The organism is Aquimarina sp. BL5, from assembly GCF_003443675.1.
Classification (GTDB): Bacteria; Bacteroidota; Bacteroidia; order Flavobacteriales; family Flavobacteriaceae; genus Aquimarina.
The window spans coordinates 1,654,215-1,769,557 of record NZ_CP031963.1 but is presented as its reverse complement, the minus strand read 5'-3'; the positions used below and the strand labels follow the sequence as shown (position 1 = coordinate 1,769,557).

At 32.0% G+C, this 115,343-nt stretch carries 113 protein-coding genes and 2 pseudogenes (1 of these 115 only partly in view); 33 read left to right on the top strand and 82 right to left on the bottom strand.

What is annotated here, in order from left to right; genetic code table 11:
* The 12 genes from D1818_RS07620 to D1818_RS07565 all read right to left on the bottom strand — a co-directional run.
* A protein-coding gene (locus D1818_RS07620; RefSeq protein WP_118457616.1) for a shikimate dehydrogenase crosses the window boundary here: on the bottom strand, window positions 1-670 show its 5' portion. It extends 59 nt beyond the left edge of the window; only the first 670 of its 729 coding nucleotides appear in the window; it begins with the start codon at window positions 668-670; the stop codon falls past the left edge of the window.
* Entirely contained in the window at window positions 667-1,695 is a 1,029-nt protein-coding gene (locus D1818_RS07615) for a DUF368 domain-containing protein (protein WP_118457614.1), read from the bottom strand. The genes D1818_RS07620 and D1818_RS07615 overlap by 4 nt, the downstream gene beginning before the upstream one ends.
* A gap of 3 nt (window positions 1,696-1,698) precedes the next feature.
* Window positions 1,699-2,664: a DUF368 domain-containing protein gene (locus D1818_RS07610; RefSeq protein WP_118457612.1), complete on the bottom strand. Its 966-nt coding sequence runs from the start codon at window positions 2,662-2,664 to the stop codon at window positions 1,699-1,701.
* Window positions 2,665-2,799: 135 nt separating this feature from the next.
* Window positions 2,800-4,200: a tetratricopeptide repeat protein gene (locus tag D1818_RS07605; RefSeq protein WP_118457610.1), complete on the bottom strand. Its 1,401-nt coding sequence runs from the start codon at window positions 4,198-4,200 to the stop codon at window positions 2,800-2,802.
* Between the two features lie 415 nt (window positions 4,201-4,615).
* Window positions 4,616-5,809 (bottom strand): aspartate aminotransferase family protein, encoded by a 1,194-nt coding sequence (locus tag D1818_RS07600; protein ID WP_118457608.1) that lies wholly within the window; start codon window positions 5,807-5,809, stop codon window positions 4,616-4,618.
* 103 nt (window positions 5,810-5,912) lie between these two features.
* Complete coding sequence (locus D1818_RS07595; RefSeq protein WP_233558564.1) at window positions 5,913-7,802, bottom strand: OstA-like protein; 1,890 nt, start codon at window positions 7,800-7,802, stop codon at window positions 5,913-5,915.
* A 238-nt stretch (window positions 7,803-8,040) separates the two neighbouring features.
* Window positions 8,041-11,850 carry a M48 family metallopeptidase gene (locus D1818_RS07590; protein WP_118457605.1) on the bottom strand — a complete coding sequence of 1,270 codons (3,810 nt, stop codon included), beginning with the start codon at window positions 11,848-11,850 and terminating at the stop codon, window positions 8,041-8,043.
* Window positions 11,851-12,362: 512 nt separating this feature from the next.
* Window positions 12,363-12,890: a hypothetical protein gene (locus tag D1818_RS07585; protein ID WP_120752448.1), complete on the bottom strand. Its 528-nt coding sequence runs from the start codon at window positions 12,888-12,890 to the stop codon at window positions 12,363-12,365.
* A gap of 236 nt (window positions 12,891-13,126) precedes the next feature.
* Window positions 13,127-14,485: a S41 family peptidase gene (locus tag D1818_RS07580; protein ID WP_118457601.1), complete on the bottom strand. Its 1,359-nt coding sequence runs from the start codon at window positions 14,483-14,485 to the stop codon at window positions 13,127-13,129.
* 72 nt (window positions 14,486-14,557) lie between these two features.
* A complete protein-coding gene (locus tag D1818_RS07575) occupies window positions 14,558-15,352 on the bottom strand; it encodes an AraC family transcriptional regulator (protein WP_118457599.1) in 795 nt (264 codons plus the stop codon).
* Window positions 15,353-15,363: 11 nt separating this feature from the next.
* Entirely contained in the window at window positions 15,364-15,708 is a 345-nt protein-coding gene (locus tag D1818_RS07570) for a 5-carboxymethyl-2-hydroxymuconate Delta-isomerase (protein WP_118457597.1), read from the bottom strand.
* 131 nt (window positions 15,709-15,839) lie between these two features.
* Window positions 15,840-16,811, bottom strand: coding sequence for a nitronate monooxygenase family protein (locus D1818_RS07565; protein WP_118457595.1), 972 nt, complete (start codon window positions 16,809-16,811; stop codon window positions 15,840-15,842).
* A 547-nt stretch (window positions 16,812-17,358) separates the two neighbouring features.
* Here D1818_RS07565 and D1818_RS07560 point away from each other — a divergent pair.
* The 8 genes from D1818_RS07560 (at window position 17,359) to D1818_RS07530 (ending at window position 23,295) form a co-directional block, all read left to right on the top strand.
* Window positions 17,359-18,195: a phytoene/squalene synthase family protein gene (locus D1818_RS07560; protein WP_118457593.1), complete on the top strand. Its 837-nt coding sequence runs from the start codon at window positions 17,359-17,361 to the stop codon at window positions 18,193-18,195.
* Window positions 18,196-18,216: 21 nt separating this feature from the next.
* Entirely contained in the window at window positions 18,217-18,915 is a 699-nt protein-coding gene (locus D1818_RS07555; protein ID WP_118457591.1) for a lycopene cyclase domain-containing protein, read from the top strand.
* The gene (locus D1818_RS25265) at window positions 18,912-19,061 is read left to right on the top strand and encodes a hypothetical protein (RefSeq protein WP_158597040.1); all 150 of its coding nucleotides are present in this window, start codon (window positions 18,912-18,914) and stop codon (window positions 19,059-19,061) included. The genes D1818_RS07555 and D1818_RS25265 overlap by 4 nt, the downstream gene beginning before the upstream one ends.
* A gap of 90 nt (window positions 19,062-19,151) precedes the next feature.
* Window positions 19,152-19,724 (top strand): carotenoid biosynthesis protein, encoded by a 573-nt coding sequence (locus D1818_RS07550; protein ID WP_158597041.1) that lies wholly within the window; start codon window positions 19,152-19,154, stop codon window positions 19,722-19,724.
* Window positions 19,721-20,341 carry a 1-acyl-sn-glycerol-3-phosphate acyltransferase gene (locus D1818_RS07545; protein ID WP_118457586.1) on the top strand — a complete coding sequence of 207 codons (621 nt, stop codon included), beginning with the start codon at window positions 19,721-19,723 and terminating at the stop codon, window positions 20,339-20,341. The genes D1818_RS07550 and D1818_RS07545 overlap by 4 nt, the downstream gene beginning before the upstream one ends.
* Window positions 20,338-21,441, top strand: coding sequence for a glycosyltransferase family 2 protein (locus D1818_RS07540; protein WP_118457584.1), 1,104 nt, complete (start codon window positions 20,338-20,340; stop codon window positions 21,439-21,441). Before D1818_RS07545 ends, D1818_RS07540 begins: the two co-directional genes overlap by 4 nt.
* Window positions 21,408-22,166 (top strand): M48 family metallopeptidase, encoded by a 759-nt coding sequence (locus D1818_RS07535; RefSeq protein ID WP_118457582.1) that lies wholly within the window; start codon window positions 21,408-21,410, stop codon window positions 22,164-22,166. The genes D1818_RS07540 and D1818_RS07535 overlap by 34 nt, the downstream gene beginning before the upstream one ends.
* Window positions 22,167-22,194: 28 nt before the next feature.
* Window positions 22,195-23,295: a DUF4056 domain-containing protein gene (locus D1818_RS07530; RefSeq protein WP_118457579.1), complete on the top strand. Its 1,101-nt coding sequence runs from the start codon at window positions 22,195-22,197 to the stop codon at window positions 23,293-23,295.
* A gap of 44 nt (window positions 23,296-23,339) precedes the next feature.
* Here D1818_RS07530 and D1818_RS07525 read toward each other — a convergent pair whose 3' ends face one another.
* The 15 genes from D1818_RS07525 to D1818_RS07455 form a co-directional block, all read right to left on the bottom strand.
* Window positions 23,340-24,017 carry a DUF4386 domain-containing protein gene (locus D1818_RS07525; RefSeq protein WP_118457577.1) on the bottom strand — a complete coding sequence of 226 codons (678 nt, stop codon included), beginning with the start codon at window positions 24,015-24,017 and terminating at the stop codon, window positions 23,340-23,342.
* 119 nt (window positions 24,018-24,136) lie between these two features.
* Window positions 24,137-24,538 (bottom strand): ACT domain-containing protein, encoded by a 402-nt coding sequence (locus D1818_RS07520; RefSeq protein ID WP_118457575.1) that lies wholly within the window; start codon window positions 24,536-24,538, stop codon window positions 24,137-24,139.
* Between the two features lie 166 nt (window positions 24,539-24,704).
* Window positions 24,705-25,583 carry a GNAT family N-acetyltransferase gene (locus D1818_RS07515; RefSeq protein WP_118457573.1) on the bottom strand — a complete coding sequence of 293 codons (879 nt, stop codon included), beginning with the start codon at window positions 25,581-25,583 and terminating at the stop codon, window positions 24,705-24,707.
* Between the two features lie 228 nt (window positions 25,584-25,811).
* The gene (locus tag D1818_RS07510) at window positions 25,812-26,459 is read right to left on the bottom strand and encodes a hypothetical protein (RefSeq protein WP_118457571.1); all 648 of its coding nucleotides are present in this window, start codon (window positions 26,457-26,459) and stop codon (window positions 25,812-25,814) included.
* A 25-nt stretch (window positions 26,460-26,484) separates the two neighbouring features.
* Window positions 26,485-27,864, bottom strand: coding sequence for an IS110 family transposase (locus D1818_RS07505; RefSeq protein WP_118456823.1), 1,380 nt, complete (start codon window positions 27,862-27,864; stop codon window positions 26,485-26,487).
* 350 nt (window positions 27,865-28,214) lie between these two features.
* Entirely contained in the window at window positions 28,215-28,682 is a 468-nt protein-coding gene (locus tag D1818_RS07500) for a hypothetical protein (protein ID WP_118457569.1), read from the bottom strand.
* 149 nt (window positions 28,683-28,831) lie between these two features.
* Window positions 28,832-30,025 carry an enoyl-ACP reductase FabV gene (gene fabV, locus D1818_RS07495; RefSeq protein WP_118457566.1) on the bottom strand — a complete coding sequence of 398 codons (1,194 nt, stop codon included), beginning with the start codon at window positions 30,023-30,025 and terminating at the stop codon, window positions 28,832-28,834.
* 144 nt (window positions 30,026-30,169) lie between these two features.
* Window positions 30,170-30,808: a hypothetical protein gene (locus D1818_RS07490; RefSeq protein ID WP_118457564.1), complete on the bottom strand. Its 639-nt coding sequence runs from the start codon at window positions 30,806-30,808 to the stop codon at window positions 30,170-30,172.
* Between the two features lie 74 nt (window positions 30,809-30,882).
* Window positions 30,883-31,452, bottom strand: a complete 570-nt coding sequence (locus D1818_RS07485) for a Crp/Fnr family transcriptional regulator (RefSeq protein ID WP_118457562.1) — start codon at window positions 31,450-31,452, stop codon at window positions 30,883-30,885.
* Between the two features lie 53 nt (window positions 31,453-31,505).
* Complete coding sequence (locus tag D1818_RS07480; RefSeq protein WP_118457560.1) at window positions 31,506-31,916, bottom strand: hypothetical protein; 411 nt, start codon at window positions 31,914-31,916, stop codon at window positions 31,506-31,508.
* Window positions 31,917-31,976: 60 nt separating this feature from the next.
* A complete protein-coding gene (locus D1818_RS07475; RefSeq protein WP_118457558.1) occupies window positions 31,977-32,597 on the bottom strand; it encodes a trimeric intracellular cation channel family protein in 621 nt (206 codons plus the stop codon).
* Window positions 32,598-32,628: 31 nt separating this feature from the next.
* On the bottom strand, window positions 32,629-32,967 hold the full coding sequence (locus D1818_RS07470) for a YdhR family protein (protein ID WP_158597010.1): 339 nt from the start codon (window positions 32,965-32,967) through the stop codon (window positions 32,629-32,631).
* Window positions 32,968-33,011: 44 nt separating this feature from the next.
* Entirely contained in the window at window positions 33,012-33,431 is a 420-nt protein-coding gene (locus tag D1818_RS07465; protein ID WP_118457554.1) for a hypothetical protein, read from the bottom strand.
* Between the two features lie 71 nt (window positions 33,432-33,502).
* Window positions 33,503-34,279 (bottom strand): sterol desaturase family protein, encoded by a 777-nt coding sequence (locus tag D1818_RS07460; RefSeq protein WP_233558621.1) that lies wholly within the window; start codon window positions 34,277-34,279, stop codon window positions 33,503-33,505.
* Between the two features lie 367 nt (window positions 34,280-34,646).
* Window positions 34,647-36,332 carry a tetratricopeptide repeat protein gene (locus D1818_RS07455; protein ID WP_118457552.1) on the bottom strand — a complete coding sequence of 562 codons (1,686 nt, stop codon included), beginning with the start codon at window positions 36,330-36,332 and terminating at the stop codon, window positions 34,647-34,649.
* 163 nt (window positions 36,333-36,495) lie between these two features.
* Here D1818_RS07455 and trxB point away from each other — a divergent pair, with 163 nt between their 5' ends.
* On the top strand, window positions 36,496-37,464 hold the full coding sequence (gene trxB, locus D1818_RS07450) for a thioredoxin-disulfide reductase (RefSeq protein WP_118457550.1): 969 nt from the start codon (window positions 36,496-36,498) through the stop codon (window positions 37,462-37,464).
* A gap of 80 nt (window positions 37,465-37,544) precedes the next feature.
* Here the strand turns inward: trxB and D1818_RS07445 are convergent, their stop codons facing one another.
* The 7 genes from D1818_RS07445 to D1818_RS07415 form a co-directional block, all read right to left on the bottom strand.
* On the bottom strand, window positions 37,545-38,405 hold the full coding sequence (locus D1818_RS07445) for a GIN domain-containing protein (protein ID WP_118457548.1): 861 nt from the start codon (window positions 38,403-38,405) through the stop codon (window positions 37,545-37,547).
* 219 nt (window positions 38,406-38,624) lie between these two features.
* A complete protein-coding gene (locus D1818_RS07440) occupies window positions 38,625-39,407 on the bottom strand; it encodes a DUF4440 domain-containing protein (protein WP_118457545.1) in 783 nt (260 codons plus the stop codon).
* Window positions 39,408-39,644: 237 nt separating this feature from the next.
* Entirely contained in the window at window positions 39,645-40,364 is a 720-nt protein-coding gene (locus tag D1818_RS07435; protein ID WP_118457543.1) for a head GIN domain-containing protein, read from the bottom strand.
* A 62-nt stretch (window positions 40,365-40,426) separates the two neighbouring features.
* The gene (locus tag D1818_RS07430; protein ID WP_118457541.1) at window positions 40,427-42,211 is read right to left on the bottom strand and encodes a PspC domain-containing protein; all 1,785 of its coding nucleotides are present in this window, start codon (window positions 42,209-42,211) and stop codon (window positions 40,427-40,429) included.
* Window positions 42,208-42,549 carry a PadR family transcriptional regulator gene (locus tag D1818_RS07425; RefSeq protein WP_118457539.1) on the bottom strand — a complete coding sequence of 114 codons (342 nt, stop codon included), beginning with the start codon at window positions 42,547-42,549 and terminating at the stop codon, window positions 42,208-42,210. The genes D1818_RS07430 and D1818_RS07425 overlap by 4 nt, the downstream gene beginning before the upstream one ends.
* Window positions 42,550-42,609: 60 nt before the next feature.
* Entirely contained in the window at window positions 42,610-43,143 is a 534-nt protein-coding gene (locus D1818_RS07420; protein WP_118457537.1) for a hypothetical protein, read from the bottom strand.
* A 6-nt stretch (window positions 43,144-43,149) separates the two neighbouring features.
* Window positions 43,150-43,602, bottom strand: coding sequence for a DUF4870 domain-containing protein (locus tag D1818_RS07415; protein ID WP_118457535.1), 453 nt, complete (start codon window positions 43,600-43,602; stop codon window positions 43,150-43,152).
* A gap of 154 nt (window positions 43,603-43,756) precedes the next feature.
* Between D1818_RS07415 and D1818_RS07410 the strand changes: the two genes are divergently transcribed.
* The 3 genes from D1818_RS07410 to D1818_RS07400 all read left to right on the top strand — a co-directional run bounded on the left by D1818_RS07410 (window position 43,757) and on the right by D1818_RS07400 (window position 45,470).
* Window positions 43,757-44,212, top strand: a complete 456-nt coding sequence (locus D1818_RS07410) for a DUF4442 domain-containing protein (protein ID WP_118457533.1) — start codon at window positions 43,757-43,759, stop codon at window positions 44,210-44,212.
* 125 nt (window positions 44,213-44,337) lie between these two features.
* Window positions 44,338-45,138, top strand: coding sequence for a TIGR00266 family protein (locus tag D1818_RS07405; protein ID WP_118457531.1), 801 nt, complete (start codon window positions 44,338-44,340; stop codon window positions 45,136-45,138).
* Between the two features lie 134 nt (window positions 45,139-45,272).
* A complete protein-coding gene (locus D1818_RS07400; RefSeq protein ID WP_027392192.1) occupies window positions 45,273-45,470 on the top strand; it encodes a hypothetical protein in 198 nt (65 codons plus the stop codon).
* Between the two features lie 16 nt (window positions 45,471-45,486).
* Here D1818_RS07400 and D1818_RS07395 read toward each other — a convergent pair whose 3' ends face one another.
* The gene (locus D1818_RS07395) at window positions 45,487-46,437 is read right to left on the bottom strand and encodes a LysR family transcriptional regulator (RefSeq protein WP_118457529.1); all 951 of its coding nucleotides are present in this window, start codon (window positions 46,435-46,437) and stop codon (window positions 45,487-45,489) included.
* A 162-nt stretch (window positions 46,438-46,599) separates the two neighbouring features.
* Here D1818_RS07395 and D1818_RS07390 point away from each other — a divergent pair, with 162 nt between their 5' ends.
* Window positions 46,600-46,905 (top strand): hypothetical protein, encoded by a 306-nt coding sequence (locus tag D1818_RS07390; protein ID WP_118457527.1) that lies wholly within the window; start codon window positions 46,600-46,602, stop codon window positions 46,903-46,905.
* 79 nt (window positions 46,906-46,984) lie between these two features.
* Here D1818_RS07390 and D1818_RS07385 read toward each other — a convergent pair whose 3' ends face one another.
* The 7 genes from D1818_RS07385 to D1818_RS07355 form a co-directional block, all read right to left on the bottom strand.
* The gene (locus tag D1818_RS07385; RefSeq protein WP_118457524.1) at window positions 46,985-47,404 is read right to left on the bottom strand and encodes a DUF2141 domain-containing protein; all 420 of its coding nucleotides are present in this window, start codon (window positions 47,402-47,404) and stop codon (window positions 46,985-46,987) included.
* Between the two features lie 210 nt (window positions 47,405-47,614).
* Entirely contained in the window at window positions 47,615-48,946 is a 1,332-nt protein-coding gene (locus D1818_RS07380; protein WP_118463577.1) for a DUF58 domain-containing protein, read from the bottom strand.
* A gap of 5 nt (window positions 48,947-48,951) precedes the next feature.
* Complete coding sequence (locus tag D1818_RS07375; RefSeq protein ID WP_118457522.1) at window positions 48,952-50,043, bottom strand: MoxR family ATPase; 1,092 nt, start codon at window positions 50,041-50,043, stop codon at window positions 48,952-48,954.
* A 46-nt stretch (window positions 50,044-50,089) separates the two neighbouring features.
* Window positions 50,090-51,304, bottom strand: coding sequence for a DUF4350 domain-containing protein (locus D1818_RS07370; RefSeq protein ID WP_118457520.1), 1,215 nt, complete (start codon window positions 51,302-51,304; stop codon window positions 50,090-50,092).
* 1 nt (window position 51,305) lies between these two features.
* The gene (locus D1818_RS07365) at window positions 51,306-52,058 is read right to left on the bottom strand and encodes a DUF4129 domain-containing protein (protein WP_118457517.1); all 753 of its coding nucleotides are present in this window, start codon (window positions 52,056-52,058) and stop codon (window positions 51,306-51,308) included.
* 1 nt (window position 52,059) lies between these two features.
* Entirely contained in the window at window positions 52,060-52,932 is an 873-nt protein-coding gene (locus tag D1818_RS07360; protein WP_118457515.1) for a hypothetical protein, read from the bottom strand.
* On the bottom strand, window positions 52,922-53,893 hold the full coding sequence (locus D1818_RS07355; RefSeq protein WP_118457513.1) for a stage II sporulation protein M: 972 nt from the start codon (window positions 53,891-53,893) through the stop codon (window positions 52,922-52,924). The genes D1818_RS07360 and D1818_RS07355 overlap by 11 nt, the downstream gene beginning before the upstream one ends.
* A 36-nt stretch (window positions 53,894-53,929) precedes the next feature.
* Here D1818_RS07355 and D1818_RS07350 point away from each other — a divergent pair, with 36 nt between their 5' ends.
* Together D1818_RS07350 and D1818_RS25260 are read left to right on the top strand one after the other, a co-directional pair.
* On the top strand, window positions 53,930-54,643 hold the full coding sequence (locus tag D1818_RS07350) for an RDD family protein (protein WP_118457511.1): 714 nt from the start codon (window positions 53,930-53,932) through the stop codon (window positions 54,641-54,643).
* A gap of 78 nt (window positions 54,644-54,721) precedes the next feature.
* The gene (locus tag D1818_RS25260) at window positions 54,722-54,883 is read left to right on the top strand and encodes a hypothetical protein (RefSeq protein WP_158596925.1); all 162 of its coding nucleotides are present in this window, start codon (window positions 54,722-54,724) and stop codon (window positions 54,881-54,883) included.
* A gap of 53 nt (window positions 54,884-54,936) precedes the next feature.
* On the opposite strand, the gene D1818_RS07345 is transcribed toward D1818_RS25260, so the two are convergent.
* Window positions 54,937-55,695: a peptidylprolyl isomerase gene (locus D1818_RS07345; RefSeq protein WP_118457509.1), complete on the bottom strand. Its 759-nt coding sequence runs from the start codon at window positions 55,693-55,695 to the stop codon at window positions 54,937-54,939.
* A 38-nt stretch (window positions 55,696-55,733) separates the two neighbouring features.
* Between D1818_RS07345 and D1818_RS07340 the strand changes: the two genes are divergently transcribed.
* Window positions 55,734-56,333, top strand: a complete 600-nt coding sequence (locus D1818_RS07340) for a CoA pyrophosphatase (RefSeq protein WP_240338283.1) — start codon at window positions 55,734-55,736, stop codon at window positions 56,331-56,333.
* A gap of 167 nt (window positions 56,334-56,500) precedes the next feature.
* Window positions 56,501-57,304: a 1-acyl-sn-glycerol-3-phosphate acyltransferase gene (locus D1818_RS07335; protein WP_118463574.1), complete on the top strand. Its 804-nt coding sequence runs from the start codon at window positions 56,501-56,503 to the stop codon at window positions 57,302-57,304.
* 126 nt (window positions 57,305-57,430) lie between these two features.
* On the opposite strand, the gene D1818_RS07330 is transcribed toward D1818_RS07335, so the two are convergent.
* From D1818_RS07330 to D1818_RS07275, 16 genes are all read right to left on the bottom strand, one after another.
* Window positions 57,431-57,613: a hypothetical protein gene (locus tag D1818_RS07330; RefSeq protein WP_118457505.1), complete on the bottom strand. Its 183-nt coding sequence runs from the start codon at window positions 57,611-57,613 to the stop codon at window positions 57,431-57,433.
* 127 nt (window positions 57,614-57,740) lie between these two features.
* Entirely contained in the window at window positions 57,741-57,917 is a 177-nt protein-coding gene (locus tag D1818_RS07325; protein WP_158596926.1) for a hypothetical protein, read from the bottom strand.
* Window positions 57,918-58,113: 196 nt separating this feature from the next.
* Window positions 58,114-58,314: a hypothetical protein gene (locus tag D1818_RS25255; RefSeq protein ID WP_120752422.1), complete on the bottom strand. Its 201-nt coding sequence runs from the start codon at window positions 58,312-58,314 to the stop codon at window positions 58,114-58,116.
* Between the two features lie 177 nt (window positions 58,315-58,491).
* Window positions 58,492-58,644: a hypothetical protein gene (locus D1818_RS25250; RefSeq protein WP_158596927.1), complete on the bottom strand. Its 153-nt coding sequence runs from the start codon at window positions 58,642-58,644 to the stop codon at window positions 58,492-58,494.
* A gap of 202 nt (window positions 58,645-58,846) precedes the next feature.
* Complete coding sequence (locus D1818_RS25245) at window positions 58,847-59,008, bottom strand: hypothetical protein (RefSeq protein WP_158596928.1); 162 nt, start codon at window positions 59,006-59,008, stop codon at window positions 58,847-58,849.
* A 142-nt stretch (window positions 59,009-59,150) separates the two neighbouring features.
* Window positions 59,151-59,300, bottom strand: a complete 150-nt coding sequence (locus D1818_RS25240) for a hypothetical protein (protein WP_162897268.1) — start codon at window positions 59,298-59,300, stop codon at window positions 59,151-59,153.
* A 143-nt stretch (window positions 59,301-59,443) separates the two neighbouring features.
* Complete coding sequence (locus D1818_RS07320) at window positions 59,444-61,066, bottom strand: AraC family transcriptional regulator (RefSeq protein WP_118457500.1); 1,623 nt, start codon at window positions 61,064-61,066, stop codon at window positions 59,444-59,446.
* Window positions 61,067-61,247: 181 nt separating this feature from the next.
* Window positions 61,248-62,003 carry a LytTR family DNA-binding domain-containing protein gene (locus D1818_RS07315; protein ID WP_118457498.1) on the bottom strand — a complete coding sequence of 252 codons (756 nt, stop codon included), beginning with the start codon at window positions 62,001-62,003 and terminating at the stop codon, window positions 61,248-61,250.
* A 114-nt stretch (window positions 62,004-62,117) separates the two neighbouring features.
* On the bottom strand, window positions 62,118-62,423 hold the full coding sequence (locus D1818_RS07310; protein WP_118457495.1) for a 2TM domain-containing protein: 306 nt from the start codon (window positions 62,421-62,423) through the stop codon (window positions 62,118-62,120).
* 29 nt (window positions 62,424-62,452) lie between these two features.
* Entirely contained in the window at window positions 62,453-62,767 is a 315-nt protein-coding gene (locus D1818_RS07305) for a 2TM domain-containing protein (RefSeq protein ID WP_118457493.1), read from the bottom strand.
* 11 nt (window positions 62,768-62,778) lie between these two features.
* On the bottom strand, window positions 62,779-63,090 hold the full coding sequence (locus D1818_RS07300; protein WP_118457491.1) for a 2TM domain-containing protein: 312 nt from the start codon (window positions 63,088-63,090) through the stop codon (window positions 62,779-62,781).
* Between the two features lie 12 nt (window positions 63,091-63,102).
* A complete protein-coding gene (locus tag D1818_RS07295) occupies window positions 63,103-63,447 on the bottom strand; it encodes a 2TM domain-containing protein (RefSeq protein WP_158596930.1) in 345 nt (114 codons plus the stop codon).
* Window positions 63,440-64,798 carry a 2TM domain-containing protein gene (locus D1818_RS07290; protein ID WP_118457488.1) on the bottom strand — a complete coding sequence of 453 codons (1,359 nt, stop codon included), beginning with the start codon at window positions 64,796-64,798 and terminating at the stop codon, window positions 63,440-63,442. Before D1818_RS07290 ends, D1818_RS07295 begins: the two co-directional genes overlap by 8 nt.
* A 6-nt stretch (window positions 64,799-64,804) precedes the next feature.
* On the bottom strand, window positions 64,805-65,425 hold the full coding sequence (locus D1818_RS07285; RefSeq protein ID WP_118457486.1) for a hypothetical protein: 621 nt from the start codon (window positions 65,423-65,425) through the stop codon (window positions 64,805-64,807).
* Window positions 65,426-65,621: 196 nt separating this feature from the next.
* Complete coding sequence (locus D1818_RS07280) at window positions 65,622-66,044, bottom strand: DUF2141 domain-containing protein (RefSeq protein ID WP_118457484.1); 423 nt, start codon at window positions 66,042-66,044, stop codon at window positions 65,622-65,624.
* A 76-nt stretch (window positions 66,045-66,120) separates the two neighbouring features.
* Window positions 66,121-68,274, bottom strand: a complete 2,154-nt coding sequence (locus D1818_RS07275) for a TonB-dependent receptor (RefSeq protein WP_118457482.1) — start codon at window positions 68,272-68,274, stop codon at window positions 66,121-66,123.
* A gap of 199 nt (window positions 68,275-68,473) precedes the next feature.
* On the opposite strand from D1818_RS07275, the gene D1818_RS07270 reads away from it, so the two are divergent.
* Window positions 68,474-69,337, top strand: a complete 864-nt coding sequence (locus tag D1818_RS07270) for a GLPGLI family protein (RefSeq protein ID WP_118457479.1) — start codon at window positions 68,474-68,476, stop codon at window positions 69,335-69,337.
* A gap of 7 nt (window positions 69,338-69,344) precedes the next feature.
* Here the strand turns inward: D1818_RS07270 and D1818_RS07265 are convergent, their stop codons facing one another.
* The gene (locus D1818_RS07265) at window positions 69,345-70,643 is read right to left on the bottom strand and encodes an NAD(P)/FAD-dependent oxidoreductase (protein ID WP_118457477.1); all 1,299 of its coding nucleotides are present in this window, start codon (window positions 70,641-70,643) and stop codon (window positions 69,345-69,347) included.
* A gap of 207 nt (window positions 70,644-70,850) precedes the next feature.
* Between D1818_RS07265 and D1818_RS07260 the strand changes: the two genes are divergently transcribed.
* Both D1818_RS07260 and D1818_RS07255 read left to right on the top strand, forming a co-directional pair.
* The gene (locus tag D1818_RS07260; protein ID WP_118457475.1) at window positions 70,851-71,345 is read left to right on the top strand and encodes an RNA polymerase sigma factor; all 495 of its coding nucleotides are present in this window, start codon (window positions 70,851-70,853) and stop codon (window positions 71,343-71,345) included.
* Between the two features lie 2 nt (window positions 71,346-71,347).
* Window positions 71,348-71,971: a hypothetical protein gene (locus D1818_RS07255; protein ID WP_118457473.1), complete on the top strand. Its 624-nt coding sequence runs from the start codon at window positions 71,348-71,350 to the stop codon at window positions 71,969-71,971.
* Between the two features lie 37 nt (window positions 71,972-72,008).
* Here D1818_RS07255 and D1818_RS07250 read toward each other — a convergent pair whose 3' ends face one another.
* Window positions 72,009-73,190: an LETM1-related biofilm-associated protein gene (locus tag D1818_RS07250; protein WP_118457470.1), complete on the bottom strand. Its 1,182-nt coding sequence runs from the start codon at window positions 73,188-73,190 to the stop codon at window positions 72,009-72,011.
* Between the two features lie 173 nt (window positions 73,191-73,363).
* On the opposite strand from D1818_RS07250, the pseudogene D1818_RS25895 reads away from it, so the two are divergent.
* The 4 genes and pseudogenes from D1818_RS25895 (at window position 73,364) to D1818_RS07225 (ending at window position 79,763) form a co-directional block, all read left to right on the top strand.
* Window positions 73,364-74,677 (top strand): annotated as a pseudogene (locus D1818_RS25895) (DUF4331 family protein).
* Window positions 74,678-74,834: 157 nt separating this feature from the next.
* A complete protein-coding gene (locus D1818_RS07235) occupies window positions 74,835-76,127 on the top strand; it encodes a hypothetical protein (RefSeq protein WP_118457466.1) in 1,293 nt (430 codons plus the stop codon).
* A gap of 27 nt (window positions 76,128-76,154) precedes the next feature.
* Window positions 76,155-78,386: a TonB-dependent receptor plug domain-containing protein gene (locus tag D1818_RS07230; RefSeq protein ID WP_118457464.1), complete on the top strand. Its 2,232-nt coding sequence runs from the start codon at window positions 76,155-76,157 to the stop codon at window positions 78,384-78,386.
* A 375-nt stretch (window positions 78,387-78,761) separates the two neighbouring features.
* Window positions 78,762-79,763: a hypothetical protein gene (locus tag D1818_RS07225; protein ID WP_118457461.1), complete on the top strand. Its 1,002-nt coding sequence runs from the start codon at window positions 78,762-78,764 to the stop codon at window positions 79,761-79,763.
* A gap of 64 nt (window positions 79,764-79,827) precedes the next feature.
* Here the strand turns inward: D1818_RS07225 and D1818_RS07220 are convergent, their stop codons facing one another.
* The 8 genes from D1818_RS07220 to D1818_RS07180 form a co-directional block, all read right to left on the bottom strand.
* The gene (locus tag D1818_RS07220) at window positions 79,828-81,414 is read right to left on the bottom strand and encodes a hypothetical protein (RefSeq protein ID WP_118457459.1); all 1,587 of its coding nucleotides are present in this window, start codon (window positions 81,412-81,414) and stop codon (window positions 79,828-79,830) included.
* Between the two features lie 385 nt (window positions 81,415-81,799).
* Window positions 81,800-81,940, bottom strand: a complete 141-nt coding sequence (locus D1818_RS07210) for a class I lanthipeptide (protein ID WP_118457457.1) — start codon at window positions 81,938-81,940, stop codon at window positions 81,800-81,802.
* Between the two features lie 380 nt (window positions 81,941-82,320).
* Complete coding sequence (locus tag D1818_RS07205) at window positions 82,321-83,121, bottom strand: anti-sigma factor domain-containing protein (protein WP_118457455.1); 801 nt, start codon at window positions 83,119-83,121, stop codon at window positions 82,321-82,323.
* 2 nt (window positions 83,122-83,123) lie between these two features.
* Complete coding sequence (locus D1818_RS07200) at window positions 83,124-83,654, bottom strand: RNA polymerase sigma factor (RefSeq protein WP_118457452.1); 531 nt, start codon at window positions 83,652-83,654, stop codon at window positions 83,124-83,126.
* 95 nt (window positions 83,655-83,749) lie between these two features.
* The gene (locus tag D1818_RS07195) at window positions 83,750-84,340 is read right to left on the bottom strand and encodes a superoxide dismutase family protein (protein WP_118457450.1); all 591 of its coding nucleotides are present in this window, start codon (window positions 84,338-84,340) and stop codon (window positions 83,750-83,752) included.
* Window positions 84,341-84,426: 86 nt separating this feature from the next.
* Entirely contained in the window at window positions 84,427-85,170 is a 744-nt protein-coding gene (locus tag D1818_RS07190) for an LVIVD repeat-containing protein (RefSeq protein WP_233558604.1), read from the bottom strand.
* Window positions 85,171-85,181: 11 nt separating this feature from the next.
* On the bottom strand, window positions 85,182-85,694 hold the full coding sequence (locus D1818_RS07185; protein ID WP_118457448.1) for a hypothetical protein: 513 nt from the start codon (window positions 85,692-85,694) through the stop codon (window positions 85,182-85,184).
* A 471-nt stretch (window positions 85,695-86,165) separates the two neighbouring features.
* The gene (locus tag D1818_RS07180) at window positions 86,166-86,648 is read right to left on the bottom strand and encodes a YdeI/OmpD-associated family protein (protein ID WP_118457446.1); all 483 of its coding nucleotides are present in this window, start codon (window positions 86,646-86,648) and stop codon (window positions 86,166-86,168) included.
* A 496-nt stretch (window positions 86,649-87,144) separates the two neighbouring features.
* Between D1818_RS07180 and D1818_RS07175 the strand changes: the two genes are divergently transcribed.
* Window positions 87,145-90,348: a M36 family metallopeptidase gene (locus D1818_RS07175; protein WP_158596994.1), complete on the top strand. Its 3,204-nt coding sequence runs from the start codon at window positions 87,145-87,147 to the stop codon at window positions 90,346-90,348.
* 299 nt (window positions 90,349-90,647) lie between these two features.
* Here D1818_RS07175 and D1818_RS07170 read toward each other — a convergent pair whose 3' ends face one another.
* Entirely contained in the window at window positions 90,648-91,103 is a 456-nt protein-coding gene (locus tag D1818_RS07170; protein ID WP_118457442.1) for a GNAT family N-acetyltransferase, read from the bottom strand.
* Between the two features lie 380 nt (window positions 91,104-91,483).
* Here D1818_RS07170 and D1818_RS07165 point away from each other — a divergent pair, with 380 nt between their 5' ends.
* Together D1818_RS07165 and D1818_RS07160 are read left to right on the top strand one after the other, a co-directional pair.
* Entirely contained in the window at window positions 91,484-93,763 is a 2,280-nt protein-coding gene (locus D1818_RS07165) for a fibronectin type III domain-containing protein (RefSeq protein ID WP_118457439.1), read from the top strand.
* A 197-nt stretch (window positions 93,764-93,960) separates the two neighbouring features.
* A complete protein-coding gene (locus D1818_RS07160; protein WP_118457437.1) occupies window positions 93,961-94,359 on the top strand; it encodes a hypothetical protein in 399 nt (132 codons plus the stop codon).
* Window positions 94,360-94,479: 120 nt separating this feature from the next.
* On the opposite strand, the pseudogene D1818_RS07155 reads toward D1818_RS07160, so the two are convergent.
* From D1818_RS07155 to D1818_RS07100, 12 genes and pseudogenes are all read right to left on the bottom strand, one after another.
* Window positions 94,480-94,940, bottom strand: a pseudogene (locus tag D1818_RS07155) (MepB family protein).
* Between the two features lie 82 nt (window positions 94,941-95,022).
* Entirely contained in the window at window positions 95,023-96,234 is a 1,212-nt protein-coding gene (locus D1818_RS07150) for a bifunctional alpha/beta hydrolase/OsmC family protein (protein WP_118457435.1), read from the bottom strand.
* A 206-nt stretch (window positions 96,235-96,440) separates the two neighbouring features.
* The gene (locus D1818_RS07145; protein WP_118457433.1) at window positions 96,441-98,111 is read right to left on the bottom strand and encodes a SulP family inorganic anion transporter; all 1,671 of its coding nucleotides are present in this window, start codon (window positions 98,109-98,111) and stop codon (window positions 96,441-96,443) included.
* Window positions 98,112-98,244: 133 nt separating this feature from the next.
* On the bottom strand, window positions 98,245-98,739 hold the full coding sequence (locus D1818_RS07140; protein ID WP_118457430.1) for a hypothetical protein: 495 nt from the start codon (window positions 98,737-98,739) through the stop codon (window positions 98,245-98,247).
* 256 nt (window positions 98,740-98,995) lie between these two features.
* The gene (locus tag D1818_RS07135) at window positions 98,996-99,712 is read right to left on the bottom strand and encodes a DUF547 domain-containing protein (RefSeq protein ID WP_118457428.1); all 717 of its coding nucleotides are present in this window, start codon (window positions 99,710-99,712) and stop codon (window positions 98,996-98,998) included.
* A gap of 21 nt (window positions 99,713-99,733) precedes the next feature.
* On the bottom strand, window positions 99,734-100,633 hold the full coding sequence (locus tag D1818_RS07130; RefSeq protein WP_147406180.1) for a transporter: 900 nt from the start codon (window positions 100,631-100,633) through the stop codon (window positions 99,734-99,736).
* 347 nt (window positions 100,634-100,980) lie between these two features.
* The gene (locus D1818_RS07125; RefSeq protein WP_118457424.1) at window positions 100,981-101,463 is read right to left on the bottom strand and encodes a DUF308 domain-containing protein; all 483 of its coding nucleotides are present in this window, start codon (window positions 101,461-101,463) and stop codon (window positions 100,981-100,983) included.
* 115 nt (window positions 101,464-101,578) lie between these two features.
* Window positions 101,579-102,991, bottom strand: coding sequence for a DUF4932 domain-containing protein (locus D1818_RS07120; RefSeq protein WP_118457422.1), 1,413 nt, complete (start codon window positions 102,989-102,991; stop codon window positions 101,579-101,581).
* A 578-nt stretch (window positions 102,992-103,569) separates the two neighbouring features.
* Window positions 103,570-104,316, bottom strand: coding sequence for a DUF2071 domain-containing protein (locus tag D1818_RS07115; protein WP_118457420.1), 747 nt, complete (start codon window positions 104,314-104,316; stop codon window positions 103,570-103,572).
* A gap of 427 nt (window positions 104,317-104,743) precedes the next feature.
* Complete coding sequence (locus tag D1818_RS07110; protein ID WP_118457418.1) at window positions 104,744-105,331, bottom strand: hypothetical protein; 588 nt, start codon at window positions 105,329-105,331, stop codon at window positions 104,744-104,746.
* 104 nt (window positions 105,332-105,435) lie between these two features.
* Window positions 105,436-106,572: an AraC family transcriptional regulator gene (locus tag D1818_RS07105; protein WP_118457416.1), complete on the bottom strand. Its 1,137-nt coding sequence runs from the start codon at window positions 106,570-106,572 to the stop codon at window positions 105,436-105,438.
* Window positions 106,573-106,820: 248 nt separating this feature from the next.
* The gene (locus D1818_RS07100) at window positions 106,821-107,933 is read right to left on the bottom strand and encodes a DUF2855 family protein (RefSeq protein WP_118457414.1); all 1,113 of its coding nucleotides are present in this window, start codon (window positions 107,931-107,933) and stop codon (window positions 106,821-106,823) included.
* Window positions 107,934-108,261: 328 nt separating this feature from the next.
* Here D1818_RS07100 and tssD point away from each other — a divergent pair, with 328 nt between their 5' ends.
* The 6 genes from tssD to D1818_RS07070 all read left to right on the top strand — a co-directional run bounded on the left by tssD (window position 108,262) and on the right by D1818_RS07070 (window position 114,882).
* The gene (tssD, locus tag D1818_RS07095) at window positions 108,262-108,957 is read left to right on the top strand and encodes a type VI secretion system tube protein TssD (protein ID WP_118457411.1); all 696 of its coding nucleotides are present in this window, start codon (window positions 108,262-108,264) and stop codon (window positions 108,955-108,957) included.
* Window positions 108,958-108,966: 9 nt separating this feature from the next.
* Window positions 108,967-111,279, top strand: a complete 2,313-nt coding sequence (locus D1818_RS07090; RefSeq protein ID WP_118457409.1) for a hypothetical protein — start codon at window positions 108,967-108,969, stop codon at window positions 111,277-111,279.
* Window positions 111,276-111,974 carry a hypothetical protein gene (locus tag D1818_RS07085; protein WP_118457407.1) on the top strand — a complete coding sequence of 233 codons (699 nt, stop codon included), beginning with the start codon at window positions 111,276-111,278 and terminating at the stop codon, window positions 111,972-111,974. Before D1818_RS07090 ends, D1818_RS07085 begins: the two co-directional genes overlap by 4 nt.
* Window positions 111,967-113,028 carry a hypothetical protein gene (locus tag D1818_RS07080; protein WP_118457405.1) on the top strand — a complete coding sequence of 354 codons (1,062 nt, stop codon included), beginning with the start codon at window positions 111,967-111,969 and terminating at the stop codon, window positions 113,026-113,028. The genes D1818_RS07085 and D1818_RS07080 overlap by 8 nt, the downstream gene beginning before the upstream one ends.
* A 9-nt stretch (window positions 113,029-113,037) precedes the next feature.
* A complete protein-coding gene (locus tag D1818_RS07075; protein WP_118457403.1) occupies window positions 113,038-113,862 on the top strand; it encodes a hypothetical protein in 825 nt (274 codons plus the stop codon).
* Between the two features lie 177 nt (window positions 113,863-114,039).
* Window positions 114,040-114,882, top strand: coding sequence for a hypothetical protein (locus D1818_RS07070; protein WP_147406212.1), 843 nt, complete (start codon window positions 114,040-114,042; stop codon window positions 114,880-114,882).
* Window positions 114,883-115,343 lie beyond the last annotated feature (461 nt).

Here is a 115,343-nt window from a genome sequence, read left to right as displayed (position 1 = left end):
TAGAAGTTTTTGCTCCTTTTTGTTTACCTTTTTGCATAAAGATTGTTTCTTCTGGATTGTAGATGAGATCATACAATACATGATTTTTGCCTAGGTATTCATAAGGAATATCCGGATGATTTTCTGTGTTAGGGTGAGTGCCTAAAGGCGTACAATTAATAATTAATTTAAAATCTTTTATAATATCCTCATCGAGATCATTGTAGCTAAGTTCTCTAAAATCTGGATTTCTAGAAACAAAAATATATTCAATATTTAGTTTGTCTAACGCATATGCTATGGCTTTTGATGCTCCACCGGTTCCTAGTATTAATGCCTTTTTAATTGTTGTATTAAGTAAAGGTTTTAGAGACTCTGTAAAACCATAATAATCACTGTTGTATCCTGTTAATTTTCCGTTACTTTCGAATTTAATTACATTTACAGCTCCAATTTCTTTGGCAATAGGATCTAATGTATCTAGGTAAGGAATTACTTCTTCTTTATATGGGATAGTTACATTCATCCCTTTAACATCCGTCCGCTGTATGATATTTTTTAGCTCTTCAATAGTTTGAAGATCAAAATTCTGATACTGACATTTTAGGCTTTCCGTGTTGAATTTATTAGAGAAATAATTTCTAGAAAAAGAATAACCTATATCTCTACCTAGTAATCCGTATATATTCATTTTGGTTTCGTTTTTAAGGTTCTTTCGCCGTACCATTCTAACCAAAGAACAATAGCAATGCCTACTAAAATAAAAAAGAAGGCAATATATGTTGGTGCAGTTGTTAGATCGGGAAGATACCGATCGTAATTATCAAGAATAGGGTTGCCTTGTGCATCAATTAGAATCTCTCCTAAATCATTTTGTTTATACATCTTGTATTTCCAAGGCCAAACAACACCTAGAGATCCAGTTATAAAACCAATAATTGCGGCAAAAGTAGCATTTTTATAATGCTTTAATACGTATCCTAAAAAATGTGATAACGTAACTAAACCAGTGATTGATCCTAAACTGAATACTACAAGAACTTTAAGTAATCGTATTCTCCTTACGTTTTCCATAAAGGACAAATCCCATCGCACTAAATCCGCCATGGTGTCGTATAAAGCATTTACAGAGTCTACCAATAACAATACATAATTTCCAAAAAGGATAAGGATAAATGAGCCAGATAATCCAGGTAATGTCATACCAGAAACACCTACAATACCACAGAAAAACACAAAAAATAAATTGTCATTTTCCTTAGCAGGTTCTAATAAACTGATACTAATACCTACTATTATTCCAATAATAATAAAGCATATATTGCGTCTACTCCAATCATCAAAATCTTTTACAATGTAATATATGGAGCCTATAATCATCCCGAAAAAAGCTGACCAAACATATAATTCATAGTGGATAATAAGATAATCGAGAATTTTAGAAACACTGAAATAACTAATTAGCATTCCTAAAATAAGCAATGCCAAAAAACGACCATTTATATATCTCCAGAAGCTTTTAAACCTAAAATTAATAAATAGTTTAAGCGCTTTAAGATTTACTTTTTGCAAAGAATAAATAAATTCTTCATAAAAACCTGCAACAAAGGCCACAACTCCACCAGATACACCAGGTACTTTATTAGCTGCTCCCATAGCCAAACCTTTAATGACTAAAAAAAACTTATCGCTAAACGTTCTGGTGTTTTCTGCCATCTATTAATTGTCTTTTTTTATTGCTAAACGCTCTAATATAAGAATTAATAGAAAGCCAATACAGACAAAAAGTAGTGCCCAGATAATTCTGGGATCTCCGTCAAAATTTGCTGGTAAGATGCTTTTTTCTATAAAAGGAACCTCAAGACCTTCTGAGTTTGTTCTCCAGGAGACTACTTTTTTCCAAGGCCAAATTTTATTTAAAGATCCAATCATAAATCCAGTAAGTAAGGCTAAGGTCATGTTTTTATGATTATTGAACATCCAGTTTAATACTTTAGAAAACAATTTTAAACCTATAACGGCACCAATACCTATGATCACTATTTTATAAAAAGCTTGCCATAACATGTCAAAATCCATGGTTGTTAATCCTTCTCTAAATTGATTAAGAATCCCTATGAATGTTTGATATGCTCCTAGTATTAACAGAATGAAAGCTCCAGAAACACCGGGTAAAATCATTGCTATTATCGCGATAAACCCACAAAAAAGTAAATACCAGAGACTTTCTGGCGATGCTATAGGTTCTGCTATAGTAACAAAATAAGAAATGACAGCTGCAAGTATGATACTAAGAAAAACTTTAGAGTTCCAAGAGGTTATTTGTTTACCAATGTACAGGATACTTGCTAATACTAATCCAAAGAAAAATGACCATAGCAATAAGGGTTCATTATGTAAAAGCCATTTAATTGCTTTGGCTAATGAAAGGATACTTATGGCTATTCCCATAAACAATGCTAACAAAAAAGAAAGGTTGTATTTCTTCCAGGCATTGCCAAAACCTTCACTTTTCCAAACTTTGAAAAAATTAAGATCTAGTGTATTGATTGTGGAAATTAGTTCTTCGTATATTCCTGAGATGAAAGCTATCGTTCCTCCGGAAACTCCTGGAACTACATCTGCAGCTCCCATAGCAATCCCTTTCAGGGAGATTACCAAATAGTCCTTAAGACTTCGTTGCATTCTTTTTAGTTTAGCAATTGTTATACAAACAAATGTATGTATTTTTTGATTTAAAGTATGCCGTAATTTTAAGGAAATTACAAGGTGAAATTAGTTTTTCACCTTGTTTTGCTATACTCATAATATATTTAATTTCTACGATGCTTTGTATTCCGAAATGATATTTTGTACTAAAGTAAGATTAAATACACGTTCGAATAATTCTTCTAAAACAATAATATATTCTATGTCCAAGTCTAGTGCTTTTCTAAGATGGAACTCTCCTTTGTCATATTCTTGCTTTTCATAATGTAGTCCAGCTAACCTATATTGAACTTCGGCATTTTCTGGATAAAACTCTATTGCCTGATGCATGTTTTGAATAGCTGCATCAGATTCGCCAATAAGTTTTAAAATATCAGATCGATTAAGCCAAGTTTCCAGTTCGTAATTGCCTAATTCTAATGCTTTTCTGTATCCGCGTTCTGCTTCTTCAAAGAAAGCTAATCTGTTATTGATTTTAGCATAACGTTTCCAATACAATACATTTTCTGCATCAATACTTATTGCTTTATTCGTATAGTATAATGCTTTCTGATAGTTTCGTTTTCGCATGTAAAAGTCCGTAATCGCAATCCAACCTTTATCTAATAATGGGTCTTCGTGTACGGTTTTAGAATAATGCTGAATGGCTAAATCATCACTACCTAATTTTTCAAAACATTTTCCTATTCTTAACAAAGCAAAAGAAGTAGGATCATCTAATTCTAAAGTAATACGATAATTTTCTATAGCTTCGTTATATCGTTTTAATTTCTCTAATACTTTCCCTTTTTCCAGATAAGCACCAATAAAATATTCATCGCTAATGATTGCGAAATCAAATGCAGCGAGGGCTTTCTCGTAATCCTTAAGGTCAAAATATTGTTTACCCACCTGATGCCAAGCTACTTCACAATATGGGTTTTTGTCTAAAAACATATTGAGATAGGTAATGGCTTCTTCGTGCTGTTCTAAGAAGTCAAAACAATATATTATGTTGTATAACGCAGAGTAATCTTGATTATCAGACTCTAGACATCTCATAAAATTTACTTTCGCGTTTTCGAAATCATCCATGAAAAGATATTCCATTCCGATCAAGGAATATATATCAGCCTCATCTGCTGTGTACTCTAGCGCTGTGCTTAATAATTCAATTGCTTTTATGTGATCATTTTGCTTAGAGAGAATATTAGCCTTTTGGATATATATTTCTTCATTTTCAGGTTCTAACGCATGAAGTTGACCTAAAAGATTATCAGCTTTATCTAATCGATCCTCGAAAACAAGGACTTCAACTTGCAATAGTTTTAAGTTTACCGAAGACGGATGTTGCGAAAGTCCTAAAGAAATTGCTTTTTTAGCTTTTGCGATTTTTCCGTTTTCGAGATAGTGATGAATAATAGATTCAAACTCATCAGAATCAAAAAACTTAACATCATTAGATCTCAGCATAGACTCATAACGAGTAATTGAGAAATTATTTTCTTCGAATTCTTCGTGGTTAAATTTCATCCGTTCGTCCTTATTTTTAATAAATGTCAGATGGAATTCGCATAGCATTTATTTCAATATTTTTGAAATTCATACATATGCTCATTTCATACACGTTGATTAAAGGTGCTCTATAAATCAAAAATATGTTACAAACCTTTTTTGTCTTCCCCAACAAGCAAGAGTTGTAAAAACATCATTACTTAATTTATTTTTGCACTTTTGATTTCCTCTGAATTAAAATTACAAATGAAATTGTATGATACTACTTAAGAAATCAATTGTTTTTAACAAACTAATTAACAAAATGTGTACCATTAATAATTAACGGTTTAGCATTTTTTATATTATAAGCCACTTGATGCGATTGAATGTGTGATGCGGTAAGATATTGTATTAAAGATAAGGGTTTTAAATCAATTTAGCAGTATTGTTTTTAAAACTTTTTGTGGTTTCCAATCTCATTTAATACGTCAAGAATAATTTGACATCCTTCCTTTATTTCTTTTTCAGATATCGTTAAAGGAGGCGTAATGCGTACTGCGAGGGGTTCAAAAAGCAACCAAAAAAGAATGAGTCCTTTGTCTTGACACTTCAAAATAATTTCATTTGTGATTTCGGCAGAAGGAGTCATAAAGACTAACATTAATCCCACACCTCTAATTTCCTTAATTAAAGGATGTACCAATAATGATCTGAATATTTTTTCTTTTCTTAATGCTTCTGCCATTAAGTCACCTTCTGTGATTTCTTGTAAAGTTGCCAAAGCGGCAGCTGCAATTACAGGATTACCTCCAAATGTTGTGATATGTCCAAGTTTTGGGTTGTCTTGTAGTTGATCCATCATCTTAGAAGAAGCTGTAAAGGCACCTATTGGTAATCCTCCTCCCATACCTTTGCCCATAACAACGATATCCGGAGTCATTTCGTAATGCTCGAATCCAAATAATTTTCCGGTACGTCCAAATCCAGGTTGTATTTCATCTAAAATGAGGATAGCACCAACTTCATTACAACGTTCGCGAACTTTTTTTAGATAACCGTTTATTGGTTCAATGAATCCAGCTCCTCCTTGTATAGTTTCTAGAATTACTCCAGCTGTTTTTTCTGTAATGTTTTGTAGACCTTCTTCCTTATTAAATGTTATAAATGATACGTCTGGAATTAATGGTCTAAAAGCTTGTTTTCGTTCTTCGAATCCCATCACACTCATAGATCCCATAGTATTGCCGTGATATGCGTGTTTAGCAGCTATGATTTGACTTCTTCCGGTTACTCTTCTTGCTAACTTAAGAGAACCTTCTATAGCTTCTGTTCCGGAGTTGGTTAAATATGTTTTTTCTAAAGGATCGGGAAGAAGGGAGGCTAGAAGTTTTGTGAGTTCCACTGCCGGTTTCTGGATATATTCTCCATACACCATTACATGTAGATATTTATCTAGTTGTTCTTTTACAGCATTTACAACCCTAGGATGTCTATGTCCAAGACTACAAGCAGATACTCCTGCCACAAAATCTAGATACTTCTTGTTGTCCGTAGAAAAAATATAACTTCCTTCGGCATGAGAAATTTCCATAGCCAAAGGATGTGGTGTGGTTTGAGCCTGATATCTGTAGAAGTCTTTTTTCACCTTCACAAAGTTAAGTCAATCTATCGAACTATTAGTAACTGGATGTTAGAAACTCTCTAAAGTATAATTTATAAAATAACAATTTTGTAATCTACTTAGATTGTTATTTTTTCTTTTTGATACTATCTGTTGATTTTTGATTTTTTATGGTAGTTACAGTAATACTATCTCGTTGTTTAGCGGTTCGATTAAGGTCGAGATCTATGAGGGAAGTTTTATTAGACGACTTCTTTTTTGAAGTTGTATCTTTTTCCTTTTTTGATTTTACTCCTTCTTTTGTTTTCTCCTTTATTATTGGTGTTAAATCCAGTTCTTTGTTTGTTTCTTTTAGCTGAGCGTCTTCTAGTTTTTGTTCTAATAAACGAGAGTCTTTGGATTTATTCTCCTCTAAACGTTTTATGGTCTCTTCATCAAAGAAGTCATCATCTTCTACTGGTAGTGGTATTCCGGTTATTTTAGTAAGTTTCGGTGGTGCTTCCCCTCTAAAAAGATCTTTTTTGCTTAATATTTGTTCCTCTCCACGCCACTTAAAACCTGAGAGCTCTCTGGCATTTTCTGGCAGATCGATTTCTCGATATAAGGTTCCATCTACATTTTGATAATAAAATACATCTACAATTTCTCTTTGTTCTAATAGTAACTTGATGGAACTGGATAGTACTTTATTTATACCAATCAATTTTAGTTCTCCTTCACTTTCTCTTTGGTAAAATATAGTTTCTGTGTTTTTATCTATATCTACTTGATAAATTTCATTGTCCTCAAATAATCCGTATAAAGTTTGTCCCTTCACCTGATTATATCCAGCTTTCAGTGTGTCTTCTTGTACTAAAAAGGCATTTTGGTATACGATCAGTGAATCTAGTTTTTCGGTTTCTGGATTAGAGATAATCTTGATGGTATCTCCTGTCATCTGATTACGCTGTGACCAGATAATGGGTTTACCTATCATTTTAGTATATCCAGTTGTTTGATCTACATTGATAGAGTCACTTTTACCACTCATATTACTTTTAAAAATCCGGACATCATAAAAACCGTTCATAATCCTACGTTCAGGTTTTCCTGTTACCATTAACGTGTCGCTATGAATGTATATAGAATCTTTCTCCTGTAAAGTAGCTGCTAAAGCTCTTTTGGTAATAAATACAGAGTCTTTGTCTTTAAAAACTTCCGCATAATGGCCAGTAATGACGGAGTTGTTTGCTGTATCCAGTACTTTTATATTGTTGGTTGCGGATGCAAATTGAATTGCGCTATTATAAAATATGCTATCTCCATAAACCGTACGATTATCGTAATCGATACGTGCATTTTTTATTGCATAGCCAGTTTTTACTTTGGTGTCGTAGAAACCACGTTCGCAGTACAGTGTGCTTTCTTCTCCTTTTACAGTTGATGGACCATATAAATATGCATGACCATTATCTGTGTAGTAATCTAAACGATCAGAATCAACGGTGTTTTCTGGATTGACGATTTTTACTTTGGTATTAAATGAATATTGTTTTCTATCCATAAAATATCTACCTATTCTACTAGTAAGTGTATTAGAAGAGTCTCTTACAGTTCCTCCACTTCGATAGTATGCTTGCTGGCGTAGGCGGTCAAAAAATAACGTATCAGTGGTTAATGTATTCGATGGAGTTTCTAAAAACACTTTTTCTCTTGCATAGGCAAACTTACTATTACCATTATATTCTGCATAAGAACTCGTCATTGTTAGGGTATCCCCTTGTTTCATTTTTACATTACCAAGAGCCTTAATGAATTTATCTTCGCTATAATGTATTGCTTGGTCGCACCAAATCTCAATACCATCGTGCTCAATATAAACTTGTTTGTTTACTTTGGCTAGAATTGTCGCTCCAGGAAAACGTTCCTCATTTTTAATAGTACGATCCGATTGAACCTTAATTTTTTTACCTTCTTGAGCAAATGTGATGGTAGAAAAAAACAGTATAAAAACTATATAGAAAAATGTATTTTTCAAGTATCTAATATTTGTTTGCAAAATAACGAAAATTGTATGTAATGATTGTGAGGGTTTACTTAAAATAAAATTTCCCAGTTATAAGTTCATAGATAAATACTTAAGCAATTTGGTTTTGTTGCATTTTTGACCTAAAATCAATTGATCATTATAGTTTTAGATAACTTGTTATTAAGTTTTGCATTACTAATTTACAATGCTTCTTTAGATGATTTCCTATCAGATATAAAGAATTGAATTATGATTTCCCCAAAAATGGCTTCTCATGGGCAAATAATAGATCATTAGCATTGCTTTTCCAAGCAACCGGAGCTTTTGATTTGCCTATTATATATCCTATGGCGTACATGTATCCTTTGAAATATAATTGTTGTTGTTTAATTATATTTTCTGCTTTGGTGTAGTCGTCAGAAATGATTGATTGGATAAATTGATCTAGATCTGTTTTAGGAATTCCCATATTTTCTATATCCATCAAATTTTTAGTATAGTCTTTATTCTCTATGATATTAAATGCTAATGAATACCAAACAGTATTACTGCTAATTCCTTCATCATCATTTAGTGATTTTGCTTCGTTTTTGATCTCTTCAGATACACCATCTGACACTGATAGAAAACGAATGATATATGGTTTATCTCTTTCATAAGATTTTATAAAATCATATGCTTGGTTTAATTTTCCTTGAGATATTAGCACATAGGCATAGTTAGGGTCATTACTAAATTTAGTTAATGAATGATTGTCTATGTTTAAATAATATTCCAGATCATCAGATGTGAAATTTAACTTTTCTTTTTTCCCATTATTACTAGCTTTTCTTCTTACTCTCTCTGCGTTAAGTGCTATAACTCCTTTTAAGCCGTTAATGTTACTTGCCGAATTAAAAGCAGATAAACTCTTTTCCCAATTTTCGTTTTTTGCGTAGATATGTGCAGCGGCATATGCTAACCAAGGATGATCGTTCCATTGTTCATATCCTTGTGTAAATTTGTTGTCTTGATTATCGGAATCATCTAAGCATCTGGTACTTAGGTAGTGCAAGTCAGGGTCATTAGTGTTTTTTCTAAATGCTTCATTTATCTGGTTACATATTATGTTCTTTTCATTTGTATCAGCTAAATCCATTTTTGCTCTTCTAGAGATCATATCATCTCCTAAATTTTGTATCCTTTGATCAATTATGTCTTGTGGCTTATCCGAAATTTGTAATAGACTTAACCAATTTAATATATTGATACTTTCTGCAGTATCCCATTTTACATGAGTATATATTAATTTTTTTAGCTCTAAAGAATCGCTAACTATTGCGACCAAATCATAGGGATTAATATCACTATACGCTACAAGGACATCTTTTTTAGTACCGATGTCATCTCTTTCTGGAGGTGTTTTCAAAACATAATCTGCGGTACTATTAAACCATCTTTTTGCACCGATATTTCTTTGTTTCGGAATAAAACTGTTTCCGGATCCGTAGTATGCAGTATATTCAAAGAAGACACCTGCATTTGCTATGTTGTAAACGTATTCTTGACCTGGAGAACCACTGGTTCCGACAAAACTTTCTATTTCTACTCCGTTAGGTCCATTTGTGATTATATCGTAATCAGTATTGTAATCAATTGGAATAGATTTATTATTTTTTGTAGGTATTTTTATTTCTTCCTGTCCATTGACAATTACGGTTACGTCCATTTCTAATCCATTATAAATTGTTAGATCAGTGGATTGAGAAAAACTTCCTAAAAAAAGGGCACCTCCAATTAGTACGGAAGATATAGCAAACTTTGCCGTTGCTCCAAAAAACCCTTCTCCCATCATAAATCGGTCCCATAATTTTAGTTTTCGTTGTATAGGTCTTTCTGTTCCGGGAGTAAGTAATTTATAGGAATCAACTATAGTAATTGCATCAGGAGTTTTTCTTGCGATCGGTGTATTATTAAGGAAAGCACTTTTTATATCTTCTTCTATGTCCAATAAATGTTCAAGGGATGAGTTTCTTAGAAAACTTAATCCACTTAGAGCTTCATTAGCCCAACCATCAATTACCTGAGACCATTTGTTAATGTTATCTCCTGTTGGAGATGAAAGTTTAAACTCTTCAAAGAAGTCAGCATAATTTTCTTTATTAGAATTTGCTAAAAGTTCTTTATTCAATTGTATTTTTTTACTTTTTTGATACGAAGAACGAATAGATTTGTAGTAATCGTTACCGGCATTTAATATGGCTGTAAGTTCTTCTGAACTCACATTGCCATCAGCTAGTGCTATAGAAACTACGTTATGGTATTTTCTTGCTGCATCTTCTATATCTGCTATTGCATGTTCAGAATAATGTACTAAACTACCGATAGATTTTAGATAATTAGCCCAATTACTATCTAAAAGTGAAGCTGTTTTATAATGGATAGATCTACATAGTAGATCATGAGTGCTTAATTCATTCAATATTGATGCCTCTTCTTGTGCTAATTTATTAAGTACCGTTTTTACATCTTTTCTTTTAATTCTTTCTCCTCGATGCCAAATTTCCCTTTTTTCTATAGTAATTGGACCACTTACAATAAGATTAATAGCAGCTATTTCTTCTTTAACTTCCTTTAAATTATCAAGTTTTTTAGAAAGCTTTGTTTGGTATAAAGATTCAAAATTAGAAGCTATTTCGCTATCGTTTATATCTAACGAATACATTTGATCTACACTTTCAAAATTGAGTGTAAAAAACCGATTTAAAAAATTTGATTGATATTTTGGATCTAAAAAAGTCCAGTTAAAATATTTTTTGTTTTGAAATTCTATAGATTCTTCATCAGATATGATTTCTGTTTCAATTTTACCTGTTGCGATTAGTTTTGCTGTCATTTCGACTTCGTATTTGGTAGCATCAGAAAGCAAAATTTCAGCAGGCCTTTCATCTATTTCAGCAGCGATGTATATTTTTTTAGCATTTTCTTCTCGATCTTGATCAGCTGGATGTGTAGACCACATTTTTGGAGGATTAAATATTCTATTTCCAAAGATTCTGTTTGACTCAGGATTGATGTCTGCAATTTGTGGAGATTTGCCATAAGAATGATCGTTTAATACCCAAGACATTTTTTCTATATAATTGGTCTGTAATTTGAATAGGTTATGTACAGCCTTTTTATCTTCTAATTTAGTATTAACTGCATTTAATGCGCGATCATATGCCTCATCAGCTACTTGCAATTTAGATAAAGCATGTATAAGTGCATCACTACCCGTTAACGAAACGGCTACTAAGTCTGCCTGAAACTCCATTTCTCTGGATAATGCTCGTTGTGCTATGATAACAATACTAAAACAAGTTTCGATTAATGATCTAACTGCCCAAACAAGTATTGATAATATCCAACCTATCCAAGATATACGAATATCAATGCTGGATATCCCAGCTAAAAAATTATCAAAAATATCTCTTTTATTGATGATTTGAACTGCAATTTGTTGAGCAACATATACATATCTACCTAATAACATAGAACGTTGGGCAAAATGACCAAATTCATGTGCCAGTACGGCTTTAAATTCTCCCAGACTCAACACATTGATCAAGCCCAATCCAATTTCTAAGTTTTTTTTAGAAGGAAAAATTAAATTTACAATCGAAAGATCATATGACACACTAGCATTTACTCTGGAGGAAAGAAAAACTTTTTTAGGTCTTGGAGCACCGGCCTCATCTGCCAATTTATAGAGATAGTCAAAAAGAGCGGGTTCTTTTTCTTCTGTGATATATGTATCTAATGGATTTTCTTCTCTTTTATTAAAAATAAAAAGTGATTTGATCATAAATAAGCAAAGAAAAGCATAGCCTCCAGCTAGTACATAATTCCAAAAAGAACCATCATCTAAAAATGAGTAGTATGCTAGTCGACCAAACCAGATGATCAATGTAAAATAGATAATAATAAAGAATAACAATCCTAAAACTGAAAGCCACACAAATTTTTTAAATGAAGAAGAGGGTTTAGTAAGACCTTCTGGTATGTCGTGAGAACTTTTTGAGTAGAAGTTTTTCATAGAAAATATGTTAGTAGTTAGTCAATTTTAAAAAAATAACGTGTAACATCTATTAGGTATACAAGGAAGTAAAAGACTCTAAAAGTACGAGATATGATTTAACTTTTCTAAATACCGTTGTATACTAACTAAAGTTGATGTTCTTAGGTAAGTGTCAAATTGATACAAAATGTTACCCCAGAATTTATTTTTTTTCTAAGAATCAAGACTATTATTTCGTCGATATTATAGTAAAAAATAATTCAATTCTTATAAAAACTGCATACTTTTGAAAAACAATGGACATAATAGTCGTATTGAAATTGAATCTGAATCGCGACTATAATTTTCAATGAATTAGATTCAGCATCGAGTGTTTTTCACTCGATTTTGAATGTTTTTCACTCGATTTTGAGTGTTTTTTATTCAATTTTGAATGTTTTTTACTCAACATCGAGTCTTTTTTATTCAAGAGCAAGTGAATTATACTTTCAAAAGAGTAAAAAAGAGGCTGTAAAGAATCTTTTTTGTTGCTATCGCTGGATTTTTTCTATTTCATTTAATCTTTTAGAATACATTTCTATAATCGCATTTTCGTCCCATTCTTCATTTTCTGTTTTTCCGTGCCCAAGAGACATGGTGGTAATTACCTTATCATTTTTAATATAAAACTCACAGTTCCATCTCATTTGTTCGAAACTATTGATAGGATTGTAATTTTGAGTTTCTCTTGCATAAAGCAGTTTTCCTTTCTTTTCGAAATAAATTTCCTGAAAATAAGTGGCTTCTTCATGGGATTCTATCTCAATGATTCTATTCCCATTTTTTAATTTGCAAATCTTCCAAAATTCAATTTTTCCATTAAAATTAGTAACTCCATTTTTGCTGTAGAAAGAACAATCATCATAGTTTTTGATAAACTCGGTATGAATAGAATCTCTCAATTTTTGTTCAACTTCTTGTTGATTTTGAGCAAAACCTTGAATGATTGAGCATAATATCATGTATATCGTTAATCGCAGGGTGATCATAGTAGATTTTTGCCATATCGGTTTATTCATAAGCTCTAAAAATTAGTGGTTTTTTTACATATCTTTAGATTAACTTTTTTTTGGGGTAAATATTCTTTTGGAATCGGATTTTCTCAGTTTCCTGGGTTCAGTATATTTTCATTGTCGATCCGCTTTTCCCGTCATTAATTAATTAGATGAGAAGCTAAATTTCATTGCGTGCTTTTTTAAGTTTATTGGCACCGCCAAAGGGTTTAATACTCGGAGGCTTGCCCCGAGATAGTTGACTAATCATATAAAACTTTCGTGAGTTCCATAGGTGAATCAATACCTATAAGTTTTATTACATCTCCTTTACTGTTTAGTATAAATTGAATACGCTCTTTAATGTCACCGACTTTAAAAGTGTGATTTTCTAATAGGGTTAATTCCATTTTACCTCCTTTTGCTCTCATCTGGCCATATAGAATATTATTTTCTAAGGAGATTGTGATGTGTATACTTCCGCCCTTATAGATTCCTAGGTATTTGGAGTACATTTCTTGATCTATTGAAGTGTTATTTTTAGGAATAGAGATAAAATCAATCAAATGGTCATAATTAGAAGGATGTATGTTTCTTGTGTTATTCTCTTTAGCATACTCTAAAGCAAGTTTGTAACCTAAAGGAAATGCTTGTATGCTACTGGTTTTTATATTAGGGATGACTCCTGTTTTTTCAAAACTTGTTTTGGTTATAGCATTAATGGTTTCTTCACTGGATACTTGTATCGTAAATCGATCATTAATCTTATGATTTGAAGCACCATTTCCTGCACCGGCAGTTGTTTCACCAATAATTGTGGCTCTACCCATATGTTTAAGCATGTATGCGAATGATTCTGCGGCAGATCCGGTATTGGCATTGACCAGTACATATAGTTTGGTGTTGGGTAATTTGGTTCCCAATACATCCGGATCTGTAGAAACTCCATAGGTGTGATTGTGCAATGTACATCTATAGTCAGAAAGATGGATTGGATCTTTACTATCAACAAAATAACTGATGTAATATGCGACCATATCTTCGAAACCTCCACCGTTATTTCTTACATCTACAATAATAGCATCAGTGTTTTTTAAGGATTCGATAGCACTTGTTATGATAGGTTTAATGTTTTCTAAGAATTGGTGTCGCGTAAAGTGCTTAATTTTTAGATATCCGATATTTCCGTCTAATACTTTGATTTCATTTAATCCATAATTCGTCCAAAGTCCAGATTTATTTACTTGTATAGATGGAGTATTAGCCGTAGAAATTTCTCTTGGGGATTTATAAATCATACTCATATGTAGATCTCCATTAATAGCTCTAAGATCTTCTTTAAGTGAGTCCGATAGTACTTGCGGATTTTTGATATCAGCGTAGTGACCTTTTTTATGTTTAGCTAGAATGTGGTTTGCAATCTGTCTTCCTGTTTCTGGTTCTATATAATATCGCTGCACGATAGCCGAAATAGAATCTATAAGAGTGGTTAGTTCCTTAGTATCCACAAATTTTATATCGTTTTGTTGCGAGAATGCTTCGATTGACATTAAATGAATTGTTATAATTAATAGTAATGTGAGTAAGTGTTTGATTGTTTTGTTCTTAGATTTGATGTTCATAATATTTGTTTTTTGATGCTATAAAAGTAGTGGTGTCAGTGCATCAAAAATAGAATGGAATTAGCCTATTTCTTAAAACTTTCGGTAATCCTTTGGTAAGAAACCTGTAAGCTCTTTGAAGTTTCTAATAAAATGACTTTGATCTGTAAAACCGCAATGAAATGCAATTTCAGAAAGAGATAGTTGTGTGTTTTTAATTAAATCAATGCTTTTTTCGATTTTTAGTTTTCGTCGATATTCTCCTAAATTACAATGAAAGTATTTTCTGAAGTTTTTTGAGATAGTTACTGGGTGAGCGCCTACTTGTATTGCGATTTCTTGTAACGATATACTCTCATTCCAGCTATCATTTAATAATTGGTTAAGTAGTATTACCCATCTGGGTTGCTCGGTATACGTTTTTTGTTTTTGATGTGATACTAACTCAAGCAATAATGTCTGAAGATTTATATGATTATGGTTACCCTTAACGAGCAGTTCATTTTGAATTTTTAATATTAAAGCTTTCGCATTTATATTAGATAGAATAGCATTTTTAATAGCAGCTTCAGTTAAATTATATTTTTGAAGAAAGCCCTGTTCGATTTCTATATTAGCACTTTTAGAAACTGGTAGGGGAGAGATCCATCTATGTTTCTCTTCTGAATGATAAAAAAAAATACTTCCTTCTTTTTTACTGTAGGAGGTTTGATGCCTGGTTTCTGCTTTTCCTCCTTCGAACACAAAACAAATATGAAGATTCTCGTGATAATGCCACTCAGGATTATTTTTGTTTACAGCATAAAGGGTATTAGTAATCGTACTTCCTTCTATATAAGTGCTATGTATAATATCTCCTGTGTATTCTCCCTTATGTAATGCTATCATATTTTGTGTTTTTATACCATTGATTTATTACAATATGTTGCTTTTTCAAAATCCCTAATGTTGATCGAAATGATTGGAACGTTAGGGAACATTAATTTTAGTTCATTAATAATTTTTTCAGAAAGGTTCTTTTTTTGAGCTGAAGTTCTTCCTTCCATAATATTGGCAAAAATGTGAATAAAATCATCTTTAGTATTTCCGATAGTATAAAATTCAAAAGGATTAATTCTTACTTTGATATCTCCTTTATCAAAAAGGTCAGTTGACTCTGCTGTATCATACACTTTCTGGATAATATTTTCTGGTGATTCTATTGTTATGATATTCTCTGAGCAATCAATTACGAAATGTGGCATATTATTGTGCTATTATTTTACTTTTATAAATTCAATATAATAATTCAAAAGCTGATCAGATTTACAATATATTGGTGAATCCAATTTTTATAATCCAAATCCATCCTTGTTATATGGTATATTTATTTGGCCTACAGCAAACCATTCAATCGTTTAGTAATTAAGTTGTGTGCATCCTGCATAATACGATCAATTAGTTCTTTACAGGTCGGGATATCATGAATCAGTCCTACTACCATACCACATGACCAGGCTCCAACCTCCATATCTCCTTCCATCATAATTTTAGGATATACACCTGCTACTTCTTCAATGATATCTTTAAACTGAATATCTTTTCCTAGTTTTTCTTCCTTTTCTAGTAATCGCTGTACTGCAGCATTGTTCATTACGCGTTCCGTATTTCTTAGCGGCCGCATTACCAAACGCGTATCTAATTCGGTAGCGTCCAGAATGGCTTGTTTTACGTTTTGATGGATAGGCGCTTCTTGGGTAGCCATAAAACGAGTTCCCATATTTATACCTTCGGCACCCATAGCCAAAGAAGATACTAAAGAGCGAGCATCTGCCATTCCGCCAGAAGCTAAAAATGGAATTTCTAATTCTTCTTGAGCGCGTGGCAGCAAAATCATGTTCGGAATATCATCCTCTCCCGGATGACCACCACACTCGAAACCATCAACGGAGACTGCATCGCAACCAATAGACTGAGCCTTTAGAGCATGTCTTACAGAAGTACATTTGTGAATGATCTTAATTCCTGCATCTTTTAGATATGGTAGTACCTCTTGTGGATTTCGTCCTGCTGTTTCTACAACGGTTACTCCGCCTTCAATAATGGCTTTAACGTAGCCTGGATAATCTGGAGCGTTAACGGTAGGTAAAAATGTTAGATTTACTGCAAAAGGTTTATCGGTCAAGTCCTTACATTTTGCAATTTCGTTTGCTAAATCAGCGGGAGTTTTTTGGGTTAATCCTGTAATTGTACCAATACCACCTGCATTAGAAACGGCAGCAGCCAATTCAGCAAAGCCAACGTAGTGCATTCCTCCTTGCATAATAGGATGTTCAATACCAAACAGTTCAGTTATCTTAGTTCTCATTAAATTACTTTTTAATAGTCAAGTTCAATTGTTTTTTTCTTAATACGAAATCAAATGATTTGTAAACTTTGTAAATAAATATAAGCTTTTGGATTAAACTTGGCCATTTTATTTGCTATATATCGCTATCAGTTTTTTTGATATTCAGGATATTCCTTAACAAGCTTTTCGTGATATTAATCTCTGAGATCGTCTATAGTAATTTGATTATATCCATTATCTTGGTAAGTAATATTTTTTAGAATAAGTACTTCTAATATTTAATTGTTAAACTCTAAAGATAACCAAACCAAACTCATAGAGGTATAGAGGATAGTGTAATTGCTTATTTAAAAAGTAGGCGAGTTTGAAAAAGATGATTACTTTTGCAGACGATATTAACTTGTCAAAATATAAAGTAAGAAGAATTAAATAGTTTTAATGCGTAACTAGCTCTTCAGATATATCTCTCTTATAGAGGAAATTAGACTGAAGTAATACTTTTAAGTATTGATAATTATGATGATGTATCATCATAATTGCATTAAAAAAATTTAAAAAGCAGTAAATGAAGGAATTATTTGATGATGTATCATTTAGGTGTAGTAAAATTGTTACACAGAATTACAGTACTTCATTTTCAATGGGTATTAAACTGTTTGATAAATCAATAAGAGATAGCATCTATAGTATTTATGGTTTTGTTCGTTTTGCAGATGAAATTGTTGACACATTTCACGATTACGATAAAGCCACTTTGTTTTCGAATTTTGAAGAAGATTACTACCGAGCCTATGATCAAGGTATAAGTCTTAATCCTATCCTCAATTCGTTTCAAATAACGGTTCGTAAATACAATATTGATGATGAACTAATACAGGCTTTCTTAAAAAGCATGCATAGCGATTTATCAAAGAAAGAGTTTGATGATGATGAGATTAAAGCGTACATATATGGATCGGCAGATGTAGTTGGATTAATGTGTCTTAAAGTTTTTGTTAATGGTGATGAAGAACGTTATCAGGCATTAAAACCTGCCGCTATGCGTTTAGGTTCCGCTTTTCAGAAAGTGAATTTCTTACGAGATATCAATGATGATATCAATGAGTTACATCGTATCTACTTTCCAATCTTAAGGGATAACAAACTAACTGAAGATATCAAGAAAAAAATCATTATTGATATTAATGAAGATTTCAGAGTTGCTTTAGAGGGAATCAAAGAACTACCCGATAATTCAAAAAAAGGAGTGTATGCAGCTTATCTTTATTATACTAAACTTACAACTAAGATAGAGAGTACTCCTGTAGAGAAATTACTTAATGAGCGAATTCGAATTCCTAATAGAGTTAAGATATGGTCATTAGGCTCTATTTATATCAGTAAGAAGCTTAAACTGGCGTAGAGCATCATAAAATTACGAACTATGTCACTTTATTTAATAATACTTGTTATATCACTTGCTGGGCCGCTTGCTTTGAGTTTCGAGAAAAACCTTAAGCTCTATAAGCGTTGGAAATACCTACTTCCTGCAATTTTAATAACGATGATTATTTTTGTGACATGGGATATCATCTTTACTCATATTGGATGTTGGTTTTTCAACCCAATTTATAATTCTGGCATTTATATAAATAAGCTTCCTTTAGAAGAATATTTGTTTTTCATTGCCATTCCATATGCTTGTGCGTTCTCGTTTTATGCAGTTCAATTTCATTTTCCAAAATTTAAGCTAAATGAAAAATGGACAAAAGTTTTAACTTTTTTAATCGTAATAGGCTCCGTTATAACTTCATTATTACATCAAGATCTTACCTATACCTTTGTTAATTTCTTGGTTTTGCCTGCGATACTTTTACTAAGTTATTATTTTAGCAGAGAAGTAGTACAGCACTATTTAGCAATATATCCGATTTTACTCATCCCATTTTTTATCATAAACGGAATCCTAACGGGTACTGGGATTGAGCAAGCTGTTTTTGATTATAACCCTCAAGTAATATTGGGAATTCATATTTTTTCAATTCCGCTTGAAGATATGTTTTATAATTTTTCACTGCTTTTATCACCTTTGGCATTAACTCATATTTTTGAAATGAGATTTAAAAAAACTAAAAGGGTATGAAGATTGTAATGATTGATTCCGGAATTGGTGGCTTTGCTAATGCTTACATCGTAGCCAAAGGTGGTGAAGTGATTGTACTTGAAAAAAATACAATGTCATCTTATATAGCCAATGCTATAACCATTGCTAATGAAATACCTGAATAGTAGATGAACCGGATAGTTAAATATATTGTTAATGAAGGCCTGCCAATAACTTTTATAGTTTTTTACTGTGTGGGTTTAGCTTTATATTTCATGCCTTTTACTCACAATTTATTTATAGTAATTACACCTTACACCCTGGTTTTAGTTTCTATAGCTGTTTTTTCGCATCATAAAGAGTGGAATACAAAAACGATTACTATTTTAGGAAGTATTTTTATATTGGGTATTATGATCGAAATTATTGGTGTAGCGACCGGTAAATTATTCGGAGTGTATGAATATGGCAAAGGACTTGGTGTCAAAATAGCTGAGGTACCTATTACCATTGGCCTTAATTGGGTTTTCTTAACATATGCTTCCAATGGTATTATCTCTAAGTATACATCCAAAAATATTCCTATTATTGTAGGAGCAGCATTATTAATGGTATTGTATGATATCTTACTGGAAAAAGCTGCTCCCTTAATGGACATGTGGATGTTTTCAAAGAATGATCCACCTATAAATAATTATGTAGTTTGGTTCCTAATGGCTTTAATCTTTAATTGGGTTATCCAGAGATTTAAGGTGAATACGCAAAATAGACCTGCACGTTGGTTATTTTTTGTTCAGTTCAGTTTTTTTATAGTTTTAGTTGTTCTTAATATTTATACTAACAAATGATACGAGCTAATCATAGTAAATCGTGGGTAAGGTTTTCTAAGTATTATACAAAAATACTAATAGGCTTTTTTTTCAGTAGTATAAAGTATAAAGGTGATTACGAAGAAAAAGGGTTGCCGATTCTTATGATCAGTAATCATTTCTCATTTTATGATGGCTTTATTCAAATCCTATTAAACTTCAAAGTTTTTAAACGAAGGTTTAATTTTATGATGCTAGAAAAAGAGCTGAGTAAAAATATGCTATTAACCAAAATTGGTGCTAGTTCGATTAACAAAGGTAAGCGATCAAGTATAGCAAGCCTTGATTATGCGGTCGAAATGCTACAGAATAAAGAGAATTTATTTTTATTTTTTCCTCAAGGAAAAATCCAGAGTATATATACACGAGAGTTTACTTTCGAAAAAGGGTTACTTTCGCATATTCTAGAGAATATGAAAAATGATTTCCAATTAGTTTATAATATTAACCTTATTAACTATGGAACTAAACTTAGACCTGATATGTTTGTATATTACGAGACACATACTATAAGTACGAATACGAATGCTGAAGATGTAGAACGAGAATTTAATCGTTTTGCGAAATCGTGTTTTACAAAACAAGGCGTAAGATGATTTATTTCTGTTATTTTCTAATAATCCTGCTTATTATCAGATTGCTTGTAGCATTTGTTAATTATCTGTCGTTTGCTTATTTACCAAAGGTAACTTCGTTAACATCGGTGCCTCGTGTTTCAATTTTAATACCGGCTCGTAATGAGGAAGATAATATCGGAACTTTATTGGAGCAATTATCGGCGTTTGAATACAGTATGCTAGAAATCATTGTTTATAATGATCACTCAACCGATCAAACGGAAAGTATTATCCAGAATTGGGCATCACTTAAACCTAATATTAAACTATTAAATGGAGATGAACTTCCTCAAGGTTGGTTAGGTAAGAATCACGCCTGTCATCAATTAGCGCAAGCAGCTACGGGTGATTTATTACTCTTTTTAGATGCAGATGTAAGTGTTAAAAAGGATGTGATTAAACGTAGTGTTAGTTATCTTCAGAAACACGAACTTCATTTGTTGTCGATATTTCCAAAACAAATAGTAAAGTCTTTCGGAGAAAAAGTTTCTGTACCCTTAATGAACTGGGTTTTGTTGAGTATACTTCCAATTTATCTAATTCGAAAGTCAAAAAACAAAGTTTTTTCAGCTGCCAACGGGCAATTTATGATGTTTAAAGCAGCTACTTATAAAGCAATATGGCCACACGAAAAATATAAGTCTCATAAAGTAGAAGATATCGCTATTATTAGATTATTTAAACAAAGAGGACTTGCCAGTGATGCGCGCTTAGGAGACAATGATATTTCTTGCAGAATGTATGTTGGACTGGATGATGCTATTGAAGGATTTATCAAAAACATATTTCAATTTTTTGGAAATAGTATTTTCGTAACTATTTCTTTTGCAATTTTAACAACCATCGCTCCATTCGTAGTGTACGCACAGATGGGATTTTGGTGGTTAACTGCATATCTTACTGGCATTGCCTGCATTCGATTTTTTGTAATGTTGGCGAGTCAACAATCAATTTTTCAAAACTTACTTTTAGTCCTACCACAGCACATTGTATTTCTTTTAATAATAATTAAAGGACTGATAAATAATAAACAGAAGAAACTAATATGGAAAGACCGAAATATATTACAAGATTTGTAATTACAATCAGCGTTTTGTTGCTTTCAATACAATTGAGCTTTTCTCAAAGTCCATACCGTGACCCAATTTACAAAGCGTATTCGAGAGGTAAAATGGATGTGTGGTACGAATTAATGCATACCTGCGAAAAAAATGTAAGCTCGAATAGTAGTTTTGATGAACAATTAGAACTTATTAGTTATTACTATGGTTATACGGCTTGGTTAATTGGTGCAGAAAAAGACGATACCGCTGAAGAATATATAGATAAATCGGAAAAAATTATAGATAAGTTATTAGAAGAATCTCCCGAAAATCCAACTTTACTGGCATATAAGGGAGCATACATTGCGTTTACGATTGGTATCTCAAATTTTAAAGCGATTTACTTAGGTAGGAAAAGCATGAAATACATTGACAAATCTATTGAACTAGATCCAGAGAATATTCAGGGCAATATAGAAAAAGGAAACTCCATGTATTATAGACCATCTGCTTTTGGAGGAGATAAAGCAGCGGCAATCGAATATTATGTAAAGGCAGTTAAAAGTTTTGAAAAACAGGGATTGGTTGTTAATAATTGGATGTATATAAATACAATGACTGCTTTGGGACAAGCATATGAAGCTACCGATCAAATACAACGAGCTAAATTATGTTATGAAAAAATTATGCGCATATTTCCCAACTTTATGTGGGTTGAGGATGAATTATATCCGGATATGATAAAGCGTAATAACCTGTAATATTTTATTATTTAGCATATCTAGTATTATGAAATTTATCATTTATAAAATAACATTAGATAGTATAAAATTCTTTATTCTACTATGTTTTATTGTTACTCCAATAACGATGCATGCTCAAAATGAGAAGGAAGACATTGTTAATACAGGAAAAACTCCTCCACGTATTATTCGAGCCTGTTGCGCTTTTGGTTATGATTTGAAAATATGGGGGGTGCCATTTGTTTCTATTGATCAGGTGATCAACATTGATGATCTGAATGAACATCATTATATGGGTAATAAAAAGGAAGGCACTGGAACTATTTATACTAACAAAGGTGGCTTTATCGACATTGGTCATATGCGAGATCAAATTGATTGGACTCGCTATTTATACACTACTATTCTAAATAGTAGGGGAAAAGGTGAAGTAATTTTGCCTTTACGAAAAGAAGCAGGCCGTAAGACTTTATATCTAAACGTACCAGAACAGCTTAGTAATAGTGATTGTATTCTATTAGCAGGAAAAATAACATATGATCTTTCTCTATGGCATGAGATTTCTACTTGGTTTGGGGCATCAACCATTCCTTTTATACCAGAAAAATTTTCTAGCTTTTCGGTGGAGGATGTATATTCAAATTTACTTGGAATACATATAGGGATGAAGACGTTGCATTCAGAACTTCCTTTTAATAAGGCAGCAACAATGATTATCGAATCTACATTAGATAGTTTAGATGTTGTAAAGACGGCAAAAGAAACGTACGATGCTTATGACGCGATTAATAATAAGTGGTACACGAATAAAAAGCGAATACCTAGTAAAAATATTACACTAAAGAGAGATCCTGATGTTCTTAATTCAAGTCGTCCTTGGATAGTTCCTAATCTGGTAAATAGCAATAATGATTCAGTTATTTTAGAAGTTCCTCTTTTAAATAGCAAAGATGAGTTACTTACCAACTTTTATCAATTTACTATTGATCTTAATTATAGGTTTCCTGTAGAAGAAATTTTTCCGGGTAGAGAAAGTGACCTTATCAACCAAGATGACTTTGAGATATTGTTGGATACAATTACCGATGAGTTACAAGTTATGGAACAAAATATATTTGCAGAAAAGAAACTGAGTGCTCAGAAGTAAGTGTCTTTTGCAAATTAATCCTGATTGAATATAGAACTGGATTTTTATGTTTTACGAATCAATAGATTCCATTTCTTAACGTTAATTCCCATAATTAATAACCACAACATCAATAATAATTCAGAAATGTGAGTAATGATTAGTACAGGATTTGTCCATAGCGTTGCTTCTGTCCCGGGAAATAGAAAACCTTGAATGAAATTTATTAAATACCCGAAACATCCAATCATTAGAAAAATTCCCAGTATTTTGGGAAGGTAACTAGATTTAAATACAAGATAACCTAAGGGAAGTAACCATAGGCCGAAAAAAATCGAAACAATAAATCCGCCATTCTTATTTAGATTGATATAAAACATCATTTGTTCTTGCATCTGTTCTTTGGCAGAAAGTAATACGGCGAATAGATTTAGTTGATTCATTAAAAATATTGGAACTGGTAATAAAGCTAAAATCAACATCAAAGTAGCATTATTTTTGTTGACTGGTCTCAATAATTTATACAAAAAGAAAGCATAAAAAACAAAAACAGTTTCCATAATCAAACCACTAACGAAACTTAAGCGAAATAACGATTCTGAAGAAAGAATGTTATTAGTGGTTTCTATAGCATTGTCAAAGTTTAAAAGCTTTGTGTTAATTGAATGAGCTAAAGAACCAGACACTAATACGATAATTCCGATGAAGCCTGTAAGTCGAGCAGTTTTTTTTGGGAATTCCATTTTCGTTGGTTGATTAGTACTTGAAAGACGATTCAGTCATTGATTTGTTACTTTGAAATTAGTGCTAACCTTTCTTAGTACAAACAGAAGTGATTGATCATACCAATTAATAACTGATTTTATTCAGCATTATTAGCTAATTTTTCTAAAACTTCAATCGCTCTTTTTGAATCTTTTGTATCAACAAAAATATGATCATGATAATACCCAGCAATAACATTACAGCTTATATTATGCTTAGCTAATTCTGTAGAAAATATTGCTGTTAAACCAACAGCATCAAGTGATGAGTGTATCATTAATGTTATCCAGGAAGCAATATATTCGTAATTTAAATTTATTTCGTCTGCTTTTGTCCTCTCAATAACAATGGTCGTTCCTTCTTTTTCTTTGAACTCACAAATAGTATCATTTCGATTGATCTTACTTATATCCTTTACAGTAGAAAATACATATTCTCCTATATTCAGTTTAGGAGTCATTCCTTTTAATAATTCAGAGATATTTGTTTCTCCAGCCATTTAGTTTAGGTTTAGTCCAATGTAACTTCAGCTGCAGTTACATTGGACTAAAGTTAGCAAAAAGGAACAAATCGACTGTAAATTCAGGGATAGATGTTTTAGCTATTAATTATATACGTTTTTGTTTTAGGTAATTAGAAAGCAAAAGCTTCAATTCTTTTAAGCATCAGGCACATTTTTTAGATACCTCATTAGCATTAGTTTTATCTAATTGTAATTTCATTTCTAGCTGTTCCAGATTTATTTTAAATCCTATTTTTTGTAAAAAAGCATCAACGCTTTTTGAGCTTTTATCTACATTTATAATTGAGCATGTTTGCCCATAATCCTCTATTAATTTAGACATTAACGTTGAGGCTATTTTTCGTTGTCTAAAGTTTTTATCTATCGCGATTTGTTGTAACCTTTTATTATTTGGATTGTAAATAATATATCCAACTAGTTGATTTTTAATATAAGCACCTAGTGAAATATTAGTATTTTTTAATTGATCGACAACATTATTTGAGTTTTGCCAAGTAGGAGTGATATCCCAAAATGATTGCATTAAGATCCAGTCATAATCTTGTAGTTTATAAATTTCTAAATTGTTGTTTAAGTTAGAAATAACTATTTCTCCTTTGTAGCAGTTTAACTCTCTTTCAATTTTATAACCAGATTTTTTATAAGACTTAATGGCTGGTGTATTTTTAGAAATGACCTCAAGGAATGATTTATTAATTCCTTTTTCTTTTAAGACGGGTAAAATAAAATTATACATCTGTTTGGTTAATCCTAAACCTCTTTTCTTTGGGATAACCCCTGTACCTCCGTTATATACTATTTTTTCATTATTGATTTTATCAAAACCGTGTAATATAAAAGCAATTAGTTTTTTATCTTCAAAAACTCCAACAGATAAGTTAAGATGAACCTTATCGGCTAACATTTTTGAATTCAGTTGTTCTTCTGTTAACTGAAAAGGAATAAAATAATCTGAAAATGATTCGTTGAATACATTTAGAATATCTTTTGTGTCTATTCCTATTAAAGTATTAATTTCCATTTCGATTTTTAAATTACTACGAACGTTCCGTATAGAATCCGTATTCAGATCAGGTCATATGCAATATACAAATCTTACGTTTGAAATAGAATATGTTTAATTTTCTAAAAGAAAGAATGAAGATTATGATATGATTAGAAGTTATAGACTTTATTCATATTCATAGATCTTTCGGTTTAATCATAAATCATTTATAATCAAAATTTATAGCTTTGTGAATTGTGTTTTTTATAAAGCTTCGCAGCTGTAGATAAAGATTATTTTTTTTGCCGACAGTTCTTTTTTTAAGTTAGAATAGTATGAGTTTATTTCATTATTAAGAACATCATTTTTTACGTCATAAAATGCATTAACCTCTTTAGTAATCTTACTTTTTATTTTGGATATGTCGTTTTTAAGTGACCAATTTATTAAAGATATACCACAATTTTCCATCCATTCACTATAAACAGAATCTATATTTAGTGGTGCTTTTTGTAAATATTGATAGTCAACTTTCGAGTCTAGGATATGAACTCTATCTCCAGCAGGAAATTCAAGTTTATTAATTAATAAAACATCTAGTATTTCTTCAATATCGAATGTGATTTTATTTGAACTTAAGGCAAAGTCCATTTCAGATGATTCACTTAATTTTAAGGATTTGACTTCTGTATAAATAATGAGCGTACTGTTGAAATTACTGTGAATATAATCACAAAAAGAAGATTTTTTAGAATCATAAGGTTCTCCATACGTGTAATGATAAACATAACCTGTTAGAATTTTAGAGTCACTCAATTCAGCTTTTAATTTATACCTGTACGCATTTCCTGCATCAGCATAACAATTATAATATTGTAAAATTCCAAAAAGCACTATTAATAATTTTCTCATTTATCTTTTCAAATTCTGACTAACGTCAATTTTGTTTATTGATTATTATGCTGTTGTTAAACCCTAAATCTTCGGGTTTTAAGTCAAATTTATCGATTTGTTTTTTAATTCTTTTGACAAGCCCTAGTTTTCTTTTTTGATCGAGGAATAAATATAGTTTAGGCGGTTGGTATTGTATTTTCTTAGTTATCATATTCCATATTATTACTGCCAACTTTCTAGCTGTTGCGCTTACCGCTGAGTGCCTTCCCTTCCTGTAGGCTACTCTTCTGAAAAAATCAGAAAGATGAGTATCTTTTAAGTTTCCAATAGCATTTGCTGCTTGCCTGAGTGCTATTTTGAGTCTGTTACTTCCTTTGGGCACTCTATTACTTAGTATTTTTCCTCCAGATATTTTGTTGTTGGGAGCCAACCTTAGCCAAGAGGTAAAATGTTTAGCAGTAGGGAATTTTTTAAAACCTTCAGGTCCAATTTCGCTCATAATGCTAAGAATGGATGAATGACTCAATCCTTCAATTGCAAAAAGGTCAACACCATCAAAATATCTAAAAGCAATTTGATTCATATTTTTAATTTTAGGAGCATTTTTATTGATTCTTTTATAAGTTTTTTCTGTTGTTTTGAGTTTTTTTCTTTCGGGATATTGTTTGAGTTCTTGTTTTATAAACTGCTCAATCTTTTTGTCACAAGCTTTTATGTTTCTTTGGAAGAATTGATAACTTTTGAGCTCTTGTTGCAATCCAAAAAGGAAGTCTTCTCTATTATTACCGTGTAGCGCTTTTGCAATTTCTTCTTTAGGTTTTCTACAGTTAAAATGCCGATGTTCTGCTAGGTTATATGGATCAAGATTACCTTTACAGATATCTTCAATGATTTTCATTCCAGTAAGTCCGCAAACATCTTTGACTACTACATCCAATCTGAAGTTCAGTAGTTTTAGATATTTCTGCATTTTATGTGTTGCAGATGAAGCAAGTTCAATCCAATTTGTTCTTTGTCGGCAATATGTTCGTAAATGTTCAGTAACAAGATCTGGTAGAAAACTTCCCGTAAGTAGCCCAAGAGTATGTAGTTTTTGTATCCATCTACAATCTTTCACATCGGTCTTTTTTCCTTTGGCATTTTTAGTGAATTTCCCATTGACTAGTACTACCTCAAAACCAAAACTAATAAGTTCCGTATATAGATTCTGCCAATAATCTCCTGTAGATTCCATAGCTACAGTAGTTACATCGTTGCTCACAAACCACTCACATAATGAAGTCAAATCCTCAGCATATACGCCAAACTCTTTTACATCTTCTAACTCTTGACCAATAGCAGCATAATGAGAACGACTTCCAATATCAATTCCTGCTGCATTGAAATTCACCACATCCATTCCTAGTTTCATTTTTCTTTCCATTTTAAAAAAATTAAAGATTCATAAAAAATGACCCTAAGGAAATGTAACTTTGTACTTGAAAATTATTCTGAACGGGGTAACTGAGCAATCAGTTCCACCACTGAAATTATCAACAAGCCTCTGAACCACGAATTCAGAGGCTTTTACATTTCAACCAGAATTACGCCCGAGCTATTATGCATCAGTTTAAAAATCGGCCTTTCATAGGATCACAATAAAGTTCGGGACTTCGTAACGTTAGCAAAAGAAATTAATAGAGTTTCTTTATGTGGAGAATTTCTGCTAACGTTAAGTATAACAAACATTGCTGACTTGGTGACTATGTATTGTTAGATAGTTTTGTATGCGGTTTATGTTTTATCAATAATAACTTCTTCAACATCATCTACTATTTCTATAGGAGTTTTTTCATCCCAATATTTATTATCCTCAAACAAGTCAACAATGCGAATTGCTTTTGGTATTTTATTATAATCTCTAATAACAAAATCAAAATATATAAAACAATTACAAAGCGTCATTGGATACTCTCCATTATCAGAATGAGGCCTGTCCAACTCAATAATCAATGTATCATTCCGTTCAATAATATGTTTTAAATACCCTTCTTTCCAAGAACAGTTTACGATATAACCTAATTTTACTTTTAAGCTGTTATTTCTAGTCATATTGGTCCGAACTCCAATGGATTCAATCCCACAATCTGTTCTGCATTCAGAAACTTTAAATTTTTCGACCCTTTGATTTATAGGTAATTCTTTTTCTTTAGCACATCCAAATATTAGAAATATTAGTGATATTATTAATAGGTTTCTCATTCAGATATTTGTCATTTTCTCCAATTACGCAAAACATATTTATATATGTAGCATTACGTATATAATCTTTTTGTTTATAAATATAAAAGAAAAATCCCCTAAATCAATGATAAAGGGGATGCCGTTTTATACAAATATAGAGGGAGAAACTAAGACTGTAATCCAGGAATTTCTACTACTTCGTTTACATCTTGATCATAATCTACTCCAGCTACCTTAAATCCAAATAGATTAAAGAAATCATTACTATATCCTTCTAGATCACCTATAGTTGCTAAGGTTTCAGTTGTAGCATTATCCCATAATTCTTTTATTTTAGCCTGAATATCTTCTCGCATTTCCCAATCATCAACACGTATTCTACCTTGATCATCGGTGGCAATGTCGTCACCACTATATAATCTATCCGCAAACAATCGTTGCATTTGCTCTATACAACCTTCGTGGATGTTATTTTCCTTCATTATTTTGTATAACAGAGAAATATATAGAGGAATTACCGGAATAGCTGAACTAGCTTGAGTAACTAGTGCTTTATTTACAGAAACATATGCTTTTCCATTAATACCATTAAGCGATTTGGTAATGTCAAATGCAGTAGCTTCTAAATGATCTTTAGCGCTGCCGATAGTTCCTTTTCTGTAAACAGGTTCGGTAAGTTTTGGGCCGATATATGAGTAGGCGACAGTTTTAGCTTCTGGAGCTAATAAATTTTCTTTTTGTAACGCATCAATCCAGAACTGCCAATCTTCTCCACCCATTACTGTCACAGTGTTTTCTATATCTTCTTCTGTAGCAGGTTCAATGGATACCTGAGATATGTCTCCAGTATGAAAATCTACTGTTTTATTAATATAAGTATCACCAATCGGTTTTAAAACAGATTTGTGTTTTACTCCAGTTTCTGGATGTACCCTTACTGGTGAGGCTAAACTATAAATAACTAAATCTATTTGTCCAAGATCTTGTTTGATGAGTTCTATAGTTTGTTGTTTAATTTCATTAGAAAAAGCATCTCCGTTAATACTCTTAGCATATAATCCAGCTTTATGAGCCTGTGTTTCAAAAGCAGCACTATTATACCATCCTGGAGAAGCTGGTCTGTTTGGTTTAGGAGGTTTTTCTAAAAACACACCAATCGTAGCGGCATTAGCACCAAATGCACTGGTTATTCTGGAAGCTAAACCAAAACCTGTAGAAGCACCAATAACAAGTACTTTTTTTGGTCCGTCTATGGTCCCTTTGGATTTAATATAATTTATTTGGTTTATTACATTTTGTTCGCACCCTTTTGGATGTGCAGTTAGGCAAATGAATCCGCGAGTTCTAGGTTCTATGATCATTGTGTAAAATTCTTTTCTGAAACTACGAACATAGCCTAAAAAGTATGGATTTCCAAAGAAATTATCTGGTTATTTTTACCAATAGATAAACTATTAAATAACCAGATAATTAAAATAGTAATTGACTTCTAAACAAGCGTTAACTTAGGTGTTTTTTGTTTTTGTAATAGCATACCCTGTTACAATAATCCAACTTACCAATCCTGCAATAAATATTCTAAAACTATAAAGATTTGTAAAAGCTACATTAGACAACATTAACATGATTGCAGCAATACCCAATAATAATCCCAGATAAGCTATCCATTTGGGTAGGGTTGACTTTTTGATAATGATAATTGACCATAATACGATTGCGAAGCAACAAGACGCAATAAAAATATAATCCATAGCCTTATTTAGTGCAAACCCATAATGTATGATGTGATTAATTTGTGTTATGATCTCTACAGATTGATCTTGGTATTGTTTAATAAAAAATGGTAAAGCTAATCCATTAATAGCAGCCGCCAACATTCCTGCTAGTAATCCAAATAACATTATTATAAACCCTAGTAAAGAGAGACTATCGTTTTTACCTAATCGAACCGTTAATCCCCAAAACCCGAATGCGAGTATAGGAATTGAAATAATGGCCAGCCCATGAGAGATAATAGCCATTTTTGATATTTTTAATAAGTGTTCGAAATTACCACCAACAGGGTGAAATACCATGGTGATGATAACTAAAATTGAACCGATAATGAGTGCCAAACCTGCACTTTTTTCTAATTGATTTTGCATAACTTTTATGTTTTAGTACGAAAATCAAATTTGGCTTTTTACTAAGGAAGGAGCACTTGATCCAAATCAAGAAATTAGGAAGGCTTGCTTAATTTATTTCGAACCCTGCTTAAGGTTTCGGGGGTGATTTTTAAATAAGATGCTATATATTTTAAAGGAAATTTCTGAATTAGTAGAGGATTATGTTTTAGTATCGCTCTATACTTTTCTTCTGGTGTTGGTAGATTTTGGTATAATTCAATTCCTCGTAATGGTTGTTCTAATATTTTACCTAATTGAAAAAAAGAAGGTGATCGTCCTATCAATTCATGGATGGCTTGCATTTCTAGCTCATAGACTGTACAATCTTCAAAAGCCTGAATAGTTGTTGTAGATGGTTTTTGGGAGGTGAAGCTTTGATGCTCCAGTACCCAATTATTTTCTAGATACAAGTTTAGTGTAATTTCATCAAGATCTTCGGTAGTTCTATACTGGCGTATAGCACCTTCTACAATAAAATAAAACGCACTGCAGGTTTCACCAGTCTTCAATAGAGTTTCTTTTTTACGAAAATTTCTCAGCTTTGTTTTACTGATGATAAGTGATGCTTCTTGTTCAGAAAAGCTTGCAAATCCTTGAAAAGATTTTAATAATTTTTCTTCCATAATGATCTGATTACTTTTAAACAAATATAGAGGCTACTTGTAGTATAATTTCATTAAAAGGGTAATAAATCTGGCTCTACATAATGTGTCTTGGCCTTTTCAGAATTAAATATATCAAAACCGTAATGAGAGTCCAGCAAATCTTTAAAATTATACTTCAATCTGGGGAACTCAGTAATGAAATCCTGGAAACTATTTGATTTAGATTTTAGTAAGAAGTGATTCACAGTTCTAACTGCAGCAATGGTAAGAGTCTTATTAAATTTATCCGTTTCGCCTAATTGAGTCACATAGGCTAAAATTTGGTTAGAAATTTCTTTGCAAGCAGTATCAACTCCGTATTTAGAAACATGTATCCACGCTAATCTCAAGTGAGCTTCATGATTAAACAATGAGGGGGCAAGAATACCATCTCTAAATTGTTTTTCGAATTCTGAATCGTTGAGGTCTAAATTATGGTTCATTGTCTTGAATATTAAATAGTAGAAATATAATAATCATTTTATTATTATGGGTGGATATGATTAACTTTTCTGATTTCTAACCGTAAAATTGGGCAGCGAAACTTTATATTTCACTACTATTAAGCGTATGATAATAATCAATAACGTGGTAGTTATATATATGATATTGACAGGTACGTTTAGAGAATATAAGATCATAAAACAAATTCCACCGGCTATAGAAACTGTAGCATATACCTCTTTTCTGAAAATCACCGGAATTTCATTACATAAAATATCTCTGATAACTCCTCCAAAACATCCGGTCATGGTTCCTAAAGCAACAGATATAATAGGATCAAGGTTTGTTTGTATTCCTGTTTCTACTCCTATAATTGTAAAAATCCCTAGTCCTATTGTATCAAATAAGAAGAGGGATTTTTTAAGATAATCTAATTTATTCCTAAGGATGATAGATACACCAGTAACGCCTCCAATAAGATACAAGTTTACAGTGTTTTGCATCCATGATACCGGTGTTGCCCCTATAAGTACATCTCTCAGTGTTCCTCCACCAATAGCAGTTACAAAAGCGATAATAAAGATTCCGAAAAGATCTAATCTTCTATTCATAGCGCTCAATGCTCCCGAAATAGCAAAGGCAATTGTTCCCAAAATATCTAAAGTATCGAAAAGTGTCATTTTTCTCTATTTTGGAATAAATGTAGGATATCTAATCCGAATTTTTATTTTCCGATCGATATTTAGTGTTTTTCCCTTCTATTTCCATTTGTATAATTCCTGTTTGCATTTTTAGTGTATCTGGGATGATTCCGTATTTCAATCCGATTCCTTTTACTAGAAAATAACGAATATAATCTCTTGCTAATTTTATATCATCAAAAAGATAGGTTCCTCCGATAGTTTTGGTTTCTGTATTTATATAATAGTATTTTTTGATAAGCCCTTCTACATTCGCCATCGTATCCATATAGTTGCTAGAAATTTTCTGCAACCTTTGCTGTGATAAATATGATTTAAATTGAACATTGACTATTGCTTTTTCCTCCACAAGGTTTTTAATTATGGGATTAAGTATTCCGTTTTAGGTTTTATTTAATTGAGGACCGACCTAGTTCTCCCAGATATGAATAATGAAATAAGAACAACAAACGTTGCATTAACTTTTACAATCACCTGGCTTATCTCGAAAGCATTTATACTATCCTTTGATAGGTATAAAGAGATGATAAGTATGGCTGCTAATACGATAATCATAAGTATTTCGATTAACTCATTTGAGAAAAGTAAATCAGACTTAGTTTGTAAAACATCTTTGGAAAAAAGTATCATGTTCAGGATAATATAAAATAGGGTAGCATTGTATATTTCTAAGTATAACAATTCGATTGTATTTAATGTTCCCGAAGAAATGATTAATAACAATAGTAAACTATAGATAATAGCGCTAAACAATGACCTTTTGTTAAGGAATTGAGTCCAATACTTTTTATATTTTTTTAATGGTGTATTCATAACTTATTTTTTAATAGAAATTGTTCTGGGTTTTTGGACAAAACAAAAACCCAGAACAATTTTATCACGACTTAACTATTTTTTTTATTGATATCTCTGAAAAGTATCATATCCACAATTTTGTCAGATCCTCCGGAATAAAACCCAGATTCTTTGGGATGTACTTTTGGATTGTTAAAAGTGCCAAATAACATATCGATAAAGGATAAGTCAGAATAGTTATAGGCGTGCACTCCTTTTTTATGATGGTAGGTGTGTCCTTCTGGTCGCTGAACTAGGTATCCAATCCAATACGGAGTGCTGATATTACAATGCTGTACAATGGCAAAGAAATTAGTAATCAGAATTATAATTACTACGGCTTTAGGGTCAAATCCAGCGATAATAGTAAAGCAAAAACTCCCTAGAAATGTAAATCCGATCATATCCATCGGACTGAAGTAGAATGCACTATAAGAATCCATGCGTTCTATACTATGATGCATCTGGTGAAAGACTTTCCATAAGAAGTCACTTGCATGCATTGCTCTGTGCCATACGTATAATGCGAATTCATATATAACAAATCCAAAAACTGCTCCCCCAAAGACACCTAATCCTGTAAGATCAAAAATTTGGTATTCTATTAAATAATTATCCCAAATCAGAGGAAGATAAGAAGAGAGTAAGAAGAATGTAGCAAAAGAGACCAATCCTTTTAGTTTCCAGTATTTTACTTTTGGTAATTCACGAGCTGGAGCTACTGCTTCCCAAATCATTAATGCTACATAGATTCCTATAATAACCAGCGAGATAGGATCTAGTATGATTGCTGATATAGATGGTAAATTCATAAACAACTCTTCCATTATTCTATGTTTTTGTGATATAACTTATTCTTCAATTCAATTTGTTTTCTCACCCAACACCTTTTTGATGTATATGGTTCTTTGTTTCTTTTATTCCTCAACATTTTCAAGTTTTTAAGAATTAATAATTCGTTTTGTTTTCCGGGATCAAAAGTATGTAAGAGGATAAGTCACTGCTAATAAATGGAGTATACGGTAAGTAGGCAGTCTTTTTATTAAAAGTAGACAGATGCACTAATTATGTTAATAAGAAGTGTACAGTAGGTAGACATCGAAATATAAAATGCTTATTTTTAGTAATTTATATGTGTGTATTTTATAGGTGTGTTTTCCTGAAATACTTGAAAATTGCGTAGCACATACTGGATTATTCGTTTTCTAATGCCAATAAATATGTAAAGATTTCTTGATTTTGATGTAATTCAAGCTTTTTACGTAGTCTATAACGTGCAGTCTTAGCACTCTCAGGAGAAATACCGAGGATACTTGCGGTTTCTTTAATATTAAGATTTAATCTCGTTAACGAACAAATTTTTAGATCGTTTGCACTTAATTCTGGATGTTTAGCTTTTAGTTTCTTATAAAAATCAACGTGTACTTCTTCAAAAAAACGTTTAAAATCCTCCCAATCTCTATCAATACTTAAGTTTTGTTGAATGGTTTTGTTTAGTTGATCTATTAATTTATCCTTTTCTTTTGGGGTTGACTTTTTTGCCAGTTGCGCTGTACTTCGCAGATTTTGCAATAGTTCATTTTTTTGAACAAAATTGATTGCATAGGAGGCAAGTTCTTTGTTTTTAAACTCAAGTTGCTGTTTTAACTCCTGTTGTTTTAGTTTTGAATTTTCCAGTGCTTGTTGATTTAGCGCTTCTTTGGATTGTAAAAGTTCGTTACTTTTTTCTAATAACTCTCTATTTTTTCTAGAACGTTGTTTTATGTTGGTTAGAATTAGAAGACTACTTGTTAATAATATGAGAATACCAAAGGCAAGACTCCATTTAATTAAAACATCTGTTTTTTCTTTTTCTTGAAGGAATTCGAGCTCTTTCTCTTGTTGTTCCAGTTGATTTTTAAACTCGAGATAGGCAATCTGCTTAGATTTTTCAGTATTAAAGATCGAATCTTTTAGGTTTGAGTATAAATCATAAAAAACCAATGCTTCTTTAGGTTTTTCTTGTTGTGTTCTAAGTTCTTTTAGCTCTTTATAGGCAAGCAATTCATGTTTCTTTAGATTATTGTTTTTAGCTCTTTTAAGACCTAAATTAAGGTGAATCTCCGCAGCTTCAAAGTTGTTTTCGAGTCTTAGTAGTTTACCGTATTGGATTAAGTTACTTATCATACCATCTTCATCACCTATCTTTTTACCCACAGAAATAGATCTTTCTATGTGATATTTTGCTTGAGCAAGCTCCTTTTCTTCTAAGTAAAGAATTCCTAAACGGTTATGAGCTTCTGCAATTCCATATTGAAAATTATTCTTAGTGTGAAGTTTTAAAGCATCTGATATATATATTCGAGCATCATTAAGGTTCCCTTTTTCGATATGGATAGTTCCTATTTTTGTAAATGTAGTAGCAATGCGGCTTGAGAGATTTAACGCGGTAAAATTATCAATAGCAATGTTATAGTTTTTCAAGGCCTTATCATATTCTTTAAGATCTGCATACACCATTCCGATATTAAGCATAGTGTTCGCAATACCTTCTTGATCATCGTTGCTTTTAAATTTTTTCTGAGATTGAGTAAGATATAATAATGCTTCGTTCTGATTGCCTTGTGCCCAATATGCTACTCCAATAATCCGATTTGCCACGGCAACACCAGCATCATATTTTAATTTTTTAGAGAGCATTAATGCTTTTTCTCCGTATTTTAAAGATTCGTTAGGGTCGATTATCCAATATTCGAAACCAGTCTCATTTAATAAATCAACCTTTTTAGTATCCTGAGCAGTGTGCGAATTTAATTTTAATCTAAGGCTATCTACTTTTTTGTTTTGAGAATATATACCCGAATTAATAATTAAAATAATAAGAAAGAGAAGGTTTCGCACGGTATTAGTTGATTTGTTTACAAATATATATGTGTAGAGAGTTATTGTTTTTCATTTTAGTATTTATTTAAGATGTCTACAAGCTTATAATAATTCTTAATAACTTTACTGTAAGGTTTCTCTTCAAATTGCTACTTTTACATCAGATAAACCGAAAAAGATTATGTCAGATACAATAGAAAGAATAAAATGCCTAATTATAGGTTCAGGACCAGCAGGATATACTGCAGCAATTTACGCAGCACGTGCAGATCTTAAGCCCATTATGTATACTGGTATGGAGCCAGGAGGACAGTTAACTACCACTACAGAGGTGGATAATTTCCCAGGATATCCTGAAGGTATTGATGGGCCAACAATGATGGTGCAATTACAACAGCAAGCGGAACGATTTGGTACGGAAGTACGTATCGGAATGGTTACTTCTGTGAAATTTAGTGAGGAAGTAGGAGGAATCCATAAAGTTACTGTTGATAATACGAAAGAGATTGAAGCTGAAGCTGTTATTATCTCTACGGGTGCAACTGCTAAATATTTAGGATTGCCTAGTGAACAGAAATTACGTGGAGGTGGAGTTTCTGCTTGTGCAGTTTGTGATGGATTCTTTTATAAAGGTCAGGACGTTGCTATCGTTGGTGCTGGAGATACTGCAGCAGAAGAAGCTACATATCTTTCTAATATTTGTTCTAGCGTTACTATGTTGGTGCGTAAAGATTATATGAGAGCGTCTAAAGCGATGCAGCATCGTGTGAATAACACACCTAATCTTAAAGTATTATATAATACAGAAGTTGATGAGGTTGTTGGAGATCAAGTAGTGGAAGGTTTACGAATGGTGAATAACCAAACGGGAGAGAAATCTGAGATAGCTATTACTGGATTGTTTATTGCGATTGGTCATAAACCTAATACAGATATTTTTAAAGGTCAGATCGATATGGATGATACCGGATATATTATTACAGAAGGTAAATCTACTAAAACCAATATTCCAGGTGTATTCGCCTCAGGTGATGTTCAGGATAAAGAATATAGACAAGCGGTTACCGCAGCTGGTACAGGTTGTATGGCGGCATTAGATGCAGAAAGATATCTAGCCACTGTAGAAACTGGTGAGGAGGTTTCTGCTTAGTAAGATAAGATTAAAATCGAAATTACTTGTAGACCTGACAAATTTTAAAAATTTGTCAGGTCTACTATTTTTTAGAATTTCTATTTTAATTTGAGCCTACTCGGACTGTAGTCAATTTTTTTCTTGTACAAAGTAGCTTCGTTAGCAAACATTGTCATATTAATTGTAGGTTCTCCTAGTAAATAGATTTCTGTTTCATCTTTAGCTTCAATAGTAATTTCTTCATTTGCTAATACATAGCAATCACTGGAACCTTCAGCAATAATAGATGTTTTACCTGATGTTAATTTTTCACCATAAAAATCGGTATTTCCATCAGCTCTCACTAACATTGATTTAACATCTCCTTCTAATTTTGCATACCCTTTTTGATATAAATCTATCTTTAGACTATCCGCAGTGATAATTCCTTTTAATTCGGAATTTTCGTTTACCTGATAAAATGCTTCTTTGGAGTCAGCGTGTAAGTCAAGAGTTGCTTTTCCGTTAGAAATACTTGTTACGCTACCTGTATCTATTGATAAAAACACATCTGAATTATCATTAGCTTCGATACTTAATTCTGATGATTTTATTGGAGCCAATGATTTAAGGTTAATCTTGTCATATGTGACTATTTTTTTTAATTCTGAAGCATAGGAGATTCGTATGTTTAACGCTTTAGCGCGGCGAAAGAATTTAGTTGCTCTTATTTTTAATATACTATCCTGTATGGCTACTTCAATAAACTCCTGAAGATTGCTATCTGCTTCAATCTTTATGATATGATCACTATCTTCATCTATAGAGACCTCGAAGTTATCATATAATTCAATTGTATGAAAAGCGTCTACAATTTTTTCTTCAGTCATAACAATTTTATTGCCTTTTATCTTTTCTTTTTGCGCGTGTAGGTTTCCTAAACCAATTAAGCATAACAAAGAAAGTGCCCATGTTCTCATAGTGTGAAAGTTTTTATTTTAAACTGTGTTTTTTTTATTTCAGTATAATAAGAGACAAAAATTGTAATTTTTATTTCAAATATTATAGATTAAATATAATGCTGTTTTACACGATATCTCAAAACACATACCAAAAAAATAGCCTCTTTTGGATTAGAGGCTATTTTTTTCTACAAAACGCAAAACTAGGTTTAATGCGAAATAGTATTCTTTATGTTACTATATTTTTTTCGCTTCTTCTACAATTTGTCCATTTTCTCGAACGATCATTTTATGTACAACCTCATTGGTATCTTTTATAAATTCAAAAGTTAATGGATTTTGCTTATTAAAAAACAGGTTTTCTTTTTGGGGATATACAATGGCCTCCATTTTACCAGCTTTTATTTCTAAGATATTGTCTTTTTTAGTTACTATTACAGTCCCTGTTTGTGGAGCTTGGTAGGTTCCAACGTATTGATTTAAGATTTCATCTGATAAAGAGATTTCTTTTTTGTCTGTATTCTGAGGAGCAGGTTGGTGATCATAACTTAATACTCTGGTCATTTTCCATTGCTCATTTTTATGCTGCCAAACGTGTGTGAATTTTGCTATCTCAGCAAGTCGTTCTGCTTTACCATTTTCTGAAACATAAAAGACGTGTTCGCCAGTAATGATGGCTCCGTAATTATTAAGAGGAAATACATCAACACTTCCTTCTACAACTTCTCTTCGTACTCTGGGGTTTTCTGGTTTGCATAATCCATTTTCGACGCTGGACATCATTTTAGTAAGTCCAGATGTTAATCCTCCTTTATCGTGATAGAATTCAAAATCCTCTATAAAAAATGTTCTAAATTTTTTAATATCACAGCTGTTATAGGATTCCCAGAATTCAGTATCTAACCTGAGAATAGTGGTCTTAAGATTTTTTAGGGATTCTGATTGCTGAGCTTGAGTACTATATCCCAAAGATAATGTTAGGCATATAGACACGGTTAAAGCATGAAGTTTTGATGTCATTTTTTCGTTTTTTGATTTGCCTGAATCTGGCAGGTTGATGAATGTTGATATGATTGATGATCCGTCTATAGAATAGGGTGGAGGTAAGAAATTAATAATTATTAAAACATAAGAACCACCCGAAAAGCATAATATCTAAATAACTTGTCTGTCAACAAACAATGGGTGCTTTTCAGGTGGCTCTATTTTTTTGGTTGGTAGTGGTTGGTTGAATTTATTGGTTAGGAGTATTGTTGATTAGTTCCTTTTAACATTCCCTCCAGAATTTTCTACTTCATCAACTTTTTCTGGTTCACCATAATAGTTAATATTTGCACCGCTAGTAGCTTTTCCAGTAAATTGATCTTTGGCATGAATTCTGATCATGGCGCCACTAGTAGCCTTGGCATTAGATACCAGACTTAATAAGTCATCAGCTCTTATATCTGCTCCGCTTGTTGCACTTGCATTATGGTTATTTACTTTTCCTGATAAATTCATCATTGCACCACTTGTTACTGATGTGGTAAGTGTTTCTGCTTTTACTTTAAGCTCTATATCCGCACCACTTGTAGCACTGATGGCAAGATCTTTCTGAACAACTGCTCCCTGAGATGTAACTCTAGCTCCACTGGTTGCAGATATTTTCCCTAATTTATCATAGGATACATAAACTGTCTTTTCATCAGCTCGATAGATATTCTTGTCAGAAGTAATATACAGCGTTTCTCCTTCTACATATACTTCTATATGTTGATGTAGGTTTTCATTAGCTTCAATAATTACTTTTTTATCTTTTTTATTAGTTAATACTACATCTAAACCTCGACTGGATTTTATAGTGTCAAAGTTTTCGTTGATAGTCTTTTCTTTTCGAATAACTTCTCCTTCGCCTCTGATTCCATCAAAAGCTATGTTGCAAGAACAACATAAAGCGGTAAGGATTAATGTTGCTATAATTTTGGTTAGTGTTGTCATAATAGTGTGATTTAATTTGTTAAACTGTTCGTTTTTTGATCCGCTTAAGACGGATAGATTGATTAATTATCGGTTTTGATTTTTATTCCGTTCTCGTCTATTTTTATATCTACTTCCTCACTTTTGATTTGTACTCCATCTTCATCGATTTTAAGATTAGCGTCCTCATCATCTGAGTTGATTTTGATTTGGACTCCATCTTCATCAATTTTAAGATTGGTTTTATCATCAGTGTTGTTATTATCTTCCCATTCATTGTATTGCCATTCATCTTTAGGGCAATCCTGACAAGAAAATTTACCATCAATTAATTTTAGATATTTTTCTTCTTTCCCATCTATAGTTAGGAAATCATTATACTTCCAAGAGTTATTGTATCCAGATGTATTATCATCTGCTAATATGGTCATTCCTTCTGGTATGGAAATTATGATTTCAATTTCCTGATCATTGTATTTGTTTGCGTAATCAGTGATTGCATATCCATTTAATAATAAGGAATTACCTTTTACATCGTACTCATACTTAATAGCAGCTGCTCTTTCTTTAGCTTCGTCATAGCTGCTTCCTTCAGCATTTTTTCTAACCATAATTTTAGGAATAGAATCTTCTCTGTTTTCTTTAATGAATACTTCAATATCTTGAATTACGATTACTTTGTTATCGTTCTGATCTCTTTTTATTTTAAAATCATTTCTATGGTATAGATTTCTTACATATCTACTATTTCCAACCATTTTTATGTTTAATGTGTCACTAGATTGAAGATATAGGTTTCTAGAATCTTCTATTACTTCTGCATCATATGCTTCTTGAGTAGCTTGACGGATTCCTACAATTGCTAGTCCTATTACTGATATAATCCATACGGCTAACAATCCTAGTTTAGCTGTAGTACCTATTGATTTTAGGTTATTGATAACAATTTTTAAACCTAAAATGAATAAAAAGAAAAATGGAATACCTACAGCAAATAATGTAAGTAAGGATACTAGCCATAATGGTACATTAGGATGATTAACAACGTCTATATATTCAGTAAATGGTGTTTCTATGAATCCAAAAGTTCCAACAGTAAATAAGCTAATAAATAAACTTATTAAAGTGATTCCTGATACAATAATAAGTAAGACACCTATAAATTTCACAAATATCTTCAATACCACTAATAACACATCTCCAAGTGCATCGAAAAAACTAGTAGAACCACTTTTTACTTTATCACTGTATTTCTGATAATCTACATCTTTTACTTTATCTGCGACATCATTAAATCCTTCCTTGATTTTTTTTTCGATGTTACTAATATTTACAGCTTCTCCTTTCATTGCTAAATAGTCTGCTGTACTTTTTGCTTCTGGTACAAAAATCCAGAATGCGATATAGATAAGGATAAAGGCACCACTAGAAAATACGGTAAAAAGAATCCACGCTATTCTTAACCAAATAGGATCTATACCTAGATAATGACTTAATCCAGAACTTACACCTCCTACATATGAGTTAGAAGTATCTCTAAATAATTGTTTAGATTTTGGAGTTCTTTGGTAAGAAGATTTTGGTTCGTCTTCAAAAATCTCTTCGTCTAATCTATAATCTTCGGGTTGCCCCATAACTTCGATTACTTCATCTACTTCCTTAGTACCGATTACTTGTCTTTCGTCTTTTATTTTTTCACTAAAAAGCTCTGCTATTCGCGCTTCGATATCAGCGATAATTTCATCTCTACCCTGAGAGTCGGTAAATGAACGTTTTATCGCCTGAATATAGCGCTGCAGCTTTAAATAAGCGTCTTCATCTATGTGAAAAAATATGCCTGCTAAATTTATATTGACTGTTTTGTTCATTTTTGTTTCTTTTTTTGTTTAGTAACTATAGTTACTGCATTTTGTAATTCGTCCCAAGTGGTATTTAATTCTTTTAGAAAAAGTTTTCCTGTTTCCGTAAGTCCGTAATATTTTCGTGGTGGTCCTGATGTAGATTCTTCCCAGCGATAACTAAGTAATCCGGCATTTTTAAGTCTTGTTAATAAAGGATATATTGTGCCTTCTACAACTAACATCTTTGCGTCTTTAAGGGTCCCTAAAATTTCTGCTACATAAGCGTCGTCATCCCTAAGAATTGAAAGTATGCAATATTCCAGAACACCTTTGCGCATTTGCGCTTTTGTGTTTTCGATCTTCATAAAACTGGTTTTTAAAAAGTTAAACTGTTCATTTTTTGATTGATTAATTGATTGATGATGTTATTTAAATATATATTGATTAGAGAATACAACTCCAGCAATAAAAACTGAGGATAAAAGATAATTGATTAGATTAAATTTTAAATTGTATCTCTGCTCTTTTGATGTTTTAATTAATAATACTAATAATGTAAAGCCTACTAATAATGGTAACATCCAATATCCAAGTCCAAGCCAAGCGCTAATCCGAGCTTCATCATTAGGATTAAAAATTGATATAATCATAGCTAATACTCTAGAGTAAAATGCAAAGAATAAAAAGGGATACCAATACTTGTTATTCGTTTTTTTAATAAAATAAAATATTACAAAAGCCTGAAGCATTGTAAATAAAGGTCCAGCTGCACTAACTAATTGTTGGTGCCAAGCTGATTGGTATTCTCCTTCTAATAAGAATGCAGAATTAAGTGTCATTCCCATTTCGTATCCTAAGAGTTTCCCAGTGATGAAGTGAGCTAACTCGTGAAAAAAGAAGGAGGATACCACAGCTATGGCAGTAATTAGAACGTATTTTATGTTGATTGATGAGTTCATTCTAAATTACTTTATAAATCTTATTGTTAATGGATATCTATATAGTTCTCCTTTATTTCCCTTTAATGCTGCAGTGATGATAAAAATGATTTCTAAAAAGAACCCTATTAATGCTAACACACCTACAAAAGAGGCACCTATTAATGTTCTGAACCCTCCATCGGTAGAAAAGTTAATGTCTAACCCATTGTGATTAAAAACATCTAATAAAGAAGCATCTCCAAAGATGTTGAACATAAAAAACGGTACAGATATCATTCCTAAAATTATCGTATAAAATAGCACGCTCAACTGAAAGTTGATAGCTTCTTTGCCATGGTTATCTATAAAACCCGATTTATCCTTATTGGTAGTCCATAATAATATAGGAACTATAAAATTTCCAAATGGAATGAAGTATTTGGTGAACACTCCTAAGTGCATAAATGTTGCGATATTTTTGTGGTTGTTATTGGACATTTTTAAAAGTATATAATAGTTTCTTATACAAATATATGGCTAAAAGAAGGTATTATGCAAAGCATAGTACCATAATTTAACATAATTTTATGATTTGATGTTATTTTGTATGTCCATACTTTTTCAATACTTTAGGGCAATTAAATACTGTATTATGAAGATTACTCCTGCTAAGATCAACACCTTTACAATGTTCAAGTTACCTTCTGCGTGGCTCTGTGGGGTTCGTGTAAAACAAGTCAATGAATCTAGCTGTACAGTGAGTGTTAGGCATAGATGGATGAATCAGAATCCTTTTAATTCTATGTTTTGGGCTGTACAAGGCATGGCAGCGGAGATGAGCACGGGAGCAATGGTATCCGGTCAGATCCATGAAAGTGGAAAGAAAATATCTATGTTGGTAGCAAATAACAATGCCACATTTACGAAGAAAGCAACGGGTAGAATTACATTTATATGCAATGATGGACATTTGATTAAAGAAGCCATTCAAAAAACTATTGAAACGGGAGAAGGACAAACGGTCTGGATGAAATCTGTAGGAACTAATAAGGAAGGTGTAGAGGTTTCTACTTTTAATTTTGAGTGGACAATTAAGTTAAAAAGTTAACATGTTGTGGGTTTTGGAATACTAATGAATTTAGTTTATGTAAAAATGAATATGTAACATTTTGTAAAAACATATTACTTATATATTGAAACATTCATTAATCAATAAAAATAAATAATAAAATTATGACAGCACACGAAATAGACTATACCATTTATGGAGAAGAAATGCAATATGTAGAAATAGAGCTAGACCCTCAAGAAGGAGTAATAGCAGAAGCTGGTAGTTTTATGATGATGGAAGATGGTATTAAGATGGATACTATTTTTGGAGATGGTTCGCAGAAAGACCAAGGATTTATGGGTAAGATTTTCGGAGCAGGAAAAAGATTGCTTACAGGAGAAAGTTTATTTATGACTGCTTTTTATAATGAAGTAATAGGTAAAAAGAAAGTAAGCTTTGCGTCGCCATATCCAGGAAAAATCATTCCTATAGATTTAACCGAATATGGTGGTAAATTTGTTTGCCAAAAAGATGCTTTTCTATGTGCCGCAAAGGGCGTTTCTGTTGGGATAGAGTTTTCCAGAAAATTAGGAAGAGGTTTGTTTGGTGGAGAAGGGTTTATTATGCAAAAATTAGAAGGAGATGGTATGGCATTTGTACACGCAGGAGGAACCACAGCAAGAAAAGAATTGCAAATAGGAGAAAAATTAAAAATAGATACAGGATGTATTATAGGTTTTTCTAAAGGTGTTAATTATGATATAGAAATGGTAAAGGGTATTAAGAATACTATTTTTGGAGGAGAAGGCTTGTTTTTTGCAAACTTAACAGGACCAGGAGTAGTGTATATACAATCTTTACCTTTTAGTAGATTGGCTAATCGAGTATTAGCATTGGCCCCAAGAGGAGGAGGTAAAAGCAGAGGAGAAGGTAGTATTTTAGGAGGTTTAGGTGATCTTTTGGATGGTGATAATAGTTTTTAATAAAGTTAAATAAGGGTTAAAAGGCGATTTTTTAGTCTAATTTGACTATATTAGATTCAACAACTTTAAAAACTGTAAGTATAATCGTACAACTACTTGTTTTTTAAACCTAACATTTAAACCCCTATTAATTTATGGCGAGAGCAATGTTTGACTACACTAAGACTGTACTAAAAAAAGTTAGTTTTGATGTAAATCTATTTACAAAGGAAGTAATTAAGGCACTAAACAGATTACTACCTCACGAGATTGAAGAATTAAAACTTTGGATTCAATCTTTAGCACTAAACAAACCAGAGTTAGAACCTTGTTTAATTTATTTAAAATCATAAATATAAAAGCGACTTTTTAGTCGCTTTTTATTTTAGATATAGGGCTTATAATTTGTACATTCTGAAAAGTAATTGCACCTTTTACTACTCCTGCAATTGTAGTATGTAACGCTTCAATTATTTGCATTTTTAATTCACTCTTATGATAAATAAGACTTACTTCTCTAGCCGGCGATGGTTCATTGAAGTGATGTAAGTTCCTTTTCTCTTTATCATTAATATCTAGTGTGTGTAGATATGGTAACAGTGTCATACCAAGTCCTTCGTTAGATAGCTTAACCAATGTTTCGAAACTTCCACTTTCCAACTGAAAGTGATCATCATCATAGCTTTTTTGGGTTTTACAAAGGTTAACAATCCCATCTCTAAAGCAGTGCCCATCTTCTAGTAATAGCATGTCATCTATATCCAGATCAGAAACATCAATTTTATTCTTTTGATTTAATCTGTGGCTAGGAGGAATATATCCCACAAAAGGTTCATAATATAATACCCGTTCTTTTATGTTTTCATTTAGCAATGGGGTAGCGGCAATAGCAGCATCTAGATGTCCATCTTGTAAACGTTCCATAATAGCTTCTGTGGTCAACTCTTCAATTTTAAGTTTTACTTTTGGGTATTTCTTTATGAAGTTATGTAAGAACATGGGTAATAATGTTGGCATCACCGTAGGTATCACTCCTAATTTAAATTCACCTCCTATAAACCCTTTTTGCTGATCTACAATATCCTGAATACGTTCACTCTCGTTCACAATATTTCTGGCCTGTTGTACTAATTTCCTTCCTACTTCAGTCAGTTCAATTGGTTTTTTACTTCGATCAAAAATAAGGATGTCTAACTCTTCCTCCAGTTTTTGAATTTGCATACTTAGTGTAGGTTGAGTAACAAAAGTTTTTTCGGCTGCTTTTGTAAAATTTTGATGTTCAGCTACTGCGAGAACATATCTTAATTGTGTTATAGTCATTGTGGCTTTTTTGCATCACAAAAATAAAAAAGCTATTGATAATATTGATTAAATAAATGGTAAAAATTTGTTTTATCTATAGAAGTTTTTTTAGAAAATGTTTACCTCTTATTCTTTAACAACACTAAACAACAAAACTTATAATAATTAAAAATTAAAAAAATGAGAATAGTAAGGAAATCTTTAGTAGTAATGGGATTAAGTATGAGTGCATTATTAACATCTTGCTCTGAAGAAGATATTGTAGAAGAACTTACGGGAGGGTGTGTGCCTTTATCAGCAATAGAAAATTACAGCAATACATTAGAACGTTTTTCTAATGATCCAACGGTAGAAAACTGTGAAGCTTTTAGAGCAGCTTCGATTACATATTTAAACGAATTAGATAGCTGTCCTTTTATCGAGGATGCTGATTTGGAGGAAGCATTACGCGATGCTAGTGAAAGTAGTTGTGAAGATAATGGTTAATATTGTGGGATGAAGAAAGGGTTTTGCCTTATTTTACAGGCAAAACCCTCTTTTTGATTGATGACTATGTATTGGTTGATTAAAATCTAATTTCCAGTTCCAAATTTTCAGTATTTACTTCAAATTTTGCATCTGACCACATCGGGGGCCCGTAGCTCATGTTATTATTGGATACTCCATAACTTTCCTTCGGCATTCCATTTTCTTCAAAATCCATTCTTTGGTTATTATTGGCATCATGCACACAAGAAATTCCATATTCTCCAGCAGGGATATCTGTAAATGTAATTTTGGCAATACCATCTATAATTTCACCTTTTGCTGATTTAACAGGAGCAGCTTTCATAAAAGTAGCTTCGTCATATAATCCAAAAAGTACAGCACCGTCAGAGTTTGATACATTAGGTACTGTTACGGTGATAGTAATTCCTGTAGAATCTTGTGCCTTGGTTACAAAATTTACAGCTGTCATTGCTAAAAGTAAGATTAGAGTTTTCATAAGAGTTTAGTTTTTTGATTTTTATTATTTCGTTTTGATGATTCAAAAGTCTATAAATCTTATGTCTATTTATAAAGTATCTAACTGAATTGTAGAATTTATAGGATGAAATGTATTCTAGTATGTGAGCAGATGAGTAAGGGAGTATTTTAACGTGAGTGATCTCTATATTAAAATTGTCAATCTAAAATCTAAAACTCGAAATTATAATTACAAAAGCCCTCTTGCTTTTATCTCCAGATATTTATTGATGGTGTTTACCGTTAGATCTTCAGGAGATGTTAAAACAGTTTGAATTCCATGCCTTTGTAATTCTTTTACCATTATTTTTTTGTCGTATGCGAATTGCTGTGCAATCGTTTGATCATAGATTCCTTCTAAATCCTCCGCACTATAATTTATAAGTTGATGTAGCTCGGTATTTTCAAAGAAAATTACAACCAAAAGATGTTTTTTTGCTAGCGCTTGTAAATAGGGAAGTTGTCTTTTTAAAGCAGAAATATGTTCAAAGTTCGTATATAACAATAAAAGACTGCGATGATTTATCTGTCTTCTTGCGTGTGCATATAATAATCCAAAATCAGCATCCAGAAACTGTGTTTTGACATTGTATAAAGTTTCTGATACATTATTGATATATGTTTTCTTTCTACTTGCAGGTAAAAAATTACTAACTGTTTTAGAAAAAGTAAGCATTCCTACTTTGTCATTTTTTTTAAGCGCTATATTAGAAAATGCTAAGGTGCTATTTATCGCATAATCTAATAAACTCAATTCTTTGAAAGGCATTTTCATTACTCGACTTTCATCAATAATGGAGTAAATCGGTTGTGATTTTTCATCCTGAAATTGATTAATCATTAAGTTCCCATGCTTAGCAGTAGCTTTCCAGTTAATGGTTCGCACATCATCGCCAATGACGTATTCTTTGATTTGCTCAAACTCCATAGTATGACCAATACGTCTGATTTTTTTAAGTCCGAACTGAGTTAGTTTATTATCGATAGCCAGAAAATCGTATTTCTTCATTTGAATAAAAGAAGGATATACTTTTACCATAGCCGATTTATCAAAACTATAACGTCTTTTGACTAAGTTGATTTTAGTCATAGCATACACGTGCAAATGACCAAAAACATACTCACCTCTTTTAACAGGTCTCAACGAATATTCGAAATCTAAGGTTGATTTTGGGGTAATTATACCTGTTTTTAAGAAATCACGTTTTTGAAACTGAACAGGAATTTCATCAATTATTTCTGTGTAGGTAGTAAATGAATAGTTGTTTTTTACCCTAACCGGAATCGCATTAAAGTCACTGTTCGAAAACTTCTCTGGTAGTAACCTGTTCGCTTCAATTCCATTTCTGGTGTTGAATAAAATAACAGCATCAAACAAAAAAGTAATCATCAATCCCCATACTAATAACCAAGCTAATGGGTATACTGCATGAAACCAATACGAAACTAAAAATAGTACCGATAGGATAGCGAGTATATAAAATACTCTAGAGCTTAGGTATAAGGATTTATAGAATTTAATCACAATTAACGTGGGATTTCTACTGATTGTAAAATCATCTCAATGACATTTTCTGTAGTCATTCCTTCCATTTCGCGTTCCGGAGATAATATAATACGATGACGTAATACAGGATATAGCGACTTTTTAATATCTTCTGGAGTAACAAAATCTCTACCGTTAATTGCGGCAAATGCTTTTGAAGCATTCATAACCGCAATAGAAGCGCGTGGAGAACCTCCAAGATAAAGATGTGGATGTGTTCTCGTTTTGGTAACGATTTCTGCGATATATCCTAGAATCTTTTCTTCTATAATAACTTCCTGAGTTTTTTTCTTGTACTCCATTAGTTTTTCTGGTGTCATCACAGGATTCACCATTTCTAATGGTTTTTGGGTTTTTCTTTCATGATGCGTTTTCAGAATGTCTACTTCTTCCTCTAATGATGGGTAGTCCACTTTGATTTTAAATAAGAAACGGTCTAGTTGTGCTTCTGGTAAAGCATAGGTTCCTTCTTGTTCAATTGGATTTTGTGTAGCTAAGACCATAAAAGGAGGTTCCATAACATATCGTATTCCATCAATAGTTACCTGACGTTCTTCCATAACCTCAAATAGAGCTGCCTGTGTCTTTGCAGGAGCACGGTTGATTTCATCAATTAGTACCATATTAGAAAATATTGGCCCTTTCTTAAATTCGAAATCACTAGTTTTCATATTCAGTATAGAAGTTCCTAGAACATCACTAGGCATTAGATCAGGAGTAAATTGAATCCTATTAAATCCTGTTTCAAGTGTTTTGGCAAATAGTTTTGCAGTAATTGTTTTGGCAATTCCAGGAACCCCCTCAATAAGCACGTGACCATTAGATAAGAGTGAAACGATTAGTAGTTCAATAAAATCCTGTTGACCAACAATTACTTTTGCTAATTCAGTTTTTAATTTTTCTACCGCTTGTTGTAACTCACTAAGATCAATACGATTTTCAAAATTTATATTTTCTGAAGTAGCTTCAGTAGTCGTCGTAACCTCCTGCGGAGTGTCAATAGGAGCGGTATTTCCCTCGGTTTCCTGAGGAGTATTTTCTAAACCATCATTTTGTAACTCTTCGTTTTCCATATGATTATATTTATTCTCAGTAAGAGATCGTTCTATATCTTTATTGTTATGATTTATTTTTAAATTCGGTTATCATATCATATAACCGAATTAATTCTTCTTTCGAGATAACTCTTTTTCGATTGAGTTCTTCAAAATACTTAAACAAACTTTTAGTGTCTTCTATGTCATTATTACTTCTGGCAGAAATATCTAACAATGTTTTTTCATCCAGTGTGTTTGTCTGTATTCTAAGATCGTGATGAACATAGTCTAAAAAGAGAAGGTTTTGTTTTTCTGCAATTTCTTTATGTTTTTCCGTTTCATAGTACATTGCACTAATCGTTCTGGTAAAGGCTAGTGTCTGGTTTTTAAGAGGTTCTATAATTGGGATGCTTCTTTGTTTTCGCTTTCCTTCAAAAATAACGAAAAGTAATACTCCAATTATTAAGATATAATATGCCCATTTCAGATACCTGTTTTGAAATAAGAAAAATAATGGAGATGTATAGAATGTTTTTCCTGATTTATAATGATTATCCCAGAGAATTTTTTTAGTTGAATCTAGATATGATAACATATTCTGAGTGTATTCATAATTTTTGTCTGTTAACATAAAGTAATTACCAAAAGCTTCAGGAAAAGAATGAAGTAGTATTTCTCCATCACCAAAAGATTGTTTGATATAATTTAGTTTTGGGTCTTTAATCAGTAAAGTGTCATTGTATAGTTGCGTAACTCCAAGAACTGTAGTATTAACAGTATCTATTTCACTAAAATAAGGATTATATACATCACGGTCATAATGATACGGTTTTTCTTCTTTTAAATTTTTATTAACCAATTCTACCATTGGTTGTGTAGAAATGTCATCGATTGATACCAGATTATCTGTATCGATTAACAGCGTGTCTAGTAGGTTTCTACTAATTGTTTTGGAAGATACAAATAAGGTATTTCCTTTTTCTACCCAGCTCAATATTCTATCCAATTCGCTATCATCAAAACCTATGGATCCATTTACGAAAAAGTAGGTTCCAGATACTGTATCATTATCCAATAAAAACTCATAAGGAGGTTGGTTGATATCTTTTAGTCCGCGATCTTCAAAAGTCTCTTTCATTATAGAATAAGAGACGAATGTTCCTAAAGGAATTTTGTCAGTCTTAGCATAGCTAGGAAACCAATTGATAGGTTCTGGTTCACTTGCTTCCAAAAAAGTAAGTAAGCCTACAACAGCTATGATTATAATGATAAATATTTTAGACTTTTTACTTAACAAATTATGAGGGTATACTATTGGTTATTGATTTAAATTTTTGTTGCGCCTGATGAAACGATTTCTCGTCAACTTCAAAACTTCCATACCAAATAAAGTCATATAATCGAGTAATATTCTGAAACTTACTTTTTAAGGAGTCATCAGTCAGTTCTTTTAAATAATCGGTATTCGTTTTTTGAGATTCCCAGTTGATTAATTCGGTATCTGATAGTTTTTTTAACACAGAAAGGTAATAATACCTTATTGCTAGTCTGTAATTATTTTCTTTTAGCGCTAATTCTATCAATTGTTGAATATCTTGATTCTGAATAATATCTTCATCATCGGTAAGTATAATTTGTGGAGCTTCCCGTTTTTCGAAGAGCATATCTCTTGGATTTACCCTAATAAATAACCATCCTAATAAAAATAATACACCTACAATGATTAGATAAGGTAATAGTCTAAGCAAAATAGCCCAAAATCCTGTAACTTCTCCAGCACCAAACAACCACTGTGTAAATCTATCCCATATTTGACCTAACCATTTTTTAAATCGTGTCCAGATGTTATCAGGTTCATCATATTCGGTATAGTTAAAGTCATTCTCATTTAATAATTCCTGAATTTTATCAGAACTAAACTTTTTGATTTCTTTGGTAGCATCAAGATCATATATTACCTCTTGAGATTCTGATACCGTTGTACTATCTTGGATCTTTGCAGATACAGAAAAAGAAGCCGTTAGTAATAAAAAGTAAAGTAGTATTTTCAAGTTATTCGGATTTACCTAAAGAATCAATCTGTTCTAATGTTCCTGTATGATGTTTTCTTTCATTTAGATTGAAATATATAAATGCACTAGAAATAGCTATGATTATAATAAGGAAATATTGTAATCCGGAAAGAATAGTATTCAACAAAATAAACCACCAATCTTTGAAAACTGATAAATCGGGCATACCTCCTTCAGTAGCAGCTGTAAATGTTTTAAACATTGTATATATAATAATAGGAATAGAAATGACAAGACTTACAATGTATAATAATATCATTATAATAAGATAGGTAGCAAAAGTAATCCAAAATTCATTTTTAATGATATCAAAACTCTCTGATAATGAATCTCCAATACCTTTATTTCTGAATATCATTATTGAAAAAATAAGATTCATAGGAACAAAAAAGTATAAAACTGGAACAATACATAGACAGAATGATAAAGTAACAATTATAAAACCAATTATACCGAGACCAATAATTTTACTGAATTGATCTTTGAATTCGGTAACAACATTTTGTTCAGAAATGATTCCGTTATTATTAGCGTATTCCTTTATTAGAATCATTATGGCTCCAAAAAACGAAGAATAGAAAACGGCTGAGGTAATAAAAACTAATAAGTATGAAAAGAGAATGTTACCTGAACTGAATATGTTAGAATTATAGAAATCGAAGCTGTCAAAAATACTCGAAGCGGCATAAGCTTGATAACCAAAAGAAATTAATAGTAATATAAAGGGTATCAAGCAAGTTTTTGCAAGTACGGAAAATATCGATTTAAAATTGATTCTTAAAAAAGCAAAAGTGTCTGCAAGAATTTCTCCTAATTCTCTCTTCTTTTTAAATTCTATGTAATTATTGTCCATCTGTCAAAATTGATTTTTTATATAATTGTCTGGGATATATAACGTAATAGAATAGAATTAAGCTTAAAGATCCCAGTATAATAAAAATAGCCAGCCAATCCGGCATTTCTGTATGTCTAGTTACAAAACCTTCTAAGAAACCTGCAATAATAAAGAAAGGAACTGTACTTATCACAATTTTTAATCCTGCTTTAACACCTCTAACAAAAGAGGTAAGACGCGTATACGTTTTTGGGAATAAAATAGAGTTGCCAACTACTAATCCTGCACATCCTGCAATAATAATAACCGAAATTTCTATCGTTCCGTGTATCCATATGGTACGGGCACTTTCCCAGAGTAATCCTTTTTCATAGAAGAAATACTGAAAAGAGCCTAACATAATAAAGTTTTGCATCAGCATAAAAATAGTACCTATCCCTAACATCACTCCAAAGGAAAAACAATATAATGCAACCTTAATATTATTGATAGTGATTCCTAGAAACATATTCGTTTCCTCCATCTTTTTATACACAGCCATAGGATCATCATTCTCAATATTCTCTAATGTCATATTAACATAACCATCTCCTAGGATAGATCTAACAAATGCTCCATCCGTAGCCGAAGAATAAACTCCTATAGCAGTAAAAAGTGCCGAAATTAAAAAAGCAATAAGAAGCTGTCGCTGATATTTATAAAACTCTAAAGGAAATTCTTTTACCCAAAAGGAATAAAATCGATTTTTCTTTTCTTTTTTTGTTTTATATATTTTTTGATGTGCGTTAGAAGCAAGTCCGTTTAAGTAGTTGAATGTTTGGCTATTAGGGTAGAAAGTTCTCGCGTAACTCAAATGATCAGTGATCTCAATATATAAACTGGAAAGCTCATCTGGAGTTATTTGTGCATTATTAAGCAGAACACTTTCAAATTTTAACCATTTATCTTTATTTTGCTTCACAAAAGCCGCCTCACGCATGGATCAAAAATTAGGAGCTTCAAAGAAACATAATTAATGGATAATTTTCAAATAGAAACTGCTCAAAATGTAAGTATACAGCAAAATGCAGCTGGAATAGGAGAAAGGATCTTGGCATACTTGATCGATCTCTTGATTATTATTGCCTATTTTATCGTTGCAATTTTTTTTATAGGAGCTTTAGATTTAGATGTTGGAGACGAATGGTCATTTTGGCTAATAATAGGACTTCCTCCTTTTCTTTACTTTTTATTGTGGGAAACTTTTTGGGATGGTAGAACTCCTGGAAAAGCGACTATGAAGATAAAAGTGGTGCGGTTGGATGGATCAAGACCAGCCTTTTCTGGTTATCTTATTCGATGGTTACTTAGATTACTGGACATTACATTAGCATCTGGAGGAATTGCCGTAGTAGCAATTCTTTTTAAAGGAACCGGGCAACGACTAGGAGATATGGCTGCCGGAACTACGGTAATAAGTGAGCAGCAAAAAGTTAGATTTCATCAAACAATTTTAGTAGATATACCAGACGACTATAAACCGGTATACCCACAAGTTACTGTTTTTAGTGATATGGAAATGCGCAAAATAAAAGCGATTTACCAGGATGCCAGAAGGAACGGAAACCATAATATTATTTTAGAACTCTCTAATAAGGTAAGTGGTCTTATGCAGATTACACCTCAGGAAAAACCAGTGCAATTTCTTTCGAAGGTATTAGAAGACTTTAATTATTATACGCAGAAATAGAGGATGTCATTTTTTCTTTTTGGGTAACAAATTTTTAGGTTTGTTGATATACTGATATAAATCATAAAATCTTATATCATGAAAACGAAGAACTTTAAGCACTTAGAATTACGTAAAGAAACTATTTCAAAGTTAAAAGGAGGGTTAGCACATCCTATGGGACCTTATAAGGAGCGCGTAAAGAATGCTGTGGGTACTAAAAATACTTGTCAGTGCGAAACAATAGCTGATCCTTGCTAAATTATTGATGATAGCTGTTTAAAAAATATAACTATCATTTTTTAAGCAGCTATCTATCGAATTACCTCTGCTTTTATAAAGATATTTTCTTTAGGCCATTCACTGCCATCTACAGGTACATTTGATATTTTATCAGCTACATTCATTCCTTTTACCACCTTACCAAATATGGTGTGTTCTCCATCTAGATGATGCGCTCCTTGTTTTGCAATGACAATAAAGAATTCATAAGGGGTAGATCGATTGGATGGATTGTTCACCCATTGTTTTGACAATGCTACAGCTCCACGATTGTGTTTAAGACCTGTAATAGGTTCATGGGGCACAGTATAATCTCCAATATCGTGACGTTTATGAGCCATTTGGTTACGATCACTATTTCCACCCTGAATCACGAATCCTTTAGCTACTCGATAAAAAAAGGTTTCATCAAAATATTTTTGTTTTACTAAGTAAATAAAATTAGCTCTATGTAATGGAGATTCTTTATAAAGTTGAATGTGGATGTCTCCAAATTTAGTATTTATTCGTACTAATGTTTCAGGATTTTCCTTTCCATATTGTAATAAGAAGCTCTTCATATTTTTGTTTGTGAGCTTAAAAGGTTCATCCTCTAAAACAGAAGTATCTTTAGTTTTATCTTTAATTTTAGTTTTTAGTGTATCATTCTGGTAACCAGATTTTTCTAAAGAAATAGACTGTTCGTTTTCAATAACACCCTGCTTAGTTTTTTTAGATTGTGTATCTTCACAACTATATAAGTTAAAAAAAACAATACAACTATACACTAAAATTACTCTGTTAAATGACATTCGAAACGTTTAAAAGTTTGATTCCAAAAATACAGAAAATGTCAGTACCTGGAGAATCTTCTCATTTTATTATGGCTCCCGAAATGAGAATGCAAGAGCTTTATAAACTTAAAATAGAAGAAAAGAATCCCAGAAATGCTGCTGTACTTATGCTTTTCTATCCTAAAGAAGATCAAGCGCATCTGGCGTTAATATTGCGCCCTACCTATGAGGGTGTTCATTCTGGTCAAGTAGCATTACCAGGCGGTAAAGTAGAAGAGTTTGATAAAAGTTATAAATCGGCAGCACTAAGAGAAACTTGGGAGGAAATAGGTGTGAAGTCCGATTTTGTTGATGTATTGAAACATCTTACCAAAGTGTATATTCCTCCGTCTAATTTTTGGGTGCATCCTTTTCTTGGGGTAACCGATAAAACACCTAATTTTATTCGTCAGGAAGAAGAAGTAGCAGAAGTTATTGAGGTTCCAATAGAGCAATTGTTAGATGAAAATCGGGTAATTTCTAAAAAATTATCAACTTCTTATGCCGAAAATATCGAAGTACCATCCTTTGAATTAAACGGTTACGTAGTTTGGGGAGCAACTGCAATGATGCTTAGTGAACTTAAAGTACACTTAAAATCTGCGTTGGAGGCATGATTTTGTATATTTGGCTCCCATTTTCTTCTTAATATTTAGAAGAATTTAACTGAAATGTTATCTGTTATTTAATTAATTGTGATTAGTTTTAAGTAGAACTAGTTGATAGTCAGATGTTGTTGTCTGTTTTGTTAAATAAAAGAGACACTGATAAATTAAAATTATTTATGGGATTATTTAAAAGAAATCCTTTTGGTCATATATTATTTTTGAAAAAATGGCTCATAAGAATTATGGGTTCTATGACGCATAGACGTTATAGAGGTTTTAATGAATTACAAATAGAAGGGAGTGAGATTTTTAAGAATCTCCCTGATACTAATGTCCTATTCGTTTCTAATCATCAAACTTATTTTGCGGATGTGGTGGCTATGTTTCACGTTTTTAATGCAAGTTTAAGTGGACGTACGGATTCTATAAAAAACATAGGATATCTATGGAATCCTAAGCTAAATTTATACTATGTAGCAGCAAAGGAAACAATGAAAGCTGGTTTATTAGCCAGAATACTAGCATATGCCGGTGCGATTACTGTAGAAAGAACCTGGCGCGATAAAGGTCAGGATGTTAACCGTCAAGTTAAGATGAGTGACATTACTAATATCAAAAGAGCCTTAGAAGATGGATGGGTAATTACATTTCCACAAGGAACTACTAAACCATTTAAACCTATCCGTAAAGGAACAGCACATATTATTAGACAATATAAACCTATTGTGATTCCTATCGTAATAGATGGATTCAGAAGATCTTTTGATAAAAAAGGGATTCGAATCAAAAAGCGTGGTATTTTACAGTCGATGGTTATTAAAGAACCATTACAGATTGATTATGAAAATGATTCCATAGACGATATCGTTGGTAAATTAGAGTTTGCTATTGAACAACATCCTTCTTTCCTTAAAGTAATTCCACAAGAAGAATTAGATGCAGAAGAAGAATTGAATCAAAAAAGACGTTGGGAATATTAGATATTCCTGTGCTCAAATTATAAATTGATATTTTACTTTTTATTAAAGTATTAAGAATAAGAAAAGCCAGAAGATCATTAGATTTTCTGGCTTTTTATGTTAACTCAATATGTATGAAAAAGACAATTACATGATTTGGCAATATCCCCAATGACAAAAGAATTCTTCATACTCATAACCTGGAATTCCATTTAGAGAAAGACAATCCGCATGATTCCTACACTGCATACCTGTGTTACCGCCATTGATAGTTTTTTGCTCATTTTTGTTTAAAACTAGAGCCCCTTTTAATTGTATTAATTTTTTCATTTTTTTAGAAATTACTTAATTTTATTCTTGTAGCAAGCATTTAAAGACAGTTGCTGTTTTCTGTCTATTCCTAATTAGAAACTTTAGGTTTTCTTATATTACTTCAATAGTAGGTATGATAAAAAAACTATGCTACATGGCAGTAGTTTCCATAACAATAGAATTCTTCGTGTTCAAAGCCTGGTATCGAATTTAAAATACTACATTCATCTCCACTATAACAATACATACCTACGATACCAAAACCTCCATTAATAGATTTTTGCGCTTCTTTATTTAAAATCTCAGCCCCTTTTAATTGCATTAATTTTTTCATTTTTTAGAGAAATTAATTGATTTTATTCTTGTAGCAAACATTTAAAGACAGTTGCTATTTTCTGTCTGTTTCATTTTTTTTATTAAAATTCAGTCAGTTATAGTATCTGCTTAAGACACACGGATGTGCTATTCTTCTTCGTTTCACTATAAAAATCACTCGAGTTGATGTTTTTTCGAACTGTTTAATTAAATGAACAAATAGAAAGTGTAACAACGTTTCCGTTGATTATTCTTTCTACTCCGCAACTTCCGGAACAACAATCACTATCATCAAAGCATTTTCTTGCCACGTTCTGGCATCCATAAGTTCCCCCATGGATTGATTTTTGACGCTTCTTTTTAAGAACTGTTACTCCGTTTACTTTTAGAATTTTTTGAATCATTGTGTGTTTTTTTTAGGTTAGAAATGTTTTAAAAGAATAGGTCTAAAAAATAAAATGTCAACGTTAAACTGAGTCTGTCAAAGTTTTTATATCTTCATTTTTAAATTATCTTCGACAAACTCAGACTTATCACTTCTTACTTTTAGAGCTTTTTATACAACTTGGGAGAAATCATTCTTAGTCTATCTGTTCGAAACAACGACCAAAAGAACAACTTCCTGCACATAATCTAAGACACTGATCTCCGTAATATGTTCCGGCCTTAATGGTTTGCTGTTCTTTTTTGTTTAATTGAGTTACTCCTTTTAATTCTAAAATATTATTAAGCATAATGATGTGTTTTAATTACCTACTCTATACATAAGGTTTTCGGTTGCCCCTTAATCAAAAATTATCGAAAAACGATGTTTTGATGCTGATACTAAGGTAGAAGGTAATTAGAGGGGATAAAAAGGAAGGTTGGCTATTTTGAACAAAATAGTCATAAAAAAAACCTGCATATTGGCAGGTTATTAATGTTGCAAAAAAAACTTTATTTTATGTGATTACAATAATTAATTATTACTCCATTTACTTCTGCATAATCACTTGTAAAAACACTAGTACCACCTTCTATTTTTTTCATAGAATCGAGGTTGATCCTTGCTATGGTTAATTTTTTGAGTTTGATTTTTTGCTTTCCGTCTTTTTTCATTCTTAAATTCTTTGATTAATTATTAAATCTGATCCTGATTTAAAGTTTTTTAAACATCCTACTTGATCATTTTAAACAGAATAGCCATAAAAAAGCTTTTAGAATTTACAGGACTAAAAGATGTTATTAAGAGAGTTAATAGTTATTGTTCATAAAAACAAACACTATTATCATTATCTACTGCACTTGGCATAATAGTGCTACCTCCTTCTATTTTTCTCATAGTATCCAGGTTAATCTTTGCTATTGTTAACTTTTTAAGATTGATTTTTGGTTTTCCGTCTTTTTTCATTTTTAAGATAATTTAGTTATTAGTAATTTTTCCTGATTTTTAAATTTTTTAGGATCAAGAAAAATGTATTTCATTAGAAATATATTTTATCTTAAGAATTTATAATAATTGTATATGGCTAAATTGTTTAAAATAGCCATGGATTATGTAGTGATTTTGGAGCTTAGTTGTTGCTTATCTAAACTCTTAATATAATAGGACGGATTGATCCCTGTTTTTGCTTTAAAGTGTTTTACCAATGAATAACTACTCTTATATCCAATCTCAGTAGCAATTGATTGAATAGCGTAGGACCTGAATTTTTTATCCTCTTTTAATCTTTTTAGGACATAGTCGATTCTAAGATCATTGATATACTCGGTATAGTTTTTTTCTTTATGGATGTTTATGGTTTTGGATAGATATGTAGCATTGGTTTTTAACTTTTTTGCCATGGATCTTAGATTGCAATCAGATTTTAAAAAGTATTCCTGAGATTCTAGTTTTTCCAGTCCTTTAATAATTTCAACTACTTTATGATCATCAATGATAATTTCTTTTGGGATATTCTTCTTAGTAATCGAACTTTGTTTAATGGTTTCTAAAGCATTAATTTCTTTCATTAAATTAGCGAACAAGACCTTATTAGATCGTTGTTTTTTGAGGTATAAGAAAACTATAATAACTAGTGAAAATACAGTAAATAAAAGAATCCAAAATATCTGTTTTTTCGACTTCTCGCTTTCCCTTTGCTTAGTTTCTAGGGTTACTATTTCTTTTTGAAGTTTGTCAGTTTCTTTTTCATGAATGATATCTACTGTTTGATCTTTATCTTTTTGATAGGATTCGTTAAGTGTCACGTATTTGCTACGCCATAGATTTGCTTTCTGATACGCTGCTTTTTCGTTATAACAATTCGCTAATAATAGATGAGATCGTATTGCAGGAGGTTTTAAGAGATCAGTTTCTTCAAAGTTATCAATACTGGTTACTAATATATTAATTGCCTTATCAAAGTCACCTTGTTGATAATAGCAATTTGCGATAAAATAATTAGTCTTAATTATGGGATATGACTTGTTATTTATTTCTTGTTCGGATAGTATATTTTTCGCTTTAAACAAAAAATTTAATGAAGCATCATATTTTTTTTGATAAAAGTACACCATTCCTTTTTTGATATATAGGTCTAAAATAGCTTCCTTATACTTCAGTTCTTTACTAATATCTAATGCTTTTTCTACATAGTATAATGTGGAATCATATTCTTCTTTATCTAAATAAACCTCACTTGTAAGAACCAAAATGCTTACATGGGCTCCTTTTCTATAAAAATTAGTGCTAGGTATTGATTTTAGTGAATGGAGAGCGGTTTTTAAAGCTTTATCTAACCGATTCATTCTTCTTAGAATAACTATAAGTCCCGCTTTGGCTTTAATTTCTAATTCTTTGTGCTTTGTGAGTTCTGCGACATCTAGTGCTTTTGAATACGCATTAAGAGCATCTTTGTTTTTTCCATCTCTAAGATGAATATGTCCTGTTCGGGTATATATAATAGATACTAAAGAATCATTTTTCAATTCTTTAGCTATTATTTCTGCTTTGAAATAATATGACAAACTCTCTTCGTAATTCTCAGAATCATAAAGGCTATTTGCTTGTTTGATATATGTTACCGCATCTTGTATCGTATTTTTCTGGGCAAAAATATAGAAGGTGTTCAATACAAGTAAGAATAAAGGTAAAAGAAGATATTTACCTGATAGAGCTTTATTGTGAGTTGTCATTATGATGGATATGTGTATTGTCCAAAAGTAGGTAATACTTTTATTTTTTTAGAATATCCAATCAATATCCATACACGGGAAAAGAAAAATAGTGTATTCATGCGATTCCTTTACAACTAAAAATCAATACAATTTGTAATAAAAATATATTGAATCTATAATAAAATCAACACTTATTCTTTTATTCCAACCAATCCTTAAAATCCTTAACACGTTCTCTGGCAACAATAATTTCCTGTTCGTTAAAATGATGTAATTTTATCTGTAATCTAGAATTGGTGTAAGAAATGATATCCTTAATTGCATTGATATTAATATAGAATTTGCGGTTTACTCTATAGAATTGTTGCGGGTTTAATTCATCTTCAAGAGATTCCAGTGTTGTATCAATAAGATAATTTCTGTTTTCATTGGTATGAAGATAGGTGCCTTTGTTTTCAGAATAAAAACATTCAATATCTTCTACAGAGAATATTTTAAGATGTTGACCCACTCGAGCCGTAAAACGTTTTTTATATACTCGATCCATAGGATTGATTAGCAGCTTCTTGATGTCTTCAAAATCAACCTTTAATGTTTGGGTAGAAGGTAGTTGATTTTTGTATTTTTTTACAGCAGCTTCTAATTCTTCATCGTCAATAGGTTTCAGTAGGTAATCAATGCTATTTAGCTTAAAAGCCTTTAACGCATATTCATCATACGCAGTTGTGAAAATAATAGAACTTTTGATCGTTACGGCATCAAATATTTCGAATGATAAACCATCACTTAATTGAATATCGAGAAATATAAGATCTGGATGTTCATTATTACTAAACCATTCAATAGATTCACTAACAGAATGTAGCATAGTATGAACTTTAATATCCAGATCGTCTAGCATACGACTTAATCTTCTGGCAGCAGGTTTTTCGTCTTCAATTATTATGATGTTCATATTTTTAAGTTGCAAAGTTTTAAAGTGAGATAATTAGAGAGTTGTAAAGTTACAGAGAACCGAAGTTCTAAAAAAATCAACAATTCGACAACCTAATTGATTTGATAATCCATATTACTCCCAAAGTTGTTTTTCATTGTCTTCTTCATCCATGTATTTTCTGATCCTGCGTTCTTCCCAATCTTTATCAAACATAGGATTAATTCTATAAGCTTTTATTGCGTGGAAAGCTAATCCTATTCCCCAACCAAAAGCTGCCCATAAAAACCAGGCATAGCGCCATTCATTGGTGTAATAATTTATTCCAGCAAGAAATGAAATAATAACGATGTATGAGAAAAGGTTATTGTAAAATTTCTTTAGTTCGTCTACACGTTCTTTTGCTCGTTCGTATCTTTTTTGTTCTTCGAAATCTTTCATGATGGTTAGTTTTTAATGTTTTGATTGATCTATAAAATATCTAGGGTGTCATCTTTATCCATTAGTTCTTTGATTTTTCGTTTTTCCCATTGTTTACTGAAAATTATATTAGGGTTAAAAACTTTTATCCAATGAAAGAATAAACCAATTCCCCAGAAAAAGGGTGTGATATATAAATTCCAGTTTAACCAGTTGTTAAATCCTTCATCTATAAAATCAGAGTTAATAAACAACAAGAAAACGTTTACAATAACATATACTGTGAGATGGCTATAAAATCCTTTTTCATCCTGAACGCGTTTTTTCGCTATTCTATATTTTTTTTGTTTTTCAAAATCTTCCATTTCTTTATATTTTAGAGGTTATTCTCTTTATTCATATATTCTTTAATCTTTCGATCTTCCCATTTTTTGAAAAGCGTAAGTTTCTTTCCTTTTCTAAAGGCCCATACTCCGTGAATTAGTAACGGAATTCCCCACAGCACCGGAGTACTAAGTAAATTTATCCATAAGTAACCGTCGTATATATAATCTTTTAGCTCCAGAATTACTGCAAATATGATGATGTTGATCACTATGTATATTGCCAGATGTGTATAAAAATTTCTTTCTTCTGCTACCCTTTTTTGAGCTCTTATGTATGTTTTTAATTGTTCAGAATTTTCCATTTTTCTGTTCTTTTAGATATCATTCTTCTCTTCCATAAACTCTTTAATCTTTTTATCTTCCCATTTTCTACTAAAAATAGTTTGATTAAGTAGTTTTTCCAGTCCGTTTTTTTCTCTAAACGTCCATAATCCGTGTCCTAGTAAGCCTAATCCCCACAATAGCGGAGTACTGATTAAATTCCAAGTTAAAAAATTGTTGTAATCTTCACTATTTACATAGTCTCCAACCTTTATTTTAAAAATAAAGATGATGATATTCATAACAAAGAATACAGTAGCGTGTCCGTAAAAGGATCTTTCTTCTTTTACTCTTTTTTTTGCTTTTCTATAGGCTTTTCTTTTATCAAAATCATTCATAATTTCTTCTATTAGATTCGTCCATATACTTTCTGATTTTTTTCTTCTCCCAATCTTTTCCAAAGATCGGATGGTGGTCGAATGCTTCTGCATAATGAAAAAGTAATCCTAATCCCCATCCAGCCATCGGAAAAATAAACCAAGGAAGACTAAAACCAGTAGTTCTATAATTGATGAATATTAAAAATGGAATTACAATACAGTATGCAGTTAAACTGCCATAAAATTCTTTCATTTTCTTTACTCTATCTTTTGCTCTTTTATATTTTAGATCTTTTACGATTTCTATGTTTTGTAAAGTTGTCATATCGATTGATGTTATTCTTTTAGTTAATATCGGAAGCTTTGCAATAAAAGCTGTCTCTGTTTTGAATACAGAGAACTCTCTTTTGGTAAGCAATCCGTATCGTTGTTTTACATTTCCTAAGCCTACACCGCTACTTTGTTTAACTACTTGTTTGGGTTGTAGGTTGTTTTCTACAATAAGAAAACCCTCGTCTTCATAAATTTTAATATGCAATGGTCTATTAGGCATGACCACATTATGTTTAATTGTGTTCTCTAATAGAATCTGCAAAGACAGTGGTACTACTTTCGCTTCTGGATTAGAGGCCGATTCTGGCATTTCAAAAATAATACTGTCTTCAAACCTTAATTTTAATAAGGTCATATATGTCTTTGCGAATTTTAACTCTTCATCTATGGTTACTAATTCCTTATCCTTTTGTTCTAAAACGTATCGGTAAACCTTAGACAAAGAAGTTGTGAACTTCTGTGCCATTTTAGGATTTTCATCAATCAAGGATGTCAATACGTTAAGACTATTAAACAAAAAGTGCGGATCTAATTGATTTTTTAAAGCTGCAAATTTTGCTGAAGCCGTTCCTGCTATTATTTTTTGTTCCGTAACCTTTGATTCTTGTCTGTGTTTCCAATAGAAAACTCCATAAAATATAAAAGTTACTACGGTAGCGATTGATAGAGAAATCAAGTAATATTGGGGTCTCTCATTACTAATAAACTCTAAAACCTCTTTTTCATAAACAAGCACATTATAAAATAATCTTGCTATAAATATTGCAACTACTGATACCATAGTTGCCAGGATAATGGTTACGGTTAAATTTTTTACTGTATATAACTTTTCTTGACATTTTTTTCTTCGAAATCTGAAAAGGTATACATTAGCTATATATATAATTATCGAAAACACAACATTCTCTAAATATTCGTGTAGCAATTGTTGGTTAAAATTTATTTCGATTCCCTTAAAATAATATATGATAAGGAATGTGATAAATATTGCGGTTCCGATTAAAATACCTTTTCCTATTTCTTTGAAAATATTCATTTAGTTTTATTTACAATTTTCTTGAATCCTTGCTATCTGGTTTTTTCCCCAATCTGGATAAAATGGTACGTTAGAAGGTTCTTTTTCAAAGTACAAGATAGCTTTTTCTATCTCAGGACAAAAGGCTTTTGGGTCTTTACCCCAGAATTTTGCAGCTCCCATTTGCCATTCTGCGTGATATAATATTGCTCTTGGGTTTTCAGGTTCAATAATCTTTGCTTTTTGATACAATTCTTCCACCTTACCAGAATGAGTCATTCCATATTTTGCCCCGTCATATACTACATAAGCTGTATTTAGCATAGCTTCCATAATCACGATTTCTGCGTTGTCTTTAGAAAAAGTTTTGGCTTCATTTAGGTAATTCTGTGCTTTCGTTAAACGAGATTCTATTTCTTCCGCATCTTTAATTCCAAAAGTGGTAACAATATGTATTTGTGCAGCATAGTAATACGGTAACCAGTTATCTTTTTCTGCTTTACCAATACGTTCGAATAAATTGGCGGCTTCATCGTTTTTTTGATTTCCCCATAACTCAAAGGCTTTACCCATTCCTTTTTCGTAAGCTGCTTGAGAATTTACAGAGGTTATTGCAAAAAAGCTAAGTAAGATGATTATTGTTCTCATTTGTTAGTGTTTTTAGTTTATAATAATTGCTTTTATCAGTTTAAGCTTGCCGAAGACTATTTTATATCTTAAAGTAACAGCGCTTCGACAAGTTCATTATAACAGCTGTTTTTGTTTTACAGTGTAAAGATCCTTTAATACTGTATGTTTTGGAATTAAATGTTACCGAATTGTAGTTTATTAAGGATGAATTGTTCTAAAGCTTAATAGTCTGACTTACCTTTTGTTCTGAAACTGAAAATTTAGCATCTTCCCAGCTAGGTGGCCCAAAACTTCCTTTGGCATTATTGCTAGTTCCATAGGGTTCTTTCGGTATTTTGAAAAAATTGGTGTCTAATTTTTTGTTATCATTTTTATCATGAAACAATGAGATTGCATAGGTTCCATTTGGTATATCATCTAATGTAACTGTTAGTGAATCTTTTTTAGCCTTTACAGCGATCGATTTGTAAGTTTTTCTATAAAAGTTTTCTTCCCCTTTATACAAACCGATCCTAATAGTTCCATCATCTATTTTTATATTAGTTACATTAATTTCAATACTGTTAGTATTGTCTTGAGCAAATATTGCTAGAGGTAATAGAAGCGTAAAAATTACTGTAATAGATATAGTTTTCATGGTTTTTATTTTAAAGTTAAACTGAATTTGTTATTAAGAAATAATAGGACCTATACTAATGTCTTTATCTTAGAAATTATAAGTTATCTAATTGATTATCTGTTTTATTATCACTGATCGTCCAGAAAAATCCTATGATAAAAAAACGATCGGCGGTTGGTCTAATAGCACGTCTGGCAAAATTTCCATTTACATTAGGAGTATTAGCATATTGATAATTAAATACATTGTCAAATCCGAGCACATTAGATACGGATACGAATAAAATCTTTTGTTGACTGATTAAATATGCCCAGCTCATATTTAAAGAATTAAAAGTTCTTGTTTTTTCGCCTAAAAAGTTAGCTGTATTCGGATCTGTATACGGACGCCCTGAAGCAAAATTGTAGGTAGCGCTTATTAATGATTTCCAATCTTTAGCCCAATATTTCCCTACAACAGATAGATTATGGCTTGTGGCAAAATTAGGAGTAGCTCGTTCCGGGTAATTTCTGTAATCTCTCTCTGTGTCCAGATATGAATAACTAGTCCAATACTCAAAGTTTTTGATTGACTTGTTGTCTCTCCAATATACATCCAACCCTGCAGCGTATCCGTCTCCAGAGCTATTATAATTACTACCAAACTCGGGCATTGCAGTATCAAATTTTGCTAAACGATCATAACTTTTATAATATGCTTCAGCTCTTAATGTCCTACCATTGTTTTGATATAGATAATTAAGAATATAGTGGGATGACTTTTCTGGATCTAATGAACTATTATATTTAAGAATATCTTGCTGTGGTGCCTGATAAAAATCTCCGTAGGCTAAAGAAACCTGAGATTTCTCGGCAATTTTATAGGCTAATGAGGCTCTTGGAGATACTTTGGTAAAGTCGAGTAATGTATTATGAGTTGCTCGTATTCCTAATTGCATAGCCAACTTTTTATTGAAAAAGATATTAGCTTCAGAAAAAGCTGCTGTGCTATTATTCTTAAAACTACTCTGGAAATTTCCGAAGGAAATAATACTAGCTTCTTCCTTAAAATTTCCAAGAAATTGTTCTGCACCAAAGCTTAATTTGAAACGATTACTGAATCTTTTCCTTAATTTTATTTTTAAGTGAGCCGCATTGTCATCATTATCAACATTTGTTTCTTCAATTTTTATATCATTATGGTCATTGGCAAAACTAGCTCCAGTAGCCAATCTCCAATCATTTCCTAATTCACCTTTGTATGAGGCATTGATATATAAGTTTCTGTTTTTAAGTCCAAAATTGATGCCTTCTGGTACATTGATGTCCTCCTGGATTAATTCGAAATCTGTATAATTTAATCCTCCATATAGTTTGAATAATCCATTATCGAATTGATGTCTATATACAGCTTCACCCGATAAAGACTCAAAAGGTTTTATCCAATCCACACGTTGAGAAATGATTTCTTGATATGGTTTTAGATTTAGGTAAAATGCATTTATACTTAGGGAATTGTTCTTCCATTTTTGGGTATTTCCAATTCCGAGACCAACACTAATAAAAGATAGATCAGTTTTTTCTTGTTCTGGCTCGTCGATCGTATTCAGTAATAAAACACTGGATAAGGCATCACCGTATTCTGCAGAATATCCTCCAGTAGAAAAATTAGTTCCTTTAAATAAGAAAGGGGAGAAGCGACCACGTGTAGGGATATTGTTAGCTGTTGCTGCAAAAGGCTGAAAAACCCGAAGTCCATCAATATATACATTAGCTTCATTAGCATCACCACCTCGTACAAAGAGTCTTCCGTCTTCGGCAACAGTCGACGTACCAGGAAGTGTTTGGAAAGCTCCAATATAATCACCGGCTGCTCCTGCTGTGGTAACAATATCTAAAGGGGTCAATACAGATGCTTTACTATTATCACCCGCAGAGAATGTTCCTGCGTTAAGAATAACACTCCCCAATGAATTTACGTCTTCTTTCAGTTTTATTTTTAAGCCTTTCATTTCAGTAACATCCATACTCAGTGTGAAGGTTTCAAAAGAAAGAAAAGAAACGACTAAAGTTTGTCCACCAGTTTCAGTAGTAGTAAAAGAAAAAGTTCCATCGTCTGCAGATGAAGCACCATCATAGGTTCCTTCTAAGTAAATATTCGCTCCAGGAATTGGAACTCCAGATGGTTCTGTAACAACACCAGAAATAGTGTTTTGAGCGTTCAAAAATGCTGCCGAGAGTAAGAAAATTGTAATTAGTAATGATTTCATCTGTTCGTTTTATAGTGTTAGATTGATGGTCCAAAATTGCGTTAAAGAATTAGGTCTAAAAATTGAATACTACCGAACTGTAGAATTATTAGGATGGATTGTTATTTTGACTAAAATAGGAAGTCTTTAAAATAAACTAAGAAATTAGTTGAATGATTCAACTAATTTCTTAGTTTTACATTTTATAATCAATCAAAAAATGAAAAAACTGTTATTACCTACTGTTGTTTTATTCTCTGTTATACTTAATGCACAGCAGATTACCGTATTCTATAAGGAGAAAAGAATACCAGATCAAGTAACTACCAAGAATGGACATTTTGATTCTTTAGAATTTGAGGTTTATATGTTAGAAATGGCGAAAATTAAAGCAGCAATATATGCCGATAAGGATAAGGATTCTCTAGATTATTACAGAAATAAAATTCAGGAAGAGGTAAATAAAATGATGATACATTCTAAAAAGATAGAGCGTAAGTCTTTAAATATTCCAGAATATGATTATATCACTGTATTAAAAATTAGAGCGCTAAAGTCCTTGTATTACCCGCAGGAAGAAGTTGGTAATGATACAGTATCGGAGATAAGAACCAATAGAAAAGGGCGAGAGTTTAAAAGAGAACGCATCAATTACAATAACTCCGAAGTAGTTTATATAGATCAATCTCAGAGAAAGAAAATAAGTTCGCTAGAAGTTTATGAGTTTGATCTTAAAGGTAGAAAGTTTTTAATTGAAGAAGCACTAGAACAACCACAATGGACATTAACAAAAGAAACAAAAAAGATCGATCAATATGTTTGTTATAAAGCGATACTAAAAAACTCAGACAAAAAAGTAGAAGCCTGGTACACCAGAGAGATTAAATCAGCTCACGGTCCTAAAGGATATTGCGGGCTTCCCGGACTCATACTGGAACTAAAAGAAGACAAAAGAACAGTTAATTTTCATAAAATTCGTATACTCTCTGAAAATGGTTTTGAAATAAACCCTCCAACTGAAGGTGAAAAAATTACCCGACAGGAACTTATAGATTTACCAGCAAAATTATTTAATCAGTATTAATGATTATTTACACTCGTTCTATAGCGTTTTCTTCTTTATTCTTAAATGGTCTTACAATCAATCTGGCAGCCTTGTCATAATTGATATAGTTATACGTCCAATTAAAGAAAGTAACAAAGCGATTTCTAAAGCCTACTAAAAACCATAAGTGAATAAACATCCATATAAACCAAGCAAAGAATCCCCCAAAACGAAATTTACCTAAATCCACGACTGCTTTATTGCGACCTATGGTTGCCATAGATCCTTTGTCGAAATACTTAAAAGGAGTCATTGGTTTTCCTTTTAGGTGTAATTTTAGGTTTTTCACTAAATGATTCCCTTGTTGGATAGCTGGTTGTGCTACCATAGGATGCCCTCTCGGATAATCCTCTGTCTGCATCAAAGCAATATCTCCCAACGCATAAATATCATCATATCCCTCGATTTGGTTAAACTGATTTACCTTATAGCGATTTGCTCTTGGTATAAGAGCATCCGCTTGTAACCCTTCTACAGGAGCTCCAGTAACACCTGCTGACCAAATAAAAGTTGCTGTTTTTAGAGATAAATCTGTATTGGTAGACACAAGGTTAGATTCGTAATTTGTTACCTGTGTATTGGTATGAATGTGTACTCCCATTCTTTCTAGAAATTTGGTAGCTTTTTCGGAGGCATGCTCACTCATAGGTGGTAAAACACGATCAGCGCCTTCTATTAAATGAATTTCCATAGCACTAAAATCCATATCCGGATAGTCACGTGGTAGCACATTAAGCTTTAGTTCTGCTATTCCTCCAGCTAATTCTACGCCAGTAGGACCCGCACCTGCTAATACAAAACGTAATAATTCCTTCCTCTTTTCGGGGTCAGTCGTAATGACTGCTTGCTCCAGGTTTTCTAACATCAAACTTCTAAGATTCAATGCTTGCGGTAAGTTTTTCATCCGCATTGCATTCTTTTCTATAGTTTCATTTCCAAAAAAATTGGTTCTTGCTCCAGTAGCAATTACCAAATAATCATAGGTAATGCTGCCAATAGCTGTATGAACCTCTTTTTTCTTTGGGTCGACAGCGGTTACTTCTGTCATTCTGAAATACGTATTCTTACCACGTTTTACGATTTTTCGTAACGGATACGCGATAGAATCAGGTTCTAAAGAAGCTGTGGAAACTTGATATAATAATGGTTGAAATGTATGGTAATTATGTCTGTCTAATAAAATGAGTTGTACATTTTCTTTTACCATTTTTCTTGCAAGTGCAACTCCGGCAAAACCACCTCCGATAATCACTAATCTTGGTAAATTAGTATAAGGAATGTTCATAAATAAAGTGTTGTTTTACAAAGATAAAATGATAATATCATAAACCCTACGGAATATTTATTTTTGTTAAGAATGAATGATAAACTTATTGATTATCAAATGATAAAGAGGTTTTTTTAGGAATAAAATAATTGAAAATTGAAAAATTAGTTTTTAAACTGTAACAGATTTGTTTTATTGTCTACATATAAGGTGTAACTAACTAAGGTGAATAAAGAATTAGAACATAGTTTTGTAACCAATCTTGAGCAAAATCAAAATATTGTGCACAAGGTCTGTAGGATATATACTAATGATGCAGACTCACATAACGATTTGTTTCAGGAGATAACTATCCAGTTATGGAAGGCATATCCTAAGTTTAGAGGAGATTCTAAATTCAGTACCTGGATGTATAGGGTTTCATTAAATACAGCTATTACTTTATACCGTAAGTCTAAAAGAAGTATTAAAACAGCAGATTTTGATACGATGGATTTCAAAATTAAAGCTGAAGAATACGATGATGAGGTAGAACAGCAGCTTAAGTTAATGTATGCAGCAGTAAAACAATTAAATGATATTGAGAAAGCGTTAGTTTTTTTATATCTAGAAGACAAATCATATAAAGAAATTGCAGAGACTATGGGGATCTCTGAGGTAAATGCAAGGGTGAAGATGAATCGAGTGAAAACAAAATTGAAAAAAATATTAAACCCATAATTATGGATGAATTAGAATTATTAAAAAAAGACTGGAAGAATCAAGAAGAAGGTCTTCCTAAGTTATCATATAATGAAATCTATAAGATGATTTTGAAGAAATCATCTTCAATGGTAAAATGGATTTTTATCATTAGTGTTTTAGAATTTATTTTGTGGTCTTCAATTGATGTTATTGTTCGATTAAGTGGTCATTATGATGAACTTGAGGTTCATGGATTAGAAGGTTTCTCTATTTTTACTACAATATTATCTTATAGTATCTTGATGTATTTTATGGTTCGATTTTACCTGAATTATAGAAATATCCAAACCACAGATTCAGCTGCCGTATTGATGAAAAATATACTAAATACCAGAAAAACGGTTAAACAGTATGTTTGGATCAATATTGGTTTTTTAGCGTTGACCACTTTAATTATTATAATGTATATGGCATTCTACACAGATGCATATAATAGCAAGTCGACAGATCAAGAAGTGCCAGCTTATTTGATTATAATTACTTCCCTGATCGTAGTAGCAATTTTTCTTGGACTATTAGTACTGTTGTATAGATTGATATATGGTATATTGACAAGAAAACTTAAGAAGAATTATGAAGAGCTTCAAAAACTAGAAGTATAAAAAACAATAAAAAATCCCTGATCAAATTAGGGATTTTTTATTTATTCTCGTTAAAGGCTGAGGGTAATAGCTGAGGAATAAACTTAATTAGCAAGGGCATTAATAAACTTCCGCCTGGTAAAATAAAGATAGCTAGAGAAGGTATGGTTTTACATACATCTAGTAATTGTTGTTTTACTTTTTGCTTTTCTTCTTTAGATAGATCTCTAACCGCAGATTGCCCCAATAAAATCATCAAATCTTTACTTTCGGAAATCTCTTTAATTAATCTTTTCTTATTTCTAAGAATTAGTACACTAACTGTTCTAGAGGTTTGCTTATAAAAGTGATGTGCAGGATTAGAATAATTAAAAAAGGAAATATCTTCTTTATGTTCTTTTACAAATGACTGTACAGAAGACAGAGATTCTTTTACCGATTGATTAGGTAAACCTAGTTCTGCACCCAGTGCGCGAATAAAATCCTGTTCTCCAAAATCAATTTCCTTATCATTCCATACTGCTAAACTAGTAAGGTCTAAAATATATCTTTTCTCTAGATCATCTGTATATTCATCTAGGTCGATCTGATCAAAACTGGCATCTTCATCTGTATTAACTTTTGTGTACCTTACGGATGAAGCAAATAGTTTAACCAATAATTCATCATAATTATCTTTTTCTATTTTTGAGTTCAAAGCAAGAAAAACAATATTAGTCAAAGTTTCTTCTAGTGTAGCTGCATATTCAATAGGGTTCTTATCATGAATCAGGAAATGTTCAAAAGCCAATACATCAATAAACAATAATGCATTCGTTAATAAATGGCTAAAGTTTTTCTTAAAAATAGATTCATTGGTCTGAATACGTGTATGCATTATCTTTTCAAGCTTTTCACTTTTGCTTGTAGTCAATGCATTGATAAAAGAGAAGAAAGACTTTTTAGTATCCAGATATTCATAAAATTCAATAAGGGCTTTTATACAATCTTTTGGATCACCATTATCAATAGTTTCGTAATAGGTTATTACTAAGGCTGCAAAAAGATTGATTTTTGTTTTCTCCTCTTCAGAATAGACAATTTCCGAATCATTAGGCAAGACTATTTCTACTGATGTACCATATATAAAACCTACTTTCCGAAGTCTTAGATATAATATATCCAAAGAAGACTGAGAAAGAGTGTTAACATCAAAATCTCTTAGAAGTTTATCTATCCAACCGGTAGTTGAAGGGTTCATTGGTTAATTAGTTTACTACAAAGTTAATTTTTTTTTATCTAAACGAGACTTTATGATCATTAAGATAAGTAATTGATTAGTTAACAAATATTTAACGATACGCAGAAAACCGAGGCTTTTTTTTTCTCGTATGTATTGGCGTAAACATTTAAAATTAAAATAAAATGAACAAGATTAGAAAAACAAATTTATTCATCCTAGGGGGGCTTTTTAGCTTAGGAGCTGTATTTATGGCAGCAGATCACATTGACGCTCCAGCAGTGGTAGGAAGCACTGCAGATATTACAGATCTTTACGCTTTTGAAGGTGCAAATCCAGACAATACTGTATTTGTAGCTAATGTACAAGGATTATTGGCTCCTGGAAGTTCAGCTACTTTTGATGAAAACGTATTAGTAGAAATTAACATCGACAATGATGGTGATTTAGTAGAAGACCTTGTGATCCAAGCAATACCTAGAGATGGTATTATGTATTTTTTTGGTCCATACCAACCTTCCCAAACAGGACTTAATAGTACAATCGATGAAGATACCCAATATCTTGGTCAGGTAGCGATAAGTTCAGGATCTGGTGCAATGACATCAGAAGCAAATGGAATTTCGTATTTCGCAGGGTTAAGAGAAGACCCTTTCTTTTTTGATTCTAATCAATTCAACGCTATCATAGGAGGAATGGCTTCTGGAGGATTTAATAATCCTGGTAATGATGATTTTGACGGAACCAATGTCCTATCCATCGTTATAGAAGTTCCTAATTCACTTTTAGGAGGAACATTCAGTCATCCGGCAGGAACGGGTGTTGAAGTATTTAACACTTGGGCAGAAGCAAAAAGAAAACAATAATCAAAAAAATAAAAAATAACAGATATTATGAAACTAAATAATTTAAAAAATATACCAGTAGCGTTAGCATTAGTAATAGGATTAGTAAGTTGTAGTAGTGATGATGATGCAATAGTAATTGAACCACCAGTAGTAATTGATTTTTCAGGAACATTTTCACAAGAAGATCAGATGGGGCGCCCAGGAATTAATACAGTTTTTAGTGCAACTCCTGATATAGAAAATAGCTTTAACGTTACCATTCCTTCGCAACAAGGAGCTACTTTTCAGTCCTTATTCGAGACACAGTTAGCGGGATTGCACAATGCGTTTGGGGCAACGTATGAAAATAATATTCTTGGTTTGGATATTACAACACTTACTACAGTATTAGCTTCAGATGTATTACAAGTTGCACCAGGTACTCCAACAACATATTTTGATGGGACTAATGTGTTAACAGGAAGAAATCTTACGGATGATGTGATTGATGTTTCCTTAATTTTATTATTTGGAGGACAAAATGGAGATCGTTTCAATGGACAAGATTTGGATGGTGATGGTACTCCAGATTTGCCAATATTAGTAACAGATGGAGTAAGTAATTCAGGTGAAACACCATCAAGCACATTTCCATATTTAGAAGCGCCTCACGGTTCATAAATACACCAACTGAATAATTAATTTACTGTCTAGCTGAGTCTGTCTATAAGTATAAAAGTCAGCCCTCAAATGACTCTATACGTCCTATATAATTGTAAAGATGGACTCAGAATGACAGCTTATTATTAAGTAGAACAAATTTCAAAAAAACAAACACATGAGAGTATTAAAAGGAATTATAGTTCTTATGACTGGAATACTCATTATTTCCTGTCAAGAAAAAGAAACTTCGATAACGAATCCGAAAGATTACCAAATATATCTTAAGGAACAAGATAATAAAATAGCAAAAGAAGCAAGAAAGAAACTTCAGTTTTGGAACGCTAAAATAAAAGAAGATAGTCTACAGATTACAGCATTAGCTCCATCAGCTGCAGCATATACTGAACTCTTCCAATCAACAGGAGATATCAAATATCTAAAATTAGCAGAAAAAGTATTGACCAAATCCGCACAGATAGCGGCCATTGGAAAATCTGGACACCTTTTGGCTCTTGCTCATAATTATATTTCTCAGCACAGGTTTAGGGAAGCTAAAGAAGCTGCTCAGGGAGCATATCTTTTAAAAACAAACACTAAGGCTTCAGAAATGGTGCTCTTTGATATTTCTATGGAATTGGGAGAATACGAAAATGCTCAGAAGTACTTAGAACGAATAGCAGACCAAAGTGATTATAATTTTTTGATTCGTTTGGCAAAATGGAATGATTATAAAGGAAATCTGGATGCCACCATAAGAAATATGGAAAAAGCTAAACAAATAGCCGAGAGCAGTAAAAAAGAAGGTTTACTATTATGGTCTTATACCAATTTAGCAGATTATTATGGTCATGCAGGTAGAATTAAAGAATCCTATAATCATTATCTAAAAGCTTTAGCTATAGACCCTTCTAACGCCTATGCAAAAAAAGGAATCGCGTGGATAATATATTCTTATGAAAAAAAGCCTGTTGAGGCATTAACAATCTTAGATGCGATTATAGCAAATAATCAAAGCCCTGATTATTTTCTCTTAAAGGCAGAGATAGCAGAGTTTCAAAAAGAAAATATTACAAAAAAAATAAATCTCCGGAGGTATGAACAAGCAGTTAAAGATGAGCAATATGGATCTATGTATAATTCGCATACAGCCATACTACTTGCAGAGGAATATCAAAATTTTGATCAAGCTTTGGAAATAGCCGAACAAGAGATAGAGAATCGTCCCACACCACAATCATATGATCTTAAAGCGCATATTCTTAATCTAAAAGGAGATCATAAACAAGCATTGGCAATTGCCGAAAAGCATATACTGCGCAAGACTTTTGAACCAGAAGCAAATTATCACATTGCAGAAATTTATAAGGCTAATGATATGAAAGATGCTATTGCTCCGATTAAGGAGGATTTATTAGGAAGTGGTTATGAATTAGGGCCTATAATTTTCAGAAAAATACAGGGGTTGTAAACATTCCTCAATCTCTAAACAACACTCATGAAAAATATTCTTATAATGATTTCACTGATATTCAGTGTGTACGGTTACGCTCAAAATCAAACCTTAAAAGGAAAAGTTGTCGATGTGTTCGATACCCCTTTGTCTGAAGCTTATGTTTATAATAATCAGGCTGAAAGTCATACGCATACTTTAGAAAATGGAACGTTTATGCTGCAAAAAGTAGAGGCGAATGATACATTAACGATACGTTTATTAGGTTTTGAAACTAAAAAAATGGTCATTAAAAAATCGGATATAGAGAATGGTATAAAAGTGCAATTGGAAAACAAAATTTTTCAGCTTGATGAATTGGTTTTGAAACAAGAAATTAATCCATTACAGTTGATAAACAAAATAGATATGAAAGTAAATCCGGTAAACTCTTCTCAGGAGTTATTGCAAAAAGTACCTGGTTTGTTTATTGGTCAACATGCCGGAGGAGGTAAGGCAGAACAAATTTTTCTTAGAGGATTTGATGTTGATCACGGAACTGATGTGTCTATTTCTGTAGATGGTATACCTGTGAATATGGTATCTCACGCTCATGGACAAGGATATGCGGATTTGCATTTTATTATTCCAGAGACTATTGATAAAATACGTTTTGATAAAGGTTCTTATACAGCGGATCATGGAAATTTCAATACGGCTGGATATGTAGATTTTGAAACAAAAGAGAATTTTACAGAAAATGAAATCAAAGTAGAAGCGGGCGCTTTTAATACATTAAGAACAGTAGGGTTATTTAATTTACTCGAATCTTCCAATAAAAAGAACGCTACGCTAGCGATAGAATATTTAGAAGGTGATGGACCTTTTGAGTCTCCTCAAAATTTTAATAGAATTAATCTAGTTGGGAAATATACCGTGCAGTTACAAGACAATAATAAAATATCCCTTTCGGCTTCTCATTTTACCAGTAGATGGGATGCTTCTGGACAAATACCAAACAGGGCTGTGGCTCAAGGTCTAATTTCACGTTTTGGGGCTATTGATGATACAGAGGGTGGAAATACATCAAGAACTAATTTTAATATAGTGTATGATAAGTTCATAGCTGACAACACAACTTTTAGAACGAATGTATTTTATACGCTTTATGATTTTGAACTGTATTCTAATTTTACTTTTTTCTTAAATGATCTTATAAATGGAGATCAGATCAGACAAAAAGAGTATAGAAACCTATTTGGTTTTAATAGCACATTTAGTTCTCGAAAATATTGGGACCATTTAGAATTAGAGTTCAATGGCGGAATAGGTCTACGAAATGATGCTGTTAAAGATAATGAGTTATCTAGAACAGCGAATCGAAATGAAACACGGGAAAATGTAAGCCTAGGAACGGTGAATGAGACAAATGCATATGCTTTTGCAGATGTTACATTAGACTTTGGGAAACTAAAAGTAACACCTGTAGTCCGTTTGGATTATTTTAAGTATACCTATGAGGACGCGCTGCTAGTGCCATTTGATATACAATCTGAAACTAAATCAATCATTACACCTAAATTACGAATTTCATACGATGCAACTGATAACTTGAATCTTTTTGCGAAATCAGGAATTGGATTTCATGGGAATGATACTCGTGTAGTTGTTGCACAAAAAGGAGAACAGATTTTACCTAAGTCATATGGAGTAGATGCGGGGATAAATTGGAAACCTTTTTCAAAAATATTTCTGAATACAACACTTTGGTACTTGGGATTAGAACAAGAGTTCGTGTATGTAGGTGATGAAGGGGTAGTTGAACCAAGTGGAGAAACAAGAAGAATAGGAATTGATTTTAGTGGTAGATATCAGGTAAATGATTGGCTATTTTTTAATTCTGACCTAACTTATACATATGCCAGAAGTATTGAAGAACCAGATGGTGAAGATTATATTCCTTTAGCACCAAAAATTACTGCAGCAGGAGGAATAAGTGTAGAAAACTTTCATAATTTTTCTGGAGGAGTTCGTTATCGATATCTGGGGGATCGAGCAGCAACGGAAAATAATAGTATTGTAGCAGAAGGATACACAGTATTTGATATATCCTTAAATTATAGATGGAAGCATTTTGATTTTTCGGTAAGTATTGAAAACCTGTTCGATACCGAGTGGAATGAAACACAATTTGCTACAGAATCAAGGTTAGCAAATGAAGCCCAATCCGTAGAAGAAATCCACTTTACACCAGGTACACCGTTTTTTGCAAAGGCAGGAATAACCTATAGATTTTAGTATTTAGTTATGAATTAATTAAGGTGTCACAAAAAATAACAGAGTTAGTCGGTTTTGTTTTTTGATGTTGTTATGGAGAAGCTTGTTTGTTGAGGTACAAACAGGCTTTTCTTTGTTTAATATAAAAACTAACCGTAGATTTAATTTTTGTAACACGTTTGTATCTTAATTGTGTATATGTGTTTATAATGAACTGTGTTATCTAAGTGATAGTGTCGATATTTCAATATAATTCTAAAAGACAGGCTAACGGATTCGTATTGCCTTTAGATATTAATGAATCTGAAAATATTTTTTTAGCTATTCACAGAAAATTAAAATAACAAACGAATTTTAGCGATTAAGAGGAAAAAAAATAAATAGATAATATAACGAATGACCAAATATTCAATTGTAAAATTTAGTAGTATCATTTTACTCTGTATGTTTGCTTCTTGCAATTTTTTAAATGATAAAAAAGAAGAAAATTCAGAACAGATAGATAAAAAAGAGGAAGATAATAGGCCTTATTTTGAAGGAGAAATTAAGTTGTCAGAATCCAGAGGTCTTTATGGTTCTTTAACCAAAGTACATACCACATATTTTATTTCAGAAAATAAAATAAAAAGAGAGCAGCGATGGGGAGGTGTGTATGCAGTATTAGATAATTATGCTGGTATTATTATAGATTTGAAAAAGGATAGTGTTGTTATGTATTATGCGGATAAATTAAGTAATACGAAGAATAAACATACACTTAGTATCAAAGATTATAAATTACAATTAGAAAATAAAGAAATGCCCAGCGGTATTCCTTCTCCTGTAGATCGCACCTTCAAATTATTATCAGAATATAAATTGATAGAACAAATAAAAGATTCTACGATAATTAAAGAGTATAGCTGTGATTTCACCAGATATCATGATGATACCGGTTTTCTAAAACAAGATGTATTTGATTCTAAAGAAATAAAGGTAAAACGGGAATTGTTAGATATGGTATTTCTAAACCTTCCAGATGAGATTAATTTTCCTTTAAAATCAGAAGTGAAAACAACTTTTTCCGAAATTAGCAATGATTCGATCATTAAAGGAAAACAAACAAAAGCCATTGATCAATTGGCAAGAAATATATTACGTAAAAAGGATTCTACTGTTAAGAAGGAAGCAGATTTAGAGAAGCTATCTAAAAATAAATGGCTTAATATGGGATTACAAATTCTGAAAAAAGGAGTAGATCTTAACATTCATATTACTACAGATGTTTCAGGTTTTTCTTTTAGATCATTATCAAGTATAGATATTTCTATACCATCCGGAGATTTTTCTGAGATTTCGGATTTTGATGAGTTTTTAAACGTACTGCCTACTGGTGGAGATATAGATTTTGATGATTAAAAACCTACCATTCTTATAAGAAAAATGATAGGTTTTTTTATGATATAAAACTTTGATGTAGTCTTTAGGGAGTTTTGATAGCTTTAGCTTTCTCTATTACAATACCCGCCATAATTTCTTGATATACGTGGCTTAAGTCTGTAGGTAGTAAACCATCATTTTTAGAATGACAAGAAAAACAGCTACCATATTGTGAATATGCAGAACCATGTTGAGCATATGTTTCCATCGTACTATTAGCTAATTGACTAGTTCCTATTGCAACTCCAGAAGCTGTTAAAGTATCTTTAACTGAATAACTTTGTCCTGTAGGAGGTGCACCATCATTAGTCCAGGTAGCACCTATAAAAATATAATTTTTGCGCATATCCCCATTTGCTAACTGTCCGAGAACACTATTATTGGTTGATATAATTTGACTGTTAGATGCTGCAACCGAAGCATTTTCTGGATTTGGTACACCTGCATCTGCAACTCCCCAAGGTTTGGTCATTTTGGTGTTGCTAGCAGTAATTTTTTGATTAGGGTTTGTTGCTGTATTTGCCACAATATCACCATCAGTGTATTTCATATGTGATTGATTATAAGTACTGCTTGCGCTATCGTCGTTTAATAACCAATCATTTCCAGTATCCGCAGGAACAGTTTTTGTTTTAGATGTTGGTTTAGAATTATCTAAATATGTATATGACAGATTAGGCGCATTATTAACGTGTTCAAAAGTTGCCCAGACCATTTCCGGATGACCAGCGGTACTACCGACAATATGAATTCCTACTAGCGCAAGTTTGGCCGTTCTGGTTGGGTTGTTGGTGTTTGGTGTCCATTTGGTATCTGTTTTTATATAATTAGGTACAATGGCATCCATAGTGATATAGTCACTATCAGATAAGCCAGTTACATCTACCCAAGATGTTTTTATTTCTATGGCCAATGTTTCTGGATCTTGTATCGTTACTCCTTGTTTTTTTGCAAAAGCTGTAATGCTATCTAATGTAGTTTGAGTAGTTGGAAATTCATTATCAAAAAGTTTTCCAGCTTTAGCGCCAGTTACAAACTGAGCATAGACATCATTTACCATTGTAATGTAATATAGGATAGAATCATTTTTTTGTGCTATTAAGACATCATCAGTTGCCTGCCCTTCTTCAGTATCAATTTTTTGAGTATTTGCAACTGCAGTAATCATTTGACCCGAGACATGTGGTATTAAAGTTCTTTCTTTCGTTCCATTTACAAGGTTGATTGGTGAAACAGTATAAAAAGCAGGAGTCTCTATTACTGTTCCACTACTATAATCTCCTTCTTTTTTAGGCGATGTCATCCAAAGAAACATTTGTTCTGACCATTTATAAAAATCACAATTATTTTTATGTTTAAATGTTACACTATTAGCAGGTGTTACAATTCCATTTTTGGAAACACTTTTAGCCTTAAACCAAGAATTAAAATCAGTGGTATCTACCACACAAGATTTTAAAACGTCTGCCGGGAGTTTCGAATTTATAGGAGTTAGTGCCGCAATTAATGTTTCGGTATCTTTGCTTGGAGAATTCGTAACATATTCCTTTTTTTCTTTTTTATTACAGGCAGCAATGGTAATCATTGATAAGACTACCATAAATAAAACGTTAATAGATGATTTTTTCATTTGTTAGTTGTTTAGTTAGTATGATTTTATTCTATTAGAAATGTATAGACTAAAATTACCCCAAAAAAAACAACTGTAACAGCGTATTTATACGGGTTTTTTATAAGAATTATTTTCAGAAAAAAGCACAAAAAAAACACTATTATCTAGTAATAGTGTCTAAATCGTGTATTTGATTTAACTAAAAAAGATTGTAAGTAAGAAAATTTTTGTTTCCTCGTCTGTAAACTTATCCAGTATTCTTAAACAGGAGTAAGAGGATCCAATTGTAAGGACCAAACTTGGTATACTTTTCCTTTGGAGGAGTAGGTAGACCGACTACTTCAATATATCTTACTAAATCAAGTTTATCTAAATGCTTAAACAAGATTTTTGTTAATGTATCTTAATGAATATAACAACTAGTCGGTAACAAACTAGGTTCATGTCCTGCACCTCCTTTTACAGTTTGTAGTTCTTTTTTGTTAAGTTTAGAAATTGCCTGTTTTTTTAGCTTCAATTTCACGTCTGTTTCCTGTTTTTTCATCTTATAAATATTAATATTATACTTACTCTTTTAAAGGATTTTCAGTTAACTCCTAAAACCAAAAGATATAAATATGGTTTGTAGGGGAAAAGTAATACCCTATACTATTGATTACAAACGTGCTTTATTGAAATTTATAAATTTAAACCTGAGATTTATGAATTTCATGATCTTTAATTTATCAGTCTTAATTTTTTAGAATAATTAGATACAAGGAGATATACCCTTGCAATATTTTTTAGCAATTTTAGATTTTCAGGAGTTTATGGATACCCTTCGTTCAGACGGAGTGTAGATTTATATGATTAAAAGAAAAGAGTTAACCAACAACTCTAAGTTTTTAGAGTGCTTTATAAAGTATGAAGATATGTTTTGCTGAACTAGGATGCTACGACACCAAGAGTGTATAACTGCTCTAGCGTAGGAGATTCACTTCCTCCTTCTGGTTCTAGAGTTATACCAAAAGCTTCTGATTCATTAGGATTTGTGAATGAGAAAATTTTAGTTTCTTCTTGTGTAAACTTATCTAGTATTCCTAAACTAGTAGGAGTGAGTGGATCTAATTTTAAAGACCATACCTGATATACTTTTCCAGGTGGAGGAGTAGGTAGTCCAGCTACATCTATATACGCTGTTTGCTTTTCTTTATCCCAGTATACGGCAGCATAGGCCGTAGGATCTATTTTTTGGGCTTGTAAAGGAATTTGAAGTATGTCTTTATCACGTAAAACACTTAATAATGTTTTTGCTTTTGATAAATCTTCTTCAGCTACATTAATTTTTCCTTCCAGTAAATTTTGTTCTATTTGAGATTCTACTAATTGTTGGCGTAAATCCTTATTTTTACTAAATTGTAGGAACAAACCAATCAATAATGCTACAGAAGCAGCCCAACCAATATAGGCTGGCCAGTTATTACGTTTTGGAGCAATAGGGATAACATCTACATCAGTATCTGTAAAACTTAATTTTTCTTTAATACGATTAAAAACAGACTCTGGATTATAAGGCGCGGTTGCTGCCGAAAGCTTCATAAGAGACTTTTCTATCTCTTTTATCTCTTCCTCGATTTCGGGATGCTCTTTTAATGCTTTATATACTTCAGCATTCTCTTTTTCGGATAATGCACCGTATACATAGAGCTCTAATATTCCGGATGATATAAATTGTTTGATATCCATAATTATACTGCCAAGACTTCTCTTAATTTATTAATGCAAATTCTGTTCCGAGTTTTAATAGTCCCGATCGGAATGTCTAATTCTTCTGAAGCCTCTTTTTGTGTGTAACCTTTAAAAAACAATAAATCGATAACTTTTTTACAAATAGGTTCTAATACATCAATGTACTTTTTTATACCTATAGCATCCATCTTACTGGAGAAATTACTTTTCTCTTCTAGTATATCTACGAAATAATCTGCAGTTTGGTTTTGTTGTGAGTTTTTAAAGGCAACTGATCTTGTTTTATCGATAGCTGCATTACGAGCAATATTAAGTATCCATGTAAAAAAACGTCCTTTTTTTTCGGAGTAAGAATCCGCTTTATTCCAAACTTTTACAAATACATCTTGTAATACTTCTTCTGCTAAAGTTTCATCTCTAAGGATAGTGTAAATTACGCCAAATATATTCTCTGCATACATTTCATAAATGCGTCGAAAAGCTTTTTCATTTTTTTGTTGCAGTTGAAGAATCAATTCGTTGGATTGCATAGACAGATAAGAGAGATTGTTTTTTTTATGAAGGAGTGTTCTTTTTTTAAAAGAAAGAGGCTGATGCTACCAGCCTCTTTTTAAATGTATTATTCTTATTCTATAATTCCTCCACAGCTTACTCTGCTTCCGGCAGCACCTGATGGTTGAGATTTATAATCATCAATACCTTGATGTACGATGATGGCTTTACCAACGATATCTTTTTTCTCATCTCCACATCCGATACACCATTCATTAGTTGCAAAAGTTATAGAACCTTTACCATCGGCAGAAGAGTTAAAATTACCGATATCTCCTTTATGATACCCTTCTGATGCTCCCCATTTTCCGTGTGGTTCCATAGTTGGATTCCAGTGTCCTCCAGTTGATTTGCCATCTGCAGAAGAGCAGTCTGCTTTTTCGTGAATATGGATGGCGTGTTCACCTTCTGATAATCCGCTTAAATACGCTACCATTGTTACCATGCCACCTTCTTCTGTAAAAGTTACATTACCAGATACTTCACTATCGCTTTTTGGTGTCAAAGACATTGCCAACGTTTTTGACTTACTAGTTTCTTCTTTTTCCTCTGTAATTTCTTCATTTACCTTGTTTTCATATTCCTTTCCTTCTTTCTTATCGCCCTTACAGCCAAGAATAATGATAGATAGAAAAGCAATTACCAATAGGTTTAGAGTTTTCATAATTTAATGATTTGTTACGTTTTGTTTAAACTAATATAGGGCAGTTTTACCTTACAGCAAAGGATTTAAGAGGTTTTTAGATTTTGTTATATACTAATTGTACTTAATTCTGTAATACTAACTCCAGAATTAGTATCAGGAGCTAATTTGTATTGATACAATCCGGTTTCTCCAATAGCGATTAACAGATCTCCAGAGATAATTACATCAAATGCACTTTGATTAACAGATGTGACCAAGTTAGATTCTGCAGGATTAGATATATCAAATACCTTAATCTCATCATCACAAACAATTAAAAAATCACCATATAACCCTAATCCTCGGGGAAAAGTAAGGTTTCTGGAATTAATTAAAATAGGTTCGGTTATGGTAGTGATATCATATACCTGTAAGAGATTTATATTATTACCGCAAAATGTATTAGAGTGTAGTGTCACAAAAGCGTGAGTATCATTAGCGATCACTGGGTCGCAGGCGGTGAAATGTTCTACTTGAGATAATTTTTCTGGGAATTCAGGATTTGTTAATCCATATATGAACATTCCATTTCTGGATCCGATATATAAATAGTCTCTATAACTAAAAAGAGTTTCTATATTAAATCCAATAGGTATTGTGTTTACTTGTACAGGGTCTTTAACATCTGTTATATTGAATACAGTAAGATCAGTATTATCTACGGTATATAAATAATCTCCTTTTAGTGTAAATGTCGCTAAAGATCCTCCAGTACCGTCAGCAACGGGGGATAATGAATCACTTGAAGAGTCAGAGTCGCAACTAAATATTATAAAAGAAGTGAGTATCATATAGATATGTTTTTTCATGATGTTTTGTTTTAGTTAATTAATGTCCAACCTACTACTACATTATTTTCAGGGATATTATACGGGAGAAATCCATCTGGAGAGCGTAATTCAGGAAATACATTAATCACTCTTTTTGTTAAGGTAATTCCATTAGTAGTATCATATTCTACAGCAATTAGATCTGTTGCTTGATTTATATAGATCATATTATCACGGATGGCAAGATCTGTAGATCCGGGGGCTTCCAGAAATTTTATTGGAGTAGGGGACGTAGGGTCAGAATTATCATATATATGAAAACCCTTGTGTACTTCATTAATAAAAAGGAGGTCATCCTTGATATAGATTTTCCCCGAAGTAGTTATGGATAAAGGATTTTTTAGAGAAACTGAGTTTTCGAAATTATTGCGATCTAGTAGCACAGGTTCATATCTAGAAAAGATCGGATCATCATCGCTATTTTCGCAATCTACAAGAAAAGGGCAGCAACTTTGTAAACATATTAGGAACAAACCTAATACTAGTAATTTTGTTTTTTTCATCTTTTGACTGTTTGACTAAAAGATGAAATAATACAGAGATGGTTGCGTTAGGAATAAAACTTTAGATATTTTTCTAATAAAAAATGATCTTTATTTAACCACTGTTTCTTGATTTTTTTTAACATTACTTTCGATAGGGTAAATAATAATGCTCGAAGAATCTTCTACTATATAAAAAAGATATAAGCTATTTTGGCCAATAATCTTTACGTCAATAGATTCACCATCTATAAATGTAATTTGATGGTCTGTTTTATAGGTTTTGTTTTCAATTTTATTTTAAGTTTTTGCCCACCGCCTATTGCAGATCCTATGTAAAAACTAAATAGAATTACTAACCACTCCTAAAAGTAATAAGAAAATATATCCAAAAGATAGATATTCTTGTATACTTCTTCCGAAATGAATTCTTTTAGTAGAGTTGTTTTAGTCGTGTTAAAATTATTTAATATTTATTTAATAAGATAAACCTTATAATTTTTTAATAAGTTGTCTGGTATCCTTAATACCTAGTCTTATATTTTCTGTAATGATTAATGATTTATCTATACGAGTTTGAGAATTTTTGAATCCTAATACATAATAAATTAGACTTCTTTTTTTGCCTGCCGTAAAGGATTCGAAAATCTCCGAAGCTTCTGGATCACTTTGTAATACGGCTTCCAGTTCTTCGGGCATCTCCACGCCATATTTAGAGGTGTCTTCAAGTAATTGGACTTGGAAATAATCATTTGAAAAAACTCCTAATTGTTTTTGATATTTCTTACTAAACATTACTGAAAATAGCTCTTTTCTTTTTTGTAAAGCTGCGTGAAATTGAACTGACTTATTCTGATATTTCACCTGAACAACCACTCTTTTATGATTTTGGCTGATAAATGATTCTGCAATGTCAGAAGGAATTGATATGCTATGTATAGATTGTAAGGAAGTTTCAAAAACTGGGCTTTTCATTTATTCGTTTTGTTTGAGTTTCAGATAAGAACCTTTGATTATAAATTTAGTAGGAATCAAACCAATAGCGAGATTTATTTTATATATACTCAAAAATATAGAAATTTTTTAAGCCAAAATATTTCACATTAAGAATAAGTTGTTTAATCATTTCATGCATTTATTAGTCAAAACGCACATAAATGACCTCTGAAGTGAATTTTTTTTGAAAAAATTAAGAAAAAATTCTACAGGTATCCCGTAACGATAAAAAGGTATAGTTATTATTCTTGTTTTCAGAACATGTGAATAATTTAACAAAAAAAAATTCCAAACTCTAGTGTTCATATAGGCTAACTAACAATTGGTAGTTTAATGTTTTTCATTCATTTTGTACGTTGAAGTATATTTACTAAAAATGTGAAATGATTGAATTTTGTTTAACGATATTAGATTTATGTAATAGATGTTTTGGATTTTGTTAATTTTAGTTAACACAAATTCAAAATTTATACATATGAAAAAAATGTACTCGTTTGTCTTATTTACATTGTTAATAGGACAAGCAATGTTTGCACAAAACATTATGGATGGTATTGTTAGAAACCATCTAAACGAAACAACTACTAAATCTGCTTTGACAACAGAAGATGTATCAGAGTGGAAAGTAACAAATGTAGTTCCTTCATTAAATCCTGCAATACAACACGTATATGTTCAGCAGTATTTTCAAGGAATTCCAATACAGTATGCGACTTATAAACTTACTGTAAAGAACAAAGAGAGAGTAACTTGGGAAATTGATCAATTTGTAAAAGATATAAAATCCAAAGTTACTTCTGCAAAATCTTCCCTTTCAGCAGAAAGTGCGATTATGAATGTAGCCAGAGCTCATAATTTACAATCTCCACAATTAGTTAGAGCTAAAAGCAAGGCTGATGGAGTTTTGGTATATGAGAATTCTGGAATTACGTTAGAGCCTATAGAGGCTAAACAAGTATATATTATACAAGAGGATGAATTAGTATTAACTTGGAGAGTAAGTTTATATCAGAAAGATGGACAACATTGGTGGAATGCTAATGTAGATGCAACTTCGGGTAAAATTTTATATACAGAAGATTGGGTAATTAGCTGTAATTTTGGTACTCCAGATCATGAAAATCATAATCATGGAGAGTCTGTATTATTTGATAAAGACATTCCTACGGTTCCAACAAAAGCAGAAGCTACTGCTGCACTTGCACCTGATTCTTACAATGTTTATGCAATGCCAATAGAAAGTCCAAGTCACGGTAGTCGTTCGATAGTAACCGATCCAGCGAATACTGTAGCTTCTCCATTTGGATGGCATGATACTAATGGTAGTCCAGGAGCTGAGTTTACAATTACTAGAGGTAATAATGTTTGGGCTCAAGAAGATAGAAATGGAAATAATGGTACTGGTTTTTCTCCTGATGGAGGATCAAGCCTTGATTTTGATTTCCCGATTAACCTTAATCAAGCACCATCTACATATGATGATGCAGCTATAACAAACCTGTTCTATTGGAATAACATTATGCATGACGTATTCTATCAATATGGTTTTAATGAAGCTAGTGGTAATTTCCAAGAAAATAACTATGGAAATGGTGGTGCAGGAAGTGATTCTGTAAATGCAGATGCACAAGATGGAAGTGGAAGTAATAATGCAAACTTCTCGACTCCAGGTGATGGAGGAAACCCTAGAATGCAGATGTTCCTATGGACAAGTCCAAATCCTGATAGAGATGGAGATTTAGATAATGGAATTATTGCTCACGAATATGGTCATGGTATTTCTATTAGATTAGTAGGAGGACCTTCTTCTAATAATTTAGGTGGTTCTGAGCAAATGGGTGAAGGATGGTCTGACTGGTTTGGATTAATGCTTACTATGAAAGCTGGTGATACAGGAACAGATGCTAGAGGAATAGGAACATATGCATTAAATCAGCCAACTACTGGTGATGGTATTCGCCCAACTCCTTATTCTATTGATAGATCTGTAAATAATACGGACTATGCAGATATAGGAGGGTTAGCAAGACCACATGGAGTTGGATACGCATTTGCTACTATTTTATGGGATATGACTTGGGGATTAATTGATGCCGAAGGTTTTGATCCAGACTTCTACAATGGAACTGGTGGGAATAATATTGCTATGGCTTTGGTAATAGAAGGATTAAAAAACACAGCAAACAACCCAGGATTCGTATCTGGAAGAAATGGTATACTACAAGCTGATCAAGATTTATATGGAGGTCAGTACGAATGTATTATCTGGAAAGCGTTTGCTGAGCGTGGTGTAGGTCAGGATGCTAATGAAAATAATAATGGAGGTACTAATGGACAAACAGATCAAACAGTATCATTCGTAAATCCTTGTGATGGTGGTGGACCTGGGCCAGGCGGAGATGAGTGTTCTGGTGACATAGCTTCATTCCCATATAGCGAAAGCTTTGAAGGAAATATTGGAGATTGGTCTCAAGCTTCTGGAGATGATTTAGATTGGACTGTAGACTCTAATGGTACTCCTTCTAATGGAACGGGACCTAGTGGTGCTGTTGATGGTACTTCGTACATTTATGTTGAAGCTTCTGGAAACGGAAATGGATTCCCTAACAAAAGAGCGATTTTAAACTCGCCTTGTTTAGACTTTAGCGGATTGACTACTCCAACATTAAGTTTCCAATACCATATGGTAGGTAGTGCGATAGGTACTTTTGATGTAGAAGCAAGAACAGATAATACAGGAGATTGGACAAGCGTATTTAGTAGATCTGGAGCGCAAGGAACTGACTGGAATACTGCTAGTGTTGATCTTTCTGCATATGCTGGAAATGCAAGTGTACAACTACGTCTTAATACGGTTACAGGAAATAGCTGGCAAGGTGACGTTACGATCGATGATTTAAGTATCACTAACGGTACAACTGATCCAGGACCTACTTGTGATGCAATCGATTTTAATGCTTTTTCAATCACACCATTCTCTAATCAAGATATCGCTGGTAACTTTACTATCGTAGATGGAGGAGCAGGGTTATCAATGTCAAATAATACTTGGAAATATATACCACTAAGTTATACAGTAACTGCTAATACAGTTATCGAATTTAGTTTTAGTAGTACTGCACAAGGAGAAATTCACGGAGTTGGTTTCGAAAATGACAATACGTTAACTTCGACTAGATATTTCAAAGTTCACGGTACTCAGAATTATGGAGTAACGAATTTCGACAACTATTCTAGTGGTACAACAACGTATGTAATTCCAGTAGGTAATTTCTACACTGGAAGTATGGATCGATTGGTATTTATTAATGATAATGATGCAGGATCTGGAAATACTTCAATTTTCTCTAATGTTAAGATTTATGAAGGATCTTGTGGTGGATCAGCTGCTGTAGCTGCAGATTTCGGACCTACGACACCTATCATAGGAAAAGAAGATGAAGAAGGTATCTCTAGTTTCACAATTGCACCGAATCCATTGAAAAGTGGTGGTTTATTGCAAATTTCAATGAAAGACTCTAAGAATTCTGATAATGTTTATTCTATTATGAATATGGTAGGACAGATTGTTGGACAAGGAACCATAGGTGGTAGCAAAACTATCAATGTTGGTAATCTTGAGGTTGGTATGTATTTGCTAAAAGTTCAAGGAGAGACGAAACGATTTATAATCAAATAAGTAAGATTATATATATAAAGTTTTTTACTAAGGAGGTTATCTGTTAAGGATAACCTCCTTTATTTTATGAGTGATCCGCCTAGGCGGATGAAAAGTTGCATTCAATGCATTCAAAATAGATAGTTGAGCTAATCACGCTTTTTCAACAGGATCAAAAGTTTAGTACTTCGAAGCTTACTTCGGAACTGTAAAAACTATTTTCCATTAAGCATCTAGTATACTTTGGTCGAGGTAGTTTATTAAGTTTTTATTTCTGAAATTATTTAGCAGATATACTTTTATTTTGGAGTTTATACTTTTTATTCAAAATGTATTTTCATTCCTTCATGAGAATCTGTAAAGCCTAATTCCTTATAAAACCTAATGGCTTCGGGTCTTCTTTTATCAGTGGTTAATTGAATTAAATGAGCATTTTGTTCTTTCGCTCGATTAATTGCCCAGGTGAACATTGTTTTTCCGATTCCAAGCCCTCTTTTATCTTTTCTAATTCTTACAGCTTCAATTTGAGCTCTTATTTTGCCCTGATATGTTAGATATTGTATAAATGTTAGTTGTAATGTTCCGATAATCTGAAGATCTTTATTTTCTACAACTATCAATTCCTGGTTTTTATCCGAATCAATCTCATCAAAAGCTTTTAGATATTCTTTAGGTAAAGGAATTTGGAAGCTCTCTCTTGTTTTTCCAAGTTCATCATCAGCAATCATTTGTACAATTGATATTAGATCTTTTTTTGTAGCTTTTCTAAAGGTCATATGATATTTTTTTCGTGATTACTAGATAACTCCCTATAAATTACTTGTGGTATGTTCTTGCCATGAAGTATTGAAAGGCCCTTCAATTATTGGTTTCAATATAGATTCATGACAGAAAATATGCTATCAAACAGCGCTACCAATAAAAATTAAAAATACTGATATTTTAAAAATAAATTGAGTTTGATCTTTTGCCATAATTACAAAGTAAAAAGGAATATTGTTAACTGATTACAAATTCAATATTATTTTAACTATAACAAATAACGTTAAACATTAATTCTGAATTAAGATTTGATTGTTGTTAATTTTTATTCATTTAATGAACTAGTTTTATTAATTATAAACTAACTTTATAAAACCAACTTAATTATATTTTCATGAAAAGAATACTTACCCTTCTTGTAGTTCTGATAGGGCTGCAAGTCACAGCCTCTAATGACAAGTATCGACTAACCTTACGGGGAAATCCAGCAACTTCCATAGTAATAGCATGGAATCAAATATCTGGTAGTAACCCTACTGTTTATTACGGAACAACTGATTATGGAACTAATTACAATAGTTACCCTAATGCCAAGTCACCAGATAGAACAGTTTCTTACAAGAGTATGAATAATAACTTTGCTCGACTAACTGGATTACAACCTAATACAGCTTACTACTTCGTAATTAGAGATAGTCAGGGTACTAGTGAACGTTTTTGGTTTAAAACGGCACCTGCTGATAAAAGTAGATTGTCTTTTATAGCAGGAGGCGATTCCAGGAATAACAGAACACCAAGACAAAATGCTAATCGTTTAGTGGCTAAATTAAAGCCGCACGCAGTTTTATTTGGTGGTGATATGACCGATAGTGATACCAGTAATCAGTGGAGAACTTGGTTTAATGACTGGCAATTAACCATAGCTTCTGATGGTAGAATGTTTCCTATTATTGCAGCACGTGGAAATCACGAGGATAGTAATAATAGTATATACCATCTTTTTGATGCACCATCATCTAGTGTGTATTATGCGATCACTTTTGGTGATAATTTAGTTAGAACTTATACTTTAAACACTGAAATCTCAATTTCTGGTAATCAGACTTCCTGGTTACAAAATGATTTGAATTCAAATACCAGCGTGGTATGGAAAATGGCACAATATCACAAACCTATGCGTCCGCACGTATCTTATAAATCGGAGGGAAATAGCCAATATAACAATTGGGCTCGGTTATTTTATAATAAAGGAGTAAAATTAGTAATCGAATGTGATGCACATACCGTAAAAACCACTTGGCCAGTGAGACCTTCTACAGGTTCAGGAAGCGATGAAGGATTTGTAAGAGATGACCAAAACGGAACTGTGTACGCAGGAGAAGGATGCTGGGGAGCACCTCTTAGATCTAATAATGATAATAAAAGCTGGACACGAAATTCTTCCAGATTTAATCAGTTCAAATGGATTTTTGTTGACAAAGATAAAATCGAAACAAGAACAGTTAAAGTAGATAATGCTTCACAGGTAGGTTCTGTATCCAATAATAATGTGTTTCAAATCCCTTCTAATTTAGATATCTGGAGCCCATCTAATGGTAGTGTAGTGATTATTAATAAAGGAACTACAGTAGATCCAGATCCTGATAATGGTAGCGTAAATGTAGCAATCGTAAGTGGTGATGATGATGTAGAAGAAGCACAAGATGGGAGCTTGTATACCAATAGTAGTGATTTAGAATTGGTGTATGATAGTAATGCTAATGCAGGAAATCAGATAATAGGATTACGATTTAGATCTTTAAATTTGCCTAAAAATGCAGCGATAACCAGTGCTTATTTACAATTTACAGCAGATGAAAGTAATAGCGCGAATGCAGCATTAGAAATTTCACTTCATAACAGTAGTAATTCTTCAGCATTTACGACTAGCGCTAATAATGTTTCTAGTAGACCAGTGTTTTCAAGTAAGGTTCTCTGGAATCCTAATTCTTGGTCTAGTGGACAGAGTAGTAATGCACAACGTACGCCAAATTTGAAAAATATGGTACAAAGTCTAGTAAACAAAAGTAATTGGGTATCGGGTAATAACGCTTCTTTTATTATCAGAGGGAAAGGAGTAAGCTTAACTAATACATCCGCAAAAAGAGTAGCAGATTCTTATGAAGGAGGTGCAGGCAAAGCGGCAAGGCTTATTGTTAATTACACAACAGATGATAATCCTGTTGATATTTGTACAGGGATTTCTCCTTGGCAAAGCGGTATAAGTTATACTGCAGGAGATAAAGTAACGTATCTAGGCTATTTATACGAGCTTATATCATCAGGTTGGTCAAACTTAGGAGCTTGTGGAACATTACGTAATAATAATGATATATCCGAAATACAATATCCACCGTTAGAAGAGGTGCACAACAGTTTGTTTTCTGACATATATCCTAACCCTTTTGCGGATAAAATTAGTATTACAAGCTCTTTATTTATAGCTAATAAAAAATATACCATTAGCATCTATACGCTTACAGGAAAAGTAGTTCATAAAGAAGATGTTTCTTCTAAATCAAATAATATGACTATTACGGTTAATACGAAGATTAGCCAAACCGGAATTTATCTGCTTGCTATTAAAGACGAAAACGGAAATACTGTACAAACCAAAAGATTACTAAAACAATAAGAAATCACTTACTTATTTTAAGTAAATAGCATCAAAACCGTTAGCTATTTATACGTTAACGGTTTTTTGTTTTTTAAGAATATATGATTTTTTTAAAAGGATGATTTTTTATATAACATTTTGATAATCATTAGATAAATAGTATTCCAGTATTAATTCGGAAATTTATATTCTAATTCTTAAAACCATAGTTACTTATGAAACAAATAAAGAAAATTATACTATTATTGATAGTCTGTCTTTCATTTTCTTGTGAGACAGAAATTGATAGTATAGAGGATAAGACATCAACAATTGAAGAGAAAAGTCAAGTAAGGTTTGATGTTGTGATCAAGTTAGTAGATGAATGGTCTGGTCAAGAGATTCCGGCAAGTACATTACCAGGATATGGTGCTACAAACTTAGAAACTGGAACGATTTATTTTGATTCTCTATACGAAGTAGGGCTTTTCGAAAGTCTTCCAGTGGGAACTTATAGATTTGATGCTCGTGATGGTTATTTTGATGGGGCGTCTTCTACTATTGTTGATGTAAGTTCAGAAAATGAAACTCCAGAAGGTTGGATCGAAGTGACTTTGCAATACTGGTCTGAGTAATAATACCAGAAGATTTTATATACTTTTCATAATGATAAAAGGGAAGCGTGAAGCCCGTATAGCTTCCCTTTTTGAAATATATTAATATATGCTAGTGAAATATTTAGCTTTTTGGTAGTCTTACCTCTTTGAATACAACTTTTGTGCAAGTTCAATATTTACAGAATTATCGATCCGTAGGAAATAATTCAGTTGCCATTTTTGGGTTCGCTCTGCTTGTTTATTAATAACAGTATCCCAAGGCGGATATACTCTAAAAGCTCTTTTTCCTTCTTTTTTATTCGTAGAAATAATTCCTTTTTCAATTAACTTAGATTTTGGGAAAATAAATTGACCAAAATGATCATCGTATTTTACATTCACCATAAAATAATCTATCAAATCTGTTTCTTCAAAGGGTTAATTGGACCATTTTTTTTACGTTTCCAAAAGGTTACAAATTGACCAACTTTTTTTGGTGTTATTTTAGCATTTCTACAAACAATTTTAAGATCATTTAAATAAAAATTACAGGCTTTATATTCCTTACTTTCCGTTTCTAAACTAAATTTTTTAATTGTTAGTGCACAGGGATCAAACACTAATTTTTTTATGTCTACAAGTTCTTTATGAAGATCGTTCAAGTGGTTTGTATTAGGAGAATAATATGGCTATAAACTGGTTTTAAATCAATGTAGTAATCACTTGTGTTTCGCTATGTAATGTTCTATGAACGGGACATTTATCAGCAATCTGGAGGATTCTTGCGATTTGTTTTTCATCCAGATCTCCTTCTAACTTAATTTCTCTTTCGAAAGTATCTATTTTAGCAGTTGGATCTTCACAATTCTCACAATCCTCTATATGTTTTCTATCATAACTAGTATGCACTTCTACGTTTTGTAAATCCCAACCTTTTCGGGCTACATACATTTTAATAGTCATCGCTGTACAAGCTGATAATCCTGCGGACACTAATTCATAAGGAGAAGGTCCAAAATCATGACCACCGACACTTTCGGGTTCATCTGCAACCATATAGTGATTTCCTATTTTCATTTGAGTAGTATATCCTTCATCATTTCCTAAACTGGCTACCACATGATGTGAGCTTTTTAGATTAGGTTCTTCAGGAATATCAACATATCTGGATGACCAACCAGCAATTACCTTACCCGCATAGATGGAATCTTCTTTTCTCATTAATAGATGGTCTGCGTCATTTAAGGTTACAAAACTTTTAGGGTGTTTTGCTGCGTGGTAAATTTCTTCGGCATTTCTAATACCAACTGTAGTATCTTGCGGAGAATGCATTACTAATAAGGCTTTACCCAAATTTTTTGCTACTGTTGGTAGTGATTTAGTTTCTAGATCATCTAAGAATTGTTTCTTAATAGTAAAATCTCTTCCGCTCAGGTTCACTACCGCCTTACCATTCGCTTCAATTTCTTCTAAACCGCTTCTTAGTAAATGTTGTACGTGAGTAGGATCAGAAGGAGCACCTATTGTAGCTACTGCTTTTATTGAGTCTATTTCTGCTGCAGCAAATATAGCTGCGGCACCACCAAGAGAATGTCCAACCAATAGAGAAGGAGCCTGATATTGCTGTGTTAAAAAATTCGCAGCGGCAACCAAATCTTCTACATTTCCGGAGAAATTAGTATCTGCAAAATCACCTTCACTTTCTCCTAAACCTGTAAAATCAAATCGTAAAACACCAAATCCTTGAGAAGTGAGTGCACGACTAATATTACGAACTGCTCCCAGATTTTTATTACATGTGAAACAATGTGCGAAAAGTGCAAAGTTGTGTGGATGTTGATCTGCAGGTAATTCTAAACGTCCAGAAAGTGTTTGACCCTCTGTATTGGTAAATGTAATTTTAGAAAGACTCATATGATTGTTGTTTTCATAAATGTCGTTTTTTTTGAGCTTTTCTAACTTTTTTACGAGGTTAAAAATGTGTTAAAGCAAATTCAAGAACATTATCTAAGTGATTTTAAGTTATTCATGATTTTATTGAAGAACTAATTAGACGAGTTATTTAAAAGCACAAAACATGTTTTCTTTTTTGTTTTGGATACCATATTTACTGTTCATAACTAAACAGTAGCAGAACGCTGTTTGAATTTCTCTCGTAAATAAGTGAAACTATCTTCGATATTTTCAAACAGATCATCTTCAGGAACAAGATCCGGGATAATATCTACTGCTTCTAACATATCTTTGGGTTGCTCTTTCAGACCCACGAGTATCACTTCAATATCTTGTTCGCGTAAATCAAAAATAATATCCTCCAGTGTATAAATACCTGACTGATCCATGTAGGGAACCCGATCCATTCTTAATATAACAGCCCTAATATCATCTGGCAATGCTTTAATCTGATCCTTAAAATAAGAAGTAAAACCAAAGAATAATGGACCATATAAGTGTTTGATGATGACTTTATCTTTGTAGGTATTGTAGAATTCAATTTCGTCTTGCCATGGTTTTGAGCCATCAAAATCGGCGATATCTCCAACTTCCATTCCTTGTTCACTCAAGTCTCCTGCCTTTTTCATAAATAGTAAACAGGCTAAAGCAACTCCAATACCAACAGCTTGTATTAAGCTTCCGAAGGTAGTAATAAATAATACCAGAATTAGTACAATAGCATCAGCTCGAGGTACTTTTAAAAGATGTTTTAAACCTTTAAAGTCTACTATTTTAAAACCAATAGGTATAAGTAAACCGGCTAATACACAAAGTGGAATATGTGCTGCTAACTTTCCTAGACCTAATAATACGGCAAGTAAAAATAAGCCGTGTAATACTCCCGATAATCTTGTTTTTCCTCCAGCATTTATATTAACCACTGTTCCTTTGGTAGCTCCTGCACCAGGAATACCACCGATAATAGCAGCTAACATATTACCAATTCCCTGGCCTATTAACTCCCGATTACTATTATGACGGGTTTTAGTCATATTATCCGCAACTACAGAGGTTAATAAGGAATCAATGCTTCCTAGAACCGCCAGTACAACTCCATATTCTATAATGATTCCTAAAGCACTTGAATCTATTGCAAAAATTCCATCCAATCGAAGTGATGGTAATCCAGAAGGTATTTCACCAATTAAAGGAACATCCATTTTGGTAAAATAAGCAACTAACGAAGCCGCAATCAAGGCTACCAAAGCACTTGGTATCGCTTTAGTTATTTTTGGAAAAAGATAGTAAACAACAATTGTGATTCCACCTAACAATAAGGCATATGGATTGGCCTCAGAAAAAAGTCTTGGTAAATCCTGAATAATAGCTGTGGTCGATTTAGCAGAACCTAATCCTGCAAAAGGGAACAGTTGTAGTATAACAATTATTAAACCTACGCCACTCATAAATCCTGAAACCACGGGATACGGAAAGTATTTTACATAACTCGCAATATTTAAAAAACCAAATAGAATTTGAAAGAGACCGCCTAACAAAAAAGTAGCTACGATTATAGGCATCGCATTACCCAGAGAACCGTTCATTTCTATTGCGGCAGCTATTAGGGTAGCAGAAACTACTGTCATTGGACCTGTAGGACCACTCGCTTGCGTTTCAGTACCACCAAACAAGGCAGCAAAAATACCAACAGCAATAGCTCCATATAATCCTGCAGTAGCTCCCATTCCTGATTGTACACCAAAGGCCAATGCAAGGGGTAAAGCAACTACACCAGCAACGAGACCGCCAGTAAAATCTCCTTTTAAATTTTTTATGTTATAGAATTTAGAGAACATATAATAAAGATAATTTATGAAATGCTAAATATAATTCATTTACCTTGAAATCATACGCGCTTTTGATTTAGGTTTAACATTTTTAAGAAGAGGTCAAAGTAATTTTTAGTTACAGTTTATGTTTTTCTTTATTCTAAAGGTTTTGACTATCATATTGTATTGTTTCAATATTTCCATCCTTAAAATGAATAGTAATAGAAGAGTTTCCTTCTATAGGATATGCATAAATAGATGTGCCGTCGGGTAATGTAATTTGAAAGTTTAATATCTCTTTTGATTTTTGTTTCGGTCTTAGCTTGGCAATTATCCATTTTACAGAGTTTGTGATGGCATCATCAACTAATTTTTCTGCTAATTTTTCTCCCAGATACTTCAATCCTGGGACTATAGCATAATTAAAAACAGCAGTTCCAACGATTCCGATTACTAATTCAGTAAATTCGTGAGGTTTAGTATCTTTTGTTTCTCCCCAATCTTTTACTTGGAGATGTTCTTTATTTTCAAAAACATCAAGCAATGCATCTTTTCTCTTATTGTGAAGCTCTAGTGCCATTTCTGAATCGTCACTTATCCCCAGCGGGCGATTATCTAATCTGCGATAAACTCCTAAAGTTAATTGATGTTCCATATGATTACTTTTTATTCAAGGTGTTTAACATTTTTTGATCATTCAATAGATCTATGTCCCAATAAAGTGTCTGATGATTTTAACTACGTGTATATAATTGATAATTAAGCATGTAAGTGCGGTATGTTGAAAAAATAAAGTTACAAAAAAAAGGTAGCAAATTGAAATTGCTACCTAAGTATTATATTAGTTTTGTAACGATCATTAGGGGCGTTACAATTTTTTTAAAAAACTCTTCTTTTTTATATGAATGAGTTTATTGTCTTTCATTTAAACTCCAATCATATTCTAAATACTCTATTTTTGATTTTTTTCCAATTTTTTCATTAGCATATTTATTAATGTAACTGACAATATCCCCATTATTAAAGTCTTTTGCATACCATTCGAATACCTTAGATATACTTACTTTGTTTTGGGTAATAAGGTTTTTAGTAGAGTCATTAATATAATCTACAGTTCTTTCTTCGAGTGCCTGAGTGATATTCCTATTGGTATATGCTCTGTTCCATAATTTAGGAGAAGAAGTTGCAGCACAATTAAGTAAGAAATGAATTCTAGGTTCATTCATTTTCCTTAAAATCGTATGCTCTATATCATCTAGACTATATTCGATATTATTAATAGTGATTGATTTTTTCTTCCACGGATTTTTTAAATCATTTATAGAATTAACAGGATAATGGTCAATAATCATTTTCATTACAATAGCATTATATAGATTTACCCAATATGCTAGTTTTTCGGTGTCGTCAGAATTTGCAGTGGGATAATTGGTAGATAAAGATTTAAAATACTGATCAAATAAAAATTTATCTCTAATAAATCCTTTATAATCTACTTTACCATCACTCGAGACATTTAATAGTAGAAGTTGATCCCATACCATATGGTCAATATGACCCTGAGCGTTTAGATTAAAGCTAAAGTATGGTAACACTGCTATTACAATTAATATAAATAACCTTTTCATATGGTTTACTCAATTACTTAGTTAATTTGTTTTATATACTAGTCCTACAGAAAAAGAAGATGCATTATCATAGTTTTTACCATCTACATTAACTGCGTATCCGGATGAAATACCAAAATTTTGTTTATAAATAGGAACGTAAATATCAAAATAAAAATTTGCATAATCAACTTCTGTTTCAGGTAATGCATTAGGACCACCCGCATCTACAAATTCTTGAGAACCTATATCGAATCCACTTAGAGAGTTTTGAACACCTATTTTAGCATGTGTATAAAACCATTTGTTATAATATCCTAGTTTAGCACTATAAACCATAGCATTTGGGATTTCGAAATCAGGATTATTCCGTAAACTATAAGCTGCTTGTAGTTCTATAAATAGGTTAGAAGAAGTTTGATACTGCAAAAATCCACACCCTTCATATGCAGTGGCACCACTTCCTATAGATAGTATTCCTGCTTCCTCATATCCTCCAACAGGTAACGTAACTCCAGTAGCACCTCCTAGAGATAGTTTAGAAGCATTAGAGAATTTTTTATCCAATACTTTAGCTTTTAGAAAAAAACTTAAATCTTGCACTCCTTCTACTTGACTTTCTTCTAAAACAGGATCTAATATTCCTGTTTCATTTTTTGTAGATACGTAAGGGATCGTAACTGTAGTAGATAGCCAATCCAATACTCCATATTCACCATATATACTAAGGATGGATGAAGATATTTCTCCCATGTCCATAGGATTAGTGTCACTTAGGGTTTCACCGATATAGAAATTATTATAACTTTTAAAAGAATATGACGATGCTATGGTAAGCTCCTTCTGTTTTGGAAAAAAACCATTCAATAATGTTTGGGCCGATACTGATGAAATAGATACGAAACAAATCATCCAAATCATCCTTTTGTAAATTGTAATCATATTATCATATGGTATTAGGTTAGTATGTAGATTATTAACTTTTAAATCAAAAACATTACGGGTTTGCCGTAATTTACAATTTTTACGATAAAAAACAACTTTTTATCGATAAAAAGCACTTTTTTAACTATTTAACTAACTGAAATCTGTAAATTTCGATGCTTAAATATAATTATTGAATAGAAAAATATGGGGATATTTCCAATTTTACTATCTAGTATTATGAACAAATTGAAGAATTGTCGCTTTTGTGAAGTTGATGAATTTGAGATCCTCAAAAATAGCTTGTATCCTACAAAGTATTTATAATAGGTAGTTGTAAAATTTATAAGCTATTATAATTAGAATTATGTTTTAGTGAAGTGTTTTAATTTTTTCTCATTCCGCTTTCTATATATTTTCAGAAGATATTCAACTCTTTGCGGACTTATATCGAGTTCGTTTATGAGTATTTTCTCGTTCCTGTTTCTGTGATTATAACTCAGGTAGTATTGTGATTTTCTTCCTGTGGGTGAAGGTTCAAAAATGATATGCTCGTCTTTTATTTCTGACCAACTTTTGATGCGAGTTTCTTTATAGGTGATGCCTTCTTCAGAGAGTATAAGCTGAACACTTCTATCTTTTATAAGTTTACGATTCTCTCTTATTCCATAAACTGATATCGCAATGAATCCAATACCTATGAAGTAGCTTAAATAAAAAAAGGCATAGATTCCAAAACCCAAAAATAAGATAGAAAATACCATATAGAATATACCATTGGATTTTGAATAATGAATCCTAGTTTCTTTAGCAGCTTTTTTGTTTTCGGCGAATAGACTTTCTAACATTTCTTTACATTTGCTAATAATGATATACAATCATGAATATAATCATATCCGTAAAAGTGTTTTGCGTAACTATAGGAACTTTACGCAAGATAGATAGATTATTGTGAGTAGTTTTTTATTTAGTTTTGAATTTAATTAGATAATCTTCATTAGAATTCCCTTCAGATGATTTAGGTGATAATCCAATTAAAATAAATTTATATTCTTTGTTTGCTTCTAAGGACCATTCTAGAGTTACAGATTTTTGATCATCTGCATACGTCATATTTGTGAAGTTTGGAAAGGTTCCTCCATCATCAGTAGGTCTAATAAAATTAACTCCAGCAAAAGGCTTATCGAAATTTATAGTTATTTGTTTCACTGAAGAATTGACATTTGTATCTCCATTTGTAAATTCGTTCAACGAAAGAAACCGTGGTTTATCAATTTCATTTTTTGCAACGAGCTCATTTATATGTATTGCATAAGTTCTGTAAGCTTTTATAAGTTCAGGGAAATAACTTTCTAATGTTGGGTATTTTTCCCTACTTTGATCATATTTATCAAGTTCAGATGCCAGTTCTTCAATCCAAAGAAACCCTCTATTTAATTGTTCATTAATCTCTTTACTAATTTCTTTTTCTGAGAAATTATTATCTTTCATATATTTAATTACGGACGCTCTTACCAAGGCTTCGTTGAACATAGTTTGCCAATTATTGTAGCTACCAATGTTCATTTTTTCTTTAACTGCATCATATATAATTTCACCATTTGTTCTGAACGGTTCTTCATTTTTTTCTAAAATATAATTTATAAATGAATGATTGAATTCGTGAAGTAGCGTTGGGAAGTAGTCATTAATTGTAAAATTAGCCATTCCTAAACTGTCTGTTTTCCAAGTTCCCATAATGGCATAAACTTGCCTTTTACCATTCGGGAAATTAATTGAAGGGCCATAATTACCACCTCCGTTTCCAAGCCCGCTAATTATTATGAATTCCTCGTTAGGTTCTTTTCCATAAAAGTTTTTGTACCATTCTATTTCCAGATGTTCATAAATTGGAAGGAAACGTTCTCTAACTTGTTTAAACAGGTTTTGATTTTCTTTAAAGAATTCTTTGCTGTTACTATCTTTATAGAATTTTTTTAAAAGTCTTACAAATTCGTATGAATTGTCTTTACCCCAACGAGATTCTGGTACTATATCTGTAAATTCTACCAATGGATTCAGTTGGTCATCAAGATGAATAGCCATAGTCATAACCGCGTCGTATCCAACTCCGTTTTCCTTCCTTAATTTTTTGACGAACTGAATAATTTCGTGATCTTTAAATGAATTATAATGCCTTCCAATTTTGTCAGTATAAAGTTTAAAAATTTCAGAACTGTATTCTTTACTCTCTGCAAGTCGGAAAACGATACTTAGGATTTCGATACGTTCATCTACTTTTGGCTTTTCCAAGGTATTTGATTTCTGGCCATAAGAAATTTTTGTTAATAAGCTTAAAAATATGATTACAATTAGTTTAGTTGGTTTTTGTAGCATTTCGAGTTTTTTTGCTGTTGCATGACTTTTAATATTTGTGTCACAACAGAGCAAAATGTTACCTAATTTTTTGATTTTTATGCGAATTGATTGCTAGCTTTCACTTTCTGAAGGCATTCCACCATAGCAATATGAAGAATGATATAATTGTTATGATCAAATATATCGTGTTATTTCACTAGCTTTTTTATAACCAGTACTTTTAAAAGTTGCTCGAGCAAAGCGATGATTACTAGTGTCACATTTTTAAAATTCTCACAATCGATTTACGACTTTTAGAATGGCGATTACTATTACAAAATGTTTATAACGCCTCTTCTTTACATTTGCTAAAAATGATATACAGTCACAAATATAACCGTATCCGTAAAAGTGTTTTGCATAACTAAAGGAAGTTTACACAAGATAGATTGTTATGAGTAGTTTTTTATTCAGTTGTTTCTTTATTCCAATAATCTTTTTTAGCTTTTTTCTGTCGATAGTATGCCACAAATATTAAAGAAATAGGAAAGAATAAGATGATCAAGATCCATTTGAAAATATTCAAAATCATATTTATTTTTTTTCTTCGATTTTATCTAATAATTCTTTTGCATCGAGCATTCCGTGTTCTGATGCTTTATTTTTTTTAATCCAATCCATTCGTGTTCGATGTCTCTCATTAAAAGAGCATTGTCAAATTTTACAGAGCCTTTGGGAAAAATGCTTTCATTCTCAAAGAAACTTGATTGGACTTTTTTTACATCCAGGAGAGATACTTTCCAATCATAAGCAACGAGTTCTAAGCCGTCAAAATTCAGTTTATCGGGTGAATAACCAACAGAACCATTCTCGAAAAAGTCAGAAACACAATTCAGGTTTTCGAATACACTATCTTCATTCCATTTATTAGTTTCACTTGCTTCGATAGATAAGAAAGTTTCATCATCACTAAGAAAAGAGACTTTGTAGTTGCCATCTAATTCATCAACAGAAAACTCGGCATGATGATGAATCCCGGGAAAAACAGTGCCTCCTGCTATTGCATTTAATTTCGATGAGGTGTCTCTTCTCGGAATATAAACACCTTCTTTTAATTCACCATCTTCTGTCCATTCTACGGCAATTCTATGTGCTCCGTTTTCAGATGCTATTCCGATTTGTTTTGGCAATCCTTTTGGGCGTATTTCTTTTAACCTGATTAAACAAATACCTGCTATCCCTTTTCCATTAACCAATTTAGGTTTAAATGGGGCAGGCAAATAAGTATCCAGAACATCCTTATCAACCTGATAATTGATAAGAATTCTTCGGTCTATAATTCCTTTAATCTTTGGTATCCTCATTTTTTGGTAATGTGTACATTAGTTAACTGCCCATTGTAATTCTTTGCATTCACGAATCAATATTTTTAATTTATGCTCAAAAAAATCAGCATTGTCACACTGAGCTTGTCGAAGTTTAATCATTAATTGATAATATACAATTACGAAGATAACCATATCCGTAAAGTGTTTAGAATAAGTCACCGGAAAACTTATGAGTATTCATCGCTCAGTTTCCTGCATACACATACATTTTTTACGAACTATAAAATGTAATGTCGTTTAATTAAACCTTGTATTTCAATTATGCTTCGACAAGCTCATTGTGACATTTTATTCAATCCCCCGTTAACCAGACGACATTGTTATAGATGAGGGTAAACCAACTTCGGAGTTAAAGATTTTTATATATTTAGATAAAGCAAAATATTATATAACTTTTTTACAGCTAAAATTTGTATCCGATACGTAGATGTATATTTATAGCGGCTTCTCCTTTGTCTTTTGCAAATCCAGAATTTTTAGAAAAGTAATGAATATAACCAACTCCAATTCCGGTTTCATAGTTGAAATGCTTTCCTATATTCCGTCTAATCCCCCAAGTAGGAATTATAGATAGGTTAGATACTATTCTTGCATTGTCATCGCCTCCAAAATCGATAAGGAGATCATCCAAACGTAAGGTAGTTTTAAGAGCAAAGAAATTACCACTGTTACCATCTATTCGCTTTGATTTATTACTACGGGTATTGAGGTTGTAATACCAGCGTGGTTCTACGGAAGTAGTTGTTACCAACAAGAAACCGGCATCAGGGTAAAAATCATCATTCTCATAAGCTTCTAGACCTAATTCGGTTCGCAACGAAACTTGGTTTGAGAGTTTAAATTCATTGTAAATCCATAATCCAGCAAATCCTGTTTGAATACCGAAAATTGATTTCTCTACACTTGATTGTTGTTTTTTATCCGTTTCATTTTGTGATGTTGCACTTAGTGTAATTACACAAAAAAATAAGGTCAATACGATTTTTTTCATCATTGTTTCTTTTTATAAAGTTGACCACAAATCAATGAATTTATAAGGATTTAGATTGACCAATAGAAGCATTGGTATGTTATAATATGTTAAAAAAGATAGCGCTACCTTTCCAGCATACTTTTTTTATACTCAGAAGGAGAAAGTCCAGTTTCTTTTTTGAAAATCCTATTAAAACTGGTTCTTGATTTAAAACCACATTCGCAAGCAATTCCAAAGAGGTTGTAATTTTTGTATGTATCTAAATGTATTTTTTCTTTTACAGCTTGCACACGATATTTGTTTATTAAATCATAGAATGTAGTATGCATATATTGATTTAGCATAGTAGAAAGTATTTTATCCGTTGTCGAAATTTTTTGTGCTAGTTTTCCTAATGTTAAATCCTGATCGAAATAGGTTTGATCGGTATCTAAAAGCAACTCGAGTTTGTTCCTTAAGGTTTCGAATGCTTCCTTTTTTGAGGGCGAAATTGTTTTGTTTTTTGTTTTACTAATTTCAGATGCTACCTCATTGTTTAATAAAAAAGAAGGTAGTAATACTTTAGATTGATTAACACCATAATAGCCTAAGTAAATAACTAGAATAATCATAGCTAATACAACTAGAAAGTCTGTATTCCATATAAAATCACCATAAAATGATTCATATACCTTAACCCCTAAATCAATACTAATAATACCTATAGCTGACATAAGCATAATCTTAATCCAATTAAAATCATAGTGTGTTAGATTCGAATATTTATATTTTGTCAGCTTTCTATATTTTGATAGTAATCCTAATGATATAAATAAATACAACAGAAAATATAGACTATCAATTCTTATAATAGTGCGAATCCAATCCGTATGCGTATATGCAAGTTCATCTATCCTGAAGGTATTGAATAGTATTGTTGGAATTGTAATACTAATGGCAAATAGTAAAGCGGGTATAAAATGAACTAATGTATTCTTTACTAAATTTTCTTCTTCTAAGAATAAAGATTTTACATATAAAAATAATAAGGGGCCTACTATCACAATAGTCACGTCATTAGGTAAAAAGAAAAGCCTTATCAGCCAAATAATATCATGTAATAATGAGTAAAAAAAGAAGGCAACAAAAAAGAGAAGAAAAAAAAGTACAATTAATATTTTCTGAGGTAGTTCTTTATTTTTTATTCTTAGTAATTGGATTATAATTATGGAAATGGTGAAGATGCCTCCAACTAAAAAGAAATCTAAAATTAAATCCATAAATTAATATTTACCCTTTTTAAGAATTGAAAACTCATTTTTGTTATTGTACTATGGGTAGAATACACTTTACTATTTCAAGTACTTTGGCTCTAAAAAAATATTTAGAGTATTGTCGAATAAAGGGAGTGTTTCCTTTTCGATATCAAAGTCTTGTATCGTATTCATCCAATAATTAAAGACGGATAAAGATTTATAAAGTTACATACAGCGATTCTAATAATAAGGGCTGCTATCCTAACGGGTAATTATGATTCTTTTTTATTTAAGCGCACAATATTCCCATTTTTTGGGTCAATTTTTCCTCGTAACATATCTAAATATAATTGTTTTAATCTTTTCGTTCCTATGTGTTCTTTGATTGAAATGATTGATTGCGTAGCATCTATAAACTGTAACCAAGCTTCTCCAATTTTTTGTTGAAATCTTACCAAACCCCATTCCTTTTGTCGTTTTCTTGCTTGTTTAGGAGCAAAGAAAAATTCTCCTTTTTTTGGTAGCGGATTTTCACCTTCTAAGTTTTGCCAATCAACAAGTCCTACCAGACAATTGTATACCAGTTTATTACTCAATAAATTTTGTAATCTGAATTGGAGATTATGGTTGCCTGTAAAATCTACAACGATAGATTCTTTATCAATAGCTAAACGAGAAATTTCATCGTAGCTTATTGTTTGATCATACGATCCCAGTTGTTTTACAAATTCTACATTTTTCTGTGAAGTAAGGCCTAAAAGAGTAAAATTCAATCCATTTTCTTTTTTTCTATGTGCTAACAAGTATGCTAGCGCTTGAGCAGTTTTACTGGATGCGCTTGTTAGGATTATTTGTGTAGCATTATAAAAATTCTGATCCGCTAAAGCATCATCAATCAAAAAGGATGTAACAAATAATGGCCGAAATATAGAAATTAATTCTTCAGTTTCTGGAGTGAATGTAGGGTCTTCTTCTGTATTAGAATAAAAATTATAAATTGGTGGAAGCGCTTGTCGGTGTTCGGTAGTATCCACAAAACCCTCACTACTAACATTGTTAATGGTAACCAACAAATGAGTGCTCATTGGATAGTATCCATAAAATCGTTGTCCCAGTTGTATATCCGGATGGTTAGAAATAATAACATTAGCAAACCCCCAAGCAGGAATAATTCCGTAACCAGATTGAGTTGGGAAAAATTTCCAATAGTCCATTTGCTCTCCTACGACACCATAAGTGATATTATTAGAAGTAAATGAATTTTTTTCTATTTCTAAAAGTACTTGATTCGATAATAGTTCGTCAGAATAGGTTTTTGCTACAAACTCAGATTCTTGAAGTTTATCAATCTTTACTGTAAAATCTAAAGCATGAATAGTTGCCATTGGAATTAAGTTGTTTATCGATTAATATAGCTTAGATAATTGATCATAACAATGATATGTAGTTACGAATATAACCAGTAATGCGTTCTGAACAAAGTTATCATTAAACTTGCTGGCTGCTTATCATTTATTTTAGTGATTCGCTACAGGTGCAAAATAATTCTGGTATTTTTGAAATTAAAAAAACCTTCTTACAGTTGGCATCATTGTAGTAATAGTACACTTTTCGTCGCGGGAAAATATCGCTACGTCGAAATATAAGCATTGTTAGCGTTTGTGAACGTTATTTTTGATATTTTCATCTCTGGAATACCAAATTATCACGCCTATGGCCTTTCAGGCAAAACTATTTATTAATGACGAAGAACGAAATGTACTGGATAGTACGTTTTTGTATCGACAATTGATCGATACCAATGGTCGCCCTAAAACGAGTATACAAGGTGGCAAAATCAGTGTACTTATAGAATCTACTAAGAACGATGAATTGTTCTATGATTGGATGTTTTCTACACACACCCTGTACGAGGGATATGTTCGTTTTTATAAACGAGATGGATACAGCAAGCTGTTTGATTTTGAGTTTGCCAATTGTCATTGTGTTCATTTAGAAGAAAAATTTAATGCAGAAGGTAATAGTCCCTTAAAAATGGAGTTGATACTCTCACCTGGGATACAGAAGGTGCGTGGTCAGATTTTTGAAAAAAACTGGAACCCTAGCAATCCTTTTGAGGATGCGACTCCGGTTACGGAAAGGGAGGAAAGAAAAGATCTTATTATCGAATCCGCTCATTTTGAAGATGAATCTGGGAATAAAATCACAGAATTGGAAAATGGAAAAGCCTATCTTGTTATAAATACAAAAGATGGAGATGGAAAGACGGTAGATATTGACCTGTCTAGTAGAGAACACGACTTTAAATATAATGGACAACGATTAGAAGACGATATCTTAACAGATGTATCCGTTGTAGGTGATACCACAAAAGTACTTTTGGAAATTATTGATGAACAAACCGCTTAACAAGATCAAATGATTACAATTTCAGAAACTGGAAATCTATCCAATCAAGTCACTACGGCAGCTTTAAAAAACCCTGCAACCAATAAGGTAAAGACAATAAAGGTTTTTGATACGGAGGCGAATGAGGTAAAGTATGGAAGTAAAGAAGAGAATAAACTTAAATCTGGTACAGAATATATTTTTGAAGTAAAAGAATATACTGTTGCCAAAGCTGGTACGTTGGAAGCTGATAAAGAAAATGTGAAATGGTGCTTTTGGTTAGATAAAACTCAGGATAAACTCTCGGGTAAAAATTTCGAGATTAAGGAAACACCAGAAAAAGAAGATGCTCAAGAAGATTTTTTACTTACTTCAAAAGCAGAGGAAGAAGCTAAACAAAAAGAGGAAGACTATAAATCTATTAATGAAAAAGGAATTCTTTATGCAGAGTATATAACAGAAGAAAAGGATGGAGTAAAAACGATCAAATTGAAAGTAAAGTTTTCTAAATGGTTGGATGGAGAAAGAATTAAAACTGAAGCTTATATAGACAAACCTACTTTAAGTTCCAGCAATAATTCTGTTGCTACGAGGAGTGTTTTAGCAGAACCTGAAATTGCAGAAGTATATTGGATGTCTGCAGATGGAGAAAGGTTAGAAGAGACTGGGTATAGTGAAGATATTTATTTGTATATTAAAACGTTAGGGTTAATCGGTAAAACTTTGGACACCAATATTTATGATAAAGATCTTACCCCTAATCCTGCGCCTATGACAACATCTGATGATTATGCTGACTGGAAAGAAAATAAACTTAAAATAGAAGAGCGAGATCATATTAAGCAATTCAAAGTTGGTAATAAAGAAACTTATAAAGATGCTTCTTCTGACGAAAAAACTGATGAACAACAAGATCCCTATAAGGCTATTTTTGATTTTGCTTACGTCGCAGAATCTCCAGAAAAGCAAGATCCTTACGAGTTAGAATTATATGTGACTATAGCGAATGCTAAAGACATAGGTATTGAAATATCGGATGGCCAAAACAAATTCGGAAATATTAAATTAACTCCAAAAGAAACGATTAAAGATGCTTTTTTTGCAAAAGTGGAGAAAGAAGAAGTTGTGGCAGATGGTCCTCTTGCAGATGTAAAAAATAAGAAAGGCAAAAAAGTAGGTGAGAAAAACCCGACTACAAAAGTTGACCATTATGAGAAGTTAGAAGATGCGGTCATTGGGCAGAAAATAAAATTAGTTGTAGAATGTGATAATATCAATGATAAAGAAGTTGTTCTTAAATTATTCGAAAAAGAACCTTTATTAGTAGCTAAAGATGAACCGATACCTGTATTACAAGATGGTAAGGAGATTACAGAAATAATAGCCAAGGTTGAAAATGGTTACGCTGTTGCTGAAGTAGAATTGCAAAAGGTTGATTCTTCTAAGTATAATGATTGGGATAAGAAGTTAGATCCCGATAAAGGAGAATTAAAACAAGTTGAAGTTTTTGTAAAAGTTAGGGAGAAAGAAAACGAAGTTACAGAGTCAATTTTCTTGAATGAAAATGACAAGTCATTCAAAATAGGAGCGGCTGTAATTGTTTATTCCATAATTTATGATGGAAAAATAGAAAAAAAGGTTTGTGATAATCCTGCAAAAGCAAAGTATACCTATATAGATAAAACGAACAAAACACATGTTTTAGGTAAAACAAAAGTTCATAGTACAAAGAGACATAGAAAAAAGAATCTTCTTTCTACTAAAAAAGATGATGATGTTTTACTAACATACTCGAAGGATATAAAAAATTATACTTTAGGAGATGTGAAATTTGGTTTTTCCACTTGGAATAGCTCTTCTGGGCGATGGTATATCAATCCTGATTGTTTTGCAGGGTTAATAGGTGCTATGATAGAGGAATCAGTAGTAGACTTAGGTTTTAATGGTTTTAGTATCAAAAATGGAAATACCGCTGGAGGGAGTTCATCTCATATTAATGGTGAAAAGGGTGATTTAAGATATTTAAGTACAAATGAAAATGGAGAACGAACTTATTTACAAGATTTCCATTTCGATTATGATCGACAAGTTAAGTTTAATAATGCATTGTATAAATTTGGTTGGGGAAGAAGTGGGAAAATGTACTCGGAAAACTTTGATCGAAAAGTAATGCAAGAGGTAACTAATCCAACTACTAAGAAGAAGGAAATGAAAGAAGTCACTGTGTCGACTCTTTTACCTCACACTAAACACATGAAAAAAACTACTGGGACTGTAAAATATAGGCATCATCATCATTTACACTTAACCGGTTTTGATCATTCTAAAATTATTTCAAAATGAGAATATTAATTTTAATTATATTTCTTCTAAACATAAATTGTAAAGAAAAAAGAGATAGCTATTCAATAAACGATAAGAATGACATTAAAACCTTAGAAAAAGATAAGGTTATCAACGAAAATTTGCAGAGCAATCAGCTGATAGACTCTGTTTTCTTTAAATTAGAGGAAGTTAACCTTCCAATATCCAGTGAATTCATCTCCAATTTGGTTATAGAGAATGAAGGGGTTTATAATATTGAAGAGGAAATTGTAAAAAATAAGAAAGCATTTTCTAACGAGTTATTTACTGAAGTTAAGTCAGAGAAAAAAACTGATGACTTCTTTTATAATGTAACCGGAAAAGAGTTTTTTCCTGTATTTAAAAAAACAAATAATAACTACACAACTGTAGGAAGTTTAGTTAGGTATTATGGAGAGAATGATATACAAGGTGTTTTTTTTATACTGAGTAATTTTAATAAAAAAGGAAAACAAATAGATTATCTTATTATTTACAATAGATTCTTGTGGGAAGTAAATTACGAATATAACTTTACTATTGATGAGAATTTCAAAATTACCATTGATAAAAAAGAAGAGAATTTCTGGGATGAAGAAAAAGATGACTTTATTAAAGAAGGAGAGAAACCTGAAACAAAACAATACAAAGAAAGTTATTTAGTTAACGCTAAAGGATTGTTTGTAAATGTATAAATATGGAATAATAATAGTTTTAATACTATTAGGTTTTCTCTCTTGTAAACAAAATAATTCGGGGAATAAAGAAGCCTATAACTCACCTGTTAAAAGTGAAGTGATTTTAAGTAATAGTTCAAAACAAATAAATGATCAAAATGAGTATCTAAAAACATATGAAGTACCATTTGGATCAAAAGAATTAATGATAACTGAATTTCCAAAAGACACTTCAATTGTTTTTGGTTACAATATGAAGGAAAGACCAGAAATAGAAAAAACAATAGAAAAAATCAATAAATATTATCAGATATTTCATCTTTGGAATAAAGAAGATAGTATAAAAGTCTCTTACAACAATGAAAAGATCAGTTATAGTTCAGGGCGTGATAATTATAACTACTATGATATTCCATTAGTAACTAGTATTAAATCAAAACAAACCGATAGTAATTCTTTTTATTGTAGACCCTATAGTTCTTTTGTTAAAATAGGTAAAGTTAGTGGTTTTGATGATTATGATCTTTTTACTTACACTACATTTCCAAAATATTATGGTAATAATCAGGTAGAAAAATGTAAAGGAGATAATCCTGTAGTCGTTGCAGATTTAGTAGTAAAGTCTAAAGAGGGAAAATTGGTTGATATGCTAAATGTTTATTATATTACAAATGAGCCATATAACACCTATCATGTCTATCCGTTTATTGATGAGAATTACATAATTACATTACAGGCGATGGTTGGAGGGGAAAGCTATGGATATATAAGAAATGAAAAATGGCAAATTAAACCAAATGGCAAATTCGTTCGATTTTATAGCAAAGATGGTCCTTATAAAGATAAAGAAGAACAAGGAGAAGTAAAAAACTCTATGCGTGAAGGTAAATGGATCGAAACTAAACCTAACGGCTTTGTTAACAAAAGTACATACTTAGAAGCAGAATTTAAAGGGGGTGAACCAATTGGTGAATGGAAGTATTATTCATTTAATAACTTTAAAAAAGAAAAACTTCTTTATACCGAAATCTACAAAGATGGAGAGTTACAGAAAAGAACTTTTGTAGACTAGCTAATTGATATGTTTTATAGAATTCTAATAGTTATTGCTGCTACCCTTATTTCTTGTAATAATGAAAAAGAAAAAAATAAAGACGGAGCCATTACATCATCTTCAGATAAAAAAATAACTGAAGATAGTGTCAAATTATCAAAAGATAGCATTGTAAACTACATAACGGATCAGGATATTAATTATAAGCCTAAAACTGTCGATGGACATACTTGGATTCCAGTTCAATTTTTAAAGTCCATTTATGAAAAAGGAGTGAATAACATAAATAGGAATCAGACAAATTATCCTTTTGAATCTGTATTTATAGAAGATTGGAATGATAGAAAAATATATACTGAAAGCGCAGGTTTAGACTATAGAAAAATTAGAGTTAAGGTTATAAATGATAGTACATACTATTTAACTGACTGGAACAAGCATCACTATAAAAAAAATGATTCTATTTTTATTGTTAAGCGTAACAACGAAATAAGTTTTGTTGCACAAAATGATAGTATATCTTATTCATCGGGTATAGGAACTTTTCCCTTTAAAAATTCTTCATTGATCGAGAATATTCATAGAATCTCGTTGTATAATAAAACATTTAGTTTGCTTAATAATGATCAGTTAATTTTAGATGTGAAGATATCATTTGATCTATCCAATAATACAATAAATAATTCGATAAAATTTAAGCAATATTCACTTACAAGTTATTTTTTAAATGAAAATTATCTTATCAAATTAGACACGACTAAATACTTCTTTACTTGGAAAGGAAACAATATGCATTTAAAGTCTAATCAAGGTGATAGTCTGTTTTTAAAACAGATTAAAGATAAAGATTAGTTGAATCACCTTATAATTGTCATTTTAAATTTTGATTCAACCCTACTGAATACGGTACAACGACTAGAAGATTATAAAAATTACAAAGAAAAATATTTATAAAAACATCAACGGGGTTGTTATATCCTGTGATACAACGAAAATTTGTAAATTTAAAGATATTAGAAATTAAGTTTTATGCGATCTTTGGTTACGTTGTTTTTTATACTTTGCTCATGTATAGCCTTGTCTCAAAATCAATTCACTTTAGATAGACTGGAGAAAGATTTCTCAGAATGTAGTGACTGTAAAGGTAATTACGCATATTTTAATTCTTGTCAGGCTATTAACAAAATTTCGGATATAGAAAATGAACATCTTATAGATTTCCATACAGGAGCGAGTAGGTATTATGGTACCGTCTGGAGGCAACAGGCTGAGGAGACTAAATTAGAAACCGGAATTTCTCTTTATCAATCTTATCTGGAGGAAATACAACCCCATATTAAAAAACCAGATAGTATGCATTGCACAATTTATGCATACGAAGGATTAAAAGCGGGTTTAAATCAAATACAACAAAAACGATTAGAAAAGATTCATAAACAAATCTGGAAATCAAGAGAACACGCTGGATGGAGTATTGGGTATATTTTAGTAAAATACTTTGATTGGAAGGCATATTTAATCATTCATCCCGATGCTAAAGAATATAATCACTGCCTGAAATCTTATAAAAAGAATAAATCATATCCTGTCTGGAAACAGCCAAATATTCCCTTAGAAGCCTTCTATATTATAGGATCAGATGATGAGGTTGTTAATGATTTGTTGGTAGCTAATGAATTTGGATGGGGATTTAGTGAACAAGGAATTCATACTTGGCTTACCAGATATAAAGAATTGAAAGAGTGTAATTGGTTAGGAGCACCTTCTAAAAAGAATCAAGAATATAATAGTGATAAGCCTCTTTTTATTTCAACGAAATTTGAAGATTATAAAGACTATGATTCACACGTTATGATTTTTCCTCCTAAATGATTTTGTGTTGCCAGAAGAAAATGTTTTTCTGTGCGAAAATAGAAATGTATAATTTGATAATCACGGATTGTATGTTCCAGATAGTATTGCTTAGATTACTTCGAAGCGCTGAGAAATAACAATAGCTACACAGCTAAAAACCAGATTTTCCGATTCATATTTTTAATTCAAGAATTCAGTTCGTCTAATTTTTAGATTGTTGTTTCCCATAAAATTTGACTAGAAATTTCCCAAATATAAAATACAGACAAAGAACAGTAATACCACCAATTAAATATCCATTATTGAGTAATTCATTGTAGCCATAATTAAAACAAAATAATACACAACAAAGGAGAAATTGGAGAACAGCATACGTAATATTTCCTTTAGGACTATATCCAAATAACCCAAGAAAATGAGTTTTAGTTAGTCCAAAAATTAGATGAGGCATTGCATTTACTAATAGTGCACCAATAATG

Excerpts from the sequence above, each read along its gene's own strand:
- fabV (WP_118457566.1), bottom strand. The coding sequence starts at position 30,025 with ATGATCATAGAACCTAGAACTCGCGGATTCATTTGCCTAACTGCACAT.
- D1818_RS07070 (WP_147406212.1), top strand. The coding sequence starts at position 114,040 with ATGCGATCTTTGGTTACGTTGTTTTTTATACTTTGCTCATGTATAGCC.
- D1818_RS07285 (WP_118457486.1), bottom strand. The coding sequence starts at position 65,425 with ATGAGAACAATAATCATCTTACTTAGCTTTTTTGCAATAACCTCTGTA.
- D1818_RS07300 (WP_118457491.1), bottom strand. The coding sequence starts at position 63,090 with ATGGAAAATTCTGAACAATTAAAAACATACATAAGAGCTCAAAAAAGG.
- D1818_RS07400 (WP_027392192.1), top strand. The coding sequence starts at position 45,273 with ATGGCGAGAGCAATGTTTGACTACACTAAGACTGTACTAAAAAAAGTT.
- D1818_RS07555 (WP_118457591.1), top strand. The coding sequence starts at position 18,217 with ATGTCACTTTATTTAATAATACTTGTTATATCACTTGCTGGGCCGCTT.
- D1818_RS07540 (WP_118457584.1), top strand. The coding sequence starts at position 20,338 with ATGATTTATTTCTGTTATTTTCTAATAATCCTGCTTATTATCAGATTG.
- D1818_RS07310 (WP_118457495.1), bottom strand. The coding sequence starts at position 62,423 with ATGAAAGATTTCGAAGAACAAAAAAGATACGAACGAGCAAAAGAACGT.
- D1818_RS07510 (WP_118457571.1), bottom strand. The coding sequence starts at position 26,459 with ATGAGAAAATTATTAATAGTGCTTTTTGGAATTTTACAATATTATAAT.
- D1818_RS07325 (WP_158596926.1), bottom strand. The coding sequence starts at position 57,917 with ATGCAATTAAAAGGGGCTGAGATTTTAAATAAAGAAGCGCAAAAATCT.
- D1818_RS07340 (WP_240338283.1), top strand. The coding sequence starts at position 55,734 with ATGTCAGTACCTGGAGAATCTTCTCATTTTATTATGGCTCCCGAAATG.
- D1818_RS07140 (WP_118457430.1), bottom strand. The coding sequence starts at position 98,739 with ATGGAACATCAATTAACTTTAGGAGTTTATCGCAGATTAGATAATCGC.
- D1818_RS07355 (WP_118457513.1), bottom strand. The coding sequence starts at position 53,893 with ATGCGTGAGGCGGCTTTTGTGAAGCAAAATAAAGATAAATGGTTAAAA.
- D1818_RS07085 (WP_118457407.1), top strand. The coding sequence starts at position 111,276 with ATGAGAATATTAATTTTAATTATATTTCTTCTAAACATAAATTGTAAA.
- D1818_RS07590 (WP_118457605.1), bottom strand. The coding sequence starts at position 11,850 with ATGAAAAACTTCTACTCAAAAAGTTCTCACGACATACCAGAAGGTCTT.
- D1818_RS07385 (WP_118457524.1), bottom strand. The coding sequence starts at position 47,404 with ATGAAAACTCTAATCTTACTTTTAGCAATGACAGCTGTAAATTTTGTA.
- D1818_RS07350 (WP_118457511.1), top strand. The coding sequence starts at position 53,930 with ATGGATAATTTTCAAATAGAAACTGCTCAAAATGTAAGTATACAGCAA.
- D1818_RS25240 (WP_162897268.1), bottom strand. The coding sequence starts at position 59,300 with ATGAAAAAAGACGGAAAACCAAAAATCAATCTTAAAAAGTTAACAATA.
- D1818_RS07250 (WP_118457470.1), bottom strand. The coding sequence starts at position 73,190 with ATGAACCCTTCAACTACCGGTTGGATAGATAAACTTCTAAGAGATTTT.
- D1818_RS07515 (WP_118457573.1), bottom strand. The coding sequence starts at position 25,583 with ATGGAAATTAATACTTTAATAGGAATAGACACAAAAGATATTCTAAAT.
- D1818_RS07550 (WP_158597041.1), top strand. The coding sequence starts at position 19,152 with ATGCCTTTTACTCACAATTTATTTATAGTAATTACACCTTACACCCTG.
- D1818_RS07575 (WP_118457599.1), bottom strand. The coding sequence starts at position 15,352 with ATGATAGCATTACATAAGGGAGAATACACAGGAGATATTATACATAGC.
- D1818_RS07235 (WP_118457466.1), top strand. The coding sequence starts at position 74,835 with ATGAGAGTATTAAAAGGAATTATAGTTCTTATGACTGGAATACTCATT.
- D1818_RS07265 (WP_118457477.1), bottom strand. The coding sequence starts at position 70,643 with ATGAACATTCCTTATACTAATTTACCAAGATTAGTGATTATCGGAGGT.
- D1818_RS07185 (WP_118457448.1), bottom strand. The coding sequence starts at position 85,694 with ATGAAAAAAACAAAATTACTAGTATTAGGTTTGTTCCTAATATGTTTA.
- D1818_RS07545 (WP_118457586.1), top strand. The coding sequence starts at position 19,721 with ATGATACGAGCTAATCATAGTAAATCGTGGGTAAGGTTTTCTAAGTAT.
- D1818_RS07345 (WP_118457509.1), bottom strand. The coding sequence starts at position 55,695 with ATGTCATTTAACAGAGTAATTTTAGTGTATAGTTGTATTGTTTTTTTT.
- D1818_RS07075 (WP_118457403.1), top strand. The coding sequence starts at position 113,038 with ATGTTTTATAGAATTCTAATAGTTATTGCTGCTACCCTTATTTCTTGT.
- D1818_RS07090 (WP_118457409.1), top strand. The coding sequence starts at position 108,967 with ATGATTACAATTTCAGAAACTGGAAATCTATCCAATCAAGTCACTACG.
- D1818_RS07375 (WP_118457522.1), bottom strand. The coding sequence starts at position 50,043 with ATGGAAAACGAAGAGTTACAAAATGATGGTTTAGAAAATACTCCTCAG.
- D1818_RS07560 (WP_118457593.1), top strand. The coding sequence starts at position 17,359 with ATGAAGGAATTATTTGATGATGTATCATTTAGGTGTAGTAAAATTGTT.
- D1818_RS07170 (WP_118457442.1), bottom strand. The coding sequence starts at position 91,103 with ATGACCTTTAGAAAAGCTACAAAAAAAGATCTAATATCAATTGTACAA.
- D1818_RS07585 (WP_120752448.1), bottom strand. The coding sequence starts at position 12,890 with ATGAATAAACCGATATGGCAAAAATCTACTATGATCACCCTGCGATTA.
- D1818_RS25255 (WP_120752422.1), bottom strand. The coding sequence starts at position 58,314 with ATGATTCAAAAAATTCTAAAAGTAAACGGAGTAACAGTTCTTAAAAAG.
- D1818_RS07150 (WP_118457435.1), bottom strand. The coding sequence starts at position 96,234 with ATGAGTCTTTCTAAAATTACATTTACCAATACAGAGGGTCAAACACTT.
- D1818_RS07520 (WP_118457575.1), bottom strand. The coding sequence starts at position 24,538 with ATGGCTGGAGAAACAAATATCTCTGAATTATTAAAAGGAATGACTCCT.
- D1818_RS07115 (WP_118457420.1), bottom strand. The coding sequence starts at position 104,316 with ATGAGGATACCAAAGATTAAAGGAATTATAGACCGAAGAATTCTTATC.
- D1818_RS07480 (WP_118457560.1), bottom strand. The coding sequence starts at position 31,916 with ATGAACCATAATTTAGACCTCAACGATTCAGAATTCGAAAAACAATTT.
- D1818_RS07430 (WP_118457541.1), bottom strand. The coding sequence starts at position 42,211 with ATGAACAAAACAGTCAATATAAATTTAGCAGGCATATTTTTTCACATA.
- D1818_RS07410 (WP_118457533.1), top strand. The coding sequence starts at position 43,757 with ATGAAGATTACTCCTGCTAAGATCAACACCTTTACAATGTTCAAGTTA.
- D1818_RS07530 (WP_118457579.1), top strand. The coding sequence starts at position 22,195 with ATGAAATTTATCATTTATAAAATAACATTAGATAGTATAAAATTCTTT.
- D1818_RS07420 (WP_118457537.1), bottom strand. The coding sequence starts at position 43,143 with ATGAACTCATCAATCAACATAAAATACGTTCTAATTACTGCCATAGCT.
- D1818_RS07200 (WP_118457452.1), bottom strand. The coding sequence starts at position 83,654 with ATGCAATCCAACGAATTGATTCTTCAACTGCAACAAAAAAATGAAAAA.
- D1818_RS07080 (WP_118457405.1), top strand. The coding sequence starts at position 111,967 with ATGTATAAATATGGAATAATAATAGTTTTAATACTATTAGGTTTTCTC.
- D1818_RS25265 (WP_158597040.1), top strand. The coding sequence starts at position 18,912 with ATGAAGATTGTAATGATTGATTCCGGAATTGGTGGCTTTGCTAATGCT.
- D1818_RS07465 (WP_118457554.1), bottom strand. The coding sequence starts at position 33,431 with ATGAATACACCATTAAAAAAATATAAAAAGTATTGGACTCAATTCCTT.
- D1818_RS07535 (WP_118457582.1), top strand. The coding sequence starts at position 21,408 with ATGGAAAGACCGAAATATATTACAAGATTTGTAATTACAATCAGCGTT.
- D1818_RS07335 (WP_118463574.1), top strand. The coding sequence starts at position 56,501 with ATGGGATTATTTAAAAGAAATCCTTTTGGTCATATATTATTTTTGAAA.
- D1818_RS07605 (WP_118457610.1), bottom strand. The coding sequence starts at position 4,200 with ATGAAATTTAACCACGAAGAATTCGAAGAAAATAATTTCTCAATTACT.
- D1818_RS07105 (WP_118457416.1), bottom strand. The coding sequence starts at position 106,572 with ATGGATTTAATTTTAGATTTCTTTTTAGTTGGAGGCATCTTCACCATT.
- D1818_RS07255 (WP_118457473.1), top strand. The coding sequence starts at position 71,348 with ATGGATGAATTAGAATTATTAAAAAAAGACTGGAAGAATCAAGAAGAA.
- D1818_RS07280 (WP_118457484.1), bottom strand. The coding sequence starts at position 66,044 with ATGAAAACTATATCTATTACAGTAATTTTTACGCTTCTATTACCTCTA.
- D1818_RS07145 (WP_118457433.1), bottom strand. The coding sequence starts at position 98,111 with ATGTTCTCTAAATTCTATAACATAAAAAATTTAAAAGGAGATTTTACT.
- D1818_RS07180 (WP_118457446.1), bottom strand. The coding sequence starts at position 86,648 with ATGAAAAGCCCAGTTTTTGAAACTTCCTTACAATCTATACATAGCATA.
- D1818_RS07135 (WP_118457428.1), bottom strand. The coding sequence starts at position 99,712 with ATGAAAAGGTTATTTATATTAATTGTAATAGCAGTGTTACCATACTTT.
- D1818_RS07175 (WP_158596994.1), top strand. The coding sequence starts at position 87,145 with ATGAAAAAAATGTACTCGTTTGTCTTATTTACATTGTTAATAGGACAA.
- D1818_RS07505 (WP_118456823.1), bottom strand. The coding sequence starts at position 27,864 with ATGGAAAGAAAAATGAAACTAGGAATGGATGTGGTGAATTTCAATGCA.
- D1818_RS07120 (WP_118457422.1), bottom strand. The coding sequence starts at position 102,991 with ATGCTACAAAAACCAACTAAACTAATTGTAATCATATTTTTAAGCTTA.
- D1818_RS07330 (WP_118457505.1), bottom strand. The coding sequence starts at position 57,613 with ATGAAAAAATTAATACAATTAAAAGGGGCTCTAGTTTTAAACAAAAAT.
- D1818_RS07360 (WP_118457515.1), bottom strand. The coding sequence starts at position 52,932 with ATGGACAATAATTACATAGAATTTAAAAAGAAGAGAGAATTAGGAGAA.
- D1818_RS07440 (WP_118457545.1), bottom strand. The coding sequence starts at position 39,407 with ATGACATCAAAACTTCATGCTTTAACCGTGTCTATATGCCTAACATTA.
- D1818_RS07565 (WP_118457595.1), bottom strand. The coding sequence starts at position 16,811 with ATGAGAACTAAGATAACTGAACTGTTTGGTATTGAACATCCTATTATG.
- D1818_RS07615 (WP_118457614.1), bottom strand. The coding sequence starts at position 1,695 with ATGGCAGAAAACACCAGAACGTTTAGCGATAAGTTTTTTTTAGTCATT.
- D1818_RS07125 (WP_118457424.1), bottom strand. The coding sequence starts at position 101,463 with ATGTTAGAAAGTCTATTCGCCGAAAACAAAAAAGCTGCTAAAGAAACT.
- D1818_RS07525 (WP_118457577.1), bottom strand. The coding sequence starts at position 24,017 with ATGGAATTCCCAAAAAAAACTGCTCGACTTACAGGCTTCATCGGAATT.
- trxB (WP_118457550.1), top strand. The coding sequence starts at position 36,496 with ATGTCAGATACAATAGAAAGAATAAAATGCCTAATTATAGGTTCAGGA.
- D1818_RS07230 (WP_118457464.1), top strand. The coding sequence starts at position 76,155 with ATGAAAAATATTCTTATAATGATTTCACTGATATTCAGTGTGTACGGT.
- D1818_RS07130 (WP_147406180.1), bottom strand. The coding sequence starts at position 100,633 with ATGATTACAATTTACAAAAGGATGATTTGGATGATTTGTTTCGTATCT.
- D1818_RS07190 (WP_233558604.1), bottom strand. The coding sequence starts at position 85,170 with ATGAAAAAACATATCTATATGATACTCACTTCTTTTATAATATTTAGT.
- D1818_RS25260 (WP_158596925.1), top strand. The coding sequence starts at position 54,722 with ATGAAAACGAAGAACTTTAAGCACTTAGAATTACGTAAAGAAACTATT.
- D1818_RS07390 (WP_118457527.1), top strand. The coding sequence starts at position 46,600 with ATGAGAATAGTAAGGAAATCTTTAGTAGTAATGGGATTAAGTATGAGT.
- D1818_RS07395 (WP_118457529.1), bottom strand. The coding sequence starts at position 46,437 with ATGACTATAACACAATTAAGATATGTTCTCGCAGTAGCTGAACATCAA.
- D1818_RS07110 (WP_118457418.1), bottom strand. The coding sequence starts at position 105,331 with ATGAAAAAAATCGTATTGACCTTATTTTTTTGTGTAATTACACTAAGT.
- D1818_RS07205 (WP_118457455.1), bottom strand. The coding sequence starts at position 83,121 with ATGGATATCAAACAATTTATATCATCCGGAATATTAGAGCTCTATGTA.
- D1818_RS07305 (WP_118457493.1), bottom strand. The coding sequence starts at position 62,767 with ATGGAAGATTTTGAAAAACAAAAAAAATATAGAATAGCGAAAAAACGC.
- D1818_RS07220 (WP_118457459.1), bottom strand. The coding sequence starts at position 81,414 with ATGAAAAAATCATCTATTAACGTTTTATTTATGGTAGTCTTATCAATG.
- D1818_RS07485 (WP_118457562.1), bottom strand. The coding sequence starts at position 31,452 with ATGGAAGAAAAATTATTAAAATCTTTTCAAGGATTTGCAAGCTTTTCT.
- D1818_RS07490 (WP_118457564.1), bottom strand. The coding sequence starts at position 30,808 with ATGCAAAATCAATTAGAAAAAAGTGCAGGTTTGGCACTCATTATCGGT.
- D1818_RS07315 (WP_118457498.1), bottom strand. The coding sequence starts at position 62,003 with ATGAACATCATAATAATTGAAGACGAAAAACCTGCTGCCAGAAGATTA.
- D1818_RS07425 (WP_118457539.1), bottom strand. The coding sequence starts at position 42,549 with ATGAAGATCGAAAACACAAAAGCGCAAATGCGCAAAGGTGTTCTGGAA.
- D1818_RS07165 (WP_118457439.1), top strand. The coding sequence starts at position 91,484 with ATGAAAAGAATACTTACCCTTCTTGTAGTTCTGATAGGGCTGCAAGTC.
- D1818_RS07195 (WP_118457450.1), bottom strand. The coding sequence starts at position 84,340 with ATGAAAACTCTAAACCTATTGGTAATTGCTTTTCTATCTATCATTATT.
- D1818_RS07580 (WP_118457601.1), bottom strand. The coding sequence starts at position 14,485 with ATGAACATCAAATCTAAGAACAAAACAATCAAACACTTACTCACATTA.
- D1818_RS25245 (WP_158596928.1), bottom strand. The coding sequence starts at position 59,008 with ATGAAAAAAGACGGAAAGCAAAAAATCAAACTCAAAAAATTAACCATA.
- D1818_RS07500 (WP_118457569.1), bottom strand. The coding sequence starts at position 28,682 with ATGAGAAACCTATTAATAATATCACTAATATTTCTAATATTTGGATGT.
- D1818_RS07100 (WP_118457414.1), bottom strand. The coding sequence starts at position 107,933 with ATGGCAACTATTCATGCTTTAGATTTTACAGTAAAGATTGATAAACTT.
- D1818_RS07610 (WP_118457612.1), bottom strand. The coding sequence starts at position 2,664 with ATGCAACGAAGTCTTAAGGACTATTTGGTAATCTCCCTGAAAGGGATT.
- D1818_RS07290 (WP_118457488.1), bottom strand. The coding sequence starts at position 64,798 with ATGAATATTTTCAAAGAAATAGGAAAAGGTATTTTAATCGGAACCGCA.
- D1818_RS07210 (WP_118457457.1), bottom strand. The coding sequence starts at position 81,940 with ATGAAAAAACAGGAAACAGACGTGAAATTGAAGCTAAAAAAACAGGCA.
- D1818_RS07295 (WP_158596930.1), bottom strand. The coding sequence starts at position 63,447 with ATGAATGATTTTGATAAAAGAAAAGCCTATAGAAAAGCAAAAAAAAGA.
- D1818_RS07475 (WP_118457558.1), bottom strand. The coding sequence starts at position 32,597 with ATGACACTTTTCGATACTTTAGATATTTTGGGAACAATTGCCTTTGCT.
- D1818_RS07320 (WP_118457500.1), bottom strand. The coding sequence starts at position 61,066 with ATGACAACTCACAATAAAGCTCTATCAGGTAAATATCTTCTTTTACCT.
- D1818_RS07460 (WP_233558621.1), bottom strand. The coding sequence starts at position 34,279 with ATGGAAGAGTTGTTTATGAATTTACCATCTATATCAGCAATCATACTA.
- D1818_RS07160 (WP_118457437.1), top strand. The coding sequence starts at position 93,961 with ATGAAACAAATAAAGAAAATTATACTATTATTGATAGTCTGTCTTTCA.
- D1818_RS07270 (WP_118457479.1), top strand. The coding sequence starts at position 68,474 with ATGAAAAAACTGTTATTACCTACTGTTGTTTTATTCTCTGTTATACTT.
- D1818_RS07405 (WP_118457531.1), top strand. The coding sequence starts at position 44,338 with ATGACAGCACACGAAATAGACTATACCATTTATGGAGAAGAAATGCAA.
- D1818_RS07415 (WP_118457535.1), bottom strand. The coding sequence starts at position 43,602 with ATGTCCAATAACAACCACAAAAATATCGCAACATTTATGCACTTAGGA.
- D1818_RS07435 (WP_118457543.1), bottom strand. The coding sequence starts at position 40,364 with ATGACAACACTAACCAAAATTATAGCAACATTAATCCTTACCGCTTTA.
- tssD (WP_118457411.1), top strand. The coding sequence starts at position 108,262 with ATGGCCTTTCAGGCAAAACTATTTATTAATGACGAAGAACGAAATGTA.
- D1818_RS07570 (WP_118457597.1), bottom strand. The coding sequence starts at position 15,708 with ATGCCACATTTCGTAATTGATTGCTCAGAGAATATCATAACAATAGAA.
- D1818_RS07275 (WP_118457482.1), bottom strand. The coding sequence starts at position 68,274 with ATGAAATCATTACTAATTACAATTTTCTTACTCTCGGCAGCATTTTTG.
- D1818_RS07445 (WP_118457548.1), bottom strand. The coding sequence starts at position 38,405 with ATGAGAACATGGGCACTTTCTTTGTTATGCTTAATTGGTTTAGGAAAC.
- D1818_RS25250 (WP_158596927.1), bottom strand. The coding sequence starts at position 58,644 with ATGCTTAATAATATTTTAGAATTAAAAGGAGTAACTCAATTAAACAAA.
- D1818_RS07225 (WP_118457461.1), top strand. The coding sequence starts at position 78,762 with ATGACCAAATATTCAATTGTAAAATTTAGTAGTATCATTTTACTCTGT.